Origin of the sequence: Corynebacterium marquesiae (assembly GCF_030229635.1) — a bacterium.
GTDB classification, from domain to species: domain Bacteria; phylum Actinomycetota; class Actinomycetes; order Mycobacteriales; family Mycobacteriaceae; genus Corynebacterium; species Corynebacterium marquesiae.
This window is the reverse complement of sequence record NZ_JASPII010000001.1, coordinates 230,687-318,631: the sequence shown is the minus strand read 5'-3', so window position 1 is coordinate 318,631 and position 87,945 is coordinate 230,687. Positions and strand designations below refer to the sequence as shown.

Annotated in this window: 84 protein-coding genes and 1 tRNA gene (1 of these 85 running past the window's edge); 50 read left to right on the top strand and 35 right to left on the bottom strand. The window is 60.4% G+C overall.

Going from position 1 to position 87,945, the window contains the following annotated elements; genetic code table 11:
- The first annotated feature begins 279 nt into the window (after window positions 1-279).
- From QP971_RS01475 to QP971_RS01465, 3 genes are all read left to right on the top strand, one after another.
- Window positions 280-1,050: a Bax inhibitor-1/YccA family protein gene (locus tag QP971_RS01475; protein ID WP_284791786.1), complete on the top strand. Its 771-nt coding sequence runs from the start codon at window positions 280-282 to the stop codon at window positions 1,048-1,050.
- Between the two features lie 364 nt (window positions 1,051-1,414).
- A complete protein-coding gene (locus QP971_RS01470) occupies window positions 1,415-2,134 on the top strand; it encodes a DUF3558 family protein (RefSeq protein ID WP_284810640.1) in 720 nt (239 codons plus the stop codon).
- Complete coding sequence (locus QP971_RS01465) at window positions 2,095-4,002, top strand: hypothetical protein (protein ID WP_349010342.1); 1,908 nt, start codon at window positions 2,095-2,097, stop codon at window positions 4,000-4,002. Before QP971_RS01470 ends, QP971_RS01465 begins: the two co-directional genes overlap by 40 nt.
- Window positions 4,003-4,045: 43 nt before the next feature.
- Here the strand turns inward: QP971_RS01465 and QP971_RS01460 are convergent, their stop codons facing one another.
- The 3 genes from QP971_RS01460 to QP971_RS01450 all read right to left on the bottom strand — a co-directional run bounded on the left by QP971_RS01460 (window position 4,046) and on the right by QP971_RS01450 (window position 5,487).
- Window positions 4,046-4,324 (bottom strand): thiamine biosynthesis protein X, encoded by a 279-nt coding sequence (locus QP971_RS01460; RefSeq protein ID WP_239192640.1) that lies wholly within the window; start codon window positions 4,322-4,324, stop codon window positions 4,046-4,048.
- A 41-nt stretch (window positions 4,325-4,365) separates the two neighbouring features.
- Entirely contained in the window at window positions 4,366-4,887 is a 522-nt protein-coding gene (gene greA / locus QP971_RS01455) for a transcription elongation factor GreA (RefSeq protein WP_005323614.1), read from the bottom strand.
- A 120-nt stretch (window positions 4,888-5,007) separates the two neighbouring features.
- Window positions 5,008-5,487 carry a DUF4307 domain-containing protein gene (locus tag QP971_RS01450; protein WP_431831067.1) on the bottom strand — a complete coding sequence of 160 codons (480 nt, stop codon included), beginning with the start codon at window positions 5,485-5,487 and terminating at the stop codon, window positions 5,008-5,010.
- An 86-nt stretch (window positions 5,488-5,573) separates the two neighbouring features.
- On the opposite strand from QP971_RS01450, the gene mca reads away from it, so the two are divergent.
- From mca to QP971_RS01435, 3 genes are read left to right on the top strand one after another with little or no spacing between them, the layout of a single operon-like run.
- Window positions 5,574-6,464 (top strand): mycothiol conjugate amidase Mca, encoded by an 891-nt coding sequence (gene mca, locus QP971_RS01445; RefSeq protein ID WP_049378452.1) that lies wholly within the window; start codon window positions 5,574-5,576, stop codon window positions 6,462-6,464.
- Window positions 6,465-6,467: 3 nt separating this feature from the next.
- Window positions 6,468-6,779, top strand: coding sequence for a hypothetical protein (locus tag QP971_RS01440; protein WP_049378453.1), 312 nt, complete (start codon window positions 6,468-6,470; stop codon window positions 6,777-6,779).
- A 12-nt stretch (window positions 6,780-6,791) separates the two neighbouring features.
- On the top strand, window positions 6,792-7,568 hold the full coding sequence (locus QP971_RS01435) for an isoprenyl transferase (RefSeq protein WP_150850761.1): 777 nt from the start codon (window positions 6,792-6,794) through the stop codon (window positions 7,566-7,568).
- A gap of 3 nt (window positions 7,569-7,571) precedes the next feature.
- Here the strand turns inward: QP971_RS01435 and coaA are convergent, their stop codons facing one another.
- Entirely contained in the window at window positions 7,572-8,498 is a 927-nt protein-coding gene (gene coaA / locus QP971_RS01430; protein WP_049378455.1) for a type I pantothenate kinase, read from the bottom strand.
- A gap of 118 nt (window positions 8,499-8,616) precedes the next feature.
- Between coaA and glyA the strand changes: the two genes are divergently transcribed.
- Entirely contained in the window at window positions 8,617-9,900 is a 1,284-nt protein-coding gene (gene glyA / locus QP971_RS01425; protein WP_049378456.1) for a serine hydroxymethyltransferase, read from the top strand.
- Here the strand turns inward: glyA and QP971_RS01420 are convergent.
- The gene (locus QP971_RS01420; RefSeq protein ID WP_284810648.1) at window positions 9,897-10,226 is read right to left on the bottom strand and encodes a DUF5997 family protein; all 330 of its coding nucleotides are present in this window, start codon (window positions 10,224-10,226) and stop codon (window positions 9,897-9,899) included. The genes glyA and QP971_RS01420 overlap by 4 nt on opposite strands.
- Window positions 10,227-10,297: 71 nt before the next feature.
- Here QP971_RS01420 and QP971_RS01415 point away from each other — a divergent pair, with 71 nt between their 5' ends.
- The 4 genes from QP971_RS01415 to QP971_RS01400 all read left to right on the top strand — a co-directional run bounded on the left by QP971_RS01415 (window position 10,298) and on the right by QP971_RS01400 (window position 13,938).
- Window positions 10,298-10,972, top strand: a complete 675-nt coding sequence (locus tag QP971_RS01415) for a LysR family transcriptional regulator substrate-binding protein (protein ID WP_284810639.1) — start codon at window positions 10,298-10,300, stop codon at window positions 10,970-10,972.
- A 145-nt stretch (window positions 10,973-11,117) separates the two neighbouring features.
- Complete coding sequence (locus tag QP971_RS01410; RefSeq protein ID WP_284810637.1) at window positions 11,118-11,741, top strand: LGFP repeat-containing protein; 624 nt, start codon at window positions 11,118-11,120, stop codon at window positions 11,739-11,741.
- Between the two features lie 184 nt (window positions 11,742-11,925).
- Window positions 11,926-13,290: an RNA 5'-3' helicase PhoH2 gene (gene phoH2, locus QP971_RS01405; RefSeq protein ID WP_284810636.1), complete on the top strand. Its 1,365-nt coding sequence runs from the start codon at window positions 11,926-11,928 to the stop codon at window positions 13,288-13,290.
- A 78-nt stretch (window positions 13,291-13,368) separates the two neighbouring features.
- Window positions 13,369-13,938, top strand: a complete 570-nt coding sequence (locus tag QP971_RS01400) for a GNAT family N-acetyltransferase (RefSeq protein ID WP_284810635.1) — start codon at window positions 13,369-13,371, stop codon at window positions 13,936-13,938.
- A gap of 325 nt (window positions 13,939-14,263) precedes the next feature.
- On the opposite strand, the gene QP971_RS01395 is transcribed toward QP971_RS01400, so the two are convergent.
- The 4 genes from QP971_RS01395 to glpX form a co-directional block, all read right to left on the bottom strand.
- Entirely contained in the window at window positions 14,264-15,832 is a 1,569-nt protein-coding gene (locus QP971_RS01395) for an MDR family MFS transporter (RefSeq protein ID WP_198492802.1), read from the bottom strand.
- Entirely contained in the window at window positions 15,826-16,449 is a 624-nt protein-coding gene (locus tag QP971_RS01390; protein ID WP_049378462.1) for a TetR/AcrR family transcriptional regulator, read from the bottom strand. Before QP971_RS01390 ends, QP971_RS01395 begins: the two co-directional genes overlap by 7 nt.
- Window positions 16,450-16,623: 174 nt before the next feature.
- A complete protein-coding gene (locus tag QP971_RS01385; protein ID WP_284786558.1) occupies window positions 16,624-18,024 on the bottom strand; it encodes a class II fumarate hydratase in 1,401 nt (466 codons plus the stop codon).
- An 84-nt stretch (window positions 18,025-18,108) separates the two neighbouring features.
- Window positions 18,109-19,122, bottom strand: coding sequence for a class II fructose-bisphosphatase (gene glpX / locus QP971_RS01380; protein ID WP_284786559.1), 1,014 nt, complete (start codon window positions 19,120-19,122; stop codon window positions 18,109-18,111).
- Between the two features lie 188 nt (window positions 19,123-19,310).
- On the opposite strand from glpX, the gene QP971_RS01375 reads away from it, so the two are divergent.
- A complete protein-coding gene (locus tag QP971_RS01375; RefSeq protein ID WP_049378465.1) occupies window positions 19,311-19,880 on the top strand; it encodes a DUF4245 domain-containing protein in 570 nt (189 codons plus the stop codon).
- Here the strand turns inward: QP971_RS01375 and QP971_RS01370 are convergent.
- Genes QP971_RS01370 through xseA form a run of 3 tightly spaced genes read right to left on the bottom strand, consistent with a single transcriptional unit; the run spans window position 19,864 to window position 21,764 of the window.
- Complete coding sequence (locus QP971_RS01370) at window positions 19,864-20,232, bottom strand: hypothetical protein (RefSeq protein ID WP_284786560.1); 369 nt, start codon at window positions 20,230-20,232, stop codon at window positions 19,864-19,866. The two genes, QP971_RS01375 and QP971_RS01370, sit on opposite strands and share 17 nt — an antisense overlap.
- Window positions 20,232-20,501 (bottom strand): exodeoxyribonuclease VII small subunit, encoded by a 270-nt coding sequence (locus QP971_RS01365; protein WP_005327444.1) that lies wholly within the window; start codon window positions 20,499-20,501, stop codon window positions 20,232-20,234. Before QP971_RS01365 ends, QP971_RS01370 begins: the two co-directional genes overlap by 1 nt.
- Before the next feature lie 21 nt (window positions 20,502-20,522).
- Window positions 20,523-21,764, bottom strand: coding sequence for an exodeoxyribonuclease VII large subunit (gene xseA / locus QP971_RS01360; protein WP_284810634.1), 1,242 nt, complete (start codon window positions 21,762-21,764; stop codon window positions 20,523-20,525).
- 141 nt (window positions 21,765-21,905) lie between these two features.
- On the opposite strand from xseA, the gene QP971_RS01355 reads away from it, so the two are divergent.
- Window positions 21,906-22,856 carry a 4-hydroxy-3-methylbut-2-enyl diphosphate reductase gene (locus tag QP971_RS01355; protein ID WP_049378468.1) on the top strand — a complete coding sequence of 317 codons (951 nt, stop codon included), beginning with the start codon at window positions 21,906-21,908 and terminating at the stop codon, window positions 22,854-22,856.
- A gap of 65 nt (window positions 22,857-22,921) precedes the next feature.
- On the opposite strand, the gene QP971_RS01350 is transcribed toward QP971_RS01355, so the two are convergent.
- From QP971_RS01350 to QP971_RS01340, 3 genes are all read right to left on the bottom strand, one after another.
- Window positions 22,922-23,725 (bottom strand): DUF6542 domain-containing protein, encoded by an 804-nt coding sequence (locus QP971_RS01350; protein WP_284786563.1) that lies wholly within the window; start codon window positions 23,723-23,725, stop codon window positions 22,922-22,924.
- A gap of 62 nt (window positions 23,726-23,787) precedes the next feature.
- Window positions 23,788-24,858, bottom strand: a complete 1,071-nt coding sequence (locus tag QP971_RS01345) for a DNA recombination protein RmuC (protein ID WP_238801622.1) — start codon at window positions 24,856-24,858, stop codon at window positions 23,788-23,790.
- Window positions 24,859-24,894: 36 nt separating this feature from the next.
- Window positions 24,895-26,364: an AI-2E family transporter gene (locus tag QP971_RS01340; RefSeq protein WP_284767595.1), complete on the bottom strand. Its 1,470-nt coding sequence runs from the start codon at window positions 26,362-26,364 to the stop codon at window positions 24,895-24,897.
- Window positions 26,365-26,411: 47 nt separating this feature from the next.
- Here QP971_RS01340 and ychF point away from each other — a divergent pair, with 47 nt between their 5' ends.
- The 4 genes from ychF (at window position 26,412) to QP971_RS01320 (ending at window position 30,652) form a co-directional block, all read left to right on the top strand.
- Window positions 26,412-27,497 (top strand): redox-regulated ATPase YchF, encoded by a 1,086-nt coding sequence (gene ychF / locus QP971_RS01335; protein ID WP_284810633.1) that lies wholly within the window; start codon window positions 26,412-26,414, stop codon window positions 27,495-27,497.
- Between the two features lie 127 nt (window positions 27,498-27,624).
- Window positions 27,625-28,158, top strand: a complete 534-nt coding sequence (locus QP971_RS01330; RefSeq protein ID WP_284810632.1) for a type 1 glutamine amidotransferase domain-containing protein — start codon at window positions 27,625-27,627, stop codon at window positions 28,156-28,158.
- Between the two features lie 226 nt (window positions 28,159-28,384).
- Complete coding sequence (locus QP971_RS01325) at window positions 28,385-29,296, top strand: cation diffusion facilitator family transporter (protein WP_284810631.1); 912 nt, start codon at window positions 28,385-28,387, stop codon at window positions 29,294-29,296.
- Window positions 29,297-29,743: 447 nt separating this feature from the next.
- Window positions 29,744-30,652 carry a PRC and DUF2382 domain-containing protein gene (locus QP971_RS01320; protein WP_284810630.1) on the top strand — a complete coding sequence of 303 codons (909 nt, stop codon included), beginning with the start codon at window positions 29,744-29,746 and terminating at the stop codon, window positions 30,650-30,652.
- 68 nt (window positions 30,653-30,720) lie between these two features.
- On the opposite strand, the gene QP971_RS01315 is transcribed toward QP971_RS01320, so the two are convergent.
- Window positions 30,721-32,082, bottom strand: a complete 1,362-nt coding sequence (locus tag QP971_RS01315) for a dicarboxylate/amino acid:cation symporter (RefSeq protein WP_284810628.1) — start codon at window positions 32,080-32,082, stop codon at window positions 30,721-30,723.
- Window positions 32,083-32,363: 281 nt separating this feature from the next.
- Between QP971_RS01315 and QP971_RS01310 the strand changes: the two genes are divergently transcribed.
- From QP971_RS01310 to nrfD, 5 genes are all read left to right on the top strand, one after another.
- Window positions 32,364-33,446 carry a thermonuclease family protein gene (locus QP971_RS01310; protein WP_284810627.1) on the top strand — a complete coding sequence of 361 codons (1,083 nt, stop codon included), beginning with the start codon at window positions 32,364-32,366 and terminating at the stop codon, window positions 33,444-33,446.
- A 186-nt stretch (window positions 33,447-33,632) separates the two neighbouring features.
- Window positions 33,633-34,220 (top strand): pyroglutamyl-peptidase I, encoded by a 588-nt coding sequence (locus tag QP971_RS01305; RefSeq protein ID WP_284810626.1) that lies wholly within the window; start codon window positions 33,633-33,635, stop codon window positions 34,218-34,220.
- Between the two features lie 47 nt (window positions 34,221-34,267).
- Window positions 34,268-37,534 carry a formate dehydrogenase-N subunit alpha gene (gene fdnG, locus QP971_RS01300; protein ID WP_284810625.1) on the top strand — a complete coding sequence of 1,089 codons (3,267 nt, stop codon included), beginning with the start codon at window positions 34,268-34,270 and terminating at the stop codon, window positions 37,532-37,534.
- Window positions 37,535-38,593 (top strand): 4Fe-4S dicluster domain-containing protein, encoded by a 1,059-nt coding sequence (locus tag QP971_RS01295; protein ID WP_238801630.1) that lies wholly within the window; start codon window positions 37,535-37,537, stop codon window positions 38,591-38,593.
- Window positions 38,590-39,705, top strand: coding sequence for an NrfD/PsrC family molybdoenzyme membrane anchor subunit (nrfD, locus tag QP971_RS01290; protein WP_284810624.1), 1,116 nt, complete (start codon window positions 38,590-38,592; stop codon window positions 39,703-39,705). The genes QP971_RS01295 and nrfD overlap by 4 nt, the downstream gene beginning before the upstream one ends.
- On the opposite strand, the gene QP971_RS01285 is transcribed toward nrfD, so the two are convergent.
- Both QP971_RS01285 and selD read right to left on the bottom strand, forming a co-directional pair.
- Complete coding sequence (locus QP971_RS01285; RefSeq protein ID WP_284810623.1) at window positions 39,702-40,286, bottom strand: hypothetical protein; 585 nt, start codon at window positions 40,284-40,286, stop codon at window positions 39,702-39,704. The genes nrfD and QP971_RS01285 overlap by 4 nt on opposite strands.
- Before the next feature lies 1 nt (window position 40,287).
- Window positions 40,288-41,271: a selenide, water dikinase SelD gene (gene selD, locus QP971_RS01280; protein ID WP_284810622.1), complete on the bottom strand. Its 984-nt coding sequence runs from the start codon at window positions 41,269-41,271 to the stop codon at window positions 40,288-40,290.
- 170 nt (window positions 41,272-41,441) lie between these two features.
- On the opposite strand from selD, the gene QP971_RS01275 reads away from it, so the two are divergent.
- The 3 genes from QP971_RS01275 to selB all read left to right on the top strand — a co-directional run bounded on the left by QP971_RS01275 (window position 41,442) and on the right by selB (window position 44,651).
- Window positions 41,442-41,536: transfer RNA gene (locus QP971_RS01275), tRNA-Sec, on the top strand.
- 25 nt (window positions 41,537-41,561) lie between these two features.
- Entirely contained in the window at window positions 41,562-42,878 is a 1,317-nt protein-coding gene (gene selA, locus QP971_RS01270; protein ID WP_284810621.1) for an L-seryl-tRNA(Sec) selenium transferase, read from the top strand.
- The gene (gene selB, locus QP971_RS01265; RefSeq protein WP_284810620.1) at window positions 42,879-44,651 is read left to right on the top strand and encodes a selenocysteine-specific translation elongation factor; all 1,773 of its coding nucleotides are present in this window, start codon (window positions 42,879-42,881) and stop codon (window positions 44,649-44,651) included.
- Window positions 44,652-44,678: 27 nt separating this feature from the next.
- Here selB and QP971_RS01260 read toward each other — a convergent pair whose 3' ends face one another.
- The gene (locus QP971_RS01260) at window positions 44,679-45,764 is read right to left on the bottom strand and encodes a hypothetical protein (RefSeq protein WP_284810619.1); all 1,086 of its coding nucleotides are present in this window, start codon (window positions 45,762-45,764) and stop codon (window positions 44,679-44,681) included.
- Between the two features lie 194 nt (window positions 45,765-45,958).
- Here QP971_RS01260 and QP971_RS01255 point away from each other — a divergent pair, with 194 nt between their 5' ends.
- Window positions 45,959-47,896, top strand: a complete 1,938-nt coding sequence (locus QP971_RS01255) for a BCCT family transporter (protein ID WP_284791804.1) — start codon at window positions 45,959-45,961, stop codon at window positions 47,894-47,896.
- 34 nt (window positions 47,897-47,930) lie between these two features.
- Entirely contained in the window at window positions 47,931-48,728 is a 798-nt protein-coding gene (gene zupT, locus QP971_RS01250; RefSeq protein ID WP_005323563.1) for a zinc transporter ZupT, read from the top strand.
- A 28-nt stretch (window positions 48,729-48,756) separates the two neighbouring features.
- Here the strand turns inward: zupT and QP971_RS01245 are convergent, their stop codons facing one another.
- Genes QP971_RS01245 through QP971_RS01235 form a run of 3 tightly spaced genes read right to left on the bottom strand, consistent with a single transcriptional unit; the run spans window position 48,757 to window position 50,973 of the window.
- A complete protein-coding gene (locus tag QP971_RS01245; RefSeq protein ID WP_284810618.1) occupies window positions 48,757-49,704 on the bottom strand; it encodes a DUF808 domain-containing protein in 948 nt (315 codons plus the stop codon).
- A 3-nt stretch (window positions 49,705-49,707) separates the two neighbouring features.
- Window positions 49,708-50,244, bottom strand: coding sequence for a ribonuclease FAU-1 family protein (locus tag QP971_RS01240; protein WP_005323560.1), 537 nt, complete (start codon window positions 50,242-50,244; stop codon window positions 49,708-49,710).
- Window positions 50,245-50,973: an Rv1157c family protein gene (locus QP971_RS01235; RefSeq protein ID WP_005327479.1), complete on the bottom strand. Its 729-nt coding sequence runs from the start codon at window positions 50,971-50,973 to the stop codon at window positions 50,245-50,247.
- A gap of 273 nt (window positions 50,974-51,246) precedes the next feature.
- Between QP971_RS01235 and typA the strand changes: the two genes are divergently transcribed.
- Window positions 51,247-53,157, top strand: a complete 1,911-nt coding sequence (typA, locus tag QP971_RS01230) for a translational GTPase TypA (protein WP_284766354.1) — start codon at window positions 51,247-51,249, stop codon at window positions 53,155-53,157.
- Between the two features lie 11 nt (window positions 53,158-53,168).
- Here typA and QP971_RS01225 read toward each other — a convergent pair whose 3' ends face one another.
- The gene (locus tag QP971_RS01225; RefSeq protein WP_284810615.1) at window positions 53,169-53,831 is read right to left on the bottom strand and encodes a GOLPH3/VPS74 family protein; all 663 of its coding nucleotides are present in this window, start codon (window positions 53,829-53,831) and stop codon (window positions 53,169-53,171) included.
- Window positions 53,832-53,920: 89 nt separating this feature from the next.
- Between QP971_RS01225 and QP971_RS01220 the strand changes: the two genes are divergently transcribed.
- From QP971_RS01220 to QP971_RS01190, 7 genes are read left to right on the top strand one after another with little or no spacing between them, the layout of a single operon-like run.
- Window positions 53,921-55,552 (top strand): ABC transporter family substrate-binding protein, encoded by a 1,632-nt coding sequence (locus tag QP971_RS01220; protein ID WP_284810614.1) that lies wholly within the window; start codon window positions 53,921-53,923, stop codon window positions 55,550-55,552.
- Window positions 55,542-56,411: a PIG-L family deacetylase gene (locus tag QP971_RS01215; RefSeq protein WP_225747162.1), complete on the top strand. Its 870-nt coding sequence runs from the start codon at window positions 55,542-55,544 to the stop codon at window positions 56,409-56,411. Before QP971_RS01220 ends, QP971_RS01215 begins: the two co-directional genes overlap by 11 nt.
- Window positions 56,411-56,788 (top strand): hypothetical protein, encoded by a 378-nt coding sequence (locus QP971_RS01210; protein ID WP_225747161.1) that lies wholly within the window; start codon window positions 56,411-56,413, stop codon window positions 56,786-56,788. The genes QP971_RS01215 and QP971_RS01210 overlap by 1 nt, the downstream gene beginning before the upstream one ends.
- A gap of 53 nt (window positions 56,789-56,841) precedes the next feature.
- Window positions 56,842-57,165, top strand: a complete 324-nt coding sequence (fdxA, locus tag QP971_RS01205) for a ferredoxin (protein WP_005327491.1) — start codon at window positions 56,842-56,844, stop codon at window positions 57,163-57,165.
- 3 nt (window positions 57,166-57,168) lie between these two features.
- Complete coding sequence (dapC, locus tag QP971_RS01200; protein WP_284810612.1) at window positions 57,169-58,257, top strand: succinyldiaminopimelate transaminase; 1,089 nt, start codon at window positions 57,169-57,171, stop codon at window positions 58,255-58,257.
- A complete protein-coding gene (locus tag QP971_RS01195; protein WP_284810611.1) occupies window positions 58,214-59,089 on the top strand; it encodes a pseudouridine synthase in 876 nt (291 codons plus the stop codon). The genes dapC and QP971_RS01195 overlap by 44 nt, the downstream gene beginning before the upstream one ends.
- 30 nt (window positions 59,090-59,119) lie before the next feature.
- Window positions 59,120-59,683: a GtrA family protein gene (locus tag QP971_RS01190; protein WP_269953321.1), complete on the top strand. Its 564-nt coding sequence runs from the start codon at window positions 59,120-59,122 to the stop codon at window positions 59,681-59,683.
- A gap of 305 nt (window positions 59,684-59,988) precedes the next feature.
- On the opposite strand, the gene QP971_RS01185 is transcribed toward QP971_RS01190, so the two are convergent.
- The 6 genes from QP971_RS01185 to QP971_RS01160 form a co-directional block, all read right to left on the bottom strand.
- The gene (locus tag QP971_RS01185) at window positions 59,989-60,471 is read right to left on the bottom strand and encodes a transcriptional regulator (protein WP_284810609.1); all 483 of its coding nucleotides are present in this window, start codon (window positions 60,469-60,471) and stop codon (window positions 59,989-59,991) included.
- On the bottom strand, window positions 60,464-60,673 hold the full coding sequence (locus QP971_RS01180) for a helix-turn-helix transcriptional regulator (protein ID WP_284810608.1): 210 nt from the start codon (window positions 60,671-60,673) through the stop codon (window positions 60,464-60,466). The genes QP971_RS01185 and QP971_RS01180 overlap by 8 nt, the downstream gene beginning before the upstream one ends.
- Before the next feature lie 54 nt (window positions 60,674-60,727).
- Window positions 60,728-61,588: a type IV toxin-antitoxin system AbiEi family antitoxin domain-containing protein gene (locus QP971_RS01175; RefSeq protein ID WP_284810607.1), complete on the bottom strand. Its 861-nt coding sequence runs from the start codon at window positions 61,586-61,588 to the stop codon at window positions 60,728-60,730.
- A gap of 352 nt (window positions 61,589-61,940) precedes the next feature.
- Window positions 61,941-63,272, bottom strand: a complete 1,332-nt coding sequence (locus QP971_RS01170) for an amino acid permease (RefSeq protein ID WP_349010343.1) — start codon at window positions 63,270-63,272, stop codon at window positions 61,941-61,943.
- A gap of 99 nt (window positions 63,273-63,371) precedes the next feature.
- Window positions 63,372-64,343, bottom strand: coding sequence for a 2,3,4,5-tetrahydropyridine-2,6-dicarboxylate N-succinyltransferase (gene dapD, locus QP971_RS01165; RefSeq protein ID WP_284810604.1), 972 nt, complete (start codon window positions 64,341-64,343; stop codon window positions 63,372-63,374).
- 17 nt (window positions 64,344-64,360) lie between these two features.
- The gene (locus tag QP971_RS01160) at window positions 64,361-65,719 is read right to left on the bottom strand and encodes an amino acid permease (protein ID WP_284810602.1); all 1,359 of its coding nucleotides are present in this window, start codon (window positions 65,717-65,719) and stop codon (window positions 64,361-64,363) included.
- 89 nt (window positions 65,720-65,808) lie between these two features.
- Here QP971_RS01160 and dapE point away from each other — a divergent pair, with 89 nt between their 5' ends.
- The 7 genes from dapE to QP971_RS01125 are packed head-to-tail and all read left to right on the top strand — an operon-like array spanning window position 65,809 to window position 70,564.
- Complete coding sequence (gene dapE, locus QP971_RS01155; RefSeq protein ID WP_225747151.1) at window positions 65,809-66,897, top strand: succinyl-diaminopimelate desuccinylase; 1,089 nt, start codon at window positions 65,809-65,811, stop codon at window positions 66,895-66,897.
- Between the two features lie 3 nt (window positions 66,898-66,900).
- The gene (locus tag QP971_RS01150) at window positions 66,901-67,665 is read left to right on the top strand and encodes an LOG family protein (protein ID WP_239272849.1); all 765 of its coding nucleotides are present in this window, start codon (window positions 66,901-66,903) and stop codon (window positions 67,663-67,665) included.
- A 14-nt stretch (window positions 67,666-67,679) separates the two neighbouring features.
- Complete coding sequence (gene folP, locus QP971_RS01145; protein WP_284810646.1) at window positions 67,680-68,492, top strand: dihydropteroate synthase; 813 nt, start codon at window positions 67,680-67,682, stop codon at window positions 68,490-68,492.
- The gene (locus QP971_RS01140; protein WP_284786599.1) at window positions 68,489-69,211 is read left to right on the top strand and encodes a glucosyl-3-phosphoglycerate synthase; all 723 of its coding nucleotides are present in this window, start codon (window positions 68,489-68,491) and stop codon (window positions 69,209-69,211) included. The genes folP and QP971_RS01140 overlap by 4 nt, the downstream gene beginning before the upstream one ends.
- A gap of 3 nt (window positions 69,212-69,214) precedes the next feature.
- Window positions 69,215-69,508 (top strand): DivIVA domain-containing protein, encoded by a 294-nt coding sequence (locus QP971_RS01135; RefSeq protein ID WP_005327512.1) that lies wholly within the window; start codon window positions 69,215-69,217, stop codon window positions 69,506-69,508.
- A gap of 12 nt (window positions 69,509-69,520) precedes the next feature.
- Window positions 69,521-69,688 carry a DUF3117 domain-containing protein gene (locus QP971_RS01130; RefSeq protein ID WP_005323535.1) on the top strand — a complete coding sequence of 56 codons (168 nt, stop codon included), beginning with the start codon at window positions 69,521-69,523 and terminating at the stop codon, window positions 69,686-69,688.
- Window positions 69,689-69,697: 9 nt separating this feature from the next.
- Complete coding sequence (locus QP971_RS01125) at window positions 69,698-70,564, top strand: methyltransferase domain-containing protein (RefSeq protein ID WP_049377983.1); 867 nt, start codon at window positions 69,698-69,700, stop codon at window positions 70,562-70,564.
- Window positions 70,565-70,891: 327 nt separating this feature from the next.
- Here the strand turns inward: QP971_RS01125 and QP971_RS01120 are convergent, their stop codons facing one another.
- Together QP971_RS01120 and glgA are read right to left on the bottom strand one after the other, a co-directional pair.
- Entirely contained in the window at window positions 70,892-72,334 is a 1,443-nt protein-coding gene (locus QP971_RS01120; RefSeq protein WP_284786601.1) for a GH32 C-terminal domain-containing protein, read from the bottom strand.
- 12 nt (window positions 72,335-72,346) lie between these two features.
- Window positions 72,347-73,501 (bottom strand): glycogen synthase, encoded by a 1,155-nt coding sequence (glgA, locus tag QP971_RS01115; RefSeq protein WP_284810599.1) that lies wholly within the window; start codon window positions 73,499-73,501, stop codon window positions 72,347-72,349.
- 109 nt (window positions 73,502-73,610) lie between these two features.
- Here glgA and glgC point away from each other — a divergent pair, with 109 nt between their 5' ends.
- Window positions 73,611-74,828 carry a glucose-1-phosphate adenylyltransferase gene (gene glgC / locus QP971_RS01110; RefSeq protein WP_284810598.1) on the top strand — a complete coding sequence of 406 codons (1,218 nt, stop codon included), beginning with the start codon at window positions 73,611-73,613 and terminating at the stop codon, window positions 74,826-74,828.
- On the opposite strand, the gene QP971_RS01105 is transcribed toward glgC, so the two are convergent.
- Window positions 74,825-75,472, bottom strand: coding sequence for an O-methyltransferase (locus tag QP971_RS01105; RefSeq protein WP_284786606.1), 648 nt, complete (start codon window positions 75,470-75,472; stop codon window positions 74,825-74,827). The two genes, glgC and QP971_RS01105, sit on opposite strands and share 4 nt — an antisense overlap.
- Before the next feature lie 151 nt (window positions 75,473-75,623).
- Here QP971_RS01105 and sigE point away from each other — a divergent pair, with 151 nt between their 5' ends.
- The 3 genes from sigE (at window position 75,624) to QP971_RS01090 (ending at window position 77,381) form a co-directional block, all read left to right on the top strand.
- Complete coding sequence (sigE, locus tag QP971_RS01100; protein ID WP_284810597.1) at window positions 75,624-76,253, top strand: RNA polymerase sigma factor SigE; 630 nt, start codon at window positions 75,624-75,626, stop codon at window positions 76,251-76,253.
- A 100-nt stretch (window positions 76,254-76,353) separates the two neighbouring features.
- Window positions 76,354-76,803 carry an anti-sigma factor family protein gene (locus QP971_RS01095; protein ID WP_284810596.1) on the top strand — a complete coding sequence of 150 codons (450 nt, stop codon included), beginning with the start codon at window positions 76,354-76,356 and terminating at the stop codon, window positions 76,801-76,803.
- Between the two features lie 23 nt (window positions 76,804-76,826).
- Window positions 76,827-77,381, top strand: a complete 555-nt coding sequence (locus QP971_RS01090; RefSeq protein WP_269953333.1) for a twin-arginine translocase TatA/TatE family subunit — start codon at window positions 76,827-76,829, stop codon at window positions 77,379-77,381.
- A 4-nt stretch (window positions 77,382-77,385) separates the two neighbouring features.
- Here the strand turns inward: QP971_RS01090 and QP971_RS01085 are convergent, their stop codons facing one another.
- Window positions 77,386-78,516, bottom strand: a complete 1,131-nt coding sequence (locus tag QP971_RS01085; protein ID WP_198492846.1) for an Mrp/NBP35 family ATP-binding protein — start codon at window positions 78,514-78,516, stop codon at window positions 77,386-77,388.
- A 105-nt stretch (window positions 78,517-78,621) separates the two neighbouring features.
- On the opposite strand from QP971_RS01085, the gene QP971_RS01080 reads away from it, so the two are divergent.
- Complete coding sequence (locus QP971_RS01080; protein WP_198492847.1) at window positions 78,622-79,362, top strand: hypothetical protein; 741 nt, start codon at window positions 78,622-78,624, stop codon at window positions 79,360-79,362.
- Window positions 79,363-79,791: 429 nt separating this feature from the next.
- Here the strand turns inward: QP971_RS01080 and QP971_RS01075 are convergent, their stop codons facing one another.
- Together QP971_RS01075 and QP971_RS01070 are read right to left on the bottom strand one after the other, a co-directional pair.
- On the bottom strand, window positions 79,792-83,514 hold the full coding sequence (locus QP971_RS01075) for a multifunctional oxoglutarate decarboxylase/oxoglutarate dehydrogenase thiamine pyrophosphate-binding subunit/dihydrolipoyllysine-residue succinyltransferase subunit (RefSeq protein ID WP_431831066.1): 3,723 nt from the start codon (window positions 83,512-83,514) through the stop codon (window positions 79,792-79,794).
- A gap of 177 nt (window positions 83,515-83,691) precedes the next feature.
- On the bottom strand, window positions 83,692-84,426 hold the full coding sequence (locus tag QP971_RS01070; RefSeq protein WP_239277905.1) for a hypothetical protein: 735 nt from the start codon (window positions 84,424-84,426) through the stop codon (window positions 83,692-83,694).
- A gap of 116 nt (window positions 84,427-84,542) precedes the next feature.
- On the opposite strand from QP971_RS01070, the gene QP971_RS01065 reads away from it, so the two are divergent.
- From QP971_RS01065 to QP971_RS01055, 3 genes are all read left to right on the top strand, one after another.
- A complete protein-coding gene (locus QP971_RS01065) occupies window positions 84,543-86,246 on the top strand; it encodes a carboxylesterase/lipase family protein (protein ID WP_284810592.1) in 1,704 nt (567 codons plus the stop codon).
- A gap of 81 nt (window positions 86,247-86,327) precedes the next feature.
- Window positions 86,328-87,176: a DNA primase gene (locus QP971_RS01060; RefSeq protein WP_284810591.1), complete on the top strand. Its 849-nt coding sequence runs from the start codon at window positions 86,328-86,330 to the stop codon at window positions 87,174-87,176.
- Between the two features lie 174 nt (window positions 87,177-87,350).
- A protein-coding gene (locus QP971_RS01055) for a hypothetical protein (protein ID WP_284810589.1) crosses the window boundary here: on the top strand, window positions 87,351-87,945 show its 5' portion. Its footprint extends 248 nt past the window's final position; 595 of the gene's 843 nt are visible here — the first part of the coding sequence; it begins with the start codon at window positions 87,351-87,353; the stop codon falls past the right edge of the window.

Genomic DNA, 87,945 nt, shown 5'->3' with positions numbered 1-87,945 from the left:
GTTGTGGCACATCAGGGCCTTGTGGGGCGGAATGATGTCGTGAGACAGAGCGGAACGATGTCATGGAACCAGACACCACTGGGGGCACCATGTGAAGTCTCGAGACATCGTTCCGGTCGATGTCTCGAGACTTTTTGCGTCAGCATGTCTCCACAGCATTTATGAGGAAGCTTCACACAAAACTTCTAGCTAAAAGGTAAGAATGTGGAACTTTATGGGGCGGTGTTTCGTTGAATGGGGTGAGATAGCTAATTTGCACCTCTCTTAGAAAGGACAACCGTGCGTTCAAGCAATCCGGTAATGAGTTCTCTGACCGAAAATAGTAGCCGCCAAAATCCTGGTTACGCGGACGCATCTACTCGTCCCATGACCGTGGATGATGTAGTGACCAAGACGGGCATAACCCTCGGCATCATCATTGTCGCCGCAGCCATCAACTTCGCCTTGGGAATGCTAGTGAGCCCAGGTATCGCCATGGCCTTGACTCTGGTCGGTGGTATCGGTGGCTTCATTACCGTGCTCGTTGCCTCTTTTGGTAAGAAGTGGGGTTCTGCTGCAGTCACCCTGATTTATGCCGTATTTGAAGGCCTATTTGTCGGCGGCTTCTCCTTGATGTTCGCCAATGTCAACTTCCAGGGCGAGGGCGGCATGGCCATCATTGGTCAAGCGATTGTCGGCACCATCGGTGTCTTTATCGGCATGCTGATTGTGTATAAGACTGGCGCAGTGAAGGTGACCCCGAAGTTCACCAAGATCCTTTTCGGCTTGATCGCTGGCATCGCTGTCATGGCGCTTGTTAACTTCTTGGGCGCGATTTTCTTTGATTTCAACCCGTTGCGTGATGGTGGTCCGATTGCCATCATTTTCTCGCTGGTCTGCATTGTTCTTGGTGCCCTGTCCTTCCTGACCGACTTTGATCAGGCTGACCGCATGATCCGCGCTGGTGCTCCCGCTAAGAACGCGTGGGGCGTTGCTCTGGGCCTCGCTGTGACCTTGGTCTGGCTCTACACTGAAATTCTCCGTCTGCTGAGCTACTTCCAGCGAGACTAACTGACTCTTTTGTATTGGCCCGCACTTCGGTGTGGGCCTTTTTGTTGCCGAAAATTCGCTTACAAACGTGTAATTTCTGGGGTAGTGCTGGGGGATAAAGTGAGGGTTTAACCTTCATTTGGTCTACCAAACCACTACCAGCGGTGATACAGCTAATGAGCAGGGAATTTCGCCTTTTGGATGTGATGGGTGTGGCATATGGGACAAATAATTTTGTTAAATTGCCGTTAACCTTTGCGGTTGCGTAGAAAATTCTGGGTGCCTCATGCATGCTGTGTACCGGAACGGGAAATGCGAAGTGAAAAGTTCTCTGTTTCACTTTTCCTGTTCCTCTCGTCAGGAAGTGAGTGCGCGAAGGATTGTTGTGAAGCGTCAGATCACCGTAGCAACGTTGATGGTCAGCAGCACCGTTATGCTGAGTAGCTGCGTTGCGGACATCGGCACGAGGAGCGCGTCGGAGGAACCCACCAAGGTGGACGAATCTGGCGGCATTAGTTCGACCGACGGTGCAGGGGGAGCCAACGGGGACCCGGGGGATGACGCGGAAGGCAATCAGGGGGAAACGGCACACACTAATGGCGGGAAGAATGCGGACGGCGCCGGCCCACCGGGGGAGGCCGGCGCCACGGGGTCGGAAGACACTTCCGGCGTCCTACCGCCACTGGGGGAATTCGATCCGGCAGACCCGAGCTTCGAGCTTTTTGATCCGTGTACGGAGATTCCTCGCGAGCATCTTCGAGCCTTAGGACTCGGTGAACAGATTGAGGATTCAGGACAGCAATCGGGGTTTTCTTTTTGTGCTTTTGACAGTGTCGAAGGCACTGGAGGAGCTGTCATTGGATTGACTACTTCTAGGCAAGCATTTGATGGCGCAGAAGTACAAATAGCCTCCTTATCTGATGGTGGGGGACACAGTGTGCCGATAGTGCAGATCGAAAGTGAATTGTTCGGGGATATGTTCTGTACTGTCGGCGTTTCTACTTCGCGTGGCATTCTAAAAGTTAGTCATTCTGGGAAACGACCTGACGATGACTACGAAGCTAAATGTTCGCAGGCCGAAAAATTGCTAAACAAATTTTACTAAAAATGATCATCGGGGGAATCATGGAATTGCGACCGGACAACATCATGGCTACTGCTATGAAAACGGAAAATCTGAAGGAGGAAATTGCACTATCTGGAGGTCGCACATATTCGCCTCTTGATGCTGGATTTTCTCCCGTTGCTGGAATTGACCATGTGGGATCCGTTCACCAACGAGTCCTTGAAACTGACCCTGGCTCTGCACGGTCTTCGCTGAAAGCATTTTCGGAACAGTTGGATTGGCTACAAGATAGCCTGGGCAGGGAAGCCCGAGGGTTTCAGGCGCAAGAGGACGCGAATAGTCGGGGAATGGAGATCGCGGATGCAGGTGGGGGTATCGGTATTGAGTCGATGCCGATTATGAACCAGCCGGAGCCGGGGTACAGCCCATTTGGGTTTTCTATGCCGGTGGTGAATGTCGGTACGGACATTGTGAAGCTGGCTACGGACCTGATGTCGACGCAGATTTGGAATGTGTCGGAGGCGAATGCGCGGTGGAGCTCGTTGGCGTCGGAAGTCGACGATATCGTTAGCGGGTTGCAGGAAGCAGCTGGGTCTTTGGAAGGCGAGAACGACAGCGAAGCAACGTCGAGGGCGGCGGCCAAGATTAGGGAAGTGGCGGCGTCGGGAAGCCACTTTGTAGCAAATGCTAAGGTCATGGGGGAGAAACTGACTGGATTCCACGCCAAGCTGATGGGCATGCAGCCGACTGCGATGGCCATGGCGATGGAAGTGATGGCCATTCCAGAACCGGTGGAGCGCGAAATTGCGGAAAAGGCCGCATTGGCCGCATTGCAACCTGACCTGCAGCGCTTCGCGGTAGAGGCAATGCCGTACCAGCACGCTCTGATGGAACAATCGCCGGCGTCGGGAGGCGGCGGCGTCGACGCCGGCCTCGCTGGAGTTGATGGTGATGGGCAGCGCTACACCACCGATGCCGTGGTGTGGCCAAAGAAGATTGCGGAAGCGATTGCGCGAGGTGATTTGGGGCCGGGGAACTTTGACGTCGTCAATGGAAATGTAAACGGGCTGGAAGCGGTGGGGATGAGCCCACAGGAAATTAATGATTTTCACCAGCAGATGCATACTAGCGGCAGGAATGCGCTGGAAAGGCTGGGTCTGGGAGACCAAGTAGCCATCGGTGGGAATGAAATGTCCACCCAAGGGGCGTCCGTGCCGAGTGTCGCTTCGCCGAACGGGGCGATGGGGCAGGTTCCTAGTGGTACAGCGCACCCCGTTGCTGCTGGAGCAAATTTAGGCGCGCTTAATAACAGCGGTGCGATGGCGCCGGTAGCTACAGCGCAATCCGCCAATTCTGGGATGGCGCCGATGATGGCAGCCGGACGGCCCGGGGATGCGGGCCGCGGCGTACGCATCGGTCAGTCGCTACGAGGCGGAATTGGATCCGCTGCAGGAAATGTAAGTGGCAGCGCCGATGTGGCGCGCGCCGGAAGAGGAGCGCAGTCGGGCCTGCACCTTGGACGCGGAGCCGGAGCACCCTACGCCGGTGTCGGTTCAGGCATGCGCGCTGGCCATAGCAATGCACTCGGCGGCGGTTCGAGCATGCGCGCTGGTCTTGGCAGCGGTGCAGGAAACGGTGCTGGTGCGGGCATGCGGCCCGGCGTAGGCAGCAGTGAAAGTGCCGCGGCAGCGCGTGGTGGCAATGCAGGCCGCTCAACCGGAGGGGCGCGAGCCTATGGTCCAATGATGGGGATGCGCGGAGGCAAAGACAGTGAGAAAAAGCGCGTAAAGTCCGTCACCACGCAGGTCGAAAGGGACCCGAATAAGCGCGACCTTCTGGGGGAGCCGCCCGCTGTCGTACCCGGTGTCATCGGGGATTGGGTGCGGGAAGTGAACCCAGAAAAATAGCATGAAAAAGGGCCGAGGATATCCCTCGGCCCTTCAAGCCTTATTACTGCTGTGGCAGTTCGGTGGCGGTACCGTTCAAGTGCGGCTGCGCTGGCTCTTCTGGAACACCGGACTCGACTACAGGTGCTTCCTCTTCAATAACGGTCTCGGGTGCGGAAGAGCTGGTCTCAGCATCTTTCTGCATCGGGGCCTCACCGGTGAAGGTGGAGGCATTTTCTACCTTGGAATCAGAATCCTGCTGGTTCGGTGGGTGGCAAGCAGCGAGGGAGAGGCCAGCAGTGAAGACCAAGCCAGCGGCAGCGAAACGGGAGAACTTCTTCATGGGGATGTGCTCTTTCTCCAGAGTGGTAAGTGGTTAAAAGTTTAGGACTCGCGTGGAGCAGCGGCCTTAGCAGAATCATACGGCGCTGCGGACTCGATGGTGACCGAAATGGTCTTGCCATTCGGAGCGGTGTACTCGCGGGTCTCGCCCTCTTGTGCGCCAAGGATGGCAGCGCCCAGCGGGGACTGCTCGGAATAGGTTTCTAGGTCCTTGTTATCGGAAGCAGCAGCGCGGGTACCGATGAGGAAGGTCTCCTTATCGTCCTTGTCACCGTTGTAGTAAACGTGAACTACGGAACCGGTGTGGGCAACGCCCTCCTGAACAGCACCGCGCTCGGTGGTGGCATTCGCAAGAACCTCAGAAATCTGCTTAATGCGGGCCTCTTCCTGGTCCTGCATCTCACGTGCGGCGTCGTAACCGGCGTTCTCTTTGAGGTCGCCTTCCTCACGGCGCTCGTTGATTTCAGCCGCGACTACTGGGCGGTGGTCGATGAGCTCCTGCAGCTCGGCCTCGAGCTTCGCCTTGGTTTCTGGGGTGATGTACTGCTTTTGCTGCTCAGCCATTCTGCAACCTTCCGTAGATAGGAATTGTGGTCAAAGCCCCTGCTAATCCCTGGGGCTATAGGTAAAAGTGGAACCGGGCATATACCCAGTTCTAGGCGCTACAAATCCTAGCACACGCGGCTAGCGGCTTTCCGCGTAGTCAGGGTTATCCATATCCAAGTATTCGGGGATATTGCCGGAACAACCATAGGCCCCGCCAGCTACGGCACGAGCGTTGGTTGGGACGTCGACAGCGATGCGCTGGGTTTCGTTTCCGCCCGCGGGAACAGGGAATTCACGGCGGCCTACTTCGGCCTTGGAATAGTCATAGGCTTGGACAATGCAGTAGGCATCTTCATCGGTGTGATTGCGGGTGACATCGACCCAAACGCGGGTGGAATCATCGCTCAAAACCTCCTGGGTCACGATGGACACCTGTGCGTTCACTCGCTCCTTTTCCTGGAAATACCGGAATCCGAAGAAAATAAGCGCGATAAAAATGGCGACAAAGATGAGCACCAGCGCCTTATTAGTCCAGCTACCAGAGTTCTTTTCAGAGGAGCCGCGGGAGCCGTAGCGGGCGGCTGAGCGAGAGTTTCCGGCGGAAGTCATGGCTTCCATTCTAGTCGAGGACCACGGTTTTCCAATTATCTACTAGGATAATCATCTGTTCAAAGAACCTAGATTAATAAGGGGATGGATTTTCAGTGAGCGATTTTCGCCTACTAGCTATCCACGCGCACCCAGACGATGAATCTTCCAAGGGTGCTGCAACCACCGCGCGCTATGCCGCAGAAGGCAATGAGGTTTTGGTACTGACCTGTACCGGTGGTGAGCGCGGCGATGTGATTAACCCCGCCATGGACCGCCCGGGAATCAAGGAAAAGATGGGCGAGGTCCGCCGGGAAGAAATGGCTAACGCTGCGCGGGCACTGGGCGTACAACATCGCTGGCTGGGCCACGTTGATTCCGGATTGCCCGACCCGGTTGAAGGCAAGACTACGGAGGAATTGCTGCCGGAGGGCTGTTTTGCGTTGCTGGGAGATGACAACGTCGCGCAAGAATACGTCCAGGTTATCCGCGAATTTCGCCCACACGTCATTGTCACCTATGACGAAAATGGTGGCTACCCGCACCCAGACCATTTGATGGTGCACCGGGCTTCCATGATCGCGTGGGAGAAGGCAGGCCATGCCGAGTACCACCCAGAGCTGGGGAAGCCGTGGGAGCCGCTGAAGCTGTACTATTCGCACGGCTTTGTTTATCAGCGCATGAAGATGTTCCATGATCTACTCCTGGAAGAAGGTAAAACCAGTCCTTATGGGCCAATGTTGGCGCGTTGGGACAGCGCTTTTGGCGATATCATGGCGCGTGTAACCACCCAGGTGGAATGCGCGGATTACTTCAGCAATCGCGAGGAGGCCTTGCGGGCGCACGCCACGCAGATCGATCCGGCGGGTGCCTTCTTGGCGACGTCGGTGGAGGTACAGCAGCGCCTTTGGCCCACCGAGGAGTTTGAGCTGGCGAAGACCCGTGTTTCTACCTCCCTGCCAGAAAATGACCTTTTTGCCGGCATCGAAGAGAAAGAGGAGGCCTAAGATATGAGTATGTATGGCTCTTTCGCTCTGGCCGCACATGACGTATTTGTACTAGCCCAAGGAACTGAGGGCGCCGAAGGTGGCCCAATGGGCCCTGAATTTGGCAAAGCTTCGCCCATTGGCCTGCTGATCCTGGCGCTTATGGGAGTTGCGGTGTTGTTTGCGGGCTGGAATTTCCATCGCCGTTACTCACGCTTTCGCCGCCGCATGATGTTTGCGGAGGATCACGGAATCGATCCATTCGATGAGGAAGCCGTGGATAAGGCGATGAAGGAGGCCGGCATTTACGATAACCGCAAGAAGTCCATTTTCTAGGCGGATAGACTAATGAGCGTGAGTTCTCTCAAGCAGCTGGCCTATCCAGCTTATGAAGCCCGTCTGGCGCGCCTGATCAAGGGAAAGCCGCAGCCTAAGCACATAGCCATTATGGCCGACGGCAATCGTCGGTGGGCGCGTGAGGCTGGGTTTACCGATATCAGCCATGGTCACCGCCAAGGCGCCAAGAAGATCGGAGAGATGATCTCGTGGTGCCGCGATACTGATATCGAGGTGGTCACCATTTATTTGCTGTCCACAGAGAACCTGAAGCGCAGCGAGCAGGAAGTAGAGCTGCTCTTTGACATCATCTCGGACGTTGTCACGCACCTATCCCATAGCGACGTCGGCTGTCAGGTGCGCTTGGTTGGCCACCTCGACCTACTCCCAGATGATATTCGCCAGCGCATGGTGACGGCAGCGGCAGAAACCAAAGACAATACGGGTGTCATCGTCAATGTGGCGGTGGGCTATGGCGGGCGCCAAGAAATCGTGGACGCCGTGCAAAACTTGGTGCGTGCGGAAGCAGAGAAGGGAACTACCGCAGCGGAGATGGCGGATCGCGTCACCGCAGAATCCATTGGGGAGCACCTGTACACCAAGGGACTTCCGGACCCGGATTTGGTTATCCGCACCTCTGGTGAACAACGCTTGTCGGGCTTCCTCCTGTGGCAGGCCGCGTACTCCGAGATCTGGTTCACGGATACTTACTGGCCAGCATTCCGCAAGGTGGACTTCCTCCGCGCCTTGCGGGATTACTCCCAACGTTCGCGCCGCTTTGGCAAATAGGCGCTAGAGCTTGCGCATCCGTACCTGTTCTACCAGGTGATGCGAGCCCTTTTTCAGCACGAGGGAGGCTCGCACACGGGTGGGCAGAATATTTTCCACCAAATTCGGCAGGTTAATGGACTGCCAAATTTCGCGAGCTTGAGCGCGGGCTTCCTCATCGTTCATGTCTGCGAAGGCAGAGAAGTGGGCGTTGGGCTCGCGGAAAGCGGTGTGGCGCAGAGTAAGGAAGCGGTCGATATACCACTGCTCGATATCGTCGGTGCGGGCATCAACATATACCGAGAAATCAAAGAGGTCCGCCACGGTCAACGTGGGACTCGTCTGCAGTACGTTGAGCCCTTCCAGAATAAGGATGTCGGGCTGGTTTACTTCCTGGTATTCCCCGTCCACAATGTCATAGGAGATATGAGAATAAAGCGGCGCCTTGACCAGAGGCTTTCCTGATTTTACATCCGTGACAAAGCGAAGGAGTGCACGCCGGTCATAGGATTCTGGAAATCCCTTGCGTTGCATGAGGCCGCGTTTCTTGAGGGTTTCGGTGGGGAAGAGGAAGCCGTCGGTAGTAACGAGCGCGACCTTGGGGTGGGAGTCCCAGCGTTGCAGGAGCACCTGAAGGAGGCGGGCAGTGGTGGATTTTCCCACTGCCACGGAGCCGGCCACACCGATGACAAAGGGAACGTGCGTCGGAGGGTTGCCTAAGAAGGATTCGGTAGCCGTGGTGAGCTGCTGGCGTGCCATGACCTGCATATGGATAAGGCGGGAGAGGGGGAGGTAGACATCAGCCACCTCATCCAAGTCGATGCGGTCTCCTAGGCCGCGAAGCTTTTCCACCTCGGTTTCCGTGAGCACCTGAGGCATGGATTTACGAAGTTCACGCCAGGTCTCGCGGTCAAAATCTAGGTAGGGACTCGAATCCAATGTGCGCGCCATGGCTCCATTGTTGCACTTGCATAATCTGTGGGTAAAAGTATGCCCCCTTAGGGAGCATGGCACGATAAGATATGCAGCATCCCATACCGCTTGATTTTGAGAAGGGGACCACACCTTTATGGCTTCTTTTACCTCTGACCTCCGCGACCTCGATCCGGACGTATTCGGCGCAATTCAGGGAGAGATTTCCCGCCAGCGCGAAACCCTGGAAATGATCGCCTCTGAGAACTTTGTGCCTCGCGCCGTGCTCCAGGCACAGGGCTCCGTGCTTACCAACAAGTACGCCGAGGGCTACCCGGGGCGCCGCTACTACGGTGGCTGCGAGCATGTCGACGTCGTGGAAGACTTAGCTCGCAGCCGCGCTAAGGAGCTCTTTGGTGCGGAATTCGCCAACGTTCAGCCGCACTCCGGTGCGCAGGCGAACGCAGCGGTGCTTTCCACCATCGCTGAGCCGGGCGACAAGATTTTGGGCCTGTCCCTGGCTCACGGCGGCCACCTTACCCACGGCATGAAGTTGAACTTCTCTGGCAAGCTTTATGATGTCGCTGCCTACGAGGTGGATCCAGAGACCATGCGTGTGGACATGGATAAGCTGCGCGAGCAGGCGCTGAAGGAAAAGCCGAAGGTCATTATCGGAGGCTGGTCTGCCTACCCGCGCACCATGGATTTCGCGGCCTTCCGTGAAATTGCTGATGAGGTCGGCGCTTACCTGTGGGTAGATATGGCCCACTTTGCTGGTCTCGTGGCGGCCGGCCTGCACCCGAGCCCAGTGCCTCACGCGGATATCGTGTCCACCACCGTGCATAAGACCCTGGGTGGCCCGCGCTCCGGCATGATTTTGGCCAAGCAGGATTACGCAAAGAAGATCAATTCTAACGTCTTCCCGGGCCAGCAGGGCGGACCGCTGATGCACGTGGTCGCAGCCAAGGCCATCGCCATGAAGATTGCCGCTACAGAGGAATTCAAGGAGCGCCAGGAACGCACCTTGGAGGGGGCTCGCATTCTGGCAGAGCGCCTAACCGCCGAAGATGCCAAGGCAGCTGGCGTGGACGTACTGACCGGCGGCACCGATGTGCACTTGGTCTTGGCGGACCTGCGCAATTCCGAATTGGATGGACAGCAGGCAGAGGATCTGCTGCACGAGGTAGGCATTACCGTTAACCGCAATGCCGTGCCGAATGACCCGCGTCCGCCGATGGTTACCTCTGGCCTGCGCATTGGTACTTCTGCGCTGGCAACCCGCGGTCTCGATGCCGAGGCCTTCACCGAGGTTGCAGATATTATCGGTACCGCCTTGGTGCAGGGCAAGAATGCGGATGTGGAGGCCCTGCGCGCACGCGTGGACAAGATTGCCCAGCACTACCCGCTGTATGAGGGCCTCGAGGACTGGAAGCTGGTCTAGTCCTTCACCTCATGGCCACGGGCCTGCGCCATGGTTGCGCGGGCCTGCTGGAGCCATTCCGGCTGCTCTTGGAGGAGCTGATTGATTTCCGCTGTGGTCAGCGGCTTATCCATATCGTTCTTCTTGAGCGCGGTAACCGAGATGCCTAGCTTATGGGCAACCTCAGGGCGGGGATGAGGCCCTTCGCGGCGCAAGGTTTGCAGCCACTCGGGCGGGTTATACTGCAATTCGCGCAGCTCTTCGTGGCTAATGGCACTATTTTGAAACTCGTCCGGCGCGGCGGGTAGGTAGATGCCTAGCTTCTTCGCCGCGGTTTGGGCACGCATAGCGGTGCCGGATGGTTGCTTTTGTTCTTCAGTCACGCTTTTACCGTAGCACTTTCAGTAGACTGTCCTCTATGCTGCGCTTAGCTTTTGCCACCGGTACAGAGCCTGGAAAGTGGTTCCGCCGATTCGAAGAAAATACTGCTCATGGTGGCTTGTACACCGTTGATGCGGACGATGCGCTCGCCCCGCTGGTAGCCGGCAAGGTCGACCTAGCCCTCGCACGCCTGCCGGATACGCGGGTGGACGACACTTTTCATGTGGTGCGACTTTATCAAGAGGCCCCTGGCATTGCCGTTCCCAAGGACTCGGTCTATGCGGAGGTAGGCGAGGAACTTACGCTTGCCGACGTCGCCGATGAACACCTTAACTACCGCCTCGCCGACTCCGGGCTTGTCGATGTCCCCGCAGTCCGCAACGCCCTGCAGGTAGTGGCGGCCAATGTGGGCATCGCTATTGCGCCGCGCCCCCTGCTCAAGGTGCTGAGCAAGAAACAGGTGGTGCCACTCGGGCTAAAGGATGAGTCCGTGCCGGTAACGGAGATCGCATTGGTGTGGCGCAAGGACGATGACGGGGAAGCAATTCAGGACTTCGTGGGCGTCGCCAAGGGCCGCACCGCGCGGTCTTCGCGGCAGGAAAAGCCGAAGCGCAGCGCCAGGGAAAAGGCGAAGGCAAAGCAGGCGCGGAGAAACGTTAACAATTCGTTACAAAAGAAAAAGAAGGCCTCTAAGCAGCGCAAACGTAGGTAGTCCTTTACTGTTTGCTGTCCGCTTCCTGTCAGTGCGGGTGGCGTTAGCTGGGGGTTGCCATTACGGTGGGCGTTGTTCGTCATTAAGGACGATTAAACAAAAATTTAGAATTAACTTACTTTCTCGTTGAAAGGATGATGCAGTAATGCAGAAAATGACCCGTCGTATCGCAGGTGGCTTCGCAGCAGCAACCCTGTCCGTTGCTCTCGTAGCGTGCTCCGATGCTGAGGATGCAGCTGAAGACGCCAAGGACACTGCCGGCTCCGTAGCTGCAGACGCTACCGACGCTGCTGGCTCCGCTGCCGCTGAGGCCACCTCTAAGGATGACGCTGACGACGCGGACGATTCCGAGGATGCAGAAGCATCCGACTCTGAAGATGCGGACGACAAGGACGGCGCTACCAAGTCCATCGCTACCGCTAACGGCGACGTAGAGGTTCCGGCTGATTTCGCTTCCGCAATCGAAGAGAAGAAGGCTGAGTGGGGCGACGTAAAGAGCATCGAGCAGGGTGACGATGATGAGTTCCTCGCTAACTTCGATAACGGCAACCTGCTGACCTTCGACGACGATGAGGGCGCTCAGCCTATCGTTGGCAAGATTGCTGAAACCTGGAAGGAGCAGGGTGGCTTGGACTCTGAGGTAGGCCTGCCTAAGGCTGCTGAGGAAAAGGCTGCTCAGGGCAAGGGCTGGACCCAGCAGTTCGACGATGGCGTTATCTCTTGGATCCAGGACGAGAGCGGCAAGTTCACCTCTTCCGTAGAGAAGTAAATAGCTCTTTTAGAGCTTCTCCCTCTGCAGCTTCTGCTGCGGAGGGGTTTTTCGTTTTCTTAATGTTCATCTTGCACCCATGTAATTTCAACCTTCGGTGCCTACTTTGGGTGGCAACCCCGGGGATTCGGGGTGATTCGGAAGAAGTCTGATCTACCGCACACTAAGGGAGAACTCTGCCATCATGTCTCGTCCCTCTGTACTTTCTACTCCGCTTGCCACTACTGATGACACCGTCGCTACCAAGACCTATGTAGTGGATACCTCGGTCTTGCTTTCTGACCCTTGGGCCCTGCGTAAATTTGCAGAACACGATGTGGTCCTTCCCGTTGTAGTTATTTCTGAACTGGAAGGAAAACGACATCACCCGGAGCTTGGCTGGTTCGCCCGCCAAGCTCTTCGCTTTTTGGAGGAGCTGCGCGCTACTTATGAGGCCTTAGACCAGCCGGTTCCCGTCAATGTGGATGGCGGCACCCTGCGCGTGGAATTGAACCATCAAGACCAATCCTTGCTACCTACCGCGTTCCGCGGGCCCGAGGGCGACCACCGCATCTTGGCGTGCGCTCTCAACCTTGCGCACGAGGGGAAGGACACCGTGCTCGTCACGAAGGACGTGCCACTGCGTGTGAAGGCCGGTGCGGTAGGCGTGCAGGCGGATGAGTATCACGCCCAGGACGTAGTCTTGACCGGCTATACCGGAATGGCGACGGTGCAAGCCAGCTCGGATGTCATCGATGCCCTCTATCGTAATGGGGAAGTCATGCTAGACGGCGTCGAAACTGAAAAGGGTACCGCGGTGGAGGAACTGCCGGTGCACTGCGGCTTGACCTTGGCGGCGGGTGCGCAATCCGCGCTGGGGCGCATGAGTGCTGATGGCGTGGTCGAGCTCGTACGTGGTGATATCAATGCCTTTGGCCTTCAGGGGCGCTCCGCAGAGCAGCGTATCGCTTTGGATTTGCTGATGGACCCAAACGTGGGAATTGTCTCCATCGGTGGCCGCGCCGGCACCGGCAAGTCGGCACTTGCGCTGTGCGCCGGTTTGGAGGCGGTGCTCGAGCGCGGGGAGCACCGGCGCATTGTGGTCTTTCGCCCGATGTATGCGGTTGGCGGGCAGTCGCTGGGATACCTACCGGGCACTGAATCGGACAAGATGAACCCGTGGGCGCAGGCGGTCTATGACACCTTGGAGGGCTTGGTGTCTGACAATGTCATGGAAGAGGTACACGAGCGTGGCCTTATCGAAGTCTTGCCGCTGACGCATATTCGCGGGCGCTCGCTGCATGATGCTTTTGTCATCGTGGATGAGGCGCAGTCCTTGGAGCGAAACGTCTTGCTTACTGTGCTTTCTCGGTTGGGGAAGGGCTCGCGAGTAGTTCTTACTCACGATGTGGCACAGCGCGATAACCTGCGCGTGGGCCGGCACGACGGAGTACAGGCAGTGATTGAAAAGCTCAAGGGACACGAGCTTTTTGCGCATATTACGCTGCAGCGTTCCGAGCGCTCTGCCATTGCGGAGCTCGTTACTGACCTGTTGGAAGGCGGCAACTAGGCCAAATTCGTTCGCGTTTGGCGATCTTTATGTGTACAGCGTGGCGAAGCTGGGCTTGGCCCAGTAATAATGTTGTATATGAGCGAGAACGCTAAGCAGACGTCTTCGGACGACAAGAAGAAAGATTTCCGCATCCGCCCCTTTACCGCGGCGGATTACCCGCAGATGCGAGAGATCTATGAACAGGGGCTCAATACTGGGCACGCTACTTATGAGACCCGATCCCTGACCTTTGAGGAATTCAAAGCCGGCAAGATCATGCCTTCGGTGCATGTGGCCGTTGAAGCAGATGATGATTCTAAGGTTCTGGGGTGGGTTTCCGCAGCACCGGTATCTACCCGCACCGTATTCCACGGAGTGGTGGAGGATTCCATCTACCTAGGTGCCGAGGCACAGGGCCGCGGCATCGGCGGCGCACTTCTGGATCGTCTGATTGAGGTGTGTCAGGACCTGCATAAGTGGGCTATCCACTCATGGATTTTCCCTGAAAATGCAGGTTCTGCGGGGCTGCATAAATCGCGCGGCTTCGTGAAGGTGGGCACCTACTCGCATATGGCGAAGATGACCTACGGTGAGCTTGCGGGCCAATGGCGCGATACCGACGTATTTGAGTTGCTTTTGCCCAAGCCGGAGGAAAAGAAGCGGTAGTTTCCCAGCGCATTTAAGCCCCTGCTCGTACCACACTCGTGGTAACGATGGCAGGGGCATTTTGGGCGCTACACTGCAGGAACGTATCAGGAACTAAACCAGCTAAAGCGCGGGATCGGGGTGCCGTGCGCGCGGGCTAGGGAAACTAGATAGTCCCTTGTACGCCGCACCTCGATGGGGTCGGCTTGAATATCCAACGCCGCCTGAAGGCCGCCGGGGGCATAGCCGAGGGCGGATTTTATGGGGGCGTCGGCAAGCGGGAGTGCATCGCGCAGGGCATGCAGCTCCCGACTAGTGGCCTATATTTCTGCAGGTGACAGTAACATTAGTCAATCGTTTCCTTCAGTCGCTCCTCGCGCAGCGGTAGGAGGAGGACGAGGGCGACGATAACCAGCGGAACCATCAGGGCGATGACCGGGGTCAGGCCGTCATTATAGGAGTTGAGGATTGCTTCCTCGATGGGCTGAGGGAAGGAGGCAACCAAATCCGGGGTGAGGCTATTGGCACCGCCGTCAGCATCGCCGAATTTCTCTGCATAGGCGGCACCCTCCGGGCCCATCTTCTGGAAAGCCTCCGGCATGCGGGTGGCCATCTCATCCTTCATATTGTGGATGAACATGGAGCCAACCAGGGAAGCGCCCAGTGCAGAACCGATCTGGCGGAAGAAGTTATTCGCTGCGGTAGCTGTACCCACCTGGGACAGGGGGAAGGAGTTCTGGACGATGAGCACGAGGACCTGGATAACCATGCCCAAGCCGATGCCGAAGACCAGGAACTCGCAGCCCAGCTGCTTCAGGGAAGTCTCCACGGTTAGGTGAGACATCCAGAACAATGCACCAGCAGTAATTGCCAGGCCGATGATGGGGTAGACCTTGTAGTGACCGGTGCGGGCGATGATAAAGCCTACGCCAGTGGAGGTACCGATAAGGCCCACCATCATCGGGATCATCATGAGACCCGCCTTGGTTGGGGTCAGGGTGTGCACCATCTGCAGATAGGTTGGCATGTAGCCCAGAACGCCGAACATTGCCAGGCCAAGTACCACGCCGGAGAGGGTGGTTAGGGCCATGTTGCGGTTCTTGAACAGACGGACCGGGATGAGAGGTTCTTTAGCGCGTAGCTCCACCAGGATGGTGATGATGGCGCCAATGATGGTGATGGCACCCAAGGTGAGGATCATGGAAGAGCCCCATTCGTACTCGGTGCCACCCCAGGTGGTCATGAGGATAAGTGAAGCGGTAGTAATCGCGATGAAGGTGGCGCCGAGCCAGTCAAAGCGCTTCATATCGGCATCACCCACGCGCAAGTGCAGCACTAGGGTGCACACGATAATGGCGAGGATACCCAGCGGGATGTTCATCCACATTCCCCAGCGCCAGCCTGGGCCGTCGGTGAACCAGCCGCCGAGGACGGGGCCGAGAACCGAGGACAGGCCAAAGACGCCGCCCATGATGCCCATGAACTTGCCGCGCTCACGGGAGGAGGTCACCTCGGCGATGATGGACTGGGAGGAAATCATCATAAAACCTGCGCCAAAGCCCTGTACAGCGCGGGCGATGATCAGCAGCGCCATGGAGTTAGCAAAGCCACCGAGGGTGGAGCCCACGACGAAGATGGCGATACCGCCGATGTAGAGCCACTTGCGGCCCAGCATGTCACCCAGCTTGCCGGAGATAGGCATGGCGATGGTCATGGTGACAAGGAAGGCGGAGATGACCCAGCTCATGTGGTCGACGCCGCCGAGCTCACCAACGATGGTGGGGAGAGCGGAAGAGAAGATCATTTGGCCCAAGGAGCTCATCAGCATGGTGAGCATCAGGGCCGAGAAAATAAGCCCGAGGTTATCGGCGCGGGTTTTGCCCTGGGAAGGGGCCTCAGCAGCCGTATCTACCATCGCATTCCTTTCATAAAGTCTGTTATTAGCGTGAGGGAAGTATCGAGACGCGCGCCGAGGTCTAGGCTGCAATCTGCATCCGGGGAGGCCATCGCCAACCACAGTGCCTCACGGACGAGGCCGGCGATGAGCATCGCCTCGGTGCTGGAAGAGCAGCTGTCGAGGACGCGAAGCTCCGGTTCTTTGTTAAGGCGCTCTTCAACGAGATCGATGAGCTCAATGGATTTTGCTCGCTTCCGGCTGATTGCCGCTGCAGCTGCATCTGGATCATTGGAGATGCGCTTGCGGCGATCCCGGATGGTCGGGTTGATGTGGTGGCCTTCCATATGCTGTCTGACCAGCTGGAGGACGAGTTCTACCATGCTGGTCGTTGGCTCATTGAGGAAGAACTCCCGCATCTCTTCCGTAAACTCGGTGCTTGGAGCGCCCAAAACGGCGGATTCCTTGGAATCGAAGTAATTGAAGAAGGTGCGCCGAGAAATACCGGCTACTTCGCAGATACGCTCAATGGTAACCGCGCTGAAGGATTGTTCATCCACCAGCTTTGTGGCGGCATCCTCTATGCGCAGGCGCGTCTCGAGGCGTTTCTGCTCGCGTAGTGATAGTTCTTCTTGCACGCCATGCAACTTTACACTCGGTGCAAACTTGCACCAAGTGCAGAAGTGGTGATTTTAGAGGTGCGTTTCCTCTAATGTGTACTATGTCATAGCGCTTGCTGACGCCCCCCTTACCCCAGGCATGCAAAACCCCGCCCGAGTCCTGCCCGGGCGGGGAAGCGGTCCGGCGATTACTTAGAAGTTATCGCGGTCGCGGTTAGTCATGCTCAGCACGTTGAGGCGCTTATCCAGCTCTTCCTCGGTGAGGTTTTCGCCGTCGACGAAACCCAAGTCAATAACGGCTTGGCGGACGGTGATCTTCTCGTGCAGGGCGTGCTTTGCTGCCTTTGCTGCGTTCTCGTAGCCGATGGCAGAGTTGAGCGGGGTCACGATGGAGGTGGAAGACTCCGCAAAGTGCTTCATGCGCTCTTCGTTGGCCTCGATGTGATCAATGCACTTATCAGCGAAGACGCGGGAAGCATTAGCCAGCAGACGAGCGGACTCGAGTACGTTGCGCGCCATCATCGGGATGAAGACGTTGAGCTCGAAGTGGCCCTGGGCGCCGCCGAAGGCAACTGCGGCATCATTGCCCACCACCTGGCCAGCCACCATGGTGACGGCCTCCGGAATGACGGGGTTGACCTTACCCGGCATGATGGAAGAACCTGGCTGCAGGTCCTTCAGGTGAATTTCTGCCAGGCCGGTCAGGGGGCCGGATCCCATCATGCGCAGGTCATTGGCAATCTTATTGAGGGATACGGCAACCGAGCGCATGGCGCCGGAGAATTCCACCAAGCCATCGCGGGCAGCCTGTGCCTCGAAGTGGTTTTCCGCTTCCTTCAGTTCCTTTACGCCGGTGAGCTTCTTAAGTTCCTCGGTGACCTTGGCGCCGAAGTCTGCGGAGGTATTCAGGCCGGTACCGGTGGCGGTGCCGCCGATGGCCAGCTCACCCAGACGCGGCAGGGTGGCCTCGATGCGTTCGATGCCCAGCTCGATCTGACGGGCGTAGCCGCCGAATTCCTGGCCCAGGGTAACCGGGGTGGCATCCATCAGGTGGGTGCGGCCGGCCTTGACCACATCAGCGAATTCCTTGGCCTTCTTGGTCAAGGACTCGTGGAGAACCTTCAGGCCCGGGATAAGGTCATTAACGGCAGCTTCCGTAGCAGCCACGTGCGTAGCGGTGGGGAAGGTGTCATTGGAAGACTGGCCCATGTTTACGTGGTCATTCGGGTGAATTTCCATGCCATTGTTATGCGCCAAGGAGGCGATGACCTCATTGGTGTTCATATTGGACGAGGTGCCGGAGCCGGTCTGGAAAACGTCGATAGGGAAGGCATCGTTATGCTTGCCCTCGGCGATTTCGGTAGCGGCGGCAATAATGGCATCGGCCTTATCGGCATCCAGCTTGCCCGAATCCTTATTTACCTGGGCGCAAGCAGCCTTGAGCAGGCCAAGAGCGCGAATCTGCGCATTTTCCAGGCCACGGCCGGAAATAGGGAAGTTGTCCACTGCGCGCTGGGTCTGTGCACGCCACAGGGCATCTGCGGGAACCTTTACTTCGCCCATTGTGTCATGTTCAATGCGGTATTCAGTCATGTGAAGATCACCTCAGTTAATTGGGGAGTGTGTGCTATCCAGTATGGCGGAGAACTACCAAGAGGGCCGCCTTCGGGGGGAACCCTAGTTTTTGGTCGGGGCGGTGTAATCCACTACGGAATACTCCTGCAGCTTAGATAGCTTATGGATGGAGTCGATGTAGCGGATGGTGCCGGACTTGGAACGCATAACCAGGGAGCGGGTAGTAGCGCCGGAATTGCGGTAGGAAACACCGCGCAGCATGTCACCATTGGTCACGCCGGTGGCAGCGAAGTAGCAGTTTTCGGAGGAGACCAGATCAGTAGTGGTAAGGACGCGGTCCAAATCATGGCCAGCTGCACGGGCCTTTTCTGCTTCCTCTTCATCCTTCGGCCACAGCTTGCCCTGGATTTCGCCGCCCATGCAGCGCATAGCGCAGGCGGTGATGATGCCTTCTGGAGTGCCGCCGATGCCCATCATCATGTCGATGGAGTTCGAATCCTGGCAGGTGGCGATGGCGCCGGCTACGTCGCCATCCATGATTAGGCGTACCTTGGCCCCAGCGGCGCGAATTTCAGAGATGAGCTGCTCGTGGCGCGGGCGGTCAAGGACCACCACGGTCAGATCTTCGGGGCGAATATTCTTCGCTTTGGCCACGGAGTTGATGTTCCACTCCACGGACTCGTTGATGTCGATAGCGCCGACTGCTTCTGGGCCAACGGCAATCTTTTCCATGTAGAAGACTGCGGAAGGGTCATACATGGTTCCGCGTTCGGCAGCCGCAATGACGGAGATGGCGTTGGGGCGGCCTTCTGCCATCAAACGGGTACCGTCGACTGGGTCTACGGCGATATCCATGGCGGCACCCTCGCCGGTGCCTACCTCTTCGCCGTTAAAGAGCATGGGGGCCTCATCCTTTTCGCCCTCACCAATGACAACGACGCCGTTCATCGCTACGGAATTGATGAGCTTGCGCATGGCGTCGACCGCCGCGCCATCGCCCTCATTCTTCTGGCCGCGGCCTACCCAACGGCCGGAAGCGAGTGCTGCTGCCTCGGTGACACGAACCAGTTCCATTGCCAGGTTGCGGTCAGGAAGATAAGACGTATTTTCGGACATGTGTAGTGGTTGCCTTCCATAGTTTTCTCATCGAGGGGTGTTCCCCTTGATGCTCTACCTTTCCATTCTCGCACTTTTTTGCTCTAATGGGTTCGATTTTGCGCCCCATTTGTGGGGGATTGACAGATCTTTTTGGGGAAAAGGGGCCGTGTGGCTTTTTGAAAGCTGGCCGTGCGATACTAAGGCGCGTGGCTGCAGAAGAAAGACCAAAGATTTTTGAAGGCGCGAAGGACATCTCCCTGTCCCTCGCCGTCGTGGTGATTATGATGCTGCTCGCCGTGGGAGCGACCGGCCTGTGTTCAATTAACTCCGAAACCCAGCAGGGAGCGGTGCAGGAAGTGGATGAACAAACCTTCCTAGACACCCAAGCCCGCGCAGGGGTCGGTGCAATTCGCAATCCCGAAATGCCAGAGGGTTGGGAGGCCAATGCTGCCCGCCGCGTAGATATGGGCGGCGAGAACGCCACCGTGGTCAGTTGGGTGACCGCTGACCAAGGGTTTGTGGAGTCTACGCAAACGCAGGTCGCGGCCGATAAGGCAGGCGAGACGTACGACGCCAACTACCGCGGCATTGAATCCGCCCGCGAGGTCAAGGGGCACCAAGTGCGGGTGCTAGAAAGCGACGATGATTCCGTGCGCCGCCTGTGGGTTACGGATTTGGGCGATGCCCGCCTCATCATTTCCGGCGCCGCGGACGACAGTGACTTTGAGGCTGCTACCGCTGCGTTTATCGACGCCGCACCTATAGCCGAAAAATAACCTCCCCCAAGCCTTCTTCCGCGGCGGTAGCGCTAAGACCGTCGCCGGCCTGGGCAATAACCTCCGCCAAAGCCTCCGCGTCTAGGCCGCTGAGGCGTGTCTTTCCGGCAAAGACATCGATGCGCTCACGCTGCGAGCGCTGCGGATAAATAGCAATCTCGCGTACTTTGTCGTCCGTAAAGCGCAGCACCACGGATCGGGAGAAGTAGCTCACCTCATTATCGTCGCGGGTGTGTGCAGGACCGAAGAATTCTTCTACGAAACCTCGGGAATCGCCCGCCATGATGGAACCGGCGGCCGCGGATTTCGACACAAAATCCACGCGCTCGCCTGGATAACCATAGATGTGCACTACTCGTCTCCTTCAGCGTCTGCGTCCTCGGCCTTATCGAGCGCGTCTTCCACACGCTTCGCCGCGCCGTCGAGGTGCGCCTCGCACGCACGGGCAAGGGCCTCGCCGCGCTCCCAATACTTTAGCGACTCATCCAAGCCCATTTGCCCAAGCTCGAGAATCTTCACGGTCTCAATAAGCTCGTCGCGGGCTTGCTCATAGCTCAATTCTTCTACTGGGGTAAAAGCATCCTGGCCTGGCTGGCCGGTACCAATGGTGTCATCGGACATGATTTTCTCCTCGGTTGGTGATTAATCGGCGGCCTGGGAGGCCATAGAAACTGCGGTAATAGAGCCATCGCCCACTCGAATGCGCAGTTGAGCGCCAGGCGGGGATTGCTTATAAGAGGTGACAACCTCGGGCCCGGAACCGTCCTTGGGCACTACCTGGACAATGGAGTATCCGCGGGCGAGAGTCGCCGACGGTCCCAACGCCGATACGCGGGCGCGCAGCGATTCCACGTGGCGGGTTTCCCGCTCCACCATGACTTCAATTTCTCGCCGCATGGTAGCGCGGGTTCGCTCCACCTCCTCGCGGCGCGCACGGATAGGGGTCATCGGGTCTGCCATGACAGGCCGGGAACGAATATTGTCGAGGCCGCGACGTTCCCTTTCCACCCAGCCGCGCAGCGCGGCCGCCATGCGAGAGCGAGCCTCTGCGACGATGGCGCGTTCCTCGGCCACAGAGGGCACGACGCGTTTTGCGGCGTCGGTAGGCGTGGCGGCGCGCAGGTCGGCGACGTTATCGAGCACTGGGCTATCCGGCTCGTGGCCAATGGCAGAGACTACCGGGGTGCCGGCCGCTGCCACTGCGCGCTGCAGTGCTTCTTCCGAGAAGGGCAGCAGATCTTCCACGGAGCCGCCGCCACGGGCGATGATGATGACGTCCACCTCAGGATCCGTATCAAGCTGCTGGAGCGCATCAATAACCTCAGGTACGGTATTCGCACCCTGAACCGCGGTATTGAGGACGCGGAATTGCACCGCCGGCCAGCGGTCATGGGCTACCGCCATTACATCCCGCTCTGCAGCAGAACCACGGCCGGTAATCAGCCCAATTTTGTGCGGCAGGTAGGGGAGAGGTCGCTTGCGTGCGGGATCGAAAAGGCCTTCAGCAGCTAGCTGTTGGCGCAGCTTTTCAATGCGAGCAAGCAGATCGCCAATGCCCACATGACGAATTTCGGTGGTCCACAGTGAAAAGGATCCGCGTCCAGCGTAAAAGGCGGGCTTACCGTGGACAATGACGCGGTCGCCGTCTTTCAGCGGGGCTGACAATGACTGCAACATCGATGATGGGCAAGTTAATTGCACGGACTTTTCCTGCTGTACGTCACGCAGAGTGAGGTAGGACAGCTTCCAGGTGGGCTTGAAGTTAATTTGGGTCAACTGACCTTCTACCCACAGGTAACCCAGGCGCTCGATCCAGCCCTTGACTTGGTCATTGACCTTGCCAACGGGCCAGGGAGTATCCGGAGTATTTGCCGGTTGATTCACACAGTCTCCCTTTCTTCAGTCTGCCGTGTTCTTCCGTCTAGTTTAGGGGCCAGCGCGGTCTATTGCCCCGCTCGGGGTAGCCAGAAAGGTGACGTTAGGCTCCACTATTGTTTTGCGTAGTGTTTCGATACTCTGGGAGCCATGACTGATGGTAAAAATGTTCTCCTCGCGGCCCCGCGCGGATACTGCGCAGGCGTGGACCGCGCGGTCGAGACCGTAGAAAAGGCGCTGGAAAAGTACGGCGCGCCCATTTATGTACGCAAACAAATCGTGCACAACCGTTACGTCGTAGAATCTCTGGCAGACCGCGGCGTCATCTTCGTCGACGAGGCCTCTGAGGCACCAGAAGGCGCCCACCTAGTCTTCTCCGCCCACGGTATTTCCCCTGCCGTGCGCGCAGAAGCAACGCAGCGCAAGCAGCTTACTTTGGACGCCACCTGCCCGTTGGTTACCAAGGTGCACAAGGAAGCCCAGCGCTTCCAGCGCGATGGCTACCACATCCTCTTGGTTGGCCACGAAGGCCACGAAGAAGTAGAAGGCACCGCCGGCGAGGCACCTGAGGTCACCCACCTCGTGGATGGCATCGGGGGCGTCGCCAAGCTGCCAGAGTTCCTGCAGGATGAGAAGCTTATCTGGCTGTCCCAGACCACGCTATCGGTGGATGAGACCATCACCATCGTCAATAAGCTGCGCGAGCGCTTCCCGCACTTGGAGAACCCGCCTTCAGACGATATTTGCTACGCCACCCAAAACCGCCAAGAATCCGTCAAGGCCATCGCCCCACAGTGTGACCTGATGATTGTGGTGGGCTCTAAGAACTCTTCTAACTCGGTGCGCTTGGTTGAGGTGGCGCTTGAGGCAGGCGCCAAGACTTCCCACCTCGTGGATTTTGCCAAGGAAATCGACGAATCTTGGTTGGAAGGCGTCCAGACGGTCGGCGTAACCTGCGGTGCTTCGGTACCTGAGTTGCTGGTACGCGAAGTACTGGAGTTCCTGGACGAGCGCGGTTATAGCGACGTAGAACAGGTAACGACCTCTACCGAGACGATTACCTTCGCCCTACCGCGCGACCTGCGCCCAGCACGCACCTAAGTAGCGTTTGCCTATACGGCAGTTAAAACGGAAGAAAGGCCCAGAAACGGGCCTTTCTTTTTGCTTTAGTCCTCGTCGTAGAGGTTATCGTCCCAACCTTGCTTGGGCCGTTCCTTCTCCTGCTGAGATGCCGGAACGGAATCGCCAGCGCGCCGGGCTGGATCCGGGCGCAGTGGATTGTCGCGTTCCTCTTGTTGCATTCGGCGACGCTCTTCACGGTCGCGACCACGGAGGCGATCCTTGGGCGCGGGGCGTGACTTCTTCAACGTGTGCGAGGCGCGGGCGCGCTGCGGAGCGGCTTGAGACTGCTTGGAGTTCCTTGCCGGTTTATCGCGCGCCATCAAGTCTGCAACCGATAGGCGCTCCTCGCGGTTGCGCCGGTCTTGTTTGGCGTCGGCACGGCGGGAAGCGGTTTCCATTTCGGCGGTGCGCTTGGCCGTCTTGCGGAAGCGTACCCAGCGCAGCCAGGCGATGATTGCCGCGCCCACCAGGGCAATGAGGAGCCACAGGAACCTCTGGACAAGGGGGAAAGCCGCGGTGATGGTCGCCGTCTTGGAAAAAGCCGATGCGCCCTCTGGCAAGTTGGCCTTGGTGATAAAGAAACCGGCCAAGCCCACCGTTATGGCATACACAATGGGGATTGAAGCCACGGTGAGGAAGAGGCCGCGCTCTTCCACGATGAGCGCCACCAGCAGTGAGCCGATTACGAGGAACGCGAGGTAAGCCCACCCGATGGAACCCATCAGCATGGAAATAAACGCGCCGGTGAGCAAGAGTGCCGCGAGCAGCCCAAGGCCCTTACCCAGCGTGATGCTGGGGAGACCGGAGCTTTGGGCGGCGGAGGACTTTCTTTGCTTGGCTTGTGACACGTCGGAAGATCCTACCGGTTGCCGCCGGCCTATGGCTATTTCCACGCACGAAAGCGGCGGATTTATAGTGCCGAATTTCCGCGTGGCCACGTATCAATAGGCAAGGGCTCCCGCGGGGTGCGATCCGTGCGGCCCGGGATATCCATCTCATGCAATTTGCGGGCGGTGACGCCCACGCGGGAATCGAGCGAGGAAAGCGTGGCGTTATAAGCTTCGACTGCTTTTTCCAGGTTATGGCCCACCTTTCCGTAGTGATCAGAAAGCGTATTCAGGCGCGTATACAGTTCGCGCCCCAAGCGCTGGACCTCCTTTGCCTTGGCGGAAATATCTTCCTGGTGCCACCCCATGGCCACCGTGCGCAAGAGCGCAAAAAGCGAGCTGGGGGTGGCGATCACTACATTGCGTTCAAAGGCGTACTCGATAAGTTCTGGGTCCACCGATAATGCAGCATCAAGGAAGGGGTCTGCGGGAACGAAGAGGATGACGAACTCGGGCGTTGGTTGAAACGCCTCAATATAGTCCTTCTGCGATAGTGCTTGGACGTGGCCGCGCATTAAATGCGCGTGGCGGCGGAGGAAGCCGGCGTGCTCTTCCGGGTCATCGGTTTCTAGGGCGTCAAGGTAAGAGGTAAAAGGAACCTTGGCATCGACGATGATGTGGCGGCCACCGGCCAAATTGATGAGCATGTCAGGGCGGACGACGCGCCCGCCCAATGGGGCGGAGACCTGGCAATCAAAGTCCACGTGTTTGGTCATACCGCCGAGCTCAACCACGCGCTCCAATTGCACCTCGCCCCAACGGCCACGCACATTGGGTGAGCGCAAAGCGGTCACTAGTTTGTCGGTGCGTTCGGTCAGGCGGGAGGAGGTGCGGGTCACCGCCTGTACCTGGCTGGAAAGGGAAGCGAGCAGCGCGGTGCGGTCTTCCTCAATTTCTTGGAGCTGAAATCCCAAGCGGTCCATGGCCTTTTCTAGCGGTTGGAGTTCGGCTTGGCGGCGCTGCGAGTCTTGCAGCGCGCGGTGCTCGGCGCTCGGCGCGGAGCGCGTAGCGGAGTAAGAATGGGCTAACCAGCCCATTACCGCGCCGAGGATGAGGCCGATAAAAAGTAGCAGCACGGGCAAAGTGGAAGTCATGGCTTCCAGCATGGCACGCGCCGCCGACACGACTCACTATTTTTTCGAATCTCCGTTCAACAGGCCTTCGAAGGCATCGCGGGCGCGGCGCAGGTTTGCGCGCATGCCGGGCTTTTCATGCTCCTTGGGGGTGGATTCCACATTGAGGGCGGCGTCGAGGGAAGTGGAATCGCCGTCCGCGGAGACGTCGGCAAACGCGCCTTCTGGGGCTGCATAGTCCGGCATCTTGAGCCATGCCTCGCGCTTATAACGCCCTTGGTCTTCGGTGTAGCGGCCGATGAGATAACCAGCCACGGTAGAAAAGTCGAGATCCGCGGCGGTCTTTTCGCCCGACTGCAGCTTCATCATGTCTTGGCCGTAGCGGTAGGCCACCGCAAACATCGCGGCCGCCGGAACCGCGAGGAAGCCACCTATCAGGCCAAAGAGAGCTGAGCCTACCGTTACGGAAACCAGGACGATGACCGGGTGCAGGTCCATGGCCTTGGACTGCAGCCAGGGCGAGAGGACATTGCCTTCCAACTGCTGGACCAGCAACACTAGGCCGAGGACGAGCAGAGCCTTGGTGACGCCAAGGGAGACCAACGCGATGGTGACGGAGAGGGCGCCGGCGACGATCGCGCCGACGAAAGGAATGAAGCCCGCGATAAAGGTGATGATCGCCAAAGCCATGGCCAGCGGAACGCCGATAAGGGCGAGGCCGACGCCGATAAAGACGGCGTCGACAAGCGAGACAACCGCTTGCGCGCGAATGAAGCCGCCCAGCGTATTCCAGGCGCGAGTAAGCAGCTCAGTAAGGTGCCAGCCGGCGCGCTTGCCCGTGGCATCGCGCAGCCAAGGAAGGAACTTGGCGCCGTCCTTCAAGAAGAAGAAGGTCAGCACCAGCACGATGAAGAGCGTGACCAAGATGGACGTGGCGGTGCCGATGCCGGTAAAGACCGAGCCTGCGATGGCGCCGGCACGTTGCTGCAGCCAGGACGCCGCCTCGTCGATGTAGCTACTCATGTCATCGCTATCGAGGTTAAGCGGTGGGCCCTGGGCCCAGAGCTGCAGGCTTTGGATGCCGGAGACCGTCTGCAAATACAGTGACCGGGATTGCCGCATGAAATCTGGGGCAACAAACGCAATGAGGCCGCCAACAGCCGTGAAAGAAACCAAAATGGTTACGGCGGCCGCCAACGCGGCGGGCAGGCCAATATTGCGCAGCTTCTTCGCCACCGGCGCCAGAACGGTGCAGATAATAAGGGCCAAAAGCACCGGCAAAAGGCCCTGCCAGAAGTTACCCAGTAAACGGTAGAGGGCGTAGAGGAAAACGCAGATGATGAGCAGCCGAACGGCCCATAGGGAGGCGGACTTAACCACCTCGCCGGCGATGACGGAGCGGTCTACCTGATCACCCGGTGGATGTGGGGATACATCTTCCAGCTTGCTGGTGTCGAAGCTTTCATCAAACTTATCGCCCAAGCCCGCTTGAGGGTCATCGGGCAGCGGTTGGCTATCAGAATTCACCCCACCATCTTGCCTTAAAAGAAGGCGGGTGCGTTAGGATTGGCCCCGTGAGTCTTACACTAGGAATCGTCGGCCTGCCCAATGTGGGCAAGTCCACTTTGTTTAATGCCCTGACCCGTTCCGAGATCCTGGCGGCGAACTACCCATTTGCCACCATCGAGCCCAACGTGGGCCTGGTGGAGCTGCCGGATTCCCGCTTGACCCAACTGGCGGAGATGTTTAACTCTGAGCGCATCCTTCCTGCCACCGTGTCCTTCGTGGACATCGCCGGTATCGTCTCCGGTGCTTCGCACGGTGAAGGTATGGGCAACGCCTTCCTAGCCAATATCCGTGAGGCAGACGCCATTTGCCAGGTAGTGCGCGCCTTCTCTGATGACAATGTCATTCACGTCGATGGCAAGGTGGACCCGCGCAACGATATCTCCGTTATTAATACCGAGCTCATTCTTGCGGATCTCCAGACCATCGAAAAGGCCCTGCCGCGCCTGGAAAAGGATGCGCGCAAGAATAAGGATTTGGCCGCCGAGGTGGAAGCAACCAAGAAGGCCCAGGAGATTCTGGAAGATGATCGCACCCTCTTCGCCGCGGCGAAGGAGGGCGAGATTGACCTCGCGCTCGTGCGCGATCTGCATCTGATGACGGCTAAGCCCTTCCTCTATGTCTTCAATTCGGATGAAGCAGTGCTTACCGACGACGCTAAGAAGGAAGAACTCCGCCAGCTCGTCGCCCCGGCTGAGGCCGTATTCCTCGATGCGCAGACCGAAACTGAGCTGCTCGAGTTGGAAGAAGACGAAGCCCGCGAGTTGCTCGAGGCCGTAGGCCAAGATGAGCCGGGCCTAGCCACCTTGGCTAAGGCAGGTTTTGCCACCTTGGGTCTGCAGACCTACCTCACCGCCGGGGAGAAGGAGGCCCGTGCGTGGACCATTAAGCAGGGCTCTGCCGCACCGCAGGCAGCTGGAGTCATCCACACCGATTTTGAAAAGAAGTTCATTAAGGCCGAGATCGTTTCCTTCGATGACCTTGTAGCCGCCGGCTCCATGGCTGAGGCCCGTGCGCATGGCAAGGTCCGCCAAGAGGGTAAGGACTACATCATGCAGGACGGCGATGTGTGCGACTTTAAGATCGGCGGCTAATTCCAGCCGGTCTGAGCTTGGTTTTGGCTGCGGGCGAGGGGCTTGTCCGTAGAAGCGAAAAGAAGGTAGCGAAGACGAAACTTCCGCGTTACTGTGGGCGGCGTACCCGAACAAAGGAGGCTGCAACATGGCTGAACTAGATAACAAAACCATTGCCATCATCGCTACCGATGGCTTCGAAGACTCCGAGTTGACCTCCCCGCTAGAGGCCGTGAAGAACGCTGGCGCTACCGTGCGTGTCCTCGCCCCAAAGGCCGGCACCATTACCGGCAAGAACGGTACGGAGATTTCCGTTGACGCCGCTACCACTGACTCCACTGGCGAGTCTTTCGACGGCATTATTCTGCCTGGCGGCACCGATAACGCCGACCTCATCCGCTTGGATAAGGCCGCGGTGGAAATCGTGCGCAAACACATGAGCAAGGATCTGCCGCTCGGCGCCATCTGCCACGGTGCTTGGATCCTGGCTGATGCTGAAGCCCTCAAGGGCCGCACCCTGACTTCCTTCCCGTCCCTGCAGACCGACCTGCGCAATGCAGGTGCCACCTGGGTAGATGAGGAAGTCCACTGCGACCAAGGCTTGGTCTCGTCCCGCACTCCAGATGACCTGCCTGCCTTCAACGCCAAGCTGGTAGAAGAGTTTGCAGAGGGACAACACTAAAGTTCCACAGATTTGAGCCACGGGTACTGCCCGTGGCTTTTTTCGATCTTGCGCCGGCGTCATGTGCCCTATAAAGTTAGTTTTCCTGAAGGGGAGTAGTTCCCTCGGTGAGCTCCGAGATGACTGGTCGACATACTGGCGTTTAGCCCGGCCAGCCAGCGTCCGCAGTGCCCGCGGCCGTGAACGAGACCTTCGGTCCGCAACCGAACCGAAGGGAGAAGTGACTATGTCCTCCATAGGCTCAGAGCAGCGCATTCTTGAGCGCTTCATGCAGCTATCCATCGCCGCCGCAGTGGCTACCATCCTCCTCAAGGCCTTGGCCGCGTGGTTTACCGGCTCGGTGGGCTTCCTCTCCGATGCCTTCGAATCCATCGTGAATCTCGTCGCGGCCGTCGCCGGCTTTTATGCGCTCCGGATTGCCTCTAAACCGGCCGATGATAACCACCAGTTTGGCCACGGCAAAGCCGAGTACGTCTCCGCCTTGGTAGAGGGTGCAATGATTTTTATTGCGGCCGGCATGATCGTGTACACGGCGATCCAACGCTTCTTTGTTCCGCAGCCGATTGAAGAGCCGGGCTGGGGCTTGGCGTTGTCAACGCTTTCGTCCGTGCTTAACGGCGCGGTGGGCATCGCGCTCATCCGTGCAGGTAAGCGCTACCGGTCCGCCACCTTGGATGCGGATGGGCACCATTTGCTTACCGACGTCTGGACTTCCGTCGGCGTCCTTGTCGGCATCGCCGCCGTATTCCTTACTGGTTGGTGGTGGCTGGATCCTGTAGTGGCGCTCGCAGTGGGCATCAATATTTTGTGGACAGGCTATAGCCTCCTGCGCGATTCGGTAAGTAGCCTGCTTTCTGAGGCGCTTCCCGACGACGAGCGTCAGAACATTAGGCAGCTCCTAGCTCGGCTGGAGCAGGAACACTCGGTAAACTTCACGGAGCGTCGCACCGTGGCCTCTGGCCGCCAGCGGTTGGTGTACCTGACCATGGAGGTGCCAGGGGAATGGAGCGTCATGCACTCCCACGAGGTTGCAGACGCAGTGGAAATTGCCCTCGACGAGCTGTACCCAGGCTGCAGTGCTTTCATTCATGTGGAACCAGCCGGCCTGGAAAATCGGCGTCCGTACTTATTCCGCTAAGGCTTAGTCTTCTCAGCTTTCTGCCGACCACTGTGGATACTCGGAGAAAAGGTACACTCTCTTGAGAGAATCCTGTGGTGCCGCTGTCACCGCATTTCGGGGGTGTGGTGAACAGTGGACGATTTGGAGATCGTGAAGGGGTGCGGCTAGGGCGCTGCGGGCGAGGGAATCGACATCCGGTTTCCTCGGTTCGGGTGCTTATGGTGCAGATTTTCCAATGTTATAGAACTGTTATCAACCGTTCTGAGCTGCATGAAGCTTGGCTTTGGTGAACAAAATCGAGAAAAATCTCCGCTAGCGGTCGAAAAATTTTGATTTCTCCGTATGGTGGTTGTCACAGCAATCAATTGGAGATTTTCACCCCCACAATCCATGTGGCGGGGTTAGAAAATGTCCTTTTGTTTGGTTGAAGATAGCTATACCAATAGCAGAAAGGATTTACTGACAATGGGTAAGAACATTAAGGACCTCTTTAACGCAACCGCATACGACAAGAACGGCGAGAAGCTGGGCGACGTTAACGAGGTATTCGTTGATGACCAGTCCGGCCAGCCTACCTTCGTTGAGGTTAACCACGGCCTGTTCGGCATGAACTCCAGCCTGGTTCCGCTGCGTGGACACGACTTCTCCGGCGATGATCTGAAGCTGGGCTTCTCCAAGGACCGTATCAAGGATGCTCCGGACTTCGACTCCGATAAGCCGCTGACCCCTGAGACACAGTCCGATATCTTCAAGCACTACGGTCTGGATAACGCACGCGACGTTACCGACTACAAGGATTCCAACCTTGACTCCAAGCGCGACGTTCAGGCTGGCGCTGACAAGGAACACAACCTGACCGCAGGCGCTGGCGCTGCTGGTGCAGGCGTTGCTGGTGCACATGCTGACGAGAAGAAGGCAGACACCCACACCACCGACGCTGCTGCTACCGAGCGCAAGGCTGGCGTAGCTGATGACGCTGCAGCTGCACGCACCAACAACGATGGCGAGCTCATCCGTTCCGAGGAGCAGCTCAACGTCAACAAGGAGCGCGTGGCTAGCGGTGAGGCTCGCCTGCGCAAGTACGTTGTGACTGACACCGAGAGCGTCGAGGTTCCGGTCGAGCGCGAAGAGGTTCGCGTCGAGCGCACTCCGATCAACGCTGAGGATGCCAAGAACTACAACGGCGCTATCTCCGGTGACTCCGAGGAAGCTTCCGTCACCTTGCACGAGGAGCGCGTAAACGTGAACAAGGAAACCGTTCCGGTTGAGAAGATCAACCTGAAGAAGGACACCGTTCGCGACACCGAGACTCACACTGAGGAGCTGCGCAAGGAGCAGATCGACACCGATGGTGTTGACGGCCTCAAGAAGTAAAAGCGCATAGCTAAACGCCCGCAAGGATTACCTTGCGGGCGTTTCTTTTTGCCTTTTAGGAGACTGGTTTAAGCCTTGACTCCGATGGTCTCGGCCGAGTCAGAATCCATAATGTGCTTGACGCCGTTCTCGGCAGCATCCCAGGTTGCTTTGTCCTGGATGCCGGCGCGCTTAGCCACGATGGTGGCGCACAGCACCTGTCCGGTGACGTTGAGTGCGGTACGGCCCATGTCAATGATTGGCTCGATGGCAAGCAGGAGACCAACACCGGCCAGTGGCAGGCCGAGCGTAGAAAGCGTCAGGGTGAGCATCACCGTTGCGCCGGTGGTGCCTGCGGTAGCGGCGGAACCGATAACGGACACGAAGATGATGAGCAGGTACTGGGTGAAGTCAAGGTCGATGCCATAGAACTGGGAGACGAAGATGGCAGCGATGGCTGGGTATACGGAAGCGCAGCCATCCATCTTGGTAGTCGCGCCCAGCGGAATAGCAAAGGAAGCGTACTCGGATGGAACGCCCATAGCCTTTTCACTGAATCGCTCGGTAGCTGGCATGACGCCCATCGAAGAACGGGTAACAAAGCCCAGCGAGGTCACCGGCCACACGCGCTTGAAGAAGCCGATGACCGGGATCTTATTGAACTTCAGCACAGCCGGGTAGACCACGGCAAATACCAGGCCCATGCCTACGTACATGGCTAGGACGAACTTGCCCAGCGAGCCCAGTGCATCCCAGCCGTAGGTGGCTACGGCCTTACCGATGAGGGCCGCGGTGCCAATCGGGGCAAGGCGGATAATCCACCAGAGGATGACCTGAATGACCTTCAGGAAGGACTCGGTAAAACGCAGGAAAGGCTCAGCAGACTTGCCGGTCTTGACAGCGGCGATACCAATGGCTAGCGAGATGACAAGGAGCTGGAGGGCGCCAAAGCTGAGGGATACTTCGCCGTCGGAAAGCGAGGCAGAAAGGCCTACGAAGTTCTGGGGCAGAAGCTGCTCAAAGAACGCGGTCCATGAACCGACGTGGGAAGGATCCTGCGCGGTGGCAGCATCGATGCTTGTGCCGATGCCCGGCTTCATCACGACGGCGACGATGATGCCCGTCAAGACGGAGAAGAATGCGGTAATGGCAAACCATACAAGCGTGGAAACTGCCAGGGAAGCGGCGTTGGCTACCTTGCGCAGATTAGCGACGGAGGTAACAACTGCAGCGAAGATGAGTGGCGGGATCATCACCTTGAGCAGCTGGACGTAGGCGTTGCCGACTCCCGTGAGCAGGGTAGTCAACCAGCCCGGGTTGTCTGGGTCGGTATCCATGCCGGAAGCAATGAAGCCCAGGATAAGGCCGATGATGAGGCCCGCGATGACCTGAGCACCGAATCCCGTGGCCCAGCCGGGAAGCTTGGAGCGCGAAGATTCTTGTTGAGACATAAAGATTCCTTTGAAAATAAAAATGGACAGATCGGACTATTCTTCAGATACTGTCCTGTTCAACTTCAACATCGCTCAGCTTATTCCTTCTACGTCTGTAGGTACAAAGTGCGAGTTATCTGCCGTGGCCGAAACCTCACCTTTCGCGCTCACGGAAAGGTGTTTTTGCGCTGGTTTTAGGGCGCTGGTGAGCGCGAAGGGAGGGGAGCTTGAGCTGTCACATGTCTCCCATTGCTAACTTTAAGTAGCTATTCTCTCTATCTTTCTCAGGAGGAACATTTATGGGCTGGGTTAAACCCCTCGTTGGCATTTTTGCAGTTGGCGCAGTGGCTTCCGTAGCTTTAGGCGGTGGTGATGAAGATACTGTGGTGGTCAATCGAGTAATCGATGGTGACACCATTGACGTCGACCTCGACGGCGAAAATACCCGCGTTCGGCTACTTAATATTGATACGCCTGAAATCGGCCATAACGGCGAACCGAGTGAGTGCCTCGCGGAGGAAGCCAAGCGGTACTTGGAAGGACGGTTGCCAAAGGGGACGGAGGTTCGGTTGGAATATGACTCCGAGCGGACCGACAAGTACGGCCGCACTCTTGCCGGTGTCTTTATTGACGATGACTTCATTAACGCGGATGTCGCGGCCGAAGGGCTAGCCACGGCGGTTGTATTTGGCGGAAACGACAAGTTTTACGACGAAGTGCACAATGCCGAACGCGGCCCTAAAGACGCTGGCGAAGGGATCTTTGGGGTCTCGGACGAGTGCAAGGTTTCCAGCGATGAGGACATGGCCGAGGCGCTTAGCAGCGCAGAAGCTGCGGCGGCAGCATTTGTAGCTTCCGGGGAAGCTGATAGTGCAGGCTACGAGGATGTACTGGACAAGTCAGCAGCAGCGAAGGCCGGATTAGCGGCTCTGACTCACCGCAAAGATGCTCGAAGCACCTTCCAGAAGGCGGCATATCCGGATGCTCCCAAGGAGATTGCCTCGAAGAAGGAACGCGAGCTTGAAGGGAAGGAGAAGCAAGCCCGCGAAGAGCTCGAGAAATTGGAGGAGAAAGCACGGGAGGAAGAGAAGCGCGAGAAGGAGCGCCAGGAAGAAGAACGCCGTCGTGCAGAGCAGCGGCAGGAAGAGATTCGCCAGCAGGAGCACGACGCGCCTGAAGTAGAGGTAGCGGAGCAGCCAACGCTTGACGAGGTGGCTGGCTATCAAGCCCCCGAGCAGCAGCCCGCACCTCAGCCGGTGCCGGTGGTCGATAACTACACCGGGTGCCGAGCTTATGGCGGAAACTATGCCATGACGTCAGTAGATAAGAATGGACGTTCATACGCGAAGATCGACTGCACTACGAAGCAGCAGATTGGTTAGGCAGCCCGCCCTTCGCGCTCACGGGCAGAACCCTGAGTGCTTGGAGCATGGCTCCCGGTGAGCGCGAGGGGAGCGGGGTTGGGGCCTACACCCTTGCCGCTCACCAAAACCAAGGGGAAGCGCCATCCTGGCGCTGCCGGTGAGCGCGAAGGGCGGGAGTGTCCCGGAATCTGAAATACTGGCGGCATGAAGATCCTCGTAACCGCATTTGACGCCTTCGGCGGAGAGAGCATAAACCCCACAGAACGAGCTCTTCAGCAACTACCGGATCACATTGGAGACGCGGAGCTCGTCAAGCTGGTGATCCCGACGAAATTCGGAGAATCGCTGCGTCGGGCGATTGAGGTCGCGGAGGATTCGGAGGTCGAAGCCATTGTATGTTTGGGCCAGGCCGGCGGGCGGGCACATATCACCCCGGAGCGGGTCGCGATCAACGTGATGGATGCCGATATTCCTGATAATGCGGGTTATCAGCCGGTGGATGTACCGGTTGTGGAAGGCGGCCCGACGGCCTATTTCTCTACGCTGCCGGTAAAGGAAATGGTCGCGGCGGTGGGGGATAGTCCGGCGCGATTGTCGAATACGGCCGGGACTTTCGTATGTAACCAGCTGCTCTATGGCCTCCTGCATCACTTCGAGGGGACGAGGGTGAGCGCGGGATTTGTCCACGTGCCGTATATAACAGAGCAGGAGAAAACGGATAAGCCCATGATGGAGCTGGCGGACATCGTCGAGGGGGTTAAGCGGGCGCTCTGGGCGGTGCAAGCTAGTTAGGGTAGCCTTTGTAGCTTTTTGGCTCAGCTAAATATAGATTTAGGGATATGTCTCGCTTTAGCCCTCTCAACTGGCCGGTTGTGCGCCAGCTGCGCAGTGGCGATCCCTTCGGAAGGGACGTCAATACGCAGTCTCAAAAGAGCAAAGATAAGCATGGGCGCACCGTGGAAGCAGACCGCGTGGTGCAGTCGGTGTGCCCGTACTGTGCGGTCGGTTGTTCGCAGCGCGTGTATGTCAAAGATGACCGCGTCATCCAGGTGGAGGGCGATCCGGATTCGCCCATTTCTCGTGGGCGCCTGTGCCCGAAGGGATCTGCGTCGGAGCAGTTGATTAACTCCGCTACGCGCCTTACCAAGATTAAGTATCGTGCGCCGCACTCGACGGAGTGGCAGGATCTTGATGAAGATACCGCGATGGAGATGATTGCGGATCGTTTCTTGGAAGCCCGCCGGAACGGTTGGCAGGATGTGGACGATGAAGGTCGTGCGCTCAACCGCACGATGGGTATCGCCGGTTTGGGCGGTGCGACCTTGGATAATGAGGAAAATTACCTCATTAAGAAGCTGTTTACCGCCGCTGGTGCGATTCAGCTCGAGAACCAGGCACGCATATGACACTCCGCCACTGTTCCTAGTCTAGGAACTTCGTTTGGCCGCGGCGGCGCAACCCAACCGCTGCAGGATATGGCGAATGCGGACTGCATCGTCATTGAGGGTTCTAACATGGCCGAGTGTCACCCAGTGGGATTCCAGTGGGTGGTGGAAGCCAAGAAGCGTGGTGCACGCATCATTCACGTGGATCCGCGTTATACGCGCACGTCTGCCTTTGCGAATCGCCACATCGGCATTCGCGGCGGCACGGACGTGGTGCTTTTGGGCGCAGTCATTAACTACCTGCTGGAAAACGAGCTGTACTTCCACGACTACGTGGTGGCGTATACCAATGCGCCGATGATCATCTCGGAGGACTATCAGGACACCGAGAACTTGGATGGTTTGTTCTCCGGCTATGATCCGGAAACTGGAAAGTACGTCACGGATTCGTGGCAGTACGTGCAAAAGCCTGAGGGTGCGTCGTGGAATGTAGAACGCGATGAATCGCTGGAGCATCCGAATTCCGTCTTCCAGATTCTCAAGCGGCATTACGCGCGCTATACGCCTGAGGTAGTGGAGGAAACCTGTGGTATTGCACAGGAGGATTTCTTCTATCTAGCCGAGTCGATAGCGCAGAACTCTACGCCGGAGCGCACTACCTGCTTTGCTTATGCGTTGGGCTTTACCCAGCACACCTTGGGTGCGCAGTTCATCCGTACCGCAGCTATTTTGCAGCTGCTGACCGGTAATGTGGGCCGTCCTGGATCAGGCATTATGGCGCTGCGCGGTCACGCCTCGATTCAGGGATCTACCGATATCCCGACGTTGTTCCACTCGTTGCCGGGGTATTTGCCCATGCCGAGCGTCGATAAGCAAAGCTGGCCAGAGTTTGTCGATGGAATCCGTAATGAGTCGCAAAAGGGCTTTTGGCAGATTGGTGAGAACTATGCAGTCTCGCTGATGAAGTCCTATTGGGGCGATGCGGCAACCAAGGACAATGGTTGGGGCTATGACCTCATGCCGCGCATCTCTGGCGCGCATTCGACCTATGAAACGCTTATGGCAATGCTGGATGAGCAGGTGGAAGGCTATTTTGTCTTCGGCCAGAATCCGGCCGTGGCGCAGTCCAACGGCGGAATGCAGCGCCGCGGTTTGGCCGCGCTGAAGTGGCTGGTGGTGCGCGATTTCCAGGAGATTGAGACCGCCTCCTTCTGGAAGGACTCGCCGGAGATTAAAAACGGTGAGCTTAAGACCGAAGACATCGGCACTGAGGTCTTCTTGATGCCGGCGGCCACCCACGTGGAAAAGGCGGGCACCTTTACTCAGACGCAGCGCATGCTGCAGTGGCGCTTCCAAGCAGCGCCGCCGCCGGGCGAGGCCAAGAGTGACCTGTGGTTCTTCTACCAGTTGGGCAAGAAGATTAAGGAGCGCCTGCGCGATTCCACTGATCCGCGAGATATTCCTCTGCAGAAGGTCACGTGGGACTATGTGGAAACCGAGGAAGGCGAGCCGAATTCTGAGGATATCCTCAAGGAGATCAACGGCTACTACCTAGAGGGGCCGAAAAAGGGCGAGCTTTTGCCTGCCTTCGTGGAGATGAAAAACGATGGCAGTACCTCGGGTGGTTGCTGGATCTATACCGGCGTGTTTAAGGACGGCATTAATCAGTCCGCGCGCAAGGTTCCGGGTTCGGAGCAAAACGAGGTAGCTCCGGAGTGGGGTTGGGTATGGCCGGCCAACCGCCGCCTGCTCTACAACCGTGCTTCGGCGAAGCCGGACGGCACTCCGTGGTCGGAGCGCAAGAAGTATGTGTGGTGGGACGCCGGCCAGGGTAAATGGGTTGGCGATGACGTGCCGGACTTCCCGGCTACCAAGTCCCCGGACTACAAGGCTCCGATCGACGCCGTGGGCCCGGATGCCCTCGACGGCACCGATGCCTTCATCATGCAGGCGGATGGCCGCGGTTGGCTCTTTGCACCGACCGGGCTTTCCGACGGCCCATTGCCCACCCACTATGAGCCGCACGAGTCCCCGGTGCACAACGTGCTGTACAAGCAACAGCAATCGCCGACGCGCCTGACCATCAAGCGCCCAGACAACCTGTCGCGCCCAGAACCTGGTGAGCCGGGTTCGGAGGTGTTCCCGTTTGTCTTTTCCACCTATCGTCTCACCGAGATGTATACCTCGGGTGCGATGTCGCGCCGCCTGCCGTACCTGGCGGAGTTGCAGCCGGGCCTATTCTGCGAGGTCGATAAGGCCTTGGCAGAAAAGCGTGGCTTGGAAAACGGCAAGTGGGCCACGATCATCTCGCCCCGCGGCGTCATTGAGGCGCAGGTCTTGGTCACTGACCGCATGCAGATGATGAAGATCAATGGTGAGGAGTTCCACCAGATCGGCTTGCCGTATCACTATGGCGAGTCCGATTCCACGGCCGTTGCAGGCGATGGCGCCAATGATCTGCTGGGCCTTACATTGGAGCCGAACGTATTCATCCAGAATTCCAAGATCGGCGCTTGCGATATCCAGCCGGGGCGTCGCCCGCGCGGTGAAGCCCGTGTAGAGATGCTCAAGGAGTATCAGAAGCGCGCGCACCTGAACCTGGATTCCGGTAATGATCTGCTCACCGTGGATGATTCCTTCACCTATAACCCAGAGCCGCAGCAGCCCGCGGACGCGGATGAGCACGGCGAGAAGGGCGAGGAAAGCGAAGAAGGTAAGTAAATGACAAATCTTCTGACCGAAAACGCGAGCCGGCACGGCTATGACAAGTACCGCCGTATGGCCTTTTTCACCGACACTTCCGTGTGCATCGGGTGTAAGGCCTGCGAGGTGGCGTGTAAGGAGTGGAACCGCAACCCGGTAGAAGGCTATGACGTCACGGGTGATTCCTATGACAACACCGGCGCACTGGGTGCAAATACCTGGCGCCACGTGGCCTTTGTGGAGCAAAACAATGACCGCATCGAGCAGGCCCGCGAGGAGGGAAAGAATCTCATTTCCCTTGGCATGCCTTCGGTAGGGGCGCAGGCCCCAGAGGTTGATACCACCCCGCCGGATACGGATACGTTCCGGTGGCTCATGTCCTCGGACGTGTGTAAGCACTGCACGCATGCAGGCTGCTTGGACGTGTGTCCTACCGGCGCGCTGTTCCGCACCGAGTTTGGCACCGTTGTGGTTCAGGATGATGTGTGCAATGGCTGCGGTACCTGCGTGGCCGGCTGCCCCTTTGGCGTCATCGAGCGCCGCGATGACGGCGGTGTGGCGCTGAAGTATGACAAGACGGCCACAGTGGATTACGTGGATAATTCCCATGCCGGTGTCAACGTGTTGAAAAAACTCAAGCAACTTGCCCCGCAGGGCCCGGACCATACGCCGGGCGAGGCGATGCCGATCAAGAACTTGGGCGTGGCCCAGAAGTGCACTATGTGCTACGACCGCCTGAAGCAGGGCGAACAGCCAGCATGTTCTAAGACCTGCCCGACCGATTCCATCCAGTTCGGCCCGTACGAGGAGATGGTGGCCGCAGCCAAGGCACGCGTGCGCGTATTGCACGAGCAAGGCCTTACTGAGGCCCGCCTTTACGGTGCCAACCAGGACGATGGTGTGGGCGGAACCGGCTCCATCTTCCTGCTTTTGGATTCACCTGAGGTCTACGGTTTGCCGCCGGACCCGCGCGTGCCGACGGCCGATTTGCCGCAGATGTATAAGACCGCAGCCAAGGCTATCGGTGGCATGGCGCTTGCCGTGGCTGGTTCCTTCCTGATTGGGGGACGCAAATGAGCAATTTTGATGAGTACCGCCCGCCACAGCCGGAGCGCCACAATCGCTACCGGAAGTTCGACGGTACGAAGCCGAAGAAGAAGCGGAAGCGTCCAGGCGCGGGTGCGCAGGACGGCTCCAAAGAGGAGCGCATGGCGCAGGACTTCGAGTTCTCGTCTTACTATGGCCGACCAGTGGTCAAGGCCCCGCCGTGGGAATGGCCTATCGGCGCCTACCTCTTCTTGGGCGGCGTGAGCGGTGGCTCGGGGCTCTTGGCCGCTGGCGCACAGGCCGTGGGCAATGCGCCGCTGCGTCGTACCACGCGCCTTTCTGCCTTTGGCGCGGCGGCCGTGGGATCGGTCTTTTTGATTCTGGATTTGGGCCGCCCGGAACGCGCATTGAACATGTTCCGCGTCTTCAAGGTGACCTCGCCAATGTCCATGGGCTCGTGGATTTTGTCGGGCTTTGCCAGCGCGGCTGCGCTGCCCGCCGCCGCGGAAGTAGATGCGGCGACTGGCTACAAGCTGCCGCTGCCGAAGTTTGTGCGTACGGTGCTTAAGAAGTCGGCCGGGCCGGCGGGCGCGGTCACGGGCGTGCTTGGCGGCCCGCTTGCGGGTTATACCGCGGTATTGCTGTCCAATACCTCGAACCCGGTGTGGAATGACATGAAAAAGCACCTGCCGTATGTTTTCGTTTCCTCGGCGGGTGCGGCGTCGTCAGGCCTGGCTATGGTGACCACTCCGGTCGAGCACGCGGGACCGGCCCGTGTGTTGGGTATGGCCGCGGCGGCCAGCGATCTGGCAGCGACCAAGGTGCTTGAGGAAGGCATGGAGCCAGAACCGCGCGAGGCTCTGCACGAGGGAAAGCCAGGCACGCTGATGAAGGCCTCGGAATACTTCATCGCGGCCGGTGGCGTAGGTAGCGCGCTCGCGGCGGCCACGAAATCCCGTGCGGTATCGGTGGCCGCAGGCTTATCGCTTTTGGCAGGATCTGCATGCACGCGTTTTGGCGTGCTCAACGCGGGTCTACAAGCAGTGAAGAATCCGGAGACTACCATCGGGCCGCAAAAGCGCCGGGCGGAAAGGCGCCGGCGCGGGCAGGGCCTCGACCACGATGTGGTGAGCCCGGACTAGTCCAGGTCCTGCAGGGCGGGGGCGAGCTCCGCGCCGATGTCTTCCATGCGTTGTTGCTCGGCTGCGGAGTCGCGGCCATCACGGTGGAGGTAGTAGTTCAGCGCCACATCGCCCACGGTGGTCACGCAGGTGGTAGATACCGAATCCTTCACCGGCCAAGCGCTGCAATAAAAGTGCCGGTCAGCGGAGGTGAATTCGAAGGGGGAGTAGTCATTGGCGGGGCGCTGCTGGGCGGCGTTTTTGGCATCGAGATCGTCGTGCAGTAGCTCTAGGTAGCGCTGCGCTGCCTCATTGGGGTCATCGGGGCAAACAGGTGCGCCCTCGGCCTCATACTTCGTCCCCAGCAGGCTGACCTGCTCTTTATCCTCTGCGCGGTAGAGCGCGGAAAAGGAATGATCATCGTTTTCAGCTGACTGGGGGTCGAGCTTAGCTTCACCGAGCGAATCCGGCAGGGCCTCGCGCACCGCGGCGGGATCGACTGGGGAGCACTCGCTTGTCGATGCCTCCTCAGTGGAACACCCCGCCATCCCCGCTGCGGCGAGGGCGGTGAGGGCGAAAAGATAGAGAATCTGTCGCTGCATCTTAAACCTTGATATAGGCATCGCCGGTGCGCTCGGTGGTATGGCCGATGACGGGGTAGCCGGGGACCTCGCCGATGAGGAGGAGACCGCCGGAAGTTTGGGCGTCGGCAAGCAGCACCAGCTCTTCCTCGTTCAAGGAGGTATCGAGGTGTGGGCGCACCCAGTCGAGATTGCGGCGGGAGCCACCGGGGATGAAGCCCTCCGCCAGCGCCTCCTTTGCGCCTTCGACGGTGGGCACGGCGGAAAAGTCGAGCTCCGCGGCGATGCCGGAGGCCCGGCACATCTTGTATAGGTGGCCGAGCAACCCGAAGCCGGTGACGTCCGTGGCAGCACGCACGCCCGCCTCCACCGCGGTGCGGGCGGCCTCACGGTTCAAGGTGGTCATGGAATCGACCGCGGCCTGGGAGACCTCGTCGGTAGCCTTGTGCTTGTTGTTGAGGATGCCCACGCCAATGGGCTTGGTTAGGGTGATGGGCAGGCCAGGTTCGGCGGCGTCATTGCGCATGAGCTTGTCGGGGGCGACGATACCGGTGGCGGCCATGCCGTACAGTGGCTCGGGCGCGGTGATGGAGTGCCCACCTGTGACGGAGATGCCGGCCTCGGTGGCTATATCCATGCCGCCGCGCAGGACCTCACGCAGCACATCCAGGCCCAGCTTTTCATTGGGCCAGCCCACCAGGTTAATGGCGGTAACCGGGGTGCCGCCCATGGCATAGACATCAGACAGCGCGTTGGCCGCAGCCACTCGCCCCCAATCGTAGGGGTCATTGAGCATGGGGGTGAAAAAGTCCGCGGTGGAAATTACCGCTAGACTGTCCTGGATTTTGACGGCCGCGGCATCATCGCCATCATCTAGGCCAACCAGCACGTTAGGGTCGGCCTTGCCTATCAGGCCCTCGACGGCAGACTCAAGTTGGCCAGCGGGAATCTTGCAGGCGCAACCGCCGCCTGCGGCGAAAGAGGTGAGTTTAATATCTTCGGTCATATCGCCATTTTACTCATCCCGAGGAACTATTTGGCTGCACAGCAACGTAGGGAACCTGTGTGTGGCGATAGGACATAGGGCGCCGAGGTTTCCACCTCGGAGCGGCATGGTGGATGTATTGCGTGACAGGTGTGCCGGCACCGGGGAATGCCCGTGTAAGGTGAGCACACGGAGGCGTACGTGTCCTGGTGGGCGCCCCGGTCTTCAAAACCGGTGAGGCCGAGTATCTCGGTCTGGCAGGTTCGATTCCTGTCCGTCTCCGCCACCCGCGCGCAAGGAGGAATGCCACAGTGCCCACGCCCACGCCTGCTGCCAGCCCGGACCCCCGCAGGAATATTCCCCGCATGGACGAGCTGCTCCAGCTGCCGGAAGTAGAATCCGCGCGACAGCGCCTAGCCGAGCACACCATCCGCGCGATAATCCAGGGCGCAGTCACCCAAGCGCGCCGCGGTCAGTTGCCGGTTAGCGATATACCCGCAGAAATTGCGCAGCGCCTAGAACAAAAGAATACGCATTCCCTGCACCCAGTCATTAACGCCACCGGCGTCCTCATTCATACGAACTTAGGGCGTGCCCCGCTTCCCAGCGCCGCGGTAGAGGCCCTGCACGCCGCTGCCTCCTATACAGATGTAGAAATGGACTTGGGCTCGGGCAAGCGATCCAGAAATCGCGGCGCCGGAGCCACGGCCGCGCTGCTCGCAGCCTGCCCCGGTGCAGAAGATGCCCTCGTGGTCAATAACGGCGCCAGCGCCTTGCTCCTGGCCACCGCTGCACTCGCCCCCGGCAAAGAGGTCATCATCTCGCGCGGCGAGCTCATCGAGATCGGAGCTGGCTTTCGCCTGCCCGAGCTCATCGAGTCCACGGCCACGCGCCTCAAAGAAATAGGGGCGACTAACCGCACGCACCTGGCCGATTATGAACGCGCTCTGGGAGAGAACACCGGCGCTATCTTGAAGGTGCATCCTTCCAATTTCCGCATCGAGGGGTTTACCTCCGCAGTCGGTGTAGAGGAACTGCACCGCCTAGCGGTGGAGCACGATACGCGACTCATCGTGGACTTGGGCTCCGGCCTGCTCACCCATGACCCGGCGCTGCCAGAAGAACCAGATATTCAGGCCCAGCTGCGCGCCGGCGCCGATATCGTCATAGCCTCCGGCGATAAGCTGCTTGGCGGTCCGCAGGCAGGAATCTTGCTCGGCACCAAGGACGCGATTGCCGCGGTGAAGAAGCACCCGCTGGCGCGTGCGGTGCGCATAGATAAGCTGCGCCTCAACGCGCTGGAGGCGGCCATTTCGACGCCCTCGAATGCGGTGCAGGATGCCCTCCACCTTGATCCCCAGACCCACCGCGAGCGCACGGAAGCCATCGCGCAGGCAGTCGGGGCAGAAGTGGTACCTCACGATGGCCGCGTGGGCGGTGGCGGGGCGCCGGAGTACCCGCTGCCCGGCTTCGCGGTGAGCCTGCCCGAGCCCTATGCGGACGCGCTGCGCCGCCAGGACCCGCCCGTAGTAGGTCGCGTGCATCAGGGCCGCTGCTTGGTGGATATTCGCTGCGTCCCTGCCGACCACGACGCCGCGGTTATTTCCGCTATTAAGGCGGTGGGCTAGGTGTACGTCGTCGCTACTGCCGGTCATGTGGACCACGGCAAGTCCACCCTGGTGCGGGCTCTTACGGAGATGGACCCGGACCGGTGGGAGGAAGAAAAGCGCCGCGGCCTTACCATTGATCTGGGGTTTGCCTGGACCACGCTGCCGTCTGGCGCGGATGTGGCTTTCGTAGATGTGCCCGGCCATGAAAAATTCCTAGGTAATATGCTCGCTGGCGTGGGCCCGGCCCCGGTCGTCCTCTTTGTTGTGGCGGCCGATGAGGGCTGGCAGGCCCAGTCCACCGACCACCGCGATGCCTTGCGCGCGCTGGGAGTAGAGCACGGCATTATTGCGCTAACTCGCAGCGACCGCGCCACCGTGGACCGCACCGCAGAAATCCGAACGCAGCTGGCCGGCGCCCCGCTTGCCGACGCCCCCATTATCCCCGTATCCGCCCCTACCGGCGACGGCATTGCGGCGCTGCGGCAGGCGCTCGATGAGGTCCTTGCCACTGTGCCCGCTCCCGATGCGCAGGCACCCGTGCGCCTGTGGGTGGACCGCGCCTTTAGCGTGAAGGGCGCGGGCACCGTGGTTACCGGAACGCTTGCGGCGGGCACCCTGCGCGTGGGCGATAGCCTTAAGGTGGCCACGGCTGGTGGGGAAAGGGCCGTGGAGATTCGTGGCCTGCACAGCGAAAATCGCGCGGAGGATTCACTCGGCCCCGTCACTCGTGCGGCCGTCAACCTGCGTGGGGTGGATGCCGCCGATATCCACCGCGGTGACGTGCTGCTTACCCCGGGTGCGTGGCGCCTAGTGGACCACCTCGATGTCCGCCGCACCTTTGGCGCGGAGCTCGACGGGCTGCCCGATAACCTCGTCGTGCACACCGGTACCGCCGGGGTGGAGGCTCACCTGCGTCCCTTGTCCGCCGATTTCGCGCGCATCAGCCTGGCACACCCGCTGCCGCTGCGGCTCCTTGATCGTTTCGTAGTGCGCAGTCCTGGCGGCCGGCACGTCGTCGCTGGGGTAGAGGCAGTAGATCTGCGGCCACCGGAGCTTAACCGGCGCGGTGCCGCCCGCCGCCGCGCAGAAGAGCTCAGTGCCCAAGAGTCATTTAGGGATCCTGCCTGCTATCTGCGTCGCGTCGGCTACGCTCGCTTAGATGACCTCGACCGCGATGGCTTCGATACTGCCGCGACGCCCGCAGGAATCATCGCTTTCCGCGACTGGTGGATTACGGCCTCCCAGGTAACTCGGTGGAAGCACGCGCTTACCGACGCCCTGCAAGCCCACACCGCCGCACATCCCCTAGCGCCGGGAATGCCGCGCAAAGCAGCCATGGACGCCCTTGGCCTGCAAGAAGAAGGCTTGCTGGGCCTAGCCATCGCCGCTGCGAAGGCGGAAAGCAGTGAGGGAGTGTTGCGCCTTCCCGGGCAGCGGGCGGACCTTGGCCCAGCGGAGCGCGGGGTTGCTGCCATCGAGGAAAGGCTTAAGGTAGAACCCTTTGCAGCCCCCGAAGTAGATGACCTAACGGAGCTGGGCATGGGCCCAAAGGAACTTGCCGCCGCCGAGCGCGCCGGGCGCCTCCTGCGCCTCAAGCAGGGAATCGTGCTCTTGCCCTCCGCACCGGAGGAAGCGCGCCGGCGGCTGGCCGAACTGGAGCAACCATTTACGCTTTCGGCAGCCCGTAAAGCGCTGGGCACCACGCGACGGGTAGCCATCCCGCTGCTGGAATACCTCGACGCCCAGCGGATTACTCGCCGCGGCGACGGGGGCCAACGCACATTGCGCTAGCGTGGCCTCTGTGGCCGAGCATCGCACCTATTTGCGGTGATTGCCCCCGCGGTGGTGAGACGTGTCGCGCGCCATGCGCCGGGCCCGCACGCGCGCGGATTCGGAGGAAAAGCGGCCCGGTTCTTCGGCTACCGGCAGCGCACGCCAGCTGAAATTCTGCTCTCCCGGGATGGAGGAGACCAACTCCGCCAGCTTGGCGCTGGCCTGCGGCTGTTGTGCTTGCTCATTGTGCTGCTGAGCTGGCGCATCTGGCTTAGCGGGTGCAGCCGGCTGGGCCTGTGGCCCTTTCGGACGGCGCGAGCCGGTGGGCAGGGCCGTCACGGCGGCTTCGCTGGAGAGCGTGTGCTCCCAGACCTCCGGCTGAGCCGGCGTGGTTGCGCGCGCAGCGGCGGGAATCGCAGGTTGTGGCGAGGGCACGCGCAGCGGTGGAACAGCGGGGGAGAAGAGCTCCGCGGTGGTGGCCTCATCGGCGGGGATATCGACGGCAAGCATGCCGTGGCTCGCGTAGGCGCGGGCAGAAAGCCCCGCCCCAGAACCGTTTGCCGCAGCGAATGCAGCGCGCAGTCCAGGGAGCGCGGCACTGTCGCCGAGGGGACCGAGAACCGTATCGTCGCAGGTCGCCACCGCAGTGCCGGCAAGGTCGTCCAGTGTGACGAAAAATTGCTGCGTGCCCATCTGCTCAAGCTGAGCGGGCGATAGGTCGCCGGCGGCGGCATCGATCAGCACGCCTCGTCCGCCGGAGAGCAGCGCGGTTCCTTGCGGTTGGTCATTGACCGGCACCATCCACGGCCACAGGCCCAGTGACACGGCAACCTCGACCTGGCCGTCAACTACCTCTACGGTGGCGATCGTCTGCGGTTGTGCAGAAGAGGCCTTCAATCGCTCCAAGGCGGGATACTCCGCCGCCTCGACCTCGTCCAGAAACCCTAAGAAGCCGAAGTCCGAGCGAACGCGCCAGCCGTTGGTGTAGGTATCGGGTTCTAGGGAGACGTCGACAAGCGCAGCGTGCTTCGCCACGCCGGGGATACTCAATGCGGTGCCCAGCACTGGGTGATCGAGGACCGCAACATGCTCCACGCCGAAGTAACTAGTCGCGAGCGGGTATAGCGCCATAGAAAGTCACTCCCAAGGTTAAAGGCCGGTAAACAATGCGTAGCTCATTTTACGCATATAGGGGATAGGGCTGGCGCCAGCTTTATATCCTGCGAGTTTCTATTAATGTGTAGACAGCTCTCTTAAAAGTGAAACCCGGAAAACAGAATAGGAGTAGAACCATCTCTTCTTCACCGTCTTCCTCATCCCGCCCTGTGCGTGGGGTGAATAATTCGGAGGAAAGCAAAAAGCGCACCCGCAACGCCAAGCGCATTCTCAAAGACATTATGTACCCGCATAATATCCACCCCGCGCTGGTACCGGGCGTTGCCATTGAGGACCAGAAGGTCAAGTATGGAGTAGACAAGCCGATCCTCTTTGTGGTCGGCGGACTGGTCGTCGCCTTCGTAATCTGGGGTGTGATTGCACCCGAGCAGGTCTTCGATGCTTCTTCGGCAGCGCTCGATTGGGTGATGCGTAACTTGGGCTGGATCTTTACCGCCCTAGCGACGTTCCTGATGTTTTTGCTCATCATCTTGGCCTTTTCAAAGTACGGCAAAATCCCTCTCGGGCTAGATGGGGAGAAGCCGGAATTTTCCACGGTGAGCTGGGCCGCGATGCTCTTTGGTGCCGGCATTGGCATCGGCATTATCTTCTTCGGCCCCTTCGAGCCGCTGAGCTACTACCTTTCGCCGCGCCCTGGTGCCTATGAGGCTGCGAGCGATGAAGCGGTGCTGGGCGCCATGGCGCAGGCAGCCATGCACTGGGGCTTTAATGCCTGGGCAATTTACGCCATCGTGGGCCTGTGCGTGGCCTACGTCTCCTTCCGCCGCGGCCGCGTGCCGCTGATGAGCTCCATCCTGATGCCGCTCTTTGGCAATCGCTCCTCTGATTCCCTGCCCGCGCGCATCATCGATGGCCTGGCCATTATTGCCACTCTCTTCGGCACCGCCGCCACGCTGGGCATCGGTGCGCTGCAGATCGGCCGCGGCGTGGAATTGGTTAGCGGCTGGTCTACCACCGGCAATGCCGCGGCGCTGGTAATCATCGTGGTACTGTCCATCGGAACGATCTTCTCGGCCGTCTCCGGCGTGGCCAAGGGCATTCGGTGGCTCTCCAATATCAACCTGGTGCTGGCCATGGCACTGGCCCTGTTCTTCTTCGTCGTGGGGCCGACCGCCTTCTTGGCCAATATGCTGCCGGCCGTGGTGATTGAATATCTCGATGAAATGCCGCAGATGCTCTCTGCCAACATGGGCGAGGGCGAAGACATGGTGGCCTTCCTGTCCTCTTGGACCACCTTCTACTGGGCGTGGTGGGTATCCTGGTCGCCATTCGTGGGCGTCTTCGTAGCCAAGATTTCGCGCGGGCGAACCATCCGCCAGTTCGTGCTCGGTGTGTTGCTTATTCCCTCCGCCATCATTGTTGCCGCTTTTACCATCCTGGGCGGTACCACCATTTGGCTGCAGCGCCGCGATGGCGATATCGCCCCAGATGGCACTATTGATTCCATGCCGGCGGCAGAAGACATCTTTTTCAAGGTCTTGGACCATTTCCCGGGAGCGGAGTGGATGGCGCCCATCGTCATCATCATGCTGGTGGTCTTCTTCATTACCACGGCTGACTCCGCGTCCATTGTGAATTCGCAGCTCACCCAGCGCGGCAACCCCAAGCCCAACCCGGCAGTAACGGTCTTTTGGGTGGTATGTATGGCTGGCATTGCCGTGGTCATTTTGCTTGCCGGTGGCCGTAATGCGCTGCAGGGCCTGCAGAACCTTATTACGGTGACGGCCCTGCCTTTCGCGGTCATCATCGTGCTCATGTGCATCGCGTTGGTGCGTGAGCTGCGCCATGATCCTGCCTCCATCCGTCATTTCTACGAGGACGAAGCGGTCTCTAATGCGATCGTGCGGGGCGTGCGCGATTATGGCGATAACTTTGCCCTGTCTATCGAGCCGACAGACGGCGACTACGCAACGGGCGCGCACTTTAACTCCACTGCAGCGGAGGTGACCGATTGGTACGCGCGCACGGACGAAGAGGGCCGCGCCGTGGGCTATGACTATGAGGCAGGCGAGTATGTGGACAACGATCCATCTATCAAGAATGGCGAGTTCATCTCTCCGGTACCGGAAGATAAGGAAGAAAATTAATACTTGACAATTATTGGCTGGTAGGGTGCCAGCTATGACTTTTAGTACCTTTGCCTTTGCCTTCGCCTTGGTGCTGCTGTCGGGTCTATCGACCTCGATTGGCGGCGCTTTGGCGGTGGGAAGGCGCGAGCCGGGGCCGGCTTTTATGGCCGCTGCACTGGGGCTTTCGGCCGGCGTGATGCTGTATGTCTCCTTTATGGAGATCCTGCCGGAAGGCATTGCGCAGCTTTCCGACGCCCTCGGCGAGGAAACCACCGGCACCTGGGCCGCCGTCGGGGCGTTCTTTGCTGGCATCGCCGTCATCGCCATCATTGACCGGCTCGTGCCGGAGGAGATTAACCCCCATGAGCCGGCCACCACGGCCGAAGAAGCCCGCCGCAAGAAGCTAATGAAAACCGGCGTATTTACCGCTTGCGCGCTGGGCCTGCACAATTTCCCCGAGGGGTTTGCCACCTTCCTTTCCGGCCTGGATTCTAAGGAAGTTGCGGTGCCGGTGGCGGTGGCCATCGCCATTCACAATATCCCGGAAGGCATTGCGGTGGCTGTTCCGCTGCGCGAGGCCACTGGCTCCCGCAAGAAGGCCTTTTGGTGGGCCACCTTGTCTGGCCTGGCCGAGCCGCTCGGCGCGCTCATCGGCTTCGGCCTTCTCTTGCCGGTTATTGGGCCGGCGACGATGGGCATTAGCTTCGCCGCCATCGCCGGTATTATGGTCTTCATCTCGCTGGATGAGCTATTACCCACTGCTGAGGAGACCGGCGAGCACCATCACGCTATCTACGGCTTGATTGCCGGCATGGCCGTGATGGCGGTTTCGCTGATGCTATTTATGTAGCCCGGCTATGCAGCCGGGCTACGGCGTTTTAAGCCTCCGCCGGCTGGGCGGAGGTGGCCGAGGTCTTGCCAAAGGAGGCCTTGACCGCCATCACGATGGTGGCAACGACTACGCCAAGCACCAGGCCGCAGACCATGGAGATACCGGTATCTGCCAGCCACGCCAGGGCACCGTTGGAAATATTTTCGGTCACGGAGGCAATGAACTCGTGTGGCTGATCCATACCGAATTCGTGCAGGCCCTTGACCACGATATGGCCGCCGACCCACAGCATAGCGGCGGTACCGATGACGCCGATGATATCGAGTACGATCGGCATGCCCTTGACCAGAGCGGTGCCGATGGTGGAGTTGCCATTGTGGCGCTTATTGAGGGCTAAGCCGATATCATCCATCTTGACCAAGAGGCCAACGGCGCCGTAGACACCCAGGGTCAGCATGATGCCGACGAAGATGAGGGCACCGAGGCGCATCCAGAATGGCTCGTTGATGACCTCATTCAAGGAAATGACCATGATCTCAGCAGACAAGATGAGGTCGGTGGTGATAGCAGACTTAACTAGGCTGTCCTCGGCCTCGGCGCCCTTTTCCTGGACTGACTCGGTCTCCTTTTCCCGGTGGGGGAGAACGTGGTGCAAGATCTTCTCCGCACCTTCAAAGCACAAGAAAGTACCGCCGCACATCAGGATGGGGGTGAGCGCCCACGGCGCAATCCAGGAGAGGATCATGGCGATGGGCAAGATGATAACGAGCTTATTGATGAGCGAGCCCTTGGTAATGCGCCAGATCATCGGCAGCTCGCGCTGCGGCTTAATTCCCTCCACGTATTGTGGGGTTACGGCAGCATCGTCGACTACCACACCTGCGGCCTTCACGGAGGTCTTACCCGCAAGGGCGGCCACATCGTCAACGCTAGAGGCAGCGGAGCGGGCGATCAGGGCGACGTCGTCAAGCAGGGCAAAAAGGCCACCGGCCATAAATTATCCTTCTGGGGTTAAGGTGATGTTATCGGACCACGTTAAGTGTATCCCCTGATGCGCCAGCCAAGCCATCGCATCATCACCGCTGCGAGTAATGCCCTCGACCGCGGCAAGTGTGGTGTCGATCGCCTTCTCGGCGTCCTCGGCGGAAATCAAGCCGGCGGAGGTAGCGGCAGAGAGTTCATCAATATCGAGCACGGAAATGGGCTCGCCGCGCGTGGCAACCAGATCCACATAAAGGTCGCGGGTGGTCCACACCGCGCCATCGCGCTGGATTTCGGCCACATCAATATAAAAGTCCTGGTGGACGTCTACACCAGGGCGGAAATGGAAGATATTGGCGCGCAGGTTGAGATCGGGCAGCAGCCACGATTCCAGGTAGCCAAAGCGCGGGTGATCGGCGCCGCGAGCCATGTAGAGGCCGAAATCCGTCTCGGTGTACGTGTCGACCTCGCGCAGGAAACCCTTGGGGTCGGTATTGGTGTACTCGGCGGTATTAAAGGTCTCGCGCTTGACCGGATGGAGATCCGCCGGCATCTACTTCACCTCAAGGAAGGCGGCGGTGGGGGCAAAATTGCAGCGGGATTCCTGGGTGTTTACGCCGCCAGAAAGCAGTGCGATGACGGTGCCCTTGCCAGTCTGGGCGGTGCCGGACAAGGTGGTAGGGCCGTCTTGATTGATGCCGTTGTTATTCAGTGGGGTGACGCCGCTGCGCAGGGTGTCAAGGTTGAACCACTGCACGTTCATCCCGCCTTGTTCGCGTGCGGCCGGTGGGGTGCCGAGGGCGGTGAAGAGGAAGACGGTTTCGCCAGGCTTTGCTCCCGGTGCTGGCATTTCGGTGGGGCCAGGAACAGCGATGGCCGAGCCCATGGCATCGCTGGTGCCGCCAATGCAGTGTGCGGAAACTGTGGGCCAGTAGAACTGGCGGAAGTTCGGGTTATTGCCCTCTGGCATGGCTACGCCGCCCTTGCCATTGCCGCCGCCGGCGAAGAATGCGAGGCCCGACAAGATGGCGTTGCGAACATCCTCGGGAATCCAAGGTTGTGCCGCAAAAGCGCGGATGCGGTCCTGGGTTTCCTGATTGGGGCGGCCGAGCTCGTCCAGCGGGCTATGGGAGGATGCCTGCTGCACCAAGGAAGAAAGATCCGGTGCGGAAGCCTGCGCTGGGGCGACGAGGGGAGAGGCGAGGCCAATGAGCGCGGCCGTGGCAGCGGCGATATAACCGGTGCGGCTGGACAGGCGCCAGGTGGTGCGGGCGTGGCTCACGTTATCAATTCCTTGGGTGCGGTCTCGGGAAGGGGTTTAACCCCAGGTGTCACATTTGTAACAATTTTACCTACAGTAACGATAGTGATGCTTATGGGAGTGTCAAGTGCATTCGCAATCTATAAGATTTTTCGCCCGTTCTATACGGTGCGTTACGGGGTAAAGCCATCCCCAATGCTGCACTTGGCCCTTTAAGGGGGTATCGTGGGAGCTCGTTCAAGATCAATTTCGCGCGCGCAAGCGCCGTAGATCCTCCGAAGGAGAACCCCACTAGTGAGTAATACCGAGTTCCGTAATGTTGCCATCGTCGCGCACGTTGACCATGGCAAGACCACCCTGGTCAACGGCATGCTGGAGCAGTCCGGCGCCTTTGGTGACCACGGTGAACACACGGACCGCGTCATGGACTCCAATGATCAGGAGCGCGAGCGCGGCATTACCATTCTGGCCAAGAACACGGCCATTCACCGCAAGGGCCTGGGCAAGGATGGCCAGGACCTGATTATTAACGTTATCGACACCCCGGGCCACGCCGACTTCGGTGGTGAGGTCGAGCGCGGTATTTCCATGGTGGATGGCGTTGTCTTGCTCGTCGATGCCTCCGAGGGTCCGCTGCCGCAGACCCGCTTCGTGCTTACCAAGGCGCTGGAAGCCAAGCTGCCGGTTATTATCTGCGTGAACAAGACTGACCGCCCGGATGCCCGCATCGACGAGGTTGTCTCCGAGTCCCAGGACCTGCTGCTGGAAATCGCCGCTGGCCTGGAAGACGAGGAAGCTGCGGCCGCCGCCGAGGAGCTGCTGGACCTGCCGGTTCTCTACGCTTCCGGCCGCGCCGGCGTTGCCTCCACCGAAAACCCAGGCGATGGCAACGTCCCTGAGGGCGAGGATCTGCAGCCGCTTTTCGACGTCATCTACAACGTCCTCCCAGAGCCTTCCGCTACCGTCGACGCCCCGCTGCAGGCGCACGTGACCAACCTGGACGCCTCCGACTTCCTGGGCCGAATCGCGCTGCTGCGCATCTACGCCGGCCGCATCAAGAAGGGCCAGCAGGTGGCCTGGATCCACTACGACGAGGATGGCAACCAGCACACCAAGACCGTGAAGGTCGCCGAGCTGCTGCGCACCGTCGGCTTCGAGCGTCAGCCGGCCGAGGAAGCCATCGCCGGAGACATCGTGGCGATCTCCGGCATTTCTGACGTCATGATTGGTGACACCATCGCCGATCCGGAGCACCCTGAGGCCCTGCCGCGCATCACCGTGGACGAGCCGGCCATCTCCATGACCATCGGCGTGAACACCTCCCCGATGGCAGGCCAGGGCGGCGGCGATAAGCTCACCGCACGTATGGTCAAGGCCCGTCTGGAGCAGGAACTTATCGGTAACGTTTCCCTGCGCGTGCTGCCTACCGAGCGTCCCGATGCTTGGGAGGTCCAGGGCCGTGGTGAGATGGCGCTGTCCGTGCTCATCGAGTCCATGCGTCGCGAGGGCTTTGAGCTGACCATCGGCAAGCCGCAGGTTGTGACCAAGGAAATCGACGGCAAGACCTACGAGCCATACGAGATCCTCACCATTGACGCCCCGTCCGAGCACCAGGGTGCTATCACCCAGCTGCTGGCCTCCCGCAAGGGCCAGATGCAGGCCATGGACGTGCGCGAAGGCGACTGGGTACGCATGATCTTCCGTGTTCCTGCCCGCGGCCTCATCGGCTTCCGCACCCAGTTCATGACGGAGACCCGCGGTGCCGGCATCGCTAACTCCATCTCTGACGGCCTGGATGTCTGGGCCGGCGAGATCAAGTCCCGCCCAACCGGTTCCCTGGTAGCTGACCGCACCGGCCAGATCACCCAGTACGCGCTGATGCAGCTGGCTGACCGCGGCAACTTCTTCGTCGAGCCGGGCGCCGAGGCTTATGAGGGAATGGTCGTTGGTGCCAATAACCGCGATGAGGATATTGACATCAACATCACCAAGGAAAAGAAGCTGACCAATATGCGCTCCGCCACCGCGGATGCCACGGTCACCCTTGCTAAGGCACACACCCTTTCCCTGGAAGAGGCGCTGGAGTTCTGTGGCAACGACGAGTGCGTCGAGGTCGCCCCGGACGTTCTGCGCGTGCGCAAGGTGGAGCTTTCCGCTACCGACCGCAAGCGTGCTGCTGCTCGCGCGAAGCAGATGAATAAGTAATAAGCCGCACCCTAGGTGGTGGTGATTGCCGCTGACGTGGCCACCATCGCCGCAACCGCTGCCGCCTCCTCAACTACGGCCTTGACCGCAGAGGAGGCGGTTTTGTCATACTCGACCTCTTTCTTGATCTCCTGAATGCGTGCCCGCATCTCGCGGCGCTTCATTCCCTCCGCATCGTTTTTCAGCAGGGTATAGGCACCGCTGACCTCGCGGAGGATATCCAGGATGATGACGTCATTGACCGTGGCTGGTCGCTGCGCCTCCAGGACTGCAACCAACCGTTCGCGCAGTTCCTTTTCCAGCTCTAGGTCCGTCATGATGTAGCGGTCGCCGCTTATCTGCCACCACTTGGCCTTTTCCACATCGAGCTGTCCATTCGCGTGGAAATCCAAGGCGATGATTTCCCGCGGGGTAAACCACGAAGCCTCCAAGAGGCTCTGCATGCTGGTGGCCTTGTGCTGCTGCAGCTCTTCCCAAGCCCATGCCAAGACGGGGTGCTCCGGGCGCTGTGGAGTAGTCTCTACCTTCTTTTTCTCACCGAGCTCTACGTGCCCGCCCAGTAGCAGGTCCGCGAGTACGGTGGCGCGCAGAGCGGCCTCATTATTGGACACCCAGTCTTCCTTCTTGCCGTTGTCCTTGGTCAGTAGAAGAAACATTTCTTGGCAGATGAGCATTGGGGTCTCCTTAATAGTTGCGGTCTGTGGCCAAGTCTAGCGCCAAAAATCTTCGTTTCGGCGGGGTAGAGGGACTAAAGTAGTCCGCGATGAAAAAGAATCCGGCTTCACCAAGGCGCGCGGCGTCGGCAATCGCAGCGGTACTCAGCACCGCCAGCATTGCAATACTTAGCGCCTGCGCGGCTAACCCCGGCCCACCACCGGTGGTGGAGGACAATGCCTCCGCGCTGCAAGAAGAGCAGACCACGACCACGGCTACCCCGGAAGAAGAGCAGCCGCAGGATGCCGACTCCGCCAAGCGCCCCACCATCTCGGTGGGTGTGGACCCTCTGCGTGCGGGATTGAACCCGCACTTGGTGGCCAATAACTCCGAGCTGGTCGACCAGATTGCAGAACTAGTTCTTCCCTCGGCGTTCCACCACGGGCAAAGGGACGCCGATATCCTCGAATCCGCCTCTGAGGTCACCGCGCCTAAGGGCGTGGCGCAGCGAGTGCGCTACGTCATTGCCTCGCCCGCGCAATGGTCCGATGGCACACCCATTTCCGGCGCGGACTTTAGCTACCTGTGGAAGCAGATGACCACCACCGCTGGTGTGCGCGATCCCGCCGGCTACCACGCCATATCGGCCGTCAATACCTCCGATGGCGGCCGCGTAGTAACCGTGGACTTTTCCCAGAAGGTGAAAGATTGGCACTTGCTTTTCCACAATTTGTTGCCTTCCCACCTGCTGCAGGACGATAACTTTGGCTCTGCTTTAGCCGATAAGATTCCGGCATCGGCCGGGCGCTTCCTCGTCGATAGCGTGGACCGCAGCCGCGGAGTTATTACCTTGAACCGAAACGACCGCTTCTGGGGCGCTAATCCGGCCCAGGTGGACGTCATTCAGCTGCGCGAGGTACGCGATAGCACCCAGGCGCTCAATATGCTGCGCTCCGGGCAGATTGGTTTCGCGGACTTTACCCCGGATCAAACCTCACAGGAGGCACTGAGCCTTTTAGGGCATGTGTCCGATAAAGCACTGACCCGCCCGCGCCAACTGCGCCTGCATATGTCCACCGCGGTTGGAGCATTAGAAGAAAGGGCAGCGCGCCGCGGATTGGCCTCGCTGATTGATACGGACCAGGTCGCGCGCTTGGCCACCGGCCGCGCATCCAACCTTGAACCGGGGAATAACCCTATAAGTAAGGACACGGATCTCACTGCGCTGCGCACCCGCGCTAGTAAGAAGCCGATTCGCTTTGCGGTAGACCCCACCAGCCCCACCGCCTTGGCAGCGGCCAATACGCTTTATGACGTCCTCGAAGCCCACGGGATCACCGCCGAGGTGGTGTCCGAGCGCCTGACCACGATCACCTCCAAGCTCCTGCCCGAAGGCGAGGTGGATGCGGTAGTGACCTGGGAGGATATCTCCCTGAACTCGGTGTCCGCGGCGAATATCTTCAGCTGCGATGACAAACAGCCGCTCGCCGGCGACCTGTCTGGAATCTGTCCGGAGAACGCGGATGAGATTCGCGAGGAGATTTTGTCCGGCGCCATGAGCCCGAAGGAAGCGCTCGGACGCATTCGAGATGTGAACTCTAAGGAGGCCCTCTACGTGCCTTTGGTGGATGAGACGCGTATCCACGCGCTCGGGCAGGGTATTGTAGGCCCCGGCCAGAGCATTGATGATTGGGACGAGGGTCTTATCACCGCGCCCCGCTGGAGGATAGATGAAGACTAAGGACTTAACCGGCTACCGCGTGGTGGCAGTGCACGCCCACCCGGATGATGAAACCCTCTTTATGGGTGGCACCCTGGCCACTCTAGCCGCACGCGGCGCCGAAGTTTCCGTCATTACGCTTACCTTGGGCGAGGATGGCGAGGTCATCGGCGAGCCTTACCAAGGCCTGGCCGATCATGATCAGCTCGGCGGTTTCCGCGCCCGCGAATTGGCCAATGCCCTCGATGCGCTGGGCGTCAAGGGAGTTCAATTGGGCGGATTCGGACATTTCCGCGACTCTGGCATGGCGGGTTCTCCCTCGCACGATAACCCCCGTGCGTTGGTCAATCGCATCGAGGAGGCCGCCGAGTTTCTCAGCGACGAGCTCGAAGCCATCCAGCCCCACGCCATCCTCACCTACGGGCCCGATGGCGGCTACGGGCACCCGGACCACATTGCGGTGCATGAGGCGGTGATGAAGGCGGCTGCGCCAAGCACGCGCATTTGGTACGGCATTTTTGAACGCGCCGCCAACTATGCCGGCTTGGACACCCTGGATGCGCCGGCCGGGTGGACCAAGCCCAGCCAGGAGTACCTAGACAATTTCACCAACGAGGGCGCCGATGTCACCGTCGCTCTTTCCGACGCCGCCCTTGACGCCAAGCGCTGCGCCATGCGCGCCCACGCCTCCCAAATCTGGGTGGCCGATGGCTCCACCACCCGCACCAACCCCGAGGCCGCCGTGGCCGCGCTGCACGAACCCGAGCAGGTGCCCGGGGCCTATGGACTATCCAATCTGCTGGTCATGCCCCTGCTGCGCGCCGAGTACTTCCAGCTGGGACAGGGTGAGCCGGCCGATGACCTGCTGGGCGGCCTGTAATGCGCACGGATTTTAGTCGCGGCGAGCAGGTCACCGGCCTAGTGTGGCTGGCCATCGGCGCGTTGCTATCGGTCTTCCTCGAGGTCATCTACCTCACCGCGCGAATTCCGCTATCCAATGGGGCGAGCGTGGCCTTTCCCATCACCATCCTGCTTGCGTGGTGGTTTAATTCCGTGCTTACCCGCACTGCCCGGCTATGGAGTCCCGCGCCGGCGGTCGGCGCCATCCCGCTCATCGTCTGGTGCCTGGGCTTTTTCGCCTTCATGCTCCTCGTACCGATGACAGGAGACATGCTCTTGGCCAATAATATTCTCAGCCTGCTCCTGCTTTTGGCCGGGATAGGCGGGGGCGTTTGGCCATTTTTCAAGCAGAAGTGACATACTATTAATCACCCCAAATCCGAGAAATCAGGAAGCTTCAAGGAATCTCCATGACTTATACGATCGCACAGCCTTGCGTTGACGTAATGGACCGCGGCTGCGTTGAGGAATGCCCTGTTGACTGCATCTACGAGGGCAAGCGCATGCTCTACATCCACCCGGATGAGTGCGTGGACTGCGGCGCCTGCGAGCCGGCTTGCCCGGTCGAGGCCATCTTCTACGAGGATGACGTTCCCGATGAGTGGCTGGACTACAACGACGCCAACGCCGCTTTCTTCGATGACTTGGGCTCCCCAGGCGGCGCGGCGGCCCTTGGGCCGCAGGACTTTGACGTCCCGATGATTGCCGCGCTTCCGCCACAGAATCAGGAGTAGAACATGGCACGCACACCGCTAGGAAAGACGCTTCCAGACTTCCCCTGGGATTCGCTGGCCGGCGCCAAGAAGAAGGCCCAGGCCCACCCGGGTGGAATCGTTGACCTCTCGGTGGGCAACCCCGTTGACCCTGTATCCCCAGGCGTGCAGCTTGCGTTGACCGCAGCCGCGCAGAACTCTGGTTACCCGCAAACCGCCGGCACCCCGGAGCTGCGCGAAGCCATCGCCGCCGCGCTCACTCGCCGCTATAACATGCAGGTGGACCGCGTACTGCCGGTGGTCGGCACCAAAGAGGCCATCGCCTGGCTGCCCACGCTTCTGGGAATGCGCGGCGAGACCGTCGCCTTCCCCTCGGTGGCCTATCCCACCTACGAGGTGGGCGCCCTGCTCGCCGGCGCCACGCCGCTGCGCGCGGATTCCGATTTCCAAGACGCCTCCCTGGTCTTTTTGAATTCGCCGTCCAATCCCACCGGCCGTGTGCTCGGCGTGGAGGAGCTGCGCCGCATCGTGGCGTGGGCGCGCGAGACCGGCGCCATCATCGCCTCCGATGAGTGCTATATGAGCTTGGGATGGAATGACGATAACCCGCCGGTATCCATCCTCGATCCGCGCGTGACCGATGGCGATAACACCGGGCTCATCGCCATGCATTCGCTGTCCAAGACCGCGAATATGGCCTCTTACCGCGCCGGCTTCTTCGCGGGCGATAATGACCTCATTGCTGAGCTGCTCCAGCTGCGCAAGCACGCGGGTCTCATCGTTCCAGGTCCCATCCAGGCCGCCATGGTTGCCGCGCTCAACGACGACGACACCGAAGCCCTCCAGCGCAACCGCTACGCCTCCCGCCGTGCGGTGCTCATGCACGCGCTTGTCGACGCCGGCTTTACCATCGACCACTCCGATGCCGGCCTGTACCTGTGGGCCACCCGGGGCGAGAACTGCCGCGAGACCATCGACTGGCTTGCAGAGCGTGGCATCCTCGCGGCCCCCGGTGACTTCTACGGTCCGGCCGGCGAGAAGCATGTGCGCATCGGCCTCAATGGCACCGATGAGCGCATCGATGCCGCCGTGGACCGCCTCGCCGGTGCCTAATTCCGGGAGGCCTCCCGCCCGCGCGGGCATTTCCCCGCGCAAAACGGTTCTGCGCGGCCGCGTGCCAGAGGAAGGGGAGTACTTCGCCGCCCGTGCCGGCGACTCTCCCTTTTCGCCCGGCACCGCGCTGCCGCCCGGCGCCGCACTCCCGCACCCCGTGCCCGCCTGGTACCACCCTGCGGTGCCACCGGAGCGCCCGATTCCTTTCGACTACTCCGTGGTCCACGCCGACCGCGACCTCATCGTGGTCGATAAGCCGCACTTCCTGCCCACGACCACCAACGGCCGCCTCCAGCGCGAAACGCTGCAAACCCGCCTGCGCGTAGATTTTGGCGAAGACGACATCGTACCTCTGCACCGCCTGGATCGCCTGACCGCTGGCCTCGTTATCTGCTCCCGCAATCCCGAAACCCGCGCCGCCTACCAGCGCATCTTCCTGGAGGGGAGTGCGGTGAAGAGGTATCGGGGCATCGTCAAGCAACCGCTTTTCGTGGACCGGGAAATTGCCCTGCGTATGCGCAAGCCCCGCGGGTCGCGCCAAGTGCTCGTGGCCCCCGAAGGTACACTGACCTCCACGTATGTGCGCGCCGCCGGCCGGGAGGTGACCATGTGGCCGCGCACCGGCCATACCCACCAACTGCGCGTGCTGCTCAATCACCTCGGCCACCCGCTGCTCGGCGACGATACCTATCCCACCCCGCGCAAGCTCGACCTCTATGACTTCCGAACCCCGCTCGCCCTGCTCCACGAGGCTATAACTTTTATAGATCCTCTATCACATTCCGAGCGGCAATTTTTCAGTTCCCAGGCTTTAAGAACTACAATCGAGTAGTTATTTAATCACTGGCTAGAAAGGCGGCCCATGGCAGACCTCAGCGTGGCGCGCTTTGTGTCCAATTTTGGGCAGTTTCTCAAATTCGGCATCGTCGGCGGTTCGGGAACCCTAGTGAACTTGGTTGCCTCAGTCATCGCCAAAAAATGCGGCTGGGCGTTCTTCGAAGCGATGCCCAATGACCCGCTGGTCAACCTCTTCGGAACCCAATTTCACCTGCGCTGGTTCATGCTGTATTCCACCATCGCTTTCTTGGTCGCGAATACGTGGAACTACCAACTCAACCGCATGTGGACCTTCAAATCCGTAACTAAGGTTTCCTGGCTGCGCGGCTTCTTCCCGTTCCTACTTACCGGACTCGGGGCATTCCTCGTTTCCATTGCTATCCAGCACTTTTTAATGAATCCCACCTCTCCGCTGCATCTGCCGGCCGATATTCTGGATGATTCCACCGGCCTGCGCACTATGTATTACTGGGCAAATGCGATTTCTATCATCGTGGCGATGCCTATCAACTTCGTTATTAACAAGTTGTGGACCTTCCGCTCGGAGCCGAAGGCGACTCAGGTCGTCCACGAAACTGAACCTGCCTAGCCAGATCCGGGGCCGGCCTCACCCGCCTTGCTCCGAACCGCCCCAATTCCCCAACACCCTTTGGCTCCATCGCCCTTCGCGCTCACCAGCGCACGGCGATGGGGCTTTTTCTTGCTGCCGGTGAGCGCGAAGGGAGCGTCGGTAAGCAAAGCTCCCGTAGCGGTCACCGGCATGCCTTCGACGACGGTGGGTGAGCCTCTCGGTGAGCGTGAAGGGGCGGTACCTCCCCACGCGCTCACTGGGGCAGAAAACGCGGGAACCCGCCGTCCGCGGTGAGCGCGAAGGGCGGGGTGAGGGCCGAGAGGTTAGTCTTCGAGCTCGGCATCCAGGCGAGCCTGGTCGCGGCGGTGCTGGCGGCGACGGATGAAGGGGGTGAGGATTAGTACGGTGATTGCACCGACGGCGGTGCCGAGGAGGTAAGAGGCGGGGTTGTGGCCGTCGGCAGGCGCGTAGGCGTTATAGGCAATGCCGACGAACATGGCGATGAGCGGGATGAAGTAGACGGCCATTGCGGTCCAATTTCGGCCCACCGGTGGGGTGGCGACGCGTTGGCGCATCCACGCGGTGCCGATCGTGTTGCCGAGGATGGACGGTATGAGCGCGAGGAAGCACAGCATGCTCATGCGGCCGGGGAGAACCCAGGCGAGGATTGCGGCAACGACGAGCTCGAGGAATGGGATGAGAGTGATGCCAATTGCGCAGGCTTTGTAGAGCGTGTCGCGTTCGAATTCATCGCGAGTCGTGCGCTCGATTTCATTGAGGGAGTAGTTGGCAATGGCGTTAATCATGTTGTTCAGCTCCAAAGATTTCTTCGACGGTTTTTCCTAGTTCGTGGCAAATGTCCAGCGCGAGGTGCACGGAAGGGGAGTAATTGCCCCGTTCGATATTGGCGATGGTCTGGCGGGAGACGCCGGCTTTTTCAGCGAGCTCGGCTTGTGATAATTCGAGCCAGCGGCGCCATTTGCGGACCATGTTGGGGTGGTCGACCATCTGGACTCCTTTACTTTATGTCTTTCTTACATGTCTTAATGTAAAGTATAATTGTCATTGGGGCAAATGTCTCACACATAGATGCCACTTCCAATAAGGCTGAGCTGCTGAGGTTGGAAGCTCAGGGTTGCGGCCTTTTAGCACCTCAAGAGTGGCTTTGATAAGCAGGATGGCTTCACTGAGGTGGTAGTTGATGTCGTCGGCAGTAAAGCGCAAGACCGTATATCCGTGGGCGACGGCCGCGTTTTGTTTGGACCGGTCAGCTTGAAAGGCCACGCTGTGTTTGTGGTATTCCCAGCCATCGACTTCCACAAGGAGCCTTCCAATCCTGAGATCAAAGCGGTACCCCGCAATGAGAGCATTGTGTTCTGGGAGAATACCTTCAGTGCGCAGCTTTCTGCTTAAAGTGCGCTCCGGTGGGCTGTCCGCTCCAATCGCAGCGTGTCGAATAGTCTCTTTTAGGCTTCTTGGGACACGCCGCATTCGCCGATGGTCTTTTTCTAGACGGCCGGGTCCGTGCTTTCCCCGGTAATGTTCTTCCAGAAGAGGCCTGCACGCACGCGAAATCTTACGCGCGGCCCACAGCGGTTGCACCACGGGTAGGCCGTTGACTTTGTGCGTAGCCCGAAGCCGCGAGTGCGAAACGCGAAAGCTCTTCCCTTTCAAAGTGCGCGGTCCCTCCGCTTCCAAAGGAAACGTCAGCTGCCGGCCGAGGTAAATCTCCTGCGCCGTCTTTCCCGTGAAGTGGATGCGGCTGAGCCCATGCGCCAGCGCCCGCGCCACCGCCCAGGGCGTCCATTCATCGGTATAAATCCCCCGATGCACGCGAAAGAGCTTCCCCTCGCGTACCTTGCGACGAATCGCATCCTTGCTCAAACCTTGCCCGCGTAGTTCCGCGGTAGTCCATTCCCCCATGGGACTTAACCTAAGCAGTCGTGTTGGGCTGGAGCTATGCGCGTCGCAGCATCCTGTGGATAACCCGGGGTTAGGGGGCGATTTTCCGCTGCGTGGTCCGGATAGCTGTGGATAACTGCCCTTCGCGCTCACCGGCGGCCCCGGGTGGGCCTGATCTGTGCTCCCCCGTGAGCGCGGCGGGAGGGGTGTGGGCAGAGCTCGCCCTTGGCGCTCACCAGGTGATGAAAAAGAGAGACCCCGCCTTGTGCCGGTGAGCGCGAAGGGCGGGGAGTGGCCAAAGGCGGGGTGTGCAAGGGCGGGGCGTGGCCGAGGGTGGAGGGAAGGGGCGAGGTGAGCCCCTGGGATAAGGGGGCTAGGTCAGAGGCAGCGTCGAGGTCGGGTTGATGCCGCGAACTTTGGAATTGATGACGCCGGCGATGGCGAGCACCGCGAACATGGCGGCGGCGGAGAGGAGTTGGGTTCGGGCGGTAGCGTCGGTAAGCATGAGCACCGCGATGGCCGCAAAGAGGGCGAGGGCGAACCAGGTGAGGTAGGGGAAGGCCCACATGCGGATGGGGAGGGGATGGAGGGCCTCGAGTTGGCGGCGCAGGCGCAGTTGGCTGACGGCGATGAAAACCCAGACGATGAGCAGGGAGGCGCCGGCGGCGTTGAGCATGAAAGTAAGGAGCCAGCCGGTATCGGCGTAGTTGAGCACCACCATGACGGCCGAGAGGAGGACGGACAGGCCGATGGCGGTGGTGGGAACGCCGTCCTTATTGGTGGTGGTGAAGATGCGCGGGGCCTCGCCGCGGGAGGCTAGGGAGTGCATCATGCGGGAGGACGCGTAAATCTGAGAGTTGAAGGCGGAGAGCAGCGCGAGGACGATGACAACTTCCATGATGCCGGCCGCGCCCGGGATGCCGGCGCGTTCGAGAACCATGGTGAAGGGGGATTCCGCGGCCGAGGAAGCACCGCCCAGGATGGAATAGGGCAAGAGGAACGTGATGACCAGGACAGAGCCCAGGTAGAACACGGAGATGCGCAAGATGGTAGAGCGTACGGCGTTGACCAGGGACTTCTCTGGGTCCTCGGATTCGGCAGAGGCGATGGCAACCACCTCGATGCCGCCGAAGGCGAAGGCTACTGCGAGCAGGCCGGCCGCGACGCCGCCGAGACCGTTGGGCATAAAGCCGTCCTCTAGGAAGACGGAGGTGCCGATGAAGGAATGGCCGGGCAGGAGACCCAGGATGAGCAGCGCGCCGATGATGAGGAAGGCCACGATGACAACGACCTTGATGAGGGCGAACCAGTACTCGAATTCGCCGAAGCTGCGCACGCGCAGCAGGTTGACGATGCCGAAGAGGACCACGCACATGGCGGCGGGGATCCACGGCGAGACGTTGAACCATGAGCCGATGAAGCCGGCCGCGCCGGTGATTTCGGCGCCGAGCACGGCGACGGTGGCTAGCCAATAGATCCAGCCCTGGGTAAAGCCCGCCCAGCGGCCGATGCCGTGTTCGGCGTATTCGGAAAAGGAGCCGGAGGCGGGGATAACGGTGCCCATCTCGCCCAGCATCTGCATCACCAAAATGGCCAGAAAGCCAGCGATGACGTAGGCAAGGAGCACGGCGGGACCGGCGGCGGAAATGCCGACGCCGGTGCCCAAGAAAAGCCCGGCACCGATGGTGGAGCCTAGCCCCATCATGGTCAGGTGGCGGACCTTCAGGCCAGAACCGAGGGTGGAGGAGTTATCAGTCACCCCTCCATCTTATTTTGCCCGATTGGGCTATAGGAATCGGGGGTGTTAATTCTTGTGCAGCTCGTCGTTAAGCGCGACGGCCTCGGCCTTCCACTCAACGGCCTCAACCGCACCGGAGACGGAGTTGCGGCGCAGCAGCATGCCGGAGGCACCGGAGAGCTGGGAGCCCTTGACGTTCTCGCCATTGTCGACGCCCAGCGCTTCCGCGACCTTGCCAAAGACGGTTACCTTGGTGCCGGCGGTGACGTAGAGGCCGGCTTCGACCACGGCGTCGTCGCCAAGCGAAATGCCAATGCCGGAGTTGGCGCCGAGGAGGCACCGCTCGCCAATGGAAATGACCTCCTTGCCGCCGCCGGATAGGGTGCCCATGATGGACGCGCCGCCGCCGATATCGGAGCCATCGCCCACGACGACGCCCGCGGAGATGCGGCCCTCCACCATGGAGGCACCCAGGGTGCCGGCGTTGAAGTTGACGAAGCCCTCGTGCATAACGGTAGTGCCCTCAGCCAGGTGGGCGCCCAGGCGCACTCGGTCTGCGTCACCAATGCGGACGCCGGACGGTACAACGTAGTCCACCATGCGGGGGAATTTGTCCACGGAGTAGACAACGACCGGGCCGCGGGAGGCCAAGCGGCCGCGCACCATCTGGAAATCGGATACGGCGCACGGACCGTAGTTGGTCCAGACCACATTATTGAGGTGGCCGAAGATGCCATCCATATTCAGGCCGTGCGGCTTGACCGCGCGGTGGGACAGGAGGTGCAAGCGCAGGTAAGCATCGTAGGTATCGACGGGGGCGTCATCCAGATCCTTGATGGAGGTCTCAACGGCAACGCGGGCCACGCCACGCTCCTCGTCCGGGCCCGCCAGCGCGGAGAACTGCTGGGGAACCTCCTCCAAGCGCTTGGTTTCGGTGGTCTCTACGTTCTTATCGGTGTGTACGGCCGGAAACCATACGTCCAAGACGGTGCCGTCATGGGTAATGGTTGCTAGGCCGCGTGCGGATGCAGAAGTCATGCCCGCTAGCTTAGCAACTACTTCCGCGCCCCCGCGCGCTGGCCGGTGGGAAGCACAAAGGACAAGATAACGAGCACCGCAGCCAGGATGAGCACCGAGATGACCTGGTTGCGCGCGGCCGGATCAAAGAGCATCAGCAGGGTCAGTCCGGCCAGGGCGGCGGCCGTAACCCACGGAAGCCAGGGGAAGCCGGGTACGTGGATCTCGGTCAGCTCGCCGTTCTTGCGCAGCACGGGGTGCAACTTGATAAAGGACGCGACGATGAAGGCCCAGATGACTAGCAAGCACCCTCCGACCGCGTTGAAGAGGAATGCCAGAAGCCCCGGCGGGTTCCAGAACTGCAGGCCCACCGAAGCGAAGGCGAAGACCATGGACAACATGACTGCGTTGATGGGGGATCCGGCGCGGTTTTGCTTGAGGAAGAATCCCGGGGCGCAGTGGTCCTTGGCCATATCAAAGACCAAGCGAGAGGTGGCGTAAATCTGCGCGTTGAAGGCAGACAGCAGTGCTAGGGCGATAATCGCTTCCATGAAGCCGGCCGCGAAGGGAATCTTGGCGGCCGCTAGCACCAGGGTGAAGGGGGAATCGGCCGCGACATCGGCGTCCTGGATGGAGCTAAACGGCAGCGCCATGGTGATCACCACGATGGAGCCGATGTAAAAAATCATGATGCGCACGATGATGGCGCGCACCGCGGTGGCGACGTTATGCGCCGGATCCTCGGACTCGGCGGCCGCGATGGTCACCAGCTCGATGCCGCCGAAGGCAAAGGCGACGGCCAGCAATCCGGCGGCGAAGCCCGGCATGCCATTAGGCAGGAAATTATCGGTGAAATTGGTACCGGCCAAGGAGACATCCATGCCCGGCAGGATGCCCAGCGCCATGAGTGCGCCGATGACTAGGAAGGCGACGATGACTCCGACCTTGATGATGGCGAACCAGAACTCGAACTCACCAAAACCGCCCACGGCCGCGAAGTTGACCACCGCGAAGAAGGCCACGGCAATAAGCGCTGGAATCCACGGGGCAATATCGAACCAGTTGGAAATGATGGCGGCCGCGCCGGTGATTTCGGCGCCCATGACCATGATCAGCATGAACCAGTAAATCCACCCCATGGTAAAGCGCGCCCAGTGACCGAAGGCCTGGCCGGCGTAGGTGGAAAATGACCCCAAAGAGGGGCGGGCGGCTGCCATTTCACCAAGCATCCACATCACCAGTGCGATGAGCGCGCCGGCTACGGCATAGGAGATGAGGACGGAGGTGCCGGAAATCTGGATGCCGAGGCCCACGCCGAGGAAGAGGCCTGCGCCCACGGCGGAGCCAAGGCCCATCATCGTGAGATGACGGGATTTCAATTGAGTGGCTTCGGCCATTGTTATCACCTTAGGGAGGACGAATTATTTGCAGTGAAGTGAACTTTACACAATGCGGTGAGCTGCGCGGAGCGCTAGCATGGCGCTTTGTGACTTTAGATCTATATGCAGACCCCATCGAACTAACCAAGGCGCTCGTGGATATTCCGAGCCCCTCCCACCATGAGGAGGCCATCGCAGACGCCATCGAAGAAGCGCTGCGCGGATTGGACGTCGAGGTTGCCCGCTACGGAAATACCGTGTGCGCCCGCACGAACCGCGGACTAGATTCCCGCGTGGTGCTCGCCGGCCACATCGATACCGTTCCGTTGGCAGAAAATGTACCGCATCACATGGAAACCTCTGAAGACGGGGTAGAGATTATGTGGGGCTGCGGCACTGTGGACATGAAGTCCGGCATGGCCGTCTACCTCAATGCCTTTGCCCAGCTGCACGAAGCGGACGAGCTCAAGCATGACCTCACCGTCATCGCCTACGAGGGCGAAGAAGTAGCCACTGAATTTAATGGTTTGGGCCACCTGCAAAAAGACCACCCGGAGTGGCTCGAGGGCGACTTCGCGCTGCTGGGCGAGCCCTCCGGTGCCATGGTGGAGGCCGGTTGCCAGGGCTCCATCCGCCTGCGCGTTACCGCCCATGGCACCCGCGCGCACTCGGCCCGCGCCTGGCTCGGCTCCAACGCAGCGCACAAGCTTGCGCCCATTATGAGCCGCATCGCTACCTATGAGTCCCGCGATGTCACCATCGATGGCTGCACCTACCGCGAGGGCCTCAACATCGTCCACCTCGAGTCCGGCGTGGCCACCAATACGCTGCCGGATGAGGCATGGATGTTTGTAAACTTCCGCTTCGCGCCGGACCGCACGAGCGACGAGGCGCTGGACTACATGAAGTCCATTATCGGCGAGGAAGAAGACGTCACCATCGAGATCGATGACATCGCACCGGCCGCCCAGCCCGGTTTGGGCCAGCCAGCGGCCAAGGCGCTTATCGACGCCGTTGGGGGCAACGTCCGCGCCAAGTATGGCTGGACCGACGTCGCCCGCTTCTCCGAAATGGGCACCCCGGCAGTAAACTTTGGCGCTGGTGACCCTGGGTTTGCGCATAAGAAGGACGAACAGGTCCCCACCGCGCAGATCACCGAAGTATCCACCGCCCTCCTGAACTACCTGAAGGGATAGACCATGACCCCTGAGCAGATGCGTACCCTGCGCGGCCCGATGTTGCTGCGTACCGAAGGCGAGCAGGCCTCCACCTTTGACCAGCGGCTCTTGGAGTCCGGCGCGGACCATGAGTGGCAGCATGCTGATCCGTGGCGCGTCCTGCGCATCCAAGGCGAGTTCGTCGCTGGCTTCGATGCGCTTTCCAAGCTGCCGAAGGCCGTTACTGTCTTCGGCTCCGCGCGCACTACACCGGAAGATGCGAGCTACCAGTTGGGCGTGGATGTTGGCCGCAAGCTGGCCGAGCACTCCTATGCCGTCATCACCGGCGGCGGCCCCGGCATTATGGAGGCGGCCAACCGCGGCGCCCATGAGGCCGGCGGGCTCTCCGTGGGCCTGGGCATCGAGCTGCCCCACGAGCAGGGGCTTAACGAGTATGTGGATCTGGGCCTGAATTTCCGCTACTTCTTTGCGCGCAAGACGATGTTCTTGAAGTATTCGCAGGCCTTCATTTGCCTACCTGGTGGCATGGGCACGATGGATGAGTTCTTCGAGGTCATGTGCATGGTGCAGACCGGCAAGGTGACCAATTACCCCATCGTGCTCATGGGCACTGAGTACTGGTCCGGCCTGCTGGAATGGATGGACAACACGCTCGCGGCCAGCGGCTATATCAACGAGGGCGACCGGGAGCTTTTCCTGCTTACCGACGACCCCGATGAGGCCCTCTCCCACATCATCCAGCGCCACCAAGTCATGAGCGATAAGCGCATCAGGGAGCCGCGTTGAGCCTCGCGCGTGTGATGGCGATTGTCAATCGCACCCCGGATTCCTTCTATGACAACGGCGCAACCTTTGACCTTGACCCAGCGCTGCGCCGCTGCGATGAGGTGATTGCGGCCGGTGCGTCAATCGTCGATATTGGTGGCGTGAAGGCTGGCCCCGGCAAAGCCGTGGGCGCGGCGGAGGAAATCGACCGCGTGGTGCCGATCATCGAGAAGGTGCACGAGCGCCACCCGGATGTGCTCATCTCCGTCGATACCTGGCGCAGCGAGGTGGCAGAGGCCGCCATCGCAGCCGGCGCCGGCCTAGTCAATGACACGTGGGCCGGCTGGGATCCCGAGCTCATCGAGGTCGCCGGCCACCACCGTGTGGGCTACGTGTGTTCGCACACCGGCGGCATCACCCCGCGCACCAGGCCGCATCGCGTTCACTTCGACGACGTGGTGGCCGATGTCATCGCGGAAACCACCCAACTGGCTGAGCGCGCCGCCACCCTCGGCTGCCCGGAGGAACTGACCTTCATCGATCCGACGCATGACTTTGGCAAGAACACCTTCCACGGGCTCGAGCTTCTGCAGCGTATCGACGAGGTCGTGGCCACCGGTTGGCCGGTGCTCATGGCGCTATCCAATAAGGACTTCGTAGGCGAGACGCTCGACCGCGGGGTAGGCGAGCGCGTGGCCGGCACTCTGGCCGCCACCGCGTGGTCCGCCGCCCGCGGCGTGGCCGCCTTCCGCGTGCACGAGGTGGCCGAGACCGCCGATGTCATCCGCATGACCGCCGCCATCCAAGGCGAGGTCGCCCCGCTAGCAACCACGCGAGGCCTTGCATGAGCGTCTCCGTTATCATTCCAGCGCTCAACGAGGAGGGCACCGTCGCAGACGTCGTGCGCGCCTGCCTGGCCGATGAACCGCTCGAGGTGCTCGTCATCGACGCCGACTCCACCGACGCCACCGCCTCCCGCGCTGCCGTCGCCGGAGCGGATGTGCGCAATTGGCGCGATATCCTCCCTGAGGAACCGCGACCCGGTAAGGGCGAATCCCTCTGGCGCGGGGTTGCCGCGGCGAAGGGAGACATCGTCGTCTTTGTCGACGCCGACCTCGAATCCGCCGCACCCGGCATGGTCTCGGCCTTGGCTGCGCCCTTCGCTGACCCCGCGGTGGAGATGGTCAAAGCCCGCTACCGTCGCAGCCTCAACGGCCAGCCCACCGGCGGCGGCCGCGTGACTGAACTGACTGCCAAGCCGCTCATCAAGCAGTTCTTTCCCGAGCTGGCCCACATCGATCAGCCCCTCGGAGGCGAATACGCCCTGCGCCGCGCCACCGCCCTAGAACTGCCCTTCGTGGAGGGGTATGGGGTGGAAGCGGGGCTAATGGTGGACGTCGGCAAGCGGGGCATAGTCGCGCAGGTGGACCTGGGCACGCGGGTGCACCGTAACCGGCCGCTGCACGAGCTGGCGCCGATGGCCGAGGTAGTCGCGCGCACGCTGCTCGCCCGCGCCGGGGTCCTCGCGCCCGTTGCTCAACGCCCGCCGCTAAAAGGTAAGGTTTAAGCCATGCTGTCTTGGATTATGCTCCTTCTCGTCCTGATCGCCCTGACCGTCATCGGTACCTGGGTTTGGGGCTCCATTTTTGGCCGCGGCGAGGTCATGCATCCGCTCGACGAGCCGCAGAAGGTGCGGGAAAATAACCGCGCCGCCCTCCGTGAAGGCCGCCTTGACCAGGTAAAATTTGAGGTTGTTCCCCGTGGATACCGCCAGGATCAGGTGGACGATCTTCTCGCGCAATTGGAGGAACAACTATCTTCCGCGCAGAAAAGGTCTAAGCTGGAAGGAAAAGAAGTTAACTAAAGGAGACTCACTATGGCAGCAATGAAGCCGCGCACCACGGGCGGAGAAATGGAAGCAGTAGAGGAGTCCCGCAAAATTGTAATGCGCATCCCCTCGGATGGCGGCGGACGCATCGTCATTGAGCTGAGCAAGGACGAAGCCGCCGAGCTCGGTTCCCTGTTGACCGAGGTTTCTAGCTAGTCTAGGTACATGCTTTCTCATATCGTCGACATTCTGGCCGATCCCAACGATGGCACCGCGCTTTCTGGTGCCGATGATTTCTCTCGACTCGTCTCGGAATCCGGCCACTCTTTTGATGTGGCCAAGCAGGGCTATGTCACCCTTGCCGCCGGCGCTGGGCTCAAGCACAAGGGCGATGACATGGATATGGTCAACGCCCGTGAGACCTATCTGGCCATGGGCCACTTCGCGCCCTTCGTTGAGGCGGTAACCGGGGCCGTCCAGGACGCACTGGATTCCGCCTCCTTGGCCGAGTCCAAGCCCGCCTCCCTCCTCGAGGTGGGCGCCGGCACCGGCTACTACCTGGCCCATACTCTGGACTCCATCGCGGAGGCCCGCGGCGTCGGCCTCGACATTTCCCCGCACGCCGCGAAACACTTGGCCAAGTGCCACCCGCGCGTCGGCGCCGTCGTGGCCGATGTATGGGAGCGCCTGCCCATCCGGGATGAGTCCGTCGACGCAATCTCCGTCGTCTTCGCCCCGCGCAATCCCGCCGAATTCCAACGCGTGCTCGCCCCGGGCGGCCAGGTCATCGTCTTGACGCCCGGCGCTGGACACCTGGATGAGCTGCGCGAGCCGCTCGGCATCCTCGGCGTGGAAGAAGGCAAGGTCGAGCGCATGTATGAGCAGGCCGAGGGCTTCCTCGAGCAGGCGGCCGACCCGGTCGATATCTCGTTCCCCATCGAGCTTGATAAGGCCTCCGTCGCAGCTCAGGTGGGCATGAGCCCGTCCGCGCGCCACATCAGCGCCGGCGAACTCGCCGAGCGCATGGCCGCGCTGCCCCCGACGCTCACGGTCACCGCCCGCGCCCGCTTGGATCGCCTCCGCGCCGTCTAGCTCCCGGTCGGCCACAGCCACCTCCACCGCCCTTCGCGCTCACCGGAAGCGCGTGGGGCGGTTCTTTTCGTCTCCCCAGTGACCGCGAGGGGAGGTTTCCCCCCTTGCCGCTCACCGGCACACGCTTTCCGGCGTCCCAGCATCTTCCCGTGAGCGCGAAGGACGCGTGTGAGGGAGCGAGGGGAGACGCGGCCCAGCGGAGTGAGGCCGAAAACGCGCAATCCCGCCCTTGCCGCTCACTGAGGGGAGCGGAACCGCGGTGGGCGGCTGCGCCGGTGAGCGCGAAGGGCGGGGGTGAGGAGGGGGCGGTGTGGCGAGCCTGGAGGATTAAAGCTTGGAGCCGGAGCGCTGCCAGTCCTGCTCGATGACGGCATCGCCGGAGGTCTCGACTCGCAGGCCGGAGCAGCCACCCTCGAAGTAGACGCGGGATGCCATGGCGATGAGGCCACCGTCGACGAAAACCTCGACTGTGGAGCCGTCTTGGATGATGGTGAGGGTATCGGAATCGCCTTCGGCAAGCGTGGCCGTGGCGGGCTCGGAATCGGCGAAACAGTGGTCGAAGGCCTTGTTCATGGAGCGATCGAGGCTGATGTCATCGCCGGAGTGGCAGATGGTGGCGGCGGGGTCACCGGCGCCGTCGAGAAGCGTGACCGTTACGCAGGAACCGGAAGGGACCTCCATGACGCCGGTCCAGGAACGGGCGTAATCGGAGAGCTTGACGGCATCGGGCAGGCCGCGGGCGGGTGCTTGATAGAGGACGCCTCCTTCGAGGGTGACCCGGCGAGGCAGGGAGAGGGCATTGGCCCAGCCTTCGGCCTCCCAGGAGGCGTGTGCGGTGGCATCATCGCCGCGGCCGTTGCCGTTGAGGAGACCGACGATGACGGCGCGCTCGTAGCGCTGCTCCGGGGTGAGCGTGCCGGTGGTGGTGTTGGTACTGCGTGGGCGGGAGAAATCGTGGCCGAAGTCTACGCGGCGGAAGCCGGAGACCACGGTAAAGGTGGTGCCCTCCAGCCGGCCGACGAGGTAGCCGGAGACGTCGCGGCCGCCGCGCTCCAAGGTGACAAAGAGGACGTCGTAGATATTGCCGTCAACCTCATCGCGCAGTCGGACTAGCCGCGGGGAGACGACCGGCGGAATGGGCGAGGTAGCGGGGACCTCGCCCTTTAGGAAGCCAGGGTCACCGTCGAACTTGAGGCTGCCGCGCAGACGCCAAGACACGCCGTCGGTGGATTCGAGGATGACGGGAACCGGGGCGTCGGAGTGGCCGGTGAGCGCGAGCATGAGCCAGCCGTCGTGGCCGTTATCGCGGTCCTCGGAGGCCCAATCGGGCACCACGCAGGGGGAGCGGAAGTGATCGAAGTTGCGGGTATTGCCTACGACCTCGCCAAAACGGACGACATTGGGGTCGAGGGCCTGGGGGTCATCGGAGACCTCGCAGATCTCGTCCACGTCAGCGTAGCGGGCGAGGTGAACGGCGATTCCGGCGGCGGTCACGGAGGTGAAGTAGAGATGGATATCTTCCGGGCCTTGGGCTACGGATCCTGCGCGCAGGGAGAGCTCGCCGCCGACGGGGGCGAGGACATCGTCGCAGTCCAACCAGTCAAAGGGAGACTCTTCGGAGTAGGTGTGTCCCCAGCGCGCAGGGGAGTCTGCGGTGGGGCGGTACTGGTAGAACAGGTGCCAGGTATCGCCGTCGCGCAGGATACCAGCGGGGGCGTCGAGGACGCCGTCTTCAGGGACAAAATGCAGTTCGGGGCGGTGAGTTGTCACGGCTATCCTTCCTTAAATCAAGCTGCGGTAGATATCGACGGTCTGGGCGGCAATCGTAGCCCAAGAGAAATCGCGAATGGCGCGCTCGCGGCCGGCGCGGCCAAATTCCGCGGCGCGCTCTTTATCGGCGGCGACGTCATTGACGGCGGCAGCGAGGTCGGCTTCGAAGGCAGCGGTATCGGCGGCGTCGTAAGGCACCAGTACGCCGGTCTCGCCATCGACCACAACCTCCGGAATGCCGCCTACGTTGGAGGCGACAACGGCCGTGCCGCAGGCCATAGCTTCTAGGTTGACGATGCCGAGCGGCTCGTAGATAGACGGGCAGACAAACACATCCGCGCCGGAGTAAATCTGCTGGACCTCGTTGCGCGGGAGCATGTCCTTGACCCAGAAAATACCATCGCGCTGGGGGCGTAGCTCTTCTACCAGCGCCTCGGTCTCCGCCGCGATTTCGGGCGTATCGGGCGCGCCGGCGCACAGCACCAGCTGGATATCCGGGTCGAACTTCCGCACTGCCTGCAGCAGGTGCTTCACGCCTTTTTGCCGGGTAATGCGGCCAACGAAGGCGGCGATGGGGCGTTGCTTATCGACGCCCAGCTTGTCCAACACATCTCCCTCTCGCGGCTGCCACAGGTCGGTGTCGATGCCGTTGAGGACAACGTGGACCTTGGAGGCGTCGATGCGCGGGTAGGCATCCAGGATGGAGTCCTTCATGCCAGCAGAGACAGCGATGACGGCGTCGGCATATTCCATGGCGTTCTTCTCGGACCACGAGGAGACGTCATAGCCGCCGCCGAGCTGCTCGCGCTTCCATGGGCGGTGTGGCTCCAGGGAGTGGGCGGTGACTACGTGCGGAATATCGTATAGCTGGGCGGAGAGGTGGCCGGCAAGGCCCGTGTACCACGTGTGCGAATGGGCGATGTCGATATCGGAGGCGGCATCGGCCATGCGAAGCCCGGTAGACAAGGTCTTGAGCGCCCCATTGGCACCCTCGAGTGCGGGGTCCACGCCGTGCACAAAAACGTCCTTTTCTTCGCGCGGGGAGCCCATGCAGTGCACGGAGACATCGATGATATCGCGCATAAAACGGGTGAGTTCAGCTACGTGAACTCCGGCCCCGCCGTAGATTTCCGGCGGGTATTCTTTGGAAAAGATTCCGGCTCTCATACCCACCCAGAATACGTATCTCTGGTACCGTGTGCAGAAATAAGGGATGGGGGTAGAAATGTGCATATTTCTGCTGCGAAATGTGGGATTTGGAGATAGGTTTGAAAACGTGAGAAGCCTGCCAAATGTCCTAGCCATTGTCCTTGCCGGCGGCGAGGGAAAGCGCCTTTTTCCCCTGACCGAAGACCGCGCCAAACCCGCCGTGCCTTTTGGCGGATCCTACCGCCTCATTGACTTTGTCCTGTCCAACCTGGTCAACGCCGGCTACCTCAAGATTGCGGTGTTGACCCAGTACAAATCCCACTCCTTGGACCGCCACATTTCCCAGGCGTGGAATTTGGCGGGGCCGACGCCGCAATACATTGCTTCGGTGCCTGCCCAGCAGCGCCGCGGTAAGCGTTGGTACAACGGCTCGGCGGATGCCATTGTGCAATCGCTCAACCTCATCTATGACGAAAAACCGGACTACGTCATTGTCTTCGGCGCGGACCACGTTTACCGCATGGATCCGGCGCAGATGGTAGAAGAACACATCGCCGCGGGACTGGATTGTTCGGTGGCCGGCATTCGTGTGCCGCGCGCGGAGGCAACGGCCTTTGGTTGCATCCAGGCCGATGGCATGGGAACCATCACGGAGTTCGTGGAAAAGCCTGCGGACCCACCGGCCACTCCGGATGACCCGAATATGAGCTATGCCTCGATGGGAAACTATGTCTTTACGGCGCAGGCGCTTATTGACGCCCTCTTGGAGGACGAAAAGAACGAGGACTCCGCCCACGATATGGGCGGCGATATTATCCCGTACTTTGTGAAGCGTGGGCAAGCGCATGTCTATGACTTCATGGCAAATGAGGTGCCGGGATCTACCGAACGCGATCACGGCTACTGGCGCGACGTGGGCACCATCGATTCCTTCTATGAAGCGCACATGGACATGATTTCGGTGCACCCGATCTTTAACCTCTATAACCAGAATTGGCCGATTCACTCCACGGATGACTCCAATTTCCCGCCGGCGAAGTTCGTGCAAAATGGCATCGCGCAATCCTCGATGGTGGCACCGGGCTGTATTGTTTCCGGCGGCACGGTGCGCAATTCCGTGCTGGCGTCCGATGTCCACGTGGCCGATGGCGCCACGGTTGAAGGATCGGTCATCCTGCCGGGCGTGCGCATCGGCCGTGGTGCGGTGGTACGCCGCGCGATCCTCGATAAGAACGTCGTCGTCAGCGATGGCGCAATTATCGGTGTGGACCGCGAGCGCGATGAGGAGCGCTTCAAGGTTTCTGACGGCGGCGTGGTTGTCGTCGGCAAAAACCAGAAGGTCTAGAGCTTCGTCACGAGCGTGACCCCGGAACCCAGCGGCAAGCGAGTGACGTTTGCGCCCTCGAGCTCGCGCAGGTACTCGTCTGCTTCGCGGGCGGCGGCGGTGTCGCGGTCGGTCCGGGAGACGTCGGCAAGCGTGCCATCGAGCAAAGAATTAGCCAAGACCAGGGTGCCGCCTTGGTGCAGCAGTGGCCACGCTGCCTTGATGATGGCGGGGAGCTCGAGCGCGGCGACGTCGGCGTAGATGACCTGGTAGGCATCGTTAGCCAGGCGGCCCATGACCTCGAGTGGGCGAGACGGCAGGAAGCGGCCGCGCGAAGGTGCATAGCCCGCCTCGCGGAAGGCGGTCTTGGCGCTGCGCTGGTGCTCAGCCTCGGGGTCGATGCAGGTCAAGATGCCATTATCGGGCATGCCGGCAAGCAGGTAGAGGCCTACCACATTGGCGGCTGGGGTGATCGCCACGGACTGGGGGCGTTCGGTAGAGCCGGCCGAGGCGGCTGTCAGCGTGGTGAGCAGCTGGCCCGTTGATTCATCTGGAACGGGCAGACCGTACTCATCGGCGTGGTCGCGCGCCCCACGCAGGGCCGCGGAGGGCTCGCTGGTGGTCTCGATATAGGAACGCAGTGCTTCATATGCGGTAGTAGTCACGTAATAAACCTTAGGGAAAAGTGTCCGCAAATGTGGCAAAAACGCGCCTAGCCAGCGAGGTTGTGGTGGGTGGGGATAATGTGACGGACTCACAGGAAATTATCAGCACTGTGGCTGGAGTTTCACTTTGAAGTGTAGAAAGATGACATGCATGACAACAACGAAGCGCGATGCCGAATCCCTTCAGCCCGCCACCCCTGAGGCGGAGTTGACCGGTACCGCAGCGTTCGATGCCGGCGAAGCCGACATGCCCGCCTGGGGTGACCTAGTGGCCGAACATGCCGATGGCGTCTACCGCTTGGCGTATCGCCTCTCCGGCAACCAGTACGATGCAGAGGACCTCACCCAGGAAACCTTCATGCGCGTCTTCCGCTCCCTGGATAAATACCAGGCCGGTACGTTTGAGGGTTGGCTGCACCGCATTACCACCAACCTCTTCTTGGACATGGTTCGCCATCGCTCCAAGATCCGCATGGAGGCCTTGCCGGAGGATTATGAACGCGTGCCCGGCACGGATATGACCCCGGAGCAGGCCTATACCGTGGCCAACCTGGACCCGGCGCTGCAATCCGCGCTCGATGGCCTGGCTCCCGATTTCCGCGTGGCCGTGGTGCTATGTGATGTCGTAGGTATGAGCTATGACGAGATTGCGGAGACCTTGGGCGTCAAGATGGGTACGGTGCGCTCCCGCATCCACCGTGGCCGCTCGCAGCTGCGTGCGGCACTTGAAAAAGAAGCGCAAACCAATGCGGAAACCCGCATGCTGTTGCGCACGCGTTAAACCACCGCGCGCTAAACTTTAAAGAAACTGCATAGTCCCCGCTACCGGCGGGGACTTTCCGTGTCACTGAAGGCCAAGCAACTACTGGAGGAGGGCGTTGATGGACTCGCTGCGGGGACGTCGAACCTTGTCCACGCTGAGCGTGCGCGGCGGATTCGATGCCGCCCAGGCCAAGGCCCGCGATAAGGCGAAGGCTAAGGCGCGGCGCAGCGATACCATCGGGCACCTTGGCCCGGAGGCTGTCGTTGCCTTCGTAGACGGGGAGATGGAGCCAAAATTCATGCATCGCGTGCGCATTCACTTGGTGCACTGCGCCGAGTGCCGGGCGGATGTTCACCAGCAGCGCCATGCCTCAGAGTGGGTTCGCCACTGCGCGGATTCCGCTAAAGTCAAGGCGCCGCAATCCTTGCTGGCAAAGCTCGCGGGCATTGCCACCGAAGGGGTGACGCCCGGGCCGGATGCGGCAACGCCTGCGCACCGGCCGCAGCAGGATTTCTTGGACAAGGTGGAAATGGTGGTTCGCGCAATCAGGCACAATCAGCGCGGCTAAGAGTGAGGGACTAGTATTTAACCGTGTTTTCTTCCATTGGTTGGCCCGAGATTTTCGTCATCGTGGTTTTGGGCATCATCGTCATTGGCCCGGAGCGCATGCCCGAGGTGATTAAGGATGTGCGCGCGGCCATTTACGCGGCCCGCAAGGCCATCAATAACGCCAAGGCGGAGCTCAACGGCGAGATGGGCTCGATTACCTCGGAATTCGATGATATCCGCGGCCCGCTCACCCAAGCTGCCCAGTGGACGCGCCTCGGCCCGAAAGGGGCAATTACCAAGGCGCTTTTCGATGGCGACGATTCCGCCTGGGACGATTTCAACCCCAAGAAAATGGCAGAAAACGTCAAGACCGCTACCGCTCCACAGGAGCCGGAGGAGCAGCCGCAGTCTCAACCGCAGCAGCAGCGCCCGAGCTTCGACTACTCCCAGATCTACGCTGAGCAGCCGCAGCCAGAGTCCCGGCCGCAGCAACGCACCGAAACCCCCAAGCCGACGGAGCAGCCCGCACCCGAGAAAAAGCCGCCACGAGGTGGGGAAGAATCCACCGGCGGCGGCATATGGGGCGATGTGACCTAAGGCATTAGTTCACGCCCAAGTTGAGGTTTTTACCCACCAGTGAATCGGAGCGGATGGCCAGCTTATCGGCCACCGCCTGGATCTGCTGGGCGGCGGGGGACTCGGGGGAATCGAGGACAATCGGCGTGCCGGCATCGCCACCGCTGCGCAAGGTGGGATCCAGTGGCACGGAAGCCAGCAGCGGCACCTCATGGCCCAAGATGACGCCTAGGCGATCGGCCACAATCTGTCCGCCGCCGGTGCCAAAGACATCCATGGTGGAGCCATCCGGCATCACCATGGCACCCATGTTTTCAATTACGCCGGCCACGCGCTGGCGGGTCTGCTGGGAGATGGAACCAGCGCGCTCTGCCACCTCGGCGGCCGCGGCCTGCGGGGTAGTGACAATGAGTAGCTCTGCATTGGGAATGAGCTGGGCTACGGACAGGGCGACGTCGCCAGTGCCCGGTGGCAGATCCAAAAGCAGGACGTCGAGGTCGCCCCAAAAAACGTCGGCCAGGAATTGCTGTAGCGCGCGGTGGAGCATGGGCCCGCGCCAGACCACCGGGGCATTGCCCTCCACAAACTGTCCGATGGAAATGTGCTTAATGCCATGGGAAATCGGCGGCAGCAGCATTTCATCATCGAGCACGGTCGGTCCGTCAGTGCAGCCCAAGAGGTTAGGAACGGAGTGGCCGTAAATATCGGCGTCCACAATGCCAACCTTGAGGCCCTTCTGGACCAGCGCCGCGGCCAGGTTTACGGTCATGGAGGATTTGCCTACTCCGCCCTTTCCGGAGGCTACCGCGAAAACGCGAGTGGTGGAATCCGGCTTTGCAAACGGGATTTCGGGCTCGGCTTGGCCGCCGCGGAGCTTCTTCTTGAGCTCGCGACGCTGTTCATCGCTCATGGCTTCCATCGTCACCGTGACGTTTCCAACGCCCTCAATATCCTCTACCGCAGCGCGGGTATTGGACTCAATGGTGGACTTCATGGGGCAGCCGGCGATGGTGAGGTAAATTTCCACGGCCACGTCATTACCGGTGACGGTAACGGACTTCACCATGTTGAGTTCAGTGATGGGGCGGCCAATTTCTGGGTCTTCGACGCGGGAGAGTGCCTCGCGTACGGCGGATTCAGTAATAACGCTAGACATAACCCTTGCCATCTTAGTCACGCCGCAACAGGAGGTAAACACACCCTCGGTGTAGAATCAGCTAGACGCTCACGCGCCGCCAACCAAAAGGAGAAGAGTATCGCCATGCGCAGCTTTGCCCGCCCGACTCGTGTCATTGCCGGTGTGGTGCTGTCCGCAACGCTGCTTTCCGGCTGTTCCTCCCAGCTCGATACCAACCCCTTTGCTAAGAACCCCCAGAGCGAGCCCATCGGCATTGTGGTCGATGCCAATAAGACCGACCAGCTGGTCCTCGCAGAGATCTACCGTCAGGAGCTGATGGGGCAGGGCCGCGAGGCGTCCATTGTGAAGGGAGACATCTTCCACGACACCAAGGGTGGGCGTTCCATGAACCCGGGTGGCAATTTCTATGTGGGTTGCACCGGCGCGTTCCTCAATATCCTCAACCCCGGTGAGGCGCGGGCTATTTCGAAGGACTACAAGAAGGCACAGAAAGCCTCTGAGCCCGGCGGCGAGGATTACTTGGCCCGTACCCACATTGCGCTCATGTCGAGCTTGCCCACGGATACCTCCACGGTTGAGCCTTCCGGTGCCAGTGGCTGCGAGGGTTCCGATCCCGAATTGCCAGAGAATTTCGTGGTGCTCTTTCAAGACGATCTCTTCGACCGCGAAGAGCGCCAGGCTGTGGCCTCGCTGACCAAGTTCATAACCCAAAAAGACCTCTCTGACATGGCCGAAGAGGTAGAAAACGACGACACCAGCGCGGAGAAGGTCGTGCGTTCCTGGATGAATTCCTCCGGCGGCGACATCGCCCATGAAGAGGGCGACTCCGATTCTTCCGGCGGATCGAATCTCACTGGTTCTTAATATTTGATCGTTGGCAACTCGGAGCTGCTGACGGTGGGTAAACCGGCAGGCCAACACCTCCACGGGAGTTGACCCCGCAAACTCAATTGTGACTCGATGTGGAGCAATTCTGAGCTTGTGAATACCGACGCGAATGCCTTTGCATTGCTGCCGGGTTTGAGCGACAAGCATCCGCGATACGATTGGACATATCGAGTAAGGCGCTAATTCTTAACCGCTCCCTTGGCGCTCATGGGAAAGCTCCCGCCAAGACAATAGTGTTGCGCTGGTGAGCGCGAAGGAATCGGAGATGAGAAAAACATGAGAGAGCAAGAACGCCGAAGGAGTGCTCTGGCAGAAGCAAGAGCAGAAGCTCTATAAATGCTGGCGTCGGCGTGAATAAACCCCAGTGAGGAGGTCCTCACTGGGGTTTATGCGGTGCAGAGGCGACTAGATGTCGAAGGCCTCTTCCAGCAGGTTCTTCTGCTCAATCTGGTGCACCTTGGCGTTACCGGTGGCAGTCGAGGACTGTGCGCGGCGGGAAACGCGAACCAGCTCCGGCATATCCGGAATCAGGGTGCGCAGGTGCTCGTTGTAGAACGGCCATGGGCCCTGGTTGGCCGGCTCGTCCTGAACGAAGCGGACCTGGGTGGCATTCGGGTAAGCCTCGAATGCCTCGCGCAGGCGGTTGAACGGAATCGGGTGGAGCATCTCCACGCGGACGATGGCGATGTCATCGCGGCCGTCGGCCTCGCGCTTCTTTTCCAGATCCCAGTACAACTTGCCGGAGACCAGCATGATGGTCTTGACCTTGTCGGTATCGCCGACCTTCTTGCCGTTGATATCAACGAAGTTCGGGTCATTGATAACGGACTGGAAGCGCTTGACCTCGGTGAAGTCTTCCACAGCAGAGGTGGCCGCCTTGTTGCGCAGCATGGACTTCGGGGTGAAGACGACCAGCGGGCGCTTCATCTCACCGAGGGCCTGACGGCGCAGCAGGTGGAAGTGGTTAGCCGGGGTGGAAGGCTGAGCCACGGTCATGGAACCCTCAGCGCACAGCTGCAGGTAGCGCTCGATGCGGGCGGAGGAGTGGTCCGGGCCCTGGCCCTCGTAGCCGTGTGGCAGGAGGAGCACCAGGCTGGACAGCTGTCCCCACTTGGCCTCACCGGAGGAGATGTACTCGTCAATGATGGTCTGGGCGCCGTTCGCGAAGTCACCGAACTGTGCTTCCCAGGCCACAAGGGCGTCTGGGTTGCCCACGGTGTAGCCGTACTCGAAGCCCATGCCGGCGTACTCGGTGAGCGCGGAGTTGTAAACCATGAACTTGCCGCCGTTGCCCTTGGAGGTGGCGACCGCGTGCATCGGGTTGTACTCGTTGCCGTTGCGCGGGTCGAAGGTGACGGCGTGGCGCTGGGTGAAGGTGCCGCGACGGGAATCCTCGCCAGCCAGGCGGACAACCTTGCCTTCGCCGGCCAGGGAACCGAAGGCGATGAGCTCGCCCCAGCCCCAGTCGATGCCGCCCTCACGGGAGGACTTCTCGCGCTCCTTGGCTACCTTGCCCACGCGCTTGTGGTACTCGAAGTCCTCTGGTGGGTTGCCATAAGCGGCACCCAGCTCGGCGAGTTCCTCGGCGGTGATGGAGGTATCCAGGCCGCGGGTGAGCTCCTGGGAGGAAGTGATGCCGGTCTGCTCCTTCGGGCGAGCCTTGCCGGCTTCCTTGTGCTCGGTAAAGACGGATTCCATCTGGTCGTGGAAGTCGCGTGCGGCTGCCTCGGCGTCCTCAGCGGAAAGGTCACCACGGCCGATGAGGTCGTTGGTGTAGTGCTCGCGCACTGCCTTGTGCTCGTCGATGACGGAGTAGAGCTCCGGCTGGGTCATGGACGGGTCATCGGCCTCGTTGTGACCGCGCAGGCGGTAGACCATGAGGTCAATGAAGACGTCCTTGCCAAACTGGCGGCGGTACTCGGCTGCCATTTGACCAACCCAGACAACTGCCTCCGGGTCATCGCCGTTGACGTGGAAGACCGGGCAGTCGAAGCCCTTGGCCAGGTCGGTGGCGTAGTGGGTGGAGCGACCGGAGTCCGGGGTGGTGGTGAAGCCCACCTGGTTGTTGACCACGATGTGGACGGTGCCGCCGTTGGTATAACCGCGCAGCTGGGACAGGTTGATGGTCTCCTGAACAATGCCCAGGCCGGTGAAGGAAGCATCACCGTGGAGCATGACCGGAACAACGGTGTGGCCCTCTGGGCCCTTGTCCAAGATGTCCTGCTTAGCGCGGGCGATGCCCTCCATGACCGGATCCACGGCCTCGAGGTGGGATGGGTTGGCGGCAAGGGTGACCTTGATTTCGCCATCGCCAAACATCTGCAGGTGATGGCCCTCGGAGCCCAGGTGGTACTTCACGTCACCGGAGCCGCCGAGCTGGCCGCCCTTGTAATTGCCGTCGAACTCGCCGAAGATATCGGCCAGTGGCTTGCCCACGATATTGAACAAGACGTTCAGGCGGCCGCGGTGCGGCATGCCGATGACGACCTCGTCCAAATCCTGGCCGGCGGCGGTATCAATGATGGAGTCCAGCAGCGGGATGAGGGTCTCGGCGCCCTCGAGGGAGAAGCGCTTCTGGCCCACGTACTTGGTTTGCAGGAAGTTCTCGAATGCTTCGGCGGCATTGACCTTCTGCAGGATGTACTTCTGCTCCGCGTTGGTCGGCTTCGGCATACCCGCCTCTAGGCGATCCTGCAGCCAGCCGCGCTCATCGCGGTCCAGGATGTGGGTGTATTCGGAGCCAACCTTCAGGGTGTAGGCGGCGCGCAGGCGAGAGAGCACCTCGCGCAAGGTCATCTGCTCCTTGCCGCCAAAGCCACCGACGTTGAAGGTGCGGTCCAGATCCCAGATGGTCAGGCCGTGGGTCGCGATGTCGAGGTCGCGGTGGTCCGGGTTAGGCAGGCCCGGCTGTACCCAGCCCAGCGGGTTGGTATCGGCCAGCAGGTGGCCGCGGGAGCGGTAGGACTCGATGAGCTGCATGACGCGGGTGTTCTTGTCCACGCCGGAGTTCGGCACGTCCTGTGCCCAACGGAACGGCTCATAAGGCACGCCCATGGAGGAGAAGAGGTCGTCCCAAAAGGCGCCGTCGACAAGCAGCTGGCCAATGGTGCGCAAGAATTCGCCGGACTCTGCACCCTGGATGACGCGGTGATCATAGGTGGAGGTCAGGGTAACCAGGCGGCCGACGCCCAGGTCCGCCAAGCGGTCCGCGGAAGCACCGGCAAACTCGGCCGGGTAATCCATGGAGCCCACGCCGATGATGGAGCCGGCGCCCTTAGTCAGGCGGGCGATGGAGTGGCGGGTGCCAATGCCGCCTGGGTTGGTGAGGTTAATGGTCACACCAGAGAAGTCGTCCATGGTGAGCTTGTTCTTGCGAGAACGGGTAACGATGTCCTCGTAGGCCTCAACAAACTCGGAGAAGGACTTAGTCTCGCACTCCTTGATGGCGGCGACGACCAACGCGCGGGAGCCATCCTTCTGCGGCAGGTCAATGGCCAGGCCCAGGTTAATGTGCTCCGGCTGGATGACATAAGGCTTGCCATCCTTTTCCTCGTAGCGCACGTTCATATCTGGGTGCAGCTGTACGGCTTTAACCATGGCGTAGCCGATGATGTGGGTAAAGGAGATCTTGCCACCGCGGGTGCGCTTGAGGTGGTCATTGATCATGGAGCGGTTTTCCCACATGAGCTTGACCGGCATATCGCGCACGGTGGTAGCGGTAGGAATCTCCAGGGATTCTTCCATGTTCTTCGCAATGGCCTTGAACATGCCCTTGAGCTGGCGCTCGTCGCCGCCCTTGTAGTCGTCGATGCGGTCGAGCGGGGACTCGGACTTCTTCACGGACTGCTTGGCCTTAGCGGACTTTTCCTGCGCCTTGGCCACGGACTTATCCACGTTGGTCTCGCGGACCTCCTGCTTGCGGGCGGTAGTAGTACCCTCAGTCTTCTTCGCGGCAGGCTTAGACGGCTTCTTCGGGGCTTCCTTGGCAGGTGCCTCAGACTTAGGCGCGCCGTTTGCCTCGAAGTAGTCGCGCCACTCCTTATCTACGGAGCTAGGGTCCTTGGAGTACTGCTGGAACTGCTCGTCTATCAGCCACGCATTGGGGCCGAAGATATTCGATGTGCTCACGGCAGGTATTCGCCTCATTTCTCTGCTTTAAAATGGTCGTTTATTCGACTTTAGTGCGGCCTTTGCACGAGCGCATGCGTCACTCGCCAAAGAGTCTGCCTACATGATACGGGTCATACCCCTAAACTCACTATGTTAGGGGTATCAATAGCCCCACTTAACGGTTCCCGGCTACCCCTAGGCTTGGGTGAGGGGAGAAAGCTGCTCGCCGGCATGCTCGATGACCTGCTTGGCCAACTTGCGGTTGGCGGTGGTGCCCAGCACGGCGCCGATGCCCATGGGCATGAGCTTGCTGATCCACGCCCACTTCAGGCGCTTGGTGATTTGCTTGGTAAAAAGCTTGGTCAAGCGGCCGTTGATGCCAGACAGCGTCGGGCCGGAGAAGCGGGAGAGGCTAGCGGCCGAGCGCATGCCCGCCACGCTATTGAGATCGCCCACAAAGGTATCCACCAAAGCGGAGCCCTTCGAACCGGTCAGCACCACAAGTACAAGGGCGCGGCGGCGCTCGGGGGACTTGATGTCATCGCCACGCAGGTAGGCCGAAGCCAAGATGTACCACGCGGCCGCCTCCAAGAAGACCACGGATTCGCCGGCGATGGTAGCTGTGCCGGTTACCAAACCGACACCAGGGATGGCAGCGGAAGCACCGGCGGCCGCACCGGTGCCGGAGGTGATATTGAGGAAGTGCTTGTCAATGAGCTCCTGCAGCTGCTGCGGGCTCGCGTCTTTATTGCGCTTCTTTAAGTTCTCGACGTACTTGATAATGACGCCGGACTGCACGGCCACTGCGCGGTCCAAGGAATTGAGGAGCGCGGAGGTAAAACGGTTGGTATCTTCCGGATCGATGTCATAGGTATCGATGGTGTCGACCTCGGCGGAGTTGTCCTTTTTGTCTTTAGTAAAGAAACCCATGTGTCCTTCTCTTTTGCTAAAACTTATCTGCGCCCAGCATAGTAAAGGCTCTATTTATGCGCCGCCGCGCCGCTTTGAGATCGCCGAGGGCGTGCAAGCAACCTAAGCTAGTGAGTATGGTTACGCCGCACGAGAACAACCGCGATTCCGGGGGTTTCCCTCTGGAAGAGTCTTCCGCGGCGGCGCGCCTGAAAGCGGAGCAGGCCCACGAACGCGCCCGCCGCGCGCACGAAGAGGCCCAAAACGCCCTGGCCGATGAGCTCACCGTCCGCACTACCTCCGGGTGGGTGCGCGGCGTTATAGAGGAGGACCTGCGCACCGATCGCCCCATTAGCGCCGGTCCGGTGCTCACTTGGCGCGGCATCCCCTTCGGCGATACCACCGCCGGGGACAACCGCTTCCGCGCCCCGCAGCCCGCACCGGCTTGGGATGGCGTGCGTGATTGCAGCCAGTTCGGACCACCGGCCCCGCAGCCCACGTATTCCTGGACCGACCGCATTATCGGCTCCGAGAACTGCCTGCACCTCGACATCGTGCGCCCGCGCACCGAAGAGAAGCTTCCCGTGGTGGTCTACCTGCACGGAGGCAGCTTCATTATGGGCTCGTCCCATATGCTCATGCTCCGCGGCTTTGAGCTCGCCACTCGCATGGACGTGGTCTACGTATCCATTAACTTTCGCCTCAACTCCCTGGGCTATTTGGATTTGCGCAGCCTGGGCGGCGACTGCAGCGCTAACCCGGCGGTGGCCGATCAGATCCTGGCGTTGCAGTGGGTGCGCGACAATATCGCGGCCTTTGGCGGCGATCCTGATTCCGTCACCCTCATGGGCGAATCGGCCGGCGGCGCGGCGGTTCTCACCCTTATGACGAGCCCGGCCGCGGAGGGACTCTTTCACCGCGCCATTGCCCAGTCCCCGCCGATTGCGATGATCCATTCCCGCGCCCAGTCCACCTTGTGGGCGCGCGAGCTGGTCCACCGCATGGCCTTGCCCCGGCGCACCTCGGTGGAGGACCTGCGCCAGGAGAACTTTGCCGATCTGGTGCGCTCGGGTCAATCCATGATGTGGCGGGCCGGCGAGCTCATTCACCTCAATTCCTGCTACGCGCCCACGGTGGATGATGAGCTCATTCCGGAACACCCCATCGCCGCCTTTGAAAACGGGCATCAGCACCAGATTCCGCTGCTCATCGGCACGAACTCGGACGAGGCTAGTTTTGGCAAATTCCTCTTCCAGCGCCAAAGCTCCCGCGAGCGCGCCGCCTTGCGCCTTCTGGCTTCCTTCGATCCCCAGCACGCCCCCGAGGTCGTGGCCGCCTATGACGGCGCGGTGGCCCGGGAGGACTTTGCGCACCTGCTTGCCGACGCCCTCTTTTGGGCACCCTCCACCCGCATCGCCACCGCCCATGCGCAGGCGGCACCAACGTGGATGTATCGCTTCGACTTCGCCTCTGCCGTGCTCAAGTGGCTGGGCCTAGGAGCCATGCATTCGATGGAGCTGGGCAATGTCTTCGGTGACCCCTATTCCTCGCGCGCGTCTTTCCTTACCAATTGGGGCTCGCGTGCGGAGATGGAAGAACTTACCGCCACCATGCAGCAACACTGGTCTGCCTTCATCCATGGCGGCCGCCCGGAGATGAGCTGGCCGCGCTACGGGTCCACTCAGCGCGCCACCATGATCTTCGATGCCGAGGCCTATATTGAGCACGCGCCGCACGAGCTCAAGCGGCAAGCCTGGGAGGGATACCATATGTTGGAGTGGGGAAGTGGGCGCCCGGAGCTGGTGAGATCCTTGGGCTTCCAACCATCCGGGTGGGAATAACGGTAGACTCCACAGTGACCGCGGGCGGCGGCTTGCCTACCGTGGGAACCTCTGCTTCCGAAGGATGGATTTTAAACCACCATGAGCTTTTTCGAAGATATTGCTTCTGCATTGGATGCCGAGGGCATCGAGTCCCGCGTCAATGATGACGTCATGTTCGTTCCAATCACCTCTGATCTGGAAATCCAATTTATTGAAATCGATCCGCTTCTCCCCGCCGCGAACGTCTACATTGCCGCGGCGGATGTTGATGAAGACGATGAAGAATTCGAGGCAGTCCTTGTCTCCGTCGCCTTCTCTGTAGATGATGCCGTGGAGGCGGTGTCCCGCCACATCGCCACCGACCAGGTGGTCACCGTCCTGCGTGACCTGCTGGAGGGCACCGATGAGCGCATCGCGGAACTAGAATTTGCCCAAGATGAGCTCAACCCGCACCTCGTCGTGGCTGAAGTGGCCAACGACTCGGAGCTGCGCGTGCTCGTGGAAACCATTGACGGCGTCCCGTCCGCCATCGTCCGCTTCCTCGCCTTTGACTTCGACGAAGACGATCTCGATGACATGGAGGATGAGGCAGTCGCCCTCGCCTGGGAAGTGGACGAAGAGGATGAGGACCTCGACGAGGCTGACCGCCTTGCCCTCTTTGATAACGCCGAGTTTGATGACGTTCCCATCGTGGAGGTTCCCGCCGAGGCCCTCGAGCTTGGCACCTACACCGACTTCGATCGCCTCTTTGATGTCCTAGGCCTCGTCTCCGAGCAGGCCCTGGACTGGGAAGCACAGCTCGTTTCCTTCGATGACGAAGACTACGAAGAGCCCGATGTCTACGATATCTTCGGCGAAGACGACGAGGACGATGACGGGGATTACCTGGACGGCGACGATGCCGACCTGGATGATGAATCCGACGCCCCCGAAGCCGACGAGAAGTAATCCCGGCCTTCCGAAAGCCCAGCCCCGCCGCCTTCCGCGGTCAGGCTGGGTCTTTCCCGTTTTAGAGGCCCTTTTGTGTTGCTACTTTTGCGCGCCGCCAATTAGGCTTTAGGGCAATCCCAGCGTGCAGCTGGGAATCCGCCCTGAACCAAGCCGTGTGAGGAGGAGAAGACCATGGCAATGACCCGCGATACCACGTGGCGCTACGTCCTTGTTGTAGTAGCCGTGGCACTCTCGCTCGCCGCGTGGTTTTGTACCGTCCTTGGGGTGTACTCCACGGTAAATGTGACTTTCGAGTCCTACCTGACCGCCAGCGTCTGGGTCCTCCTCCTGGTGGCCGCGGTGCTGCTATATACCTCGCAGTATGAGTTGGTGCCTAACTGCATCCTCCTGTATCCCATCTTCGGTGCCTCCATCAACCTGCTATTGGGCTCGATGATGGTGCGCTCGCAGGTGCCGATGTTCTTTGACACCGTCGGCACCGCCATCATCGCCATCATCGCCGGTCCCGTGCTCGGCATGGCCACGGGGCTTACCACCACCGTATTGGGTGGAGTGTACTTTGCCTATGATCTCGCCTTTGCGCCCGTGGGTATCTTTATCGGTGCCGCAGTAGGCCTGCTGGCTCGCCGCGGGGTATTCAACAAACTGTCGTGGATTATTTTCTCCGGCCTCGGAATGGGCATCGGCTCCGGCGTGATGAGCGTGTACGTGCTCATCTTTTCCTTCAGCGGACGACCGCGCAAGGGGCCACATAACCTCACTAAGT

What these genes read in the sequence shown, in the direction of transcription:
- QP971_RS01465 (WP_349010342.1), top strand. Translation starts at nt 2,095, where the DNA reads ATGTTCGCAGGCCGAAAAATTGCTAAACAAATTTTACTAAAAATGATC.
- QP971_RS01460 (WP_239192640.1), bottom strand. Translation starts at nt 4,324, where the DNA reads ATGAAGAAGTTCTCCCGTTTCGCTGCCGCTGGCTTGGTCTTCACTGCT.
- greA (WP_005323614.1), bottom strand. Translation starts at nt 4,887, where the DNA reads ATGGCTGAGCAGCAAAAGCAGTACATCACCCCAGAAACCAAGGCGAAG.
- QP971_RS01450 (WP_431831067.1), bottom strand. Translation starts at nt 5,487, where the DNA reads ATGGAAGCCATGACTTCCGCCGGAAACTCTCGCTCAGCCGCCCGCTAC.
- QP971_RS01440 (WP_049378453.1), top strand. Translation starts at nt 6,468, where the DNA reads ATGAGTATGTATGGCTCTTTCGCTCTGGCCGCACATGACGTATTTGTA.
- QP971_RS01435 (WP_150850761.1), top strand. Translation starts at nt 6,792, where the DNA reads ATGAGCGTGAGTTCTCTCAAGCAGCTGGCCTATCCAGCTTATGAAGCC.
- coaA (WP_049378455.1), bottom strand. Translation starts at nt 8,498, where the DNA reads ATGGCGCGCACATTGGATTCGAGTCCCTACCTAGATTTTGACCGCGAG.
- glyA (WP_049378456.1), top strand. Translation starts at nt 8,617, where the DNA reads ATGGCTTCTTTTACCTCTGACCTCCGCGACCTCGATCCGGACGTATTC.
- QP971_RS01420 (WP_284810648.1), bottom strand. Translation starts at nt 10,226, where the DNA reads ATGCGTGCCCAAACCGCGGCGAAGAAGCTAGGCATCTACCTACCCGCC.
- QP971_RS01415 (WP_284810639.1), top strand. Translation starts at nt 10,298, where the DNA reads ATGCTGCGCTTAGCTTTTGCCACCGGTACAGAGCCTGGAAAGTGGTTC.
- QP971_RS01410 (WP_284810637.1), top strand. Translation starts at nt 11,118, where the DNA reads ATGCAGAAAATGACCCGTCGTATCGCAGGTGGCTTCGCAGCAGCAACC.
- phoH2 (WP_284810636.1), top strand. Translation starts at nt 11,926, where the DNA reads ATGTCTCGTCCCTCTGTACTTTCTACTCCGCTTGCCACTACTGATGAC.
- QP971_RS01400 (WP_284810635.1), top strand. Translation starts at nt 13,369, where the DNA reads ATGAGCGAGAACGCTAAGCAGACGTCTTCGGACGACAAGAAGAAAGAT.
- QP971_RS01395 (WP_198492802.1), bottom strand. Translation starts at nt 15,832, where the DNA reads ATGGTAGATACGGCTGCTGAGGCCCCTTCCCAGGGCAAAACCCGCGCC.
- QP971_RS01385 (WP_284786558.1), bottom strand. Translation starts at nt 18,024, where the DNA reads ATGACTGAATACCGCATTGAACATGACACAATGGGCGAAGTAAAGGTT.
- glpX (WP_284786559.1), bottom strand. Translation starts at nt 19,122, where the DNA reads ATGTCCGAAAATACGTCTTATCTTCCTGACCGCAACCTGGCAATGGAA.
- QP971_RS01365 (WP_005327444.1), bottom strand. Translation starts at nt 20,501, where the DNA reads ATGTCCGATGACACCATTGGTACCGGCCAGCCAGGCCAGGATGCTTTT.
- QP971_RS01355 (WP_049378468.1), top strand. Translation starts at nt 21,906, where the DNA reads ATGACTGATGGTAAAAATGTTCTCCTCGCGGCCCCGCGCGGATACTGC.
- QP971_RS01345 (WP_238801622.1), bottom strand. Translation starts at nt 24,858, where the DNA reads ATGACTTCCACTTTGCCCGTGCTGCTACTTTTTATCGGCCTCATCCTC.
- QP971_RS01330 (WP_284810632.1), top strand. Translation starts at nt 27,625, where the DNA reads ATGGCTGAACTAGATAACAAAACCATTGCCATCATCGCTACCGATGGC.
- QP971_RS01325 (WP_284810631.1), top strand. Translation starts at nt 28,385, where the DNA reads ATGTCCTCCATAGGCTCAGAGCAGCGCATTCTTGAGCGCTTCATGCAG.
- QP971_RS01320 (WP_284810630.1), top strand. Translation starts at nt 29,744, where the DNA reads ATGGGTAAGAACATTAAGGACCTCTTTAACGCAACCGCATACGACAAG.
- QP971_RS01315 (WP_284810628.1), bottom strand. Translation starts at nt 32,082, where the DNA reads ATGTCTCAACAAGAATCTTCGCGCTCCAAGCTTCCCGGCTGGGCCACG.
- QP971_RS01310 (WP_284810627.1), top strand. Translation starts at nt 32,364, where the DNA reads ATGGGCTGGGTTAAACCCCTCGTTGGCATTTTTGCAGTTGGCGCAGTG.
- QP971_RS01305 (WP_284810626.1), top strand. Translation starts at nt 33,633, where the DNA reads ATGAAGATCCTCGTAACCGCATTTGACGCCTTCGGCGGAGAGAGCATA.
- QP971_RS01295 (WP_238801630.1), top strand. Translation starts at nt 37,535, where the DNA reads ATGACAAATCTTCTGACCGAAAACGCGAGCCGGCACGGCTATGACAAG.
- nrfD (WP_284810624.1), top strand. Translation starts at nt 38,590, where the DNA reads ATGAGCAATTTTGATGAGTACCGCCCGCCACAGCCGGAGCGCCACAAT.
- QP971_RS01285 (WP_284810623.1), bottom strand. Translation starts at nt 40,286, where the DNA reads ATGCAGCGACAGATTCTCTATCTTTTCGCCCTCACCGCCCTCGCCGCA.
- selD (WP_284810622.1), bottom strand. Translation starts at nt 41,271, where the DNA reads ATGACCGAAGATATTAAACTCACCTCTTTCGCCGCAGGCGGCGGTTGC.
- QP971_RS01260 (WP_284810619.1), bottom strand. Translation starts at nt 45,764, where the DNA reads ATGGCGCTATACCCGCTCGCGACTAGTTACTTCGGCGTGGAGCATGTT.
- zupT (WP_005323563.1), top strand. Translation starts at nt 47,931, where the DNA reads ATGACTTTTAGTACCTTTGCCTTTGCCTTCGCCTTGGTGCTGCTGTCG.
- QP971_RS01245 (WP_284810618.1), bottom strand. Translation starts at nt 49,704, where the DNA reads ATGGCCGGTGGCCTTTTTGCCCTGCTTGACGACGTCGCCCTGATCGCC.
- QP971_RS01240 (WP_005323560.1), bottom strand. Translation starts at nt 50,244, where the DNA reads ATGCCGGCGGATCTCCATCCGGTCAAGCGCGAGACCTTTAATACCGCC.
- QP971_RS01225 (WP_284810615.1), bottom strand. Translation starts at nt 53,831, where the DNA reads ATGCTCATCTGCCAAGAAATGTTTCTTCTACTGACCAAGGACAACGGC.
- QP971_RS01220 (WP_284810614.1), top strand. Translation starts at nt 53,921, where the DNA reads ATGAAAAAGAATCCGGCTTCACCAAGGCGCGCGGCGTCGGCAATCGCA.
- QP971_RS01215 (WP_225747162.1), top strand. Translation starts at nt 55,542, where the DNA reads ATGAAGACTAAGGACTTAACCGGCTACCGCGTGGTGGCAGTGCACGCC.
- QP971_RS01210 (WP_225747161.1), top strand. Translation starts at nt 56,411, where the DNA reads ATGCGCACGGATTTTAGTCGCGGCGAGCAGGTCACCGGCCTAGTGTGG.
- fdxA (WP_005327491.1), top strand. Translation starts at nt 56,842, where the DNA reads ATGACTTATACGATCGCACAGCCTTGCGTTGACGTAATGGACCGCGGC.
- dapC (WP_284810612.1), top strand. Translation starts at nt 57,169, where the DNA reads ATGGCACGCACACCGCTAGGAAAGACGCTTCCAGACTTCCCCTGGGAT.
- QP971_RS01195 (WP_284810611.1), top strand. Translation starts at nt 58,214, where the DNA reads ATGAGCGCATCGATGCCGCCGTGGACCGCCTCGCCGGTGCCTAATTCC.
- QP971_RS01190 (WP_269953321.1), top strand. Translation starts at nt 59,120, where the DNA reads ATGGCAGACCTCAGCGTGGCGCGCTTTGTGTCCAATTTTGGGCAGTTT.
- QP971_RS01185 (WP_284810609.1), bottom strand. Translation starts at nt 60,471, where the DNA reads ATGATTAACGCCATTGCCAACTACTCCCTCAATGAAATCGAGCGCACG.
- QP971_RS01180 (WP_284810608.1), bottom strand. Translation starts at nt 60,673, where the DNA reads ATGGTCGACCACCCCAACATGGTCCGCAAATGGCGCCGCTGGCTCGAA.
- QP971_RS01175 (WP_284810607.1), bottom strand. Translation starts at nt 61,588, where the DNA reads ATGGGGGAATGGACTACCGCGGAACTACGCGGGCAAGGTTTGAGCAAG.
- QP971_RS01170 (WP_349010343.1), bottom strand. Translation starts at nt 63,272, where the DNA reads ATGATGGGGCTAGGCTCCACCATCGGTGCCGGGCTTTTCTTGGGCACC.
- dapD (WP_284810604.1), bottom strand. Translation starts at nt 64,343, where the DNA reads ATGACTTCTGCATCCGCACGCGGCCTAGCAACCATTACCCATGACGGC.
- QP971_RS01160 (WP_284810602.1), bottom strand. Translation starts at nt 65,719, where the DNA reads ATGGCCGAAGCCACTCAATTGAAATCCCGTCATCTCACGATGATGGGC.
- QP971_RS01150 (WP_239272849.1), top strand. Translation starts at nt 66,901, where the DNA reads ATGACCCCTGAGCAGATGCGTACCCTGCGCGGCCCGATGTTGCTGCGT.
- folP (WP_284810646.1), top strand. Translation starts at nt 67,680, where the DNA reads ATGGCGATTGTCAATCGCACCCCGGATTCCTTCTATGACAACGGCGCA.
- QP971_RS01140 (WP_284786599.1), top strand. Translation starts at nt 68,489, where the DNA reads ATGAGCGTCTCCGTTATCATTCCAGCGCTCAACGAGGAGGGCACCGTC.
- QP971_RS01135 (WP_005327512.1), top strand. Translation starts at nt 69,215, where the DNA reads ATGCTGTCTTGGATTATGCTCCTTCTCGTCCTGATCGCCCTGACCGTC.
- QP971_RS01130 (WP_005323535.1), top strand. Translation starts at nt 69,521, where the DNA reads ATGGCAGCAATGAAGCCGCGCACCACGGGCGGAGAAATGGAAGCAGTA.
- QP971_RS01125 (WP_049377983.1), top strand. Translation starts at nt 69,698, where the DNA reads ATGCTTTCTCATATCGTCGACATTCTGGCCGATCCCAACGATGGCACC.
- glgA (WP_284810599.1), bottom strand. Translation starts at nt 73,501, where the DNA reads ATGAGAGCCGGAATCTTTTCCAAAGAATACCCGCCGGAAATCTACGGC.
- sigE (WP_284810597.1), top strand. Translation starts at nt 75,624, where the DNA reads ATGACAACAACGAAGCGCGATGCCGAATCCCTTCAGCCCGCCACCCCT.
- QP971_RS01095 (WP_284810596.1), top strand. Translation starts at nt 76,354, where the DNA reads ATGGACTCGCTGCGGGGACGTCGAACCTTGTCCACGCTGAGCGTGCGC.
- QP971_RS01085 (WP_198492846.1), bottom strand. Translation starts at nt 78,516, where the DNA reads ATGTCTAGCGTTATTACTGAATCCGCCGTACGCGAGGCACTCTCCCGC.
- QP971_RS01080 (WP_198492847.1), top strand. Translation starts at nt 78,622, where the DNA reads ATGCGCAGCTTTGCCCGCCCGACTCGTGTCATTGCCGGTGTGGTGCTG.
- QP971_RS01070 (WP_239277905.1), bottom strand. Translation starts at nt 84,426, where the DNA reads ATGGGTTTCTTTACTAAAGACAAAAAGGACAACTCCGCCGAGGTCGAC.
- QP971_RS01065 (WP_284810592.1), top strand. Translation starts at nt 84,543, where the DNA reads ATGGTTACGCCGCACGAGAACAACCGCGATTCCGGGGGTTTCCCTCTG.
- QP971_RS01060 (WP_284810591.1), top strand. Translation starts at nt 86,328, where the DNA reads ATGAGCTTTTTCGAAGATATTGCTTCTGCATTGGATGCCGAGGGCATC.